We start from the raw sequence: 115,343 nt of genomic DNA, 5'->3' as shown, positions 1-115,343 counted from the left end.
CAATTGTCAAGCTGGCAAATTTTCTGAGATCCAAGTTTTGAAAAGGCAAAAGATCACCTTTATTGGATGCTACGGTGATGGATTCGGCATAAAGATTTTCTATGACTTCAGCGGTTTTAGGCGTATTGAGACGCTCTGCAATTTTATAGGTATCTATAGGTTTGTACTTATCCAGACCTGCCCAATATTTTGCTTTTAAGATTTTCATGACCCGTCGGTTTATTTCCGACTCTTTAATCAAACCACGCGCTACGGCATCTTTAATAAGAGCTTTGGCCTTGGGGACATCTTGGGAGTATAGTAACACATCATTACCGGCAAGTAGTGCTTTCAGATCTACTTCTCCGGGTTTGCTGAAATTTGCCACACCTTTCATGTTCAGCGCATCAGTGAAAATCAAACCCTGGAAATTCATCCTATTTTGAAGCAAATCGGTCACGATCGGTTTGGAAAGGCTGGAAGGAATATTGGAGCCCTGATCCAAACTAGGGACATTGAGGTGGGCAACCATCACTGACATTAAATCTTCTCTGAAAAGCTCCTGATACGGATATAGATCCACATCCCATATCCGCTTCTCGGCGTGCTTGATTACAGGTAAGGAATAGTGGCTGTCGGTATCTGTATCACCGTGCCCTGGAAAATGCTTTGCATTGGCAATAACACCGTTGTCTTGTAAGCCCTTCATATAGGCAACTGCACGACGAGTGACCGTTTCTTTATTTTCTCCAAAAGCCCGGTATCCAATTACCGGATTGTTGGGATTGGAATTGACATCTACTACCGGAGCAAAGTTGATATGCATCCCCAGTTCCTTAAACTGGCGTGCGATCTCAGCACCCATATCATAAATCAATTTTTGATTTTGAATCGCTCCCAAAGTCATCGCCTTGGGGAAGTTCGGAACTGAATCCAAACGCATTCCTATTCCCCACTCGGCATCCATTGCGATAAAAAGTGGCGTTTTTGATTGAGCCTGATAATAGTTGGTTAGCCTAGCCTGTCGATTTGGTCCTCCCTGAAAAAATATCAAACCGCCCAAATTTTCGATTTTTATCAAATTGCTGATCTCATCGACATGCTTTTGATCTTTGTTGGAATAGGCTGCTACCATAAAAAGCTGTCCTAATCTTTGATCAAAATTCATGGCTGAAAACACGCTGTCGACCCAATGCTTTTGTTCAACACGATCACTACTGATCAATGGGTCCTCATTGGCCACAAAAGGATCGACTTTACCTGATGTAGCTATTCCTAGCAACATCAAAAGTGCTATCGGACCCCAAAGCTTCCTTTTCATTAACGAGATCAATTTTTTATCCTTAACTTTCAAAATATATTTGTGTAGGCTATGAATATATTAAATTCTACGAGTCTTTTCTGCTTTTTTCAAAGCCTGTAAAAGACTTTCAATTGAATGTAACAAAGATTGGGCAACATTACTTGAGGTTTAAGGTTTAAAAACGTAAACAAGGGTCTATTCGGTATATTTAATCCTTGAGCCTCCTCGTTTTCCCCTAATAGCCGGCCCAAACGCTAACCGAGTTTATTATGAAATTTCCCTCCTTATTCCGTACCGCTTCACCGATGCGGTATGATATCAAACCACGCTACTACGATCCTGTCAAAGAGGAAATCGAACAACGAACCTCCAGAATAAAAAGGGAATTGGCAGAGCAGGGGATTTTGAATTCGGAAAATGAAGATTCCCTGGAAAATTTTAGCTCGGGAATCCGGGGTTCCTTCTCTCAATACCGAGGAATCAAGCCGAGAGAAGCCAGCGTTTTCAGTTCAACTGCTATAATCCGTACCCTTCTATTCTTGGGAATGATCCTAATGGCATTCGGGTACATTTACATCGGGCCTGATATTTTCACTTATCTGCTTTACCTGGGCTTACTGGTTGCCGGGGTTTATTTCTTTTTTAGACTAAAAAATAGGTCAAAAGATGAGTAACATCATCCAACTTCTTCCAGATGCAATTGCCAATCAAATTGCCGCCGGGGAAGTAGTACAGCGCCCTGCTTCCGCCTTAAAGGAACTTTTGGAAAATGCCGTGGATGCAGGCGCAACTCATATTCAAGTGGTGATCAAAGATGCCGGGAAACAGCTGATTCAGGTGATTGACAATGGAAAAGGAATGTCGGCCACCGATGCGCGAATGAGTTTTGAGCGGCACGCGACATCCAAAATCAGAACATCGCAAGACCTTTTTGCGATTCGGACTTTCGGGTTCAGAGGAGAGGCGCTGGCCTCCATTGCCGCTGTAGCCCAGGTGGAACTGAAAACGCGACAGACCGAAACCGAACTGGGTACTTTGATTCAAATCGAGGGCTCCGAAGTGAAAAAACAGGAGCCAGTAGCTGTACCGGTAGGAACTTCCGTGGCGATGAAAAATTTATTTTTCAATGTTCCTGCGCGTCGGAATTTCCTGAAATCGAATCCTGTGGAAATGCGTCACATCGTAGACGAATTTCAGCGGGTAGCACTTTCCTATCCGGAAGTCGCCTTTTCACTTTTTCAGCAGGATTTGGAGGTTTTTAGCCTACCTTCGGGGAAATTGAGTCAACGAATTGTTTCACTTTTTGGCAAAAGCTATCAGGGTCAATTAGTCCCCTGCAATGAGGAAACCCTACATGTCAATGTGAAAGGCTACATCGGAAAACCTGAAAATGCCAAAAAAACCCGTGGAGAGCAGTTTTTCTTTGTCAACAACCGCTACATCAAAAGTTCATACCTGCATCATGCCGTGAGCTCGGCATTTGGAGGGCTGATTCAGAATGATCAATTCCCCTTTTATGTTTTGTTTCTTGACATCGATCCGGCACATATTGACATCAATGTCCATCCTACTAAGACCGAAATCAAGTTTGATGACGAGCGAACTGTCTATGCTGTAATCCGATCAGCAGTGAAGCAAGCTTTGGGAGCCCATCATGTGATGTCGGCACTTGACTTTTCTCTGGATGTGAATTTTCAGGAAAATTGGGCCTCAAATCCCGACACCAAGGTGCAAGTCGACCGAGAGTACAGCTATAAAACATTCAACACACCGGAGTTTAAAAAATCATCAGTCTCAGGCTGGGAACGCTTATTTGAAGGGAATTTTACTCCTACCCCATCTGCGGCACAGAATTCTGAGGAAGACCCGGAATTCCTGACCTTCCCAAGTCGGGCCACCTCGGATGAATCGAGATTTTTGATTCCTCCTCAGGAATCCGAGGCAACCGGCACTACATTTCAGGTTGAGTTGAGCTACATCATCGCACAAATGTCAACAGGATTACTGATCGTAGATCAACAATCCGCACATGAACGAATCTTATATGACCGCTACTTACGGCAACTTCAATCTTCCCAAGGTGCTTCTCAGCAATGTCTTTTCCCTCCGACAGTCCAACTGAATGCCGGAGATTTCGCCTTGGTGATGGATATGCTTCCGGAGCTTTATAGTTTGGGATTTATTGTGGAGGAATTTGGCAAGGATACAGTTTTGATTCAAGGTGTGCCCGCAGATGTGCAGGTAAAAAATGAAAAAGAACTTTTTGAAGGTTTGGTGGAGCAGTTTAAAAACTTCAAAAATGAGCTATCTCTGGATAAACGGGAAAATTTGGCCCGCTCTCTTTCCCGCAGAGCCTCCATCAAAAAGGGGCAAAAGCTGAACCCTCAGGAGATGGAAACACTGGTTGGTCAGCTTTTTGCCAGCCAAAACCCGAATTATTCCCCTGCGGGGAACAAAACTTTCGTGAAATTGGATTTAAGTAGCATTCACTCCTTCTTCGGAAAATAACATGTTTAGAAATATCACCCCGGTCGTACAAAATCTTCTCCTGATCAACATTATCGTTTTTTTGGTTGCAAATTTTGTTTTTCCCGTTTTGAATGAATGGTTTGCACTTTATTTTATTCAAAGTGCTTATTTCAAGCCATTCCAATTCCTGACTTACATGTTTATGCATGCCGATTTTTGGCACCTTTTCAGCAACATGTTCGGTCTATTGATTTTTGGCCCACTGCTGGAGCAATTTTTGGGACCAAAAAAATTATTCATTCTTTGGATGGTTTGCGGTATTGGTGCAGGAGTCCTGTATTCAGGCTATTCCATGTATGAGTATAAAAAATTGGAGGACAAGGTGCTTACTTTTGAAGCTGATCCCGATCCTGAATATTTCAACAAACTTGTTTTAGAAAATCGAGGGTACTTTTCCCCGGAAGTATTTGATTTTGTGGGCGATTTCAGCAGAAATCCCGAGGATCCAATGTTTATCGAACGGGCAGAAAAAACACTTCAGGCGATCCTGAGGCTACGATCCAATCAGCCTATGGTCGGTGCATCAGGTGCCCTTTTTGGAATTTTAGTGGCCTTTGCCATGCTCTTCCCAAACACACAGCTGTTCTTACTGTTTCCACCTATGCCTGTCAAGGCAAAATATTTGGTGGGAGTCTATGCACTTTATACCATTTATAACGTATTCGTAAATAACCCGACAGATAATGTGGCTCATTTTGCCCACTTGAGTGGTTTGGTGGTTGGGGCTGTATTGGTTTACAATTGGAAAAAGGACAGAAATAGCTTCTATTGATATGTACGGTGGTTTTTGGGATAATCTAAAGAATGCCTTCCGGCATAGCGACAACAGCCTTTTTAAGCTGATTGCGATAAATATTCTCGTATTTTTTGGTCTGTTGGTCGTCCGTGTAATATTTACAATCAGCGGATTTGGGGAGCTATACAAAGCAGCTTTGAGCTACCTGATGATGCCGGCTTATCTTCCTAAAATAGCCACACAGCCTTGGTCAATTCTAAGCTACATGTTTTTGCACGAAGGATTATTTCACATCCTTTTCAATATGCTTTTTCTCTATTGGTTTGGGATGCTGATCCACCAATACCTTGGAAGTAGAAAGCTTGCGAACTTGTATATTTTAGGCGGGATTTTCGGAGCCTTGTTTTATGTTCTGATCTACAATCTTGCACCCTACTTTAGTGGATCAGTAGAAAGCTCGATGATGCTTGGAGCTAGTGCTGGGGTATTTGCGATAGTTGTTGGTGCAGCGACTTTGACCCCCAATACAACTTTCTTTTTGCTGATCCTCGGACCGGTGAAGATTGTTTACATCGCAGCTTTTTATGTGATTTTGTCTTTTGCCAACTCAATTGGAGCAAACGCCGGGGGAGAGATCGCTCACTTGGGAGGAGCACTTTTAGGCTATTTCTATATCGTACAACTTCGGCGGGGTACTGACTTGGGGGTCCCTGTTCAGAAAATCGGAATTTTCTTCGAAAACCTTTTTAGTCGCAATCGAAGCAATGTCAAAGTGAGTTATCGAAAAGCAAAGACAGGCAACAATGGAGGTTTTGGTGGCTTCTCATCCAAACCAAACGTGAGTCCAGCTCAAAAAACCCAAGAAACCACACAAGAAGACATCGATAAAATCCTAGATAAAATCGCCGAAAAGGGCTATGATGCTCTGAGCAAAGAAGAGAAAAGGAAGTTGTTTGAGTTTAGTAAGAAATAAGATTCAAAGGAATTCAGCTGAATCCCATGTAGATTCTTAAAGCGGAAAAGCCAAGCCTACCCGAAAGCTGGGTTCTTGCCTAAACTGGCTTTGAAACTTAAACTCAGTGCTCAAGCCCACCCATTCCGTCAGCACAATGTAAGCACCCACTCCGGCATTGGCACCCACATAGTCTCGTTTTGTGCCGGGTTGACCCGGTTGATTGTTTTCAAATGTCTGACTGTATCCGGCAAGAAAATATAGCTGGGAAGGTCCCTCTGTGACATAGTATCGAAGATCGAAACTGAAATTGCTGAAGTTCCCCACTTTCGGGAAAAATTTAGTAAAGCTTGGCATTACCGCAAACTTGTCTGCAAAAAAGAATTCTAGTCCTCCAGCTGCCCCAAATTCATTGAATCTTAAGCCATACGTCCCAAGGGCATGGATCCGGGAATCCCCTTTTTCCTGAGCCATTGAAAATGTGGAAATCGCAGCGCAGAGTACAAAAACAATCAAAGCCTTTTTCATTTTTCTAAGTTTTTCGAAAAAGGTAAGTGGCTTTGCTGAGTTTTGCAAGTGACTATTCAATCACTTTGACCACTCTGCCTAATCTTCCTTCGGCATCCATTCCCTCCACAATGATCAATTGTCGCTTAGCAACATCCGTATTATAGAACTCAAGCTTCGCTTTGCCTGCGGCATCGGTTTTTATTGAAGGATTCCAATAAATCGTCGCTCTGCTGTCAGTGATGGCGTTTTCGGCAGTTTTCACATCATACTTAGGGCTGTAGAATTCCCGCGGTGAAGCATAGCCTCCGTATTTGGTAACCAAGGTGCCCCCTACACTTTTGTAATTCATTCCCGCGCCGGTTTTGGTATATACTGCGATGACTCCATTGGCACCCTGTGCACCAAAAATCGCAGCACGTGCAGGATCTTTGAACACATCTATACTCGAAACATCCCTGGGATTGATCTGAAGTAGAGTTTCCGCATCCACAGGTGCATTATCCAGTAAGTAAAGTGGATCAGTACCGGCATTTGCAGATCCCACACCTCTGATCCGAACGGATACAGCCAAACCTGAAACAAACACCTGAACACCCGAGACCCGTCCTTGAATCAGTTGAAAAACATTGGTAAAGGCAATAGTACCCGGTATTTTGTCCGGATTGATGGTGACATCTCCTGTTCCATACATTTTCCGGATTTCTTCGTCTTCTCTTTCAATCGTCTTAGCCTCCACGGTGACTCCCTCCAAGTCAAGGATATTTTGATCATCCTTCATTTGTTGCAGTAGGTTTCTTTCAGCAAAAGTGGCCGCCAAACCTTCCGGCCAGACGATCTGATGAGGATACTCACCTTCGATTTTTGAAAATACGGCATCAGGCTCAATGATACTCACATACACAAATGTTTTGACCCGATTGTCCACTGCCGTAATGGTGACCGTAACCGAATCTTGATAGTCCAATTCGGCAAAAATAAATCTGCCGTTTGGCCCAAATTCCGAGGACACAATTTCTACTCCATCACCCAAAACCGCATTGACTTTACCACCGCCAAGTCCCTTCTTGGTTTCAGTTTTTTCCTTTACCTGACCTTCGATAGTGATTCCCCGCTCAATAAAATTTTTGATTTCAGGCAGTTTACCCGCCATTACATCATCCCAAGAGAACCGTCTCCATCCGTGAGTCAACATCACCAAATCAAGCAACTCTAAGGTCTCTGCTTCCTGATTCTTGAAGTAATGCCCAGGCTGATGGATTTTCCCACGCAAGTCTGATGTCAGTAATAAGGAGGAAAATATAGAACCGAAGGCATCTGACTCATCGCTCACCTGATCCGCATCTGTCACAGCCATGGAAAATGAGCCTTCCATGGGCTGATTTTGGAATAAACTGGAGAGATCTAAGCCAATTTTCCCTCTCGGATTGATAGGACTGGAGCTGGTAAGCTCAAGTTTCAAAAAGTCATCTTTTTGAACAAAAATCAGCCGCTCCAATAAGGGCTTACCATCTGAACTTAAAATCGTAATATGATTGATTCCGGTAATCAAATTTTCCCTTGGAATCCGAATCCCCCAAACGCCGTTGGCCAAAACCCCCTGAATCATGTAATTGATCACTCCCCGAGTCTGAGAAACCAGCAAAAGTGAATTAGGCTCGTATTCGCCTTGTACAAAAACTGTAACAAAAGAGGCAGATGGGTTATTGACTACCTGAACTACCAAGCCTCGGGAATCTGCTTTTGGAAGTGAAACAGACCGCGTCTCACCTGTTTTTGGATTGGTAATATTGGCAGCATTATCCGCTTTTGTTGGAGTGAATTCCAGCTTTCCCATCCCTCCGAAACGCGACGAAAATCCCTGTCCTTCAATTTCCCCCCGGATGTCAACGGGCGTTCCATCAGGGTCTATAGCCCGAAATGCCACATTTGATTTTTTTCCAATCACTAAATGTCCTCCCTCTGGAAGAAACTGAATATCCGCCAGTTTTAATGCATAAGGAAGCCGAATGGTTTGTGTGACCGGATAATCTCCGTTTTCAAAATAAGTTAGTTCAAGGCTTTGGCTTGGGTTTACCATTTCAGGGATGGAGAATGAAAAGGATGCTTGACCCTGCGTATTCAAAGAAAGTGATTGCTTGTGCAGTTGAGTTTCTCCAGCCAAAGCTCTTAACTCTAAAGTTTGATTGCTAAGCGGATTACCTGAGGTGGAAACTGCTTCAATTTCCACCTGATATTTGACTTGTCCTGCCGTGGCACTGATTTCTTTGAAGTCAACTTTGGGCAAAAAAGAGCCCGCCGCACCATCTACCACCACAAATGAACTGCTGAGAAAATAGGCCTCGCCAAAATTCCTCATCCATGCGGTGTAAGCTTTGATCTGATAGGTTCCTGTTTTTCCAAATCTTGGGATTTTAAAGTCTCCGGCACCAAGACCATTTTCGATTCTTATTTTTCGCTGCTCCAGCAAGAGTCCTTCACCATCGAATATATCGACGTAAAGTGTGCGGCTTAGCGGAGAGGGAATTTGATTGCTCCCAGCCAATAAATACGCACTAAACCAAACATCTTCGCCAAGCGTGTAGGTTCGCTTGTCTAAATGAAGGTAGGATTTCTCAGTTGGGAATTCTCTTTGGATACTTTGAAAATAAGTTTGGATCTTTTCAGGGAGACTTTCCTGACCAAAACTTGGAATTGCAATAAGAAACAAGGCCGCTGTAAGCCGCTTGGAAAAAAAGATTTTCATCGGTAGAATAGTTGGTTCTTAAAATCGAAAGTAATAAAACTACTTCTTGTTTTAAATACAAATAAAAAACTCTTAACTATTGATTAGCTGTGCCACTTCGTTTTTGTTGGCCAGCTGACCGCATGCCGCGTCGATGTCCTGACCTCGGGATTTTCGGACCTTGGCGATGATCCCGTTTTGCTCCAATATCCGCACATACATATCCACTGCCTCTTGTTTTGCCTGACGAAACTCACCTTCATCGATCGGATTGTATTGGATCAGATTCACTTTGGAAGGAATGATTTTGCAAAATTTAGCCAGTGCCCGGGCGTGCTTTTCATCGTCGTTGATCCCATCCCAAATGACGTATTCATAAGTCACTTTCCGCTTGGTCTTTTGGTACCAATACTTCAGGGCTTCTCCCAATTCCTCCACGGGATTGGAATCGTTGATTGGCATGAGTCGGGATCGAGTCTCATTGATCGCAGAGTGAAGCGAAACGGCAAGGTTGAATTTGACTTCATCGTCAGCCATTTTACGGATCATTTTGGTCACGCCGACTGTAGAGAGTGTGATTCGGCGGGGTGCCATCCCCAGGCCTTCGGGCGAAGTGATTTTATCAATCGCCTCAATCACATTGGCATAATTCAGAAGTGGCTCTCCCATCCCCATGAAAACAATGTTGGTAAGCGGGCGCTGGAAGTAAGTTTCCGCCTCTTCTTTGATCGCCACTACCTGATCATAAATTTCTCCCGGAGTGAGATTTCGCATGCGCTTTAACCGTGCGGTCGCACAAAAATTGCAATCAAGACTGCATCCTACCTGAGAGGACACACAGGCAGTGATTCGTTTGGTGGTGGGGATAAGTACCGATTCTACAATTTTATCATCAAAGAGTTTGACTGCATTTTTGATCGTGCCGTCAGAGCTATGCTGCATCAAATCCACTTGGATATGATTGATGATAAAGTTTTCCTTCAACATTTCCCTTGTAGAAAGGGAAATGTTGCTCATATCGTCGAAATTTTTGAGCGATTTATTCCAAAGCCAGTCGTAGACCTGCTTGGCTCGGAATTTTTTTTCTCCATTGGCTAAAAAATACTCCTCCAATTCGGTCAGGCTGAGTTTTCGAATGTCGATTTTCTGATTTTCCACGGGGCAAAGGTAAGTATTGAAAGATTGGAAAATTCCAAAATTGGAAAATTGTAAGAAGGTGGGATGGTGGGAAAGTTGGAAGTTGGTAAGGTTGTAAATTGTCAGGGTATTGGCATATCCAAGAAATGTATTCATTCTACAACAGGAGTATTGCTTTAGGTATAAATTTTATCAATCTGTATCCCATTTCCTTTTATCAGAAAAAAGCAGGGGATTCAGGAACTTATGACGTATTTTTGCACTTGAAATAGCTAAATCACCCTATGCGCCAATCTTGGTGGAAAATCCTTGCAATCGGTCTCCTGCTGTACACACTCACTGCCGGATTGATTATGGATGTGCCTCGGCTTCCGATCCTAAACGAAACGATCCGTGCACTTCACTTTCACGTGACTATGTGGTTCGGAATGATTCTGATGTTGGTAGTTGCTGTCATTTACAGCATCAAATACCTGCGAAGCAATAATCTCCGACACGATGACATGGCGATAGAATTTACCAATGCAGCCATCCTGTTCGGAGTCTTGGGAATTTTGACAGGTATGCTTTGGGCAAAATTCACCTGGGGAGATTATTGGAGTGGCGATCCTAAGCAAAATGCATCAGCCATAGGGATTTTGATGTATTTCGCTTATCTGATTCTCCGAGGCAGCATCACTGATCCACAACAAAGAGCGCGGATCGGCGCAGTCTACAACATATTTGCTTTCGCAGCCTTTATTCCGTTGATTTTCGTATTGCCCCGTCTGACTGACAGCCTGCATCCGGGAAATGGCGGAAATCCGGGATTCAATGCTTATGATCTGGATTCCAAGCTTCGAATGATCTTCTATCCTGCAATCCTGGGATGGACACTTTTGGGAGCATGGATAGCAACAGTAAGGGTAAGAATCCGTAGAGTGGAACGCCACCTAGAAGACAAAATGTTTAATTCCTGAAAGACGAAATCGAGTATGACTAGTTCGACACACAATTGGATGATATCGGAAATGCAAGATTCCACGTGGCCTTAAGAAAAACTTATAAACACATGAAAAAACTACTAACTATAGCTCTATTAATTTTCTCTTTGAGTGCTTTGGCACAGGAGAAAATTCCAGTTTCGGAAGCAGACTATTCAAACAATAGCGTAGAAATGGCGGACAAAATGCGAGCTGATGGAAAAATCTATGTTTTAGTTGGTATCATCACAATCATTTTCATCGGAATCACAGTTTATGTAGTCAATACCGATCGAAAGATTTCCAAACTTGAAAAAAATCTTACTTCATAAATTTCACATACAATGAAAAAAGGACACATCATCGGACTCGGAATTATAGCCATTGCAATTGTCATTATCATGACTTCCATCGGAGATGCAAGCAGCTATGAAAACTTTAATACTGCTTGGGAAATGAAGAATGACGGAGAAGACAAGTCAATTCACGTAGTTGGACAATTGAAAAAAAACCAAGCCGGCGAAGTGTCAGGCATTGAAGTGGGAGAAGATAAAGTTTCTTTCACTTTCCTTCTTATTGACAATGAGGGAACCGAGCAGAAAGTGTTTTATAACGAGCCTGTTCCTGCTGATTTTCAGAGATCTGAACAAGTGGTAGTCATTGGCTCGTATCGAGAAAAAGAAATATTTGTTGCGGATAAAATCCTGATGAAATGCCCTTCCAAATATCAGGAAACCGACGTGCAGGCGGCAGGAATGTGATGTTGAAAGCTATCTCAAGTAAAAAATCATGATCAATACCTTTGTGGGTAATCTTGGCCACCTGATGACCATCGTGGCTTTTGTGAGTGCATTGGTGACGGCATACGCCTACGTGCAGTATTTTCGTGCCAACGAAATTGAAAAAGCGAGTTGGAGAAGATTTAGCAGAATTAGCTTCTACATTCACACTGCCTCGACAGTGATGATTGCTTTTTCACTTTTTGAAATCATCTACAATCACCGCTACGAGTACTTTTATGCTTATTCACACTCGTCCAAAGCACTTCCTGTTCATTACATGATCTCCAGTTTCTGGGAAGGTCAGGAGGGGGCGTTCATCCTTTGGGCTTTCTGGAACGTGATTTTGGGCGTGATCCTAATCCAGACCAACAAATTCTGGGAAGCACCGGTCATGGTGGTTTTTGCCTTGGTTCAGGCATTTTTGATTTCTATGATTATGGGTGTGGTGATAGATGATTTGAAGATTGGCAGTTCACCCTTTATCCTTTTGCGTGACGCTACGCAGGCTCCTATCTTCCAATTGAATCCTGACTTTGTCCCGGAAGATGGGACGGGTTTGAATCCGCTTTTGCAAAATATCTGGATGGTCATTCACCCGCCGACCTTGTTCTTGGGATATGCCTCAACTTTGGTTCCTTTTGCTTTCCTTATTGGCGGCTTGGTGACGAAAAAATATTCTGAATGGATTCGCCCGGCCTTGCCTTGGGCGATTTTCTCTGCGATGATTTTGGGGATGGGGATTATCATGGGTGCGTATTGGGCCTATGTGACCTTAAACTTCGGTGGGTATTGGAACTGGGATCCCGTGGAAAATGCCGTGTATGTTCCCTGGTTGATTTTGGTGGCCTCGATCCATACGATGATCACCTTCAAGAAAAGCGCGACCGCTCTCAAGACCACAATAGTTTTAGTGATTCTGAGCTTCATCTTGGTCCTTTATGCCACTTTCTTGGTGAGATCAGGCGTGCTAGGCGATGCTTCGGTTCACTCATTTACCGACTTGGGACTATCGGGTCAATTGTTGATTTATATGTTATTTTTCTTGGTTATTGCTGTGTTTTTGGCGGCTAGGGCTTGGAAACATATTCCAACTTCCGAGAAGGAAGCTTCCGTTTACTCCAGAGAATTTTGGATATTCCTGGGTGCTGTGACTTTGGGTTTGATGGCCTTTCAGGTCATATTGCCTACTTCAATTCCTGCCTGGAATGCATTGGTGGAAAGCTTCGGCGGAATTTCCAACATGGCCCCTCCAGCAGATCAGGTAGCGTTTTATACCAGATTTCAATTGTGGTTTGCAGTGGCAATTGCTCTTCTGACCTCTGTTGGTCAGTTTTTCTGGTGGCAAAAAATCGATAAAAAAGCGTTAAAAGATGCTTTGATTACTCCATATATTATTTCAGTGTTGATATCGGCCGCAATCATCGTTTTGGCAAAAGTCTACGACTGGAAATACATCATCATCGTATTGGCAAGCACGTTTACGATCGTAGCCAATGCAGTCATTTTGCTGAAAATCCTTAAGAAATCAACTTTCAAATTGGCAGGTGGTTCTTTGGCACATATCGGATTGGGCATGATGCTCATCGGAATCATGTTCAGTTCCGGCTACTCGGATGTCATTTCCATCAATATGTCAGGTCTCACTTACAGCAACAGCTGGGAGGATGAGATGAACAAAGAACATGTCCTGCTTTGGATCAACAAGCCCACCCAAATGAAAGACTACACGGTAATCTACCGAGGTCGTGAGAAAAAAGTGGTGGGAGTCAATGAGTATGTGCCTGCCAAAATCCTTGAATCGACTGGTAAAGTCAATGAAGCTATTGCTTTGGCAGATTTTAAAGATCATTTCAAAAAAGGAGATGTAGTAAAGATTGTTCTTGAAGAAAACGACTATTTCAAAATCGATTACCTGCAGAACGAAACCTTGAAATTTTCATTAAGTCCAATGTCACAATTCAATGCAGGTATGGGCGGTCTGATCTCTTCCCCGGATTCCAAGATTTACCTAAATAAAGATTTGTACACCTACGTGGCAGCGATGAACGACTCTGAGGATCCAGAATGGAAAGAGGATGAGACATACGAGGCGGCACCGGGTGAGCAATTTTATATCGCTGACTTTGTGACCTATTTTGACGGTGCTGAGGTCCTCAAAGAGGTGGACGGATACCAACTCCAGGAAGGTGATATTGCCGTGAAGGCAAAGCTCCGAATTTTGGATTATGATGTAGAAAAAAGTATTGAGCCCACCTTTATCATCCGAAATAATCAAATCGGAAAACTCCCTGTAATCGACACAGAACTTGGCATCAAGGTGAGATTGGAAAATATCCTCCCTGAGCAAAATAAGTTTGTGTTCAAGGTCAATCAGTACCAAAAAGACTACGTGGTCATGAAGGCTATCGTGAAGCCCTACATCAATGTACTTTGGATCGGAACGATCATCATGCTGATGGGATTTACGGTCGCTATTTTCCGCCGATTTGATGAATTCCAAAAGATGCGGGATAAGGGATTAGAGTAATTCGATTTCGGATTTCGGATTGGGGATTTCGGATTGGGGATTTTTTCCCGTTCCAATCCGAAATCGCATATCCCACATCCGAAATCCGCTAACTTTGCGTAATGTTAGATTTCAAGCAGATACTGCCTGTATCATTGATCCTTTTCTCCGTAATAGATATTTTAGGTTCGATCCCGATAGTCATCAATCTTCGGAAAAAAGTAGGTCACATCAAATCAGAGCGAGCAACACTTGCCGCAGGACTTTTGATGATTGTATTTTTACTAGTCGGTGAGTCCATACTTCGACTGTTTGGTATTGGAGTGAGCGATTTTGCCATTGCAGGAGCCTTAATCATTTTTGCTTTAGGAGCGGAAATGATCCTAGGTATCGAACTTTTCAAACCGGACCCTGAAGCGCATCCATTGTACCCCGATCGCATTCCCTTTGATCGCAGGTGCAGGGACGTTAACAACTATCTTAACCTTGAAGGCGGAATTCGAGCAGGTCAATATTGGTGTCGGCATTCTGCTGAATCTGATTTTTGTTTATGCAGTTTTGAAAAGCACCACTTGGCTGGAAAGTAAACTTGGAAGATCTGGACTGGATGTTTTAAGAAGAATTTTCGGGATCATTTTGCTTTCTATTGCTGTCAAAATTTTCAAAACTAATGCCTTCCCTGTTGAGATCTTTAATTAATTTTAAAAAAGGAATTTCAGCGATTTTCCCGATTTTCACCACATGATTATCATTTTTACAGACGGAGCAGCCAAAGGCAATCCCGGTCCGGGTGGCTATGGGGCTGTCCTCAAATTCGGTCAGCACCGTAAGGAATTGTCCGAAGGATTTCGCCTTACTACCAATAACCGCATGGAGCTTTTGGCTGTGATTCGGGCCTTGCAGGAATTGAAAACCACCGAATTTCCGGTACAGATCTACTCTGACAGCAAGTACGTCGTAGATGCGATCGAAAAAGGTTGGCTGTGGGGCTGGCAGAAAAAAGGCTTCAAAGACAAAAAAAACCCGGATCTCTGGCTTCGCTACATTCCGCTTCACCTGAAATACAAGCCCAAATTCTTTTGGGTAAAGGGGCATGCCGGACATGCCGAGAATGAACGCTGCGATCAGTTAGCCGTAGCAGCGGCAGAAGGTTACGGATTAAAAGCTGATACGGGCTACGAAGAAAGTCTGAAAGGAAAGGCTGGATCTGGGCTTTTTTGAACATCCTAAAATAAGTCACTTCATTTTCCTAAAAAGTACAAATCGCATTGCCTTTCCCTCAGGGTTTGATATTTTTGTTCGAATCCTGTGCAAAGGGAATTTACTCCTGCCCTGCTAAAATTTCCTCTTTGGTTTTTTCCTTTTTATGTCATTAGAAGTCTCCCACTTAAGTAAATTTTATGGCAACCAAAAAGCACTCGATGAAGTGAGCTTTTCGGCTACTCCGGGAAGAATTCTGGGTTTTCTTGGCCCAAACGGTGCCGGAAAATCCACAACGATGAAAATCATCACGGGTTACCTCAGCGCTGATGCAGGTCAAGTGAAAATACTGGGAGAAAATGCGTTGGAAAACCCCAAATTTGTCAGCCCGAAAATTGGCTATCTGCCTGAAAACAACCCACTCTACCTTGACCTGTATGTCCGTGAATTCCTCGAATTTTCGGGAGGACTTTATGGGATGAGATCTTCGCACATCCGATCCCGCGTGGAAGAGTTGGTAAGAAAAACAGGGCTTTCAACCGAACAGCACAAGAAAATCGGTCAGCTTTCCAAAGGTTACCGGCAACGGGTTGGATTGGCCCGGGCATTAATTCACGATCCTCAAGTGGTGATTTTGGATGAGCCTACTACAGGCCTGGATCCAAATCAGTTGGTCGAAATCCGGAATTTAATCTGTGAAATCGCTAAAAATAAAACGTTGATCTTCTCCACCCATATCATGCAGGAAGTTGAGGCGATCTGTCATGATGTGGTAATCATCAACAAAGGAAGGATCCTGGCTGCAAGTCCGCTATCCGAACTCAAAGCAGGATCAGGGCAAGTAGAATTAATCCTGGAAACTGAGGAGGAATTGGAATTGATGTGGTTTGAAAAACTTGGAAAGGTCAAGTTTGGCAGCAAAGGGAATCAGCAATTGGTAATCGAAACAGCCGACCCCGTCGAAACGAGAAAAGTGCTGATGCAACTTATTGCCGAGCGGGGCCTGAACCTGAACAGCCTAAACCAATCCAAGAAAAATCTCGAAACCCTTTTTAGAGAAATTACCCAAAACCTATGAGGAGTCTTTATATAAGAGAAATCAACGCCTTTTTTGGTAGCCTTACCGGCTACTTGATTCTGACCTTGTTTCTTGTCGCATTAGGTTTGATCGTTTGGGTTTTTCCCGAAAGCTCGGTTTTGGATTATGGTTTTGCAGATCTGGAAGCCCTTTTTTCCTACACGCCCTATGTTTTTACATTTTTGATTCCTGCACTGTCTATGCGAGCTATCTCCGAAGAACGAAAAACAGGTACTTGGGAGCTTTTAAGGACTTCTCCACTTTCAATAATTCAAATCATCTCGGCAAAATACCTAGCCTTAGTTACTTTGGTTTTTTTGTCAGTCTTACCTACCCTTCTTTACGCCTACAGTATTGTGCAGCTTGGGGAACCGGTCGGAAATCTTGATTTAGCGGGCTTCTTTGGAAGCTGGATCGGTCTGTTGATGATCGGGGCTACCTTCGCAGCGGTAGGTTTATTTGCAAGTTCATTGACTTCCCAGCAGGTCGTTGCCTTCGTATTGGGTGTTTTTCTTTGCTTTGTGCTGTATTTTGGATTCACAGCCTTGTCGGGAATTCTTTCCGGTGACATCGCCTATTGGGTTGAGGAACTTAGCTTGAGTTATCATTACATCAGCCTTAGCCGCGGAGTGGTAGACAGCCGGGATTTATTTTTCCTTCTGGGAATGATTTGGGTGTTTTTGGGAGCTTCTGTTTTGGTTTTAAGAAACAAATGAAAAAATCAGGACTCCATACCGCAAAACCCTACCTGACCCTTTTAGCGGGGATTTTGATCTTGCTTTTACTGGGACAATTCCTTCGATTTCGAATTGATTTGACAGATGAAAAGCGATTTTCCGTTCATCCAGCCACCAAGGAATTATTGGAAAATCTGGATCGGCCGATTCATGTGGATATACTTTTGACAGGAAAAAATCTTCCGGGTGGCATGCGAAGATTACAAAAGTCAATGGAGGAAACCGTTCGGACATTTAACGCCTATTCTTCGGAAAATATCACAGTTTCCTATTTTGACCCACTGACGGTGACGGATTCACTTCAGGAGGAATTCATCTTCACTTTAGCCGATTATGGCATCAATCCAACCAATGTTTTTTTCAATCAAAATTCTGGACAGCAGACACAATTGATTTTTCCGGGGATTTTGGTGGCCGATGATGAATACGAAACCGGCGCACTGATTCTGAAAGGCGAGCAGGGAATGTCTCCGGATCAGATTTTGAATACATCCATCGAAAATCTGGAGTTTGAACTTAGCAATGCCATCCGAAAACTGGTCAATCCCGAGAAGGGAGCCATTGCATTGATCATCGGTCACGGAGAACTTTCCGAAGATGGCGGTTTTGGAATAGTAGAAGCACTTGATGGTCAATATGAGGTCTTCAAAGTTCCCCTTGACCAGGCTAAGTCTATTCAGGATCTGAGTACTTTTGGGGCGATTTTTATTGTCGGTCCCAAGCAAACTTACACCGATCGTGAGCTTTATCTCTTGGATCAGTATGTGATGCATGGAGGAAATCTTGTAATTGCCGCAGAGGGAGTCGAGGTGAATATAGCTGAGGCAGGAGGAAATGGCACCTTCTCTTTCCCCCTAGAAAATGAACTGGATCGCCTGCTTTTCCGCTATGGAGTAAGGATCAACAAGGACCTAATTCAGGATCTAAACTTTAGCTTCATACCCGTAATGGGTGGCAATTTTGGAAATCAAGAACAACTGGTTCCATTGCCTTGGCCATTTTATTTCAATGCAGGAAGAGTCACTACTCATCCGATCACCAAAACTCTGGATCAGGTCAATTATAGATTTGCAAGTAGTTTAGACACAGTCAAAGCAGATGGGGTAATTAAGACTCCTTTGATTTTTGGATCAGAAAATGCAAAAATCCTTCCTGCACCGTCAAGAGTAGCATTTTCGGATATGGAAAAAGCACCTAAAATGGAAGAATTCACCTTGCGCAACTTGCCTTTGGCTTATTTGCTGGAAGGTGAATTTACCTCACTTTTCAAAAACAGATTTGTACCCGAAGACTTTTCAAAAGACGATTTTAAGGAAAGCGGAAGAGGAAAAGTAGTTGTTTTTGGTGATGGATCGGTATTTCAAAGCCAGTTAAGCTTACAGGGAAAGCAGCCTTTGTTATTAGGTGAAGATCCTTTTGCCCAAACTACCTACGCCAATAAGCAATTGCTCCAAAACCTTGTTCAATTCCTCAGTGATCCGGAAGGCATCATAGCTTCCCGAACCCGATCACTACAAATCCGACCATTGAACAAAGTAAAAATCAGCCAACAGAAAACTTTTTGGCAGGGAGTCAATGTGGCACTTCCTGTTCTGATTTTAAGTCTCTTGGGTGGAATAATACTTTATCTTAGAAAGCGTAGGTATTCTACTAGCTGATTTAGGTTAATGTGAAATGCCCATGGTCCCGTATTTACGGGATCACACAGGGGGATGCCCCGAGCTATCGGGGCAGGGCATTCCATGTGACTAAAAAAATCAAATTATAAACAGATGAAATACCCATGTCGAAAGAGCGACACACAGGAGCATGATTATCTGGGGGTATTCCATGTGGCAATTAAAAACCAAATTATAAACACATGAAATACCCATTTCGAAAGAGCGACACACAGGAGCATGATTATCTGGGGGTATTCCATGTGGCAATTAAAAACCAAATTATAAACACATGAAATTAACAGGATAAATTTTCGGGGAAAGGGATTTTCGACCCATCGAATTAGCATTTTATTTATAAATTTACCCCACTGGATTTAAACTAAATACTAAGCCCTACGATATGAAATCGAGCGTTAGTCAAACATCCCCTATTGGGATGATCATTTGTAATGCGAGATTCCATGTGACCACTAATATAAAATCATAAACACATGAAATTTATTGTTTCCTCTTCTGCTTTGCTCAAGCAGCTTTCGGCCATCAACGGTGTCGTAACAACGAATCCGGTTGTTCCTATTTTGGAGAACTTCCTTTTTGAGATCAAAGATTCCGAATTGACCATAACTGCTTCTGATTTGCAGACTTCCATGATGACACAGCTTCATGTCGAGGCAAAAGAGGATGGAAATATTGCAGTACCAGCGCGTATTCTGATCGAAACTTTGAAAAATCTACCTGAGCAGCCGGTAACCTTCAGCATCGATCATGACACCTACGCAGTCGAAATAAGCTCAGACAACGGTCGATACAGACTAGCCGGCGAGAATGCGACGGATTTCCCAAAAATCCCAACCGTAAACAACGCAACAACTGTGGATATGTCCACAGAGGTGCTATCCTCTGCCATTTCAAACACCATTTTCGCAACAAGCTCTGATGAACTCAGGCCTGCAATGACTGGTGTTTACATCAATTTGAGCGATACTAATTCAACATTTGTGGCAACAGATGGTCACAGACTAGTACGGTACAGAAGAGTGGACATCGCTTCGGCAAACAGTACCAGTCTAATCATCCCAAGGAAAGCGCTCAACTTGTTGAAATCAACTCTACCCGGTGAAAATGTACCTGTCACCGTGGAATTCAACCAATCCAACGCCTACTTCAAGTTTAACAATATCAAGATGATTTGCCGTCTGATCGACGAGCGCTATCCTGATTACGAAAATGTGATTCCGGTTGACAATCCAAACCGCATGAACATTGACCGATTGGAGCTGTTGGGATCTTTGCGAAGAATTGCAATCTATGCAAATAAGACTACCCACCAGGTTAGATTGAAATTGACTGGCAGTGAATTGATGATCTCTGCAGAAGACTTGGACTTCTCCAACGAGGCAAACGAACGTCTTTCTTGCGATCACGAAGGTGAAGACATCGAAATCGGATTCAATGCCAAGTTCTTGGTGGAAATGCTCAATAATCTGAACTGCAAAGAAGTTAGCTTAAGATTCAGCGCTCCAAATAGGGCCGGTCTGATTCTCCCTGCCGAACAGGATGCTAATGAAGACATCCTCATGCTCGTCATGCCGGTAATGCTTAACAATTACGTATAACCTCATCCAATAATTTTAACCCCAAGTCCGGATCGGTGATTCGGACTTTTTTTGTGGGTTGGGATTTGAGAAAGGATCTCTAAAACAGAAAAAATCCGAGATCATCTACGTCTCATTCTACGGAAACCTATCTGCAGCAGGCAGGTTCACTGGGACTATTGTTCAATAAAATGCCTGTCTAGAACACTCCTGACGGGCTTTTATATTTATTGGGGAAGTACTTATTACTCCCGAATCTCAATCACTTTAAACTCAGTTCGACGGTTGACCTGATGCTCTTCCTCAGTCTTGGCATCCTTGATGATCAATTGGCTTTCTCCATATCCTTTGGCCACCAATCGGTCGGCTGCGATTCCTTTTGACACCATGTAATCCACTGCGGATTGCGCTCTTCTTTGAGACAAATTCAGGTTGTAGGCATCGCTGGATCTGGAGTCGGTATGGGAGCTCAGCTCAATTCTGATCGAAGGATTATCCGCCAGGATTTTGACCAATTTATCCAACTCAAACGCTGCATCAGGTCTGATTTCAGCCTTATCGAGATCATAATAAATATTATCCAGGACGATGGATTTCTCCAAAATCAACTGATCCAAAACGATTGTGGTATCAAGTGATACGTTGGTCACATCCTGAATCAACGTTGCCGGATCGGGTGTCTTGCCTTTTGTGGTATAGGGGATCGATTTGGAGAAATAACCTCCCTTTGAAGCTATAATAGTATAATCCGATTCAGGAGCCATGGTAAATCTTACACGGCCATTGGCATTGGAGAAATCTCCACCCTGTTGCTTATTATCCGAACCGTAAAGCACAACCCTGGTTTGAGGCAAGTCTGCGATGGAACCATCAGCTTTTTCTTCTTTGATGAAGACGTTTAGCAGTACATTGACGATTTTAGGCTTAGGAGTTTTGTCTTCAAAGAAGTAGATGTCGTCGTCCCCTACCCCTCCTTCGCGGTTGGAGGAGATGAATCCTGCCTTTGGGTATTCTGTGAAGAAAATCCCAAAATCATCGTCCTTGCTATTGATGTTTTTTCCCAGGTTTCGAATCAGCTGTTTACCGGATTCGTCCTTTTCGGCTACAAATAAATCCAACTTTCCAAAACCGGGATGTCCATCTGAAGCAAAAAAGAATTTACCGTCAGGGGTCATTCTTGGGAACAATTCATTCCCAGGAGTATTGATGGTGGAGCCAAGATTGACAGGGTTTCCAAAATCACTGTTGGCAAGTCGGGTAGCTTTCCAGAGATCTATGCCTCCATATCCTCCAGGTCGGTTAGAAGCGAAATACAGTTCTGATCCGTCCGGGCTGAAGGCCGGCGTAGAATTCCACCAATTTTCCTCACCATTAACTGGCATCCAGATGGGCTGGGTAAAACCGGCACCTCGGAAATAAGAAGCAAACAAGGTTGTCTCTGGGTAATCCTTTGGAGAAGTAGAATTTCCTCGGGAATATATGATTGTGTTCCCGTCAGGACTTATCGCAATGGAACCTTGATTTAAGCCTTCCTCGTTTCTGAATTCCGGCAATGGCTGTATTACGCCAACATCTACTTTTAACCCATCGGCTCTAGCGCGAAATAGCTTTAAATAGGGTGTTCCTGTAGCCGGATAGATTGCTGATGCTTGTCTTCCTGAAGTGAAGTAGAGGAATTTTTCGCTCAATACGGGAGAAAAATCAGCTCCAAGAGTATTCAGTTCGGTATAATTGACCAAAACATGATTTGGCCAGTAATCTTCAATTCCCTCAGCCAATTTAATCGCCTCTATTTCCCGCTGATTTCTCGCCAATAGGGCATCGTCGGCTGTATAACCTTTTGCTTTTTCAAAAGCCTGAATAGCCTCCTCATTTTTCTGCTGCGCTTTAAGGCTCTGCCCAAGGAAGAAGTAACTGGAAAATGATGGATCTTTTTCTGCCAATTGGCGATAGTATGGCTCTGACTTTTCTATTCGATTTGAGAGCCGGTAGCTTTCCGCAATAAACTGGTTCGCCTCAAGATTGGAGGAGTCCTGACTTAGAATCTGAGTAAAGGTATTGATCGCATATTGGTACTGCCCGGACAGGAATTGGTCATTTCCTTTTTCTTGCAAGCTCTTACAGCCAACAAAAGCCAAAAGAACCAAGGCATAAATCCATAAAAAATGCTTCTTCATCGAATGGTGATTGTAGGTCAATGCTGAATATTACTAATTAATTTGGAAAATACTTAATAAGCCAACTATTTCGGACAGGTTGCCAGAGATTTTGAAGATCGGATTTGACGCGGATCATGGGATTGATCACTTCAGTTTCAATATCTATTTCGCCTGAAGTCACTTTTGATTTCACACCTAAGGCTGAAATTACGTTCATTTCTCCGCTTGGCTTTCTCAAACTGACTTTCCCTTGATCGGTCAAATTGATATGTAGGATACTTTCCAGCTCCCGAAGCGTCCGAACTGAACTATCAATCGAACAGCCACTGGCACCAAGCTTACTTTCATCCACGGCCAAAATCAGTATCTGGCTTTCGATGAGTTCAAATGAAGTGGGCATCAAGTTTCCGTGCGTATTCCAGCCTTCACAAAAACTTTTCATCCGATCCCGGACAAGCTGCGCATCAGCCGAGGATAATTTATGGTCTGCCTGGTAAACCCAAACTCTAGCGTAATCAGGCATTTGATCAAATGGGAGATACATGCGGTTTGTTTAACTTACAAATAAAAAACCCTTTTTGCATAACGGCAAAAAGGGCTGAATTGATTCAATTCTTCAAATTAAATCCCCATGTCTTTGGCGATCATTTCTGCCAAATCATAGACCTTGACGTCAGCTTCCCGGTTTTGATTTTTCACTCCATCGGTCATCATGGTCAGGCAAAATGGGCAGCCAACCGCAATTGTACTTGCTCCGGTGGCCAATGCCTCCTCAGTACGTTCGATGTTGATGTCTTTTTTACCCGGTTCAGGTTCTTTAAACATCTGCGCTCCACCAGCCCCGCAGCAAAGTCCTTTGGTTTTGCAGCGCTTCATCTCGACCAGCTCCACATCTAAGGCTTTGATGACTTCCCGGGGGGCTTCATAGACACTATTGGCACGACCAAGGTAGCAGGAATCATGAAAGGTGATCTTTTTACCTTTGAATTCTCCTCCTCCTTTAAGTGTGACCTTCCCCTCATTGATCAGCTGCTGTAAAAACTGAGAATGGTGAATTACATCATAATTCCCACCCAATGCAGGATATTCGTTTTTGATGGTATTGAAGCAATGAGGGCATGCTGTAACAACTTTTTTTACTTCATAGCCATTCATTACCTGAATATTTGCGACTGCTTGCATTTGGAATAGGAATTCATTTCCAGCTCTTCTTGCCGGATCACCGGTGCAGGCTTCTTCCGGCCCGAGAACTGCGAAACTGACGCCGACTTTATTCAATATTTTCACAAAAGCCTGAGTCACGGCTTTGTAGCGTTCATCGAAAGATCCGGCGCAGCCCACCCAAAAAAGAACTTCAGGTGTCTGACCGTTTGTGGACATTTCGGCCATGGTTGGAACTTTATATGTTGACATTTCTTAGACTTTAGATTATAGACTTTAGACACAAGAGGCTAGAAACAAGATTCAAGACCCAAATCGAGGAAAATTTAATCGGACTCCTGTCCGCCAAGGAGGATCGACTATCAAACATCGGTCACCCGACATCGGACACCGGACAACTTTACATCATTTCCTCTTCCTTCACTTTTTCTGCCCAGTTGAAGCGATCTGAAGGGCTAAATTTCCAAGGCGAAAAGCTGGTTTCCATGTTTTGAAACATGGCATTCCACTGGGCAGGAGTACCGGATTCTTCCATGGCCACGTAGCGGCGCATTTGAAGGATAATAGCTAAAGGATCGATATTGACAGGGCATGCTTCTACGCAGGCATTGCAGCTCGTGCAGGCGTTGATTTCTTCCTTAGTGATGTAATCTCCCAAAAGTGACTTTCCGTCTTCAAAACCGGCACCACCAGCATCGATGCTTTTTCCAACTTCCTCAACGCGATCCCGCACATCCATCATGATTTTACGCGGGGAAAGTTTTTTACCGGTGAGATTTGCCGGACATTCTGCCGTGCAACGCCCACATTCCGTACAGGAATACGCATTGAGAACATTGATCCAGCTGAGGTCATTGACATCTTTAGCTCCAAAACGACCGATTTCAGCAGACACATCAGAGGAAGTTTCCACAGGAATTCCCAGCATCATATTCACCTCATTGGTCACTTCAGGCATATTGATCATTTCACCCTTTGCTTTGAGGTTGGAATACCAGGTGTTTGGAAAAGCCAAAAAGATGTGCAAATGCTTCGAGTAGGTGACATAAATAGCGAAAGCCAAAATCCCTACAATATGAAACCACCAGGCAAACCGCTCCGTGAAAACCAAAGCTCCATCAGACATTCCCTCAAAGATTGGCATCAGCATGCTACTGAAAAACAAGGTTCCCAAGGCCAAATAATGTCCATCTTCTCGGTTTGCCAAAATCTGATCCGTTGCATTCATCGTCAGGATTGCAAACATCAAAATGATCTCAATCACCAAAATCAGGTTTGCATCCATGGCAGGCCAACCCTTGAGCTCCGGCTTGGTGAAACGCTCCACTTTCATCACATTTCTTCTGATCAGGAAAGCAACACAGGAAACCAATACTGCGACAGCCAGAAACTCAAACATGTTGATGGCAGTGGTATAAAGGCCTCCCAACACCGGAGCAAAAAGCCTGTGACTACCTATAATACCGTCAAGAATAAATTCCAATACTTCAAGGTTAATGACTAAAAAGCCAACATAAATTAATAAATGAAGAAAAGCTGGGACGATGCGTTTAAACATTTTCTGCTGACCAAACGCCACCAGCATCATGGTCTTCCAGCGGGATTCGGATTGGTCGTTCCGAGTCTCTGCTTTTCCTAAAAGGATATTTCTTCTGAGAAATTTGATCCTTTTACTCAAAATATAACCCGCAATACCCAAAATCAGGACAAATGCGAGTTGCGGTAAAATGCTCATAGTGATCTGATTAGCTTGTTTTTCTTTAATTAGGGTTTATTTTTTCTGAAAAGCATTTGTATCAAATACTCAAATTTCTACCTTTGCATCACTTTAAAAGTTGGTGATATAGCTCAGTTGGTAGAGCATCGGACTGAAAATCCGTGAGTCGGTGGTTCGAGTCCACTTATCACCACCCTCCCGATCCACATGGATCGGGATTTTTTTTGCCCTTTTCTCAAAACTTCGTCGATATAAAGCTGGATTGTTCATCACTGCAAAATATAAAATAGTCTGCATGCATACTATTTCTGATTCAAATTTATACTCGATCTACACAAGTCTAGGATTACTCAAAAGGACAATTGACTGAATAGGGACTTCCTTCCGGGTGAGTTTTGGACTTAGAAAAATAATTTCAGGAAATTTCTTCGTGAATTTGTAACATTCTGGCCTTTTCCGCATCACCTTCTTAAATGAATTCATTTTTCGAGACACACATCTGGCCCTTGAGAGGCAAGCTGTTCCGGATGGTTTTTCTCTGGACCAAAGACCGGGATCTAGCAGAAGATGCCTTGCAAAATGTATTTGAAAAAACAATGGGACGTCAAAAGGAACTCCAAACACACCCAAATCTGACTGGATGGATGGTCAAAAGCCTGAAAAATGAGGTCTTGATGCATCATCGGAAAAATGAAAGAATTGAAAGTTTGGAAGGAATACGGGAAACGGCTTTTAATGAACCAAATCAACTTGAATCTGAAGAATCACTTCGTTTGATATTTGATTTGGTAGGAGATCTACCTGAGAAGCAACGGGAGATTTTTCACCTCAGAGAGGTGGAGGAGATGAGTTATGAAGCCATTGCAGGGCAAATGGAGATCAGCCTTGACCAAGTGAAAGTCAACCTCCATCGGGCAAGAAAGACCCTACGCGAAAAATTAATCAACCAAGGAATTACCGGATGAAGACAAGAATTGAAGAACTGCTGGGGAAATATTGGGAGGCGGAAACATCCCAAAATGAAGAAAAGGAGCTTCGGGAATTAATTCGAGAAGCGACAGGCTATGAACAGGAAAAGGCCTTATTCAAAGGACTAGACCTGTTCAAATCCGAAGAACCAAAAATTCTGCGTATTCCCAAGACCAAAACGCGGAGGCTAAACCCCGCTTGGCTAAGCTGGGCGGCTTCGATTACGATCTTGATTGGAAGCTTTTGGGGATGGAGAGTGTATGAGCAAAAGCAAGCCGAGCAGAGAGCATTCGAAGAAGTCATACAAGCCTTTGGTTTAATACAGTCAAACCTTTCAAAAGCAAAAGATCAGCTGGCTCCGCTGAATGATCTAAAATATTTGAACACAACCAATCAGCTGTTTCAGCTGGATCAAAATTCAAACCAATGAAATCAAGCCTACCTGCGGCAGACAGGCATGTCCCAAAGCAACCCAAAGAGGAATGATTTTAATCCATGCGAATATCCCAACTGCCTAACGGCAGACAGGTGTGACCGCTAAAAAACAATTATAAACACATGAAATCGAGCATGACGAGTACGTCACACACTGGGATGATTATAATTCATGCGAAGATTCCATCTGACCAAAAAAATCAATTTATAAACAGATGAAAAAGACCTATATCATACTATTCTTTCTACTGGGACTGACTACTGCGTCTTACGCTCAGGAGGATGCCATACAGAAGTTTTTTTCCAAATACTTGGAGGACGACCGATTCTCCCGGGTCTACATTTCTCCAAAAATGATGCAAATGGCCGGTGGATTCCTGAAAAGTAGCTCGGGGGGAGATGCTGAGGCTCAGGAGTTGGGGAAGTTGATCTCGAAAGTAAAAGGTATTCGAATACTGTCAGCCGACGGAATTGAAGGGATGCCTTTATACAAAGAGGCCATGTCTACACTCAACAAAAACCAGTATGAGGAATTGATGGATGTGCAGGAAAAAGGCACCAGTTTGAAATTTATGATCCGCGAAGAAGCTGGTTTAATTCGAGAGCTGATGATGGTAACAGGAGACACCAAAAGCTTCACCCTGCTATCCATGCTAGGCGCATTCACTTATGAGGATCTGAATATGTTGGCTGAAAAGACCAACTTGCCCGGAATGGATAAATACGGAAAAGGAAGTAAGGGACCCAAGGGGCCGAAATAATATTATTTGAAAACTAAACCACTTACAAAAATGAAAAGACTCATTGTAACCCTCTGCCTTCTTGCTATTGTCTATGCTACAAATGCCCAAAGCAAAAGTGTAGCTTCACTAAAAGAAAAGTTCAAATCAGACAAGGACTTTTTCCAACTTGAATTGGGCGGAAATTTTATGAACTTTGCGGATGGCTTCAAGATCGATGTCGATAAAAACGACATGGCAACTGTTGCCAAATCAGTTGAAAAATTGATTTTTTTAAGCCTGCCAAAGGACAATAGTAATTACACCGAATTCAAAGCCTTACAAAAAGGCCTTGAGCGAGAGCGCTACGAACTCCTGATGGAGACAGCCGGAGGAAAAAGTGGGATCCTTATCTATTCCAAAGGAGCTTCAATTATTTCCGATTTGGTGATCTTGGTAGGGGATAACAAGAAGGGAGACTTAATGGTGATTGAGCTGAAAGGAAAATTCACCCAAGAAGCATTATCCAAAGCAACTTCCCAGCTTAATTGAGTTTAAATTTGAACCTCATTTTCAGTTTTTAACACAAAAGCCCGAAATATTCGGGCTTTTGTATTTGACATAGATCAAATTGTAAAAATACTTTTTGTTTATACAATCGTTTGCGAAAAAGAGAATATAGCAATTGATGTAATTACATGATTTTGTTATTTAATCCTTTTACAATTTATTATTCCGTTTTGTGTTAAAGTTTCACCATAAAGTAAGCTCCGCAATCGATGCCGGGATTAAATTATGTTTTTTGTAATTATTTGATATTTTTGTTAATGATTTGAAAATATTTTTGACATTTTATTAAAACATTTGCAATTCCGCTTCCGTTAGGTATCTTTGTAATGTAATTCGAATTGCATCGAAGACCCTGTAGCCCAAAATCCCCACTGATGGAAACTGTCCATCCAGCGGTTACACACAAAATCTAGAACCTATTTAAACCAACTAGTAAAATGAGAAAATTATTCACTATGCTTTTTGTTGCGGGGATCGCAACTGGAGCGTTCGCTTACAACGACGAGAAATCTGTAGAGATCAGACAAACTGAACCGGCTAAAGTAATGATAGCGGTAAATGATGCGCCTCAGGGTACATTAACTGTACGGATCACTGATGCTGACAACCGTCTGGTGTTGCGTGACAGAATCACAAAAACCGAAGCTTTTGCAAAAAGATATGATTTGAATGCCTTGCCGGTAGGTAATTATTCAATCGAAGTGTCTGACGCAAAGGGTACCCTGAGTACTGCCACATTCAATACTCAGGTGATCACCAAGCCTTTGGTTTATTCCCGGGTGACAGCCTTGGGTGACAATCAATACAGACTTTTGGTGTCGAACCTCGAATCCAAAGACGTAACAGTACAGATATTCGACGGAAACAATCTGATCCATACTGAATTGATCCAGAATCCTCAGGGACTACACAAAATCTATACGATTGACAATCCAGGTTCTCCTGAAGGAATCAGCTTCAAAGTGACTACCTCAAGTGGCTTCGAAGCTTACGTTGCAACGCGATAATTAAACCAACTTTATTTTAAAAACCCCTGCCGAGGTGCCTCAGCAGGGGTTTACTTTTTTACAGCTTTTCAAAAACCAATCGCGCATGTCCCATGATCTCCCGCTCGAAGCAAACTCGATTGGGGCGAACTCTCAAAATTGCCAGTTGATGTCTAAATTCTTTGTCTGTAAATAATTTTGGCACCAAGGAAGCAAACCACAGGTATTTTTTCAAACTGAATTTGTAAAATCGCTTCGTCCATTCTCGATTGGTCTTCACATAATCAAGTCTACCGTCACTGTAATAAGTGTTTTTGAAGAATGGGCTTGCAGTGCGTACGACATGCTCATATCCATAAGGAATCCATGAATCCGGATTATGCTTCAGCAAAAGAGCCATAATGTAGCTGTCTGAGTCTTTTGGCGCATTGATGTCTATCTGATCAAAAGGCATCATATTCTTTTCAAAAGTCATGGTTTGCATGTAGAATTTTCCGCCCGGTTTGAGCAGATTGTACACATGACGGAAATAATCTTCATATACTTCATCCTGACGGCCTTCGAGGTAATCCTTTACCGAAGCCACATGCTCGAAACTTCCGAAAGCTGTGATCGCATCAAAAGTCCCAAAATCCTCGGGTTTGATGAATCGAGCATCTTTGATGTAGGCAGTTAATCCATTCTTCCTACAGGCATTCACTTGACCATCCGACAGGTTTACACCGATACCTTCTGCACCCACGACATCTTTCAGGTATTTTAGCCAACCTCCCCAGCCACAGCCCAAATCCAAAACCCGACTCCCAGGCTTTATATCCAAAGCTTTGGTTACAAACTCATGTTTCCTACGTTGAGCTTCTTCCAAAGACATGGAGTAATCTCCGAGGTACATCGCATTGCTGAAAACAGGATTTTCACCCAGGCTATACCTGATAAATTTATCAATGTTGGTATAAGTGAAGTCCATCTCCTTCTTTTTATCCCAAGCCTGTCCTTCGCGTTCGCTGACACTTGACCCACTCCATGGTTTTGCTAAAAGCTCTTTGTTGATGTCTGTTTGATCCATTTTTTGAGAAGTTGATTTTGGAATTTAAATAAAATATTGAATTTCAATAGCTTGAATAAGTTAGCATTTCCAGCAACAATAAAAAATATCCTTTACCAAAAGAAAAAATAGAGTGGTGTCTTTTCCTTTGAAAAAGGGCCGAGGCAATAAAAATAGTCTAAGAATAAATACTTTTCCCAAAGTCAATTTCCAAATCCTCCCTTCTTATGGCCGAAACTGCCACCTCAGATTCCTGCGAAGCAAATTCCAGAGCCATGAGGCGACCTTGATCAAGAATAAATGATTTTTTTTGCTTAATGCGGGATAAGGATTGTTCTTAATTCAGATTAATGATTACCTCAAACTTCTTCAAATAAGGCATCCATCGTTACCTCGCTTTGGACCAGCATATCGCTGTAGGCATTCCGATGCAAGCCATAGGTGCTCACAAATGCGAAATGAACCGCTTTTTTTGTTTTTGAAACTTCCTTGAATACGGAGATTTTTGACTTTATCTGATCTGCATATTCTTTGGAAATACTAAAGCTGTCCAGTTGAAATTTACATTCACAGATCGTTATGACATGGTCACGGCGGTCAATCAGCAGATCAATCTGAGCTCCCTTCCCCTCGATTGAGCCTCTCCAGGCTGCATGCTCGGCCTGAATTCCGCTGATTCCAAGGGATTTTTTGATTTGTGGTATATGATCCAAGCAAACTTGCTCGAATGTAAACCCTTGCCAAGTGCGGTGGGCGGGCTGGTCAATCAGTTGTAGCCAGTCGCTGCTTTGGGGTTTTTGTAAAAAACGGAAGTAGAATGCCGTGAAATAATCCGAAAGCCGATAAATGGTGTTTTTCTGCTTTCTATCCAAGGAGGGATATGAAGTGATAAAACCGCTTTCCTCCAGGTCCTCCAGCACCTTGGTGAGTGTGCCTCCAGATTGTAAGCCAGAGGCCTGAATGATTTCATTTCTGGACATGCCATAGGTCTTGGTGGAGAGAACTTCCACCACTCTTTCATAGATTTCGTGACGCTTGAAAAGTGCCCGGTAGAGATTGTGAAACTCGTTTCTGAGTAATCCGCTTTTTTCAAAAAATAGCTCCTGAATATTCTGTGCGGCACTTTTTCCAGGTTCCACCGCATCCAAATAATAGGGAATTCCACCTAAACACATGAAAAGCTGAATGACCTGATATCGATCCAATTGACAGCCTTTTGACACTAACATTTCTTCTGTTTCACCCAGATTGAAGGGTTCGATTTTTATCTGGGCCGTTACACGATTGTGAAGACCGCCTGTACTGTTGATCACTTCAGTAAGCATCCAGGATGCCGCAGAACCGCAAACAATCAGCAATATGTCGTTTCTATGTGTGGCCCAGGCATTCCAAAAATGCTCCAAGCCCATCAGAAAATCTGATCCATGTGTTTGCATCCATGGGAGTTCATCTATGAAAATGACTAGTTTTTTTTCCTTCTTTTTGGATTCCAGATGCTCCCGCAATCGCTGAAATGCAATCAGCCAGGTTTCAGAGGGTTTGTCAAAAACCAAACTGGACTGTCTGTTTAGTTCTGTGTCAAAATTAAAAAGCTGCTGTACTGTGGTGGCATTAGCCATCCCGGTAATGAAAAAATCAAACTGATAGTTAAAATATTCCTTGATGAGAAAAGTCTTTCCAATCCTTCTCCGGCCATACACAGCGAGGAATTCAGACTTTTTGCTTTTCAGCAGTTTTTGGAATCGCTCCTTAGGCTTCTTTCTTCCGACTAAATCCGAATCATTCATAGGATATAAATTTACGGCCAAAACTTAATCAAAAGTATTAAATCTGGCTATAAAAATTAATATTTAGAGCCAAAAATGATTATTAAAACAAAAATATGGCTGATAATTTAATTTTTTGCAGCCAAAATATACTATTTCTTCCTATTTCTGGCTGGAAATTTATTTTCAAATAAACATGTTTCAATAAAAAATCCCGCCAACCAAGCTGACGGGATTTTTTATTTATTCATCAATTAAATTCATCATTTCTTCCAGCTCGCTTTCCCGCCTTTGGCAGAGTCGACGGTGATGCTGTAATTGGAAGCCGATGAAACGATCCATTTCACCTTGACGGCTCCCATTCCGGGAACATTTTCTACTGCCATTTTCTCGGGTGAGGCCTTCTGCTCTTTGAATTTCTTCATGTCTTCATCTTCTACTACAAAGCCCGCTACAACCTTAGCTCCTGTGATACTGACATAATCAGGTCGTTCGATCCTGTATTTCAAATCCTGACTGGCGTGGGTTGGCATCATTCGCTCATTGAAAATGGTCGCCGTGATTGCTTTCAATCCTCCGCCGAGATCTTCTTCTTTCACATCCATTACAGAAAGTTTTGGCGTGTGATACGCATGATAGATGGTGAAGGCTGAATTACGGTGCGCATCCTGTTCCAGCAAAAATCCCGGATGTGCACGCCCAAAGTTCTTCTTGAATCCTCCGATCTCGACCGTACCAAATTGCGGATGGTTGTACTCTTTAAAATCAACAAAGGCATCGCCAAAAGTCAATAACTGATCCACCTTGAGCTGCTCATCCTGATTTCCCCTTCCAGCTTCCTTATTAAAATAAAGGTAAGGAACCATCAATTCGTTAGTGTAGGTGAATATTCCTCTGTTGCCATAGAACCAGTCCAATTCTCCTCCAAAGACAGAGTATAAGTCTTTGTAGACCGTCAGGTAACGGTAACCCGGGATCATTTCCTCTCCCTTTTTGCCGATCGCATCGTAGATTCGGATGTCTTCAAGGTTGTAGGTATTGAGGTCTTCCTCGGCACCGGGACCACGCAGAATCATCCCGCCGGAATTGTGGAAACTTTGAGCACCTGCGATGTTGGGGTGCTTCATCACAAATTCCATCACGGCACGGTTTTCAGGCAGTGTGAATGGATAGCGCATAGCTCCCCGCTGAATGTAATCCGGCTGCCAGTTCCATCCCCAATCCCGATTGGGATCGTAATAGCCGATTCCGTCTTCGTTGACTTCTCCGTCTCCGTCATTGTCCATACCTTCCTGACCGAGCATTTCATAATCACCCACCTGATCCGGACCGACCGCCATGAGCCTTCTTGGGTCCAATGGATCTTTGATAAACCGTCCTGTCGGTGATCTACGGATCATCATGGTAATATGCCCGTCTCCGTCCAGGTCGTTCATCATATCTTCTCCAGCCTGTCCGTCTCCATCATTGTCCAATACGATCATTCCCGATCTTGGGGAGTTGGCTGTATTTGGTTCTTTGAAGAAATTATTCCGCGCATCAGGGTTGATAGTCGGTGTGATGTAAAAGGTTTTATCCCGAAGCAGTTCCTGTATAAATTTCGTGTCGGCATGCATTTCCGTCAAGTACCAGGCTACATAGAGCGAAAATTCACCCCCCTGAATCTCGTTGGAGTGGATATTTCCATCAATCCACATGGCAGGCTTGTCGGTATCTTTTCCTGTGGAAAAGTCAGTGATCGTCAAGGTAAGGATATCACGTCCTTCGAAAGATTTACCGATAGATTCGATTTTTGCCAATTTTGGGTGAGCAGCGGCGATTTTTTTCATCCAATCCCAAAGACCTTCGGCACTGTAATACCGATTCCATGCGATTTCTACTTTCGGCTTATGCGGGGATCCGATTGCGCGGAAATAATTTTCCTGCTGTGCATTGGTTTCAATGGAGCTTAAGCATAAAGCACTCAAAGCCAGGGCAACGATTAGTTTTGTTGTTTTAGTGATTTTCATGGCTTAGAGTTTTATTGTTTGGGTGGCAAAACCTGCGTGAGGAGCTCCTGCTTTGATGTTGAAAGTTCCCGTTCCTCGAATGATCCAACTGAAAGTTGCTTTTTCATAAGCCCCTAGAGAATCCAGTAATTTGATTTTGTCCCCGGATACCAGTTTTTCTTTTGTCGCATCTACATCGATCCGCACTTTCCGAAGCCAGCGCGATCTAGCACCCATTTCGGAATGAGTGGGAAGTGGGGAATTGTTGAATAAATCCACCGTAATTCTGGTCAATCCATTTCCCAACGACTCTGACTTCAGGTTATGAAATTCCAGCTTTGGCTGCATTTCAGCCAATTTTAGGATAAAGGCAGTATGCTCGTCTGCAATTTTTCCTACTTTTTCAAAAGGAGGATTCGCCATCACAAATGGCTTGATGCCTCCAACTTCCGCTTTCTGATTTGGAAAATCCGGATGCTTCACCACCGTCCAAGGCACAAATGAATTCCATCCCAAGGAATCTGCCCAAGCTAAGTAGTTAGCTTCGGCATTGGTTTTCCCTTTGAATTCGGGAGTCCAATACCCCGGTGTGCCGAAACTCAGTCTTGCAAAATGAAAATAAGCCCACTGAAAAAAATCCCCATCGGTACCCTGATTGGTTTGCTGAAATGCTTTTGAAGTCACTGTTTCATTGTAGATACCGGACACCATCGCATTGATCGCCTGGTCTTTTTCCAAAATTGAGGTTACCACCCGCTTTTTTGCATCGCCTGCACTGTATTTCAGTGGAGTGCTGAGATTGTTTGCCGGAGAAAAAGTGACAAAAGCAAAGATGTTCCACTGCTCAAACAGGTAGTCCAGCATCGCGCGACTCTCTTTTTGAGAGACGGCAATGTCGCCTGCCAAGGGTTCAAATACCGGGAATTTGTAAGTCAAAGATCGATTGAAGGCAATTCCTTCCTGTAGATCTTCGGCAAACTCACCGTCTTTGTCGTCATCTTTACTTTCTTTGAACACCCGGTATTTCCCTGCCTCTCCTTTGGATCGATCAGCCTTTACCAGGACGCGTTCATCATCTTTGTACACCATCCATTCACCCATCGGGTCTTCGACTCGCATCCAGGTAATCATTCCATCTCCATTGAGATCGGAGTATCCACTTTCTCCCATCTTACCATCCCGATCGTGATCCATGGGGACGGCATTTCCTCTTCGCTCATACTTTAGCGCTGCATGATACTGCTCATAAGCATCCGGAGACATGTTTGGAAAAATGTAGAATGTGGTTTTTTCAAGCACCGCAGCATTTTCAGCCACCAGTTTTTCGGCAAACTGAAGTGCTAATTCTACACTGAGCACATGAAATCCCTCCACGCCGCCGACCACAGCGATCGCTGGTTTTTCGTCTTTTGCACCCGTACCTACTTTGAGCACATAGATGTCTTTTCCACCTTCGGTTTTGGTGAGGGATTTCAGCTCGACGGCAGAATTACTGCCTAGCTTCTGGAGCCGTTGAGTGACCTGACTGAGGGTTGGGTAGTCTGATTGGGCGAAGGAATCGCTGCATATCAAACTCCCCAGCATCAGCCCTGTGAGTAAGAATTTTCTCATAAAATGATTGTTTTCGGGTTTTTTCTGAAGAAAATGATCAAAAATTGGAATGAAGTTTAATGAAAAAAGGCAAGATTTTACACTGGGATTTTTCAGAAAATAGAAATCAGCCTCAGGTGGAAATGGGAAAGGATAAGTGGTAGGCGATCAAATTAGGGTTTGTCCTTTGGCGGAAAATCCCTTATTTAAGAAAAATTAAAAGTCACTTATGTATCAAAAAATCGCTCTTGCCATCGCTTTTTCTCCAAGAATGGAGGCTTTGATCGCTGAAGCAAAAAGATTGATAGACCTCTTCGGGTCAGAACTTATTTTGATACATGTAGGACTAAAAACCGCTGATTTGGAAGCCAAATTATCGGAAATCATCACCACCCATGGCTTAAATACCGCTTCCGTAACTACGATCTGGAAAGAAGGAAAGCCTGCCAAAATGATCCTTAAAGCCTGTGAGGAGGAAAATGTGGACCTCCTGATGCTGGGTGCCTTAAAAAAAGAAGGATTGCTCACTTATTACCTTGGATCGGTGGCGAGAAAAGTCATCCGTAAAGCCAAATGTTCTGTGCTGACGCTAATCGATCCAAAGATAGATCCGACCAAATTCTCCAAAGTAGTAATCAATGGAACTCAACTGGAGGTAACACCCAAGGTTATTTCCCAGGGACTGAAATTTTGCCAAATAGAAGGCACCACTCACGTCCATATCATTAATGAGATCAAACTCTATGGATTACAAATGGCTACAGCCGGTGAAGGTTCGGAAGATGAGGTCTCCAATACCCGAAGGAAATTAGTCCAGGAGGAAATCCGGTATGTGCAGGAAATCCTCAACGGTCTGGATCAGAGTGGACTGAAAATAAACATCAAGGTTACCGCCGGAAAATGGGCCGTCGAATTAGTAAGATACTGCGAATCAATCTCGGCGGACTTGTTAATCATGGGAGATGAAAACGGCTATACCTTTATCGATCGATTGTTTCCCCATGACTTGGAAGAGATCCTGTCAGAGCTTCCCTGCAACCTTTTAATCGTTAAGTAGCAGATGGAAAGTTTAGCACATAAAGAAGTAATCAACCTGCTTCTGCAGCTGGCAGCTATGCTACTTTCTGCACGCGTATTTGCGGAGATCGCACAAAAATTCAATCAACCGGCAGTTGTAGGTGAAATTATAGCCGGGATTGTCTTGGGGCCTACGATTCTTGGGATCATTACCCCTGATTTCTTTGACTATCTATTCCAAAGCAATCCTTCCGCTAATCTAGCGCTTGACGGTATCGTCCAAATGGCTGTGATTCTGCTGCTTTTCATCGCAGGTCTGGAAGTCGAACTCCATTTGGTTTTCTCTCAAGGCAAATCAGCCATTAATATCAGTATTCTCGGACTTGTATTTCCTTTCATTTTGGGATTTGTGATTCCTTACTTCTTCCCCACTTTCTTCGGGCTTGCTGAAGGGAATAAACTGCTATTCTCGCTTTTCATGGGAACGGCAATGTCAATTACTGCCCTGCCCGTAGTGGTACGGATTCTGATGGATATGGACCTATTCAAAACAAAAATGGGTATGGTCATCGTGGCAGGAGCCATGGTAAATGACATCATCGGTTGGTTGATCTTCTCTGTGATTTTGTCTTTCATGGGAAAAAGTGGAAACCTATCCCTAATTAGCACCATAGGGATCACACTGCTTTTTACCATATTCATGTTGACTTTGGGAAAAGGGCTACTGAATCGCGTCCTGCCTTGGATTAACAAAAAATTGGCATGGCCCGGAGGGCTATTATCACTCTCGATTTCCTTCTGCTTTTTACTGGCGGCATTTACCGAATGGCTTGGAATTCATGCCATTTTCGGGGCTTTTCTTTTCGGTGTTGCGCTGGGAGATTCTGATCATCTTTCGGAGAAAGCAAAGGAGATTATCCATCAGTTTATCAACAATATTTTCGCGCCACTTTTCTTTGTGTCAATCGGGCTGAAGATCAACTTCTTCACCAATTTTGATTTCTGGCTTGTTGCCGTCATCATCGTTATTTCCTTTTTGGGAAAAATAGTAGGCAGTGGTTACGGCGCGCTGCGATCAGGCTATCCATTGAAGGAAGCAATGGCTGTGGGTTTTGGGATGAATGCCCGAGGGGCAATGGAAATCATTTTGGGATTGATTGCATTGGAAAACGGTCTGATTGATGAGAAGCTTTTCGTAGCTCTGGTCGTCATGGCATTGGTCACTTCTATGACTAGTGGACCGCTGATGAAATGGGCTTTGCGAAAAAAGCCTGCTACCTAATCTCAAAAATCCTCTCCAAATCAACTACTAACGCCTCTCCAGTTGGAAGTTTTTGTTTGCCTCATTGTTGGACTTAGAAAAGTTCAATGGGGAGAATTTAAACAAAGGGTCTATTTTTGGGCTTTCCAAAGCAAAAGCACCAGACTAATGGCTAAAAATTCGGCAAAAATCGGCGTTCTTCTCGTCAATTTAGGAACTCCTGACAGCACCAAAACCAGTGATGTAAGGAAATACCTTCGGGAGTTTTTGATGGATTGGCGTGTGATTGACTTCCCTTTCATTCCCCGTTGGATGCTCGTCAATCTGATCATTGCACCATTTCGTGCGCCAAAATCTGCGGGCGAATACAGAAAGCTTTGGACAGATCGGGGTTCTCCCCTCCTTTTCCATACCCAAGACCTCAAGGATAAGCTCATCAAAAAACTTGATCCCGAAAAATACCTCGTGGCTATGGCGATGCGGTATCAAAATCCGAGTATTGAAAAAGGACTGGCTGAATTGATGAAAGCCAAAGTAAAAAAAATCATCGTCCTACCGCTTTTCCCGCAATATGCCTCTGCGACGAATGGGTCTGTGATTGACCGCGTAATGGAAATCGCGCGCGATTGGCAGATTATCCCGGAGATTACTTTTGTCAGCAACTATGTGGATCATCCGCTCTTTTTGGAGGCTTGGACCGAATTGGGTAGAGAAGCGATGCAAAAGCACGATTATGATAAATTTTTATTCTCCTATCATGGGCTTCCTGAGCGCCAAATCCGCAAAGGAAGTGTCGAAGGCTATTGCAAACTAGGTGCCTGCTGCAACAAATACGGGCTGAAAAATCAGTTTTGCTACCGTGCCCAGTGCTTCCAGACCACCAGATTGGTAGCAGAAAAATTAGGATTGCCGGAAGACAAGGTCATGACCTGCTTCCAATCCAGACTGGGGAAAGATCCCTGGATCAAACCCTACACCGAAGACACCATCAAGGAACTGGCCAAAGAAGGCGTAAAAAAAGTACTTGTCTTTTCTCCTGCCTTTGTGGCGGATTGTCTGGAAACCACTGTTGAAGTGGGGGAAGAATACAAAGAACAATTCGAAGAACTCGGTGGCGAGCATTGGGATCTGGTACCCAGCCTAAATTCCAATGACACCTGGGTGGAGTGTGTGAAGGATTTGGTGGAGTCAAGATCTTGATCATTCGAAATTTCAGAGGATCAATTTCCTTAAAGATGGATATTTTAATTAACGATTTCCTTTATTCGATATTCGATGTTCAGTGTTCGCTATTCGTTATTAAATAAAAAAATTCTGATTATCCGCAATCCTGCCAGAAATTAAGAAATCTGCTTTAGAAGTTGCGGCTAATCGTCCACAGACAACGGTCGACGGTCCACACCTGTGCGCCGTGGCGTAGCATGTTCTAAGGAACTTCAAACGATATTTAATAGGGTTACTGGTAGAAAAGCAGATATACAGAAAAAAATAATGAACATCGAATTAAGAAGAACATAATTCTAAAATCGTAAATGCAAAAATCTTCCGGCCAAGCCTTTCTAATCCTCGGCATCATTCTGATTTCCATCAATCTCAGGACTTCGATAGCTTCGGTTGGACCCTTGATTCCATTTATTCGCGAAGACCTTGGGATTTCCAATGGACTGGCGGGATTTCTCACGACACTCTCCCTTTTGACTTTTGCTGTATTTTCTCTTTTTGCCCCATCGATAGGGAAAAGACTAGGGCATGGCCAAGCTATTTTTTTAGGAATATTTCTTCTTACCATCGGTGTAATAGTACGAGTCCTCGGCGGAATCGAATTGCTATACCTGGGTACCGCTTTGACCGGAATTGGTATCGTGATCGCCAATGTGTTAATGATCCCTTTTTTCAAAGCGAGACTTCCGGAAAAAATCGGCTTGATGACAGCGATACTTTCTACAGGAATGTCACTCTTCGCAGCAGTTGCGTCGGGAATCAGTGTTCCGCTGGCCGTCGATTTGGGATTAGGTTGGCGGGGGTCATTGGCATCATGGGGTGTCCTCATGGTCTTGGCTTTGGTGGTGTGGATTCCTCAGATGAGCAGCCGTAAAAGTGGCTTTCAGGGGGATTTACTCAAAGCCAAGAATGTCTGGAAATCCAAATTGGCCTGGCAGATAACCCTATTTATGGGAGCCCAATCGGTGATGTATTTTACGATGGTGACTTGGCTTCCCGACATGCTGATCGCAAGGGGAATGAGTCCTGTCAAAGCAGGAGTTGCCTTGTCTTACATGCAGTTGATTTCCCTGATCGGAACATTCTTCGTTCCCAATTATCTGATTCGTCTCAAAGAACAATCCAATGTCATCCTCATTGTAGGCATCGGCTACCTGGTCGGCTACAGTGCGCTTTTTATCCAAAACGAACTCATTGCCTTTGCAGCATTGACCATCATCGGAATAGGAAGTGGTGCCAGTCTAAGCATTGCATACACTTTAATTTCTCTTCGGTCAGCCGAAGATTTAACTACCGCCAAACTCTCGGGAATGGTCCAATCTGCAGGGTACATTTTGGCAGCATTGGGTCCTTTGATCTTTGGAATTTCGCTTGATTTGTTTGACAATTGGAATATTCTGATCTGGTTTTTATTGATTATGACAGTTCAGTTCATATTATTTGGCTTGCCTGCCGGAAGAAACCGTAAGATTTAACCTTATCAAATTCAGTTTATTTCAGCTCCTAAGCCGAAGAAAAGAGGTATTTTTGCGAAAGCTTTTAACCTACCCATGCAAGACTTGCTTCATTCCTTCGGGATCTCCGAAAACCTCCTCAATTATGTCCTGATGCCACTTTTGATCTTTGTGGCCCGAATTGGCGACGTATCGATCAATACACTACGGATCATGTTTATGATGAATGGGAAGAAGAACATCGTACCCATTCTGGGCTTTTTTGAGGCGATGATCTGGTTATTGGCAATCGGGCAAATCTTTCAGAATGTCGATAACCCACTTTCTTATATTGCCTATGCGGGTGGATTTGCGACGGGGACATTTGTCGGGATGACATTGGAGGAAAAGTTGGCAATAGGTAGGGTTTTGGTACGAGTGATCACTCCCGAACCTCACCCTGAATTACTGGAATTTATGAAAGACAAGAATTACCGTTTTACCAATGTGGGCGCAGAGGGTCGTTATGGAAAGGTTAATTTGCTTTTCACAGTAATGAAGAGAGACACCCTTCCGGAATTTATCTCCAAGGTAAAAGAGGTGGATGAAAAGGCGTTTTACACGATAGAAAGCGTGAAAAGAGTTTCAGAAGATGACCTTAATACCATGGAGGACAGATCAGGTTTTCGGTCCAAATTTTTCAGCAAGGCCCGTAACTGATGGGTAATTCCTGGTTTCAGTTTCAGCAGTTTAGAGTTCATCAGGATCGCTGCGCCATGAAAATCAGTACCGATGCAGTTCTTTTGGGCTCACTTGCAAAGGCTGAAAAACCCGAAAAAATTCTGGATATCGGTACAGGCACAGGAGTTATAGCACTGATGCTTGCGCAAAGATTTCCGGATTCAAAAATCACTGCTATCGAAATTGATCCCGATGCAGCAGAGCAGGCCACTGAGAATTTTCGAGAAAGCCCGTTTTCAGAAAGGTTGGAATTATTTCACGGTCGGGTTCAGGAATTTGCTTTGAGAGAAAATTACGATCTGATTGTCAGCAATCCGCCCTTTTTCCCGCATCATCTCAAATCCCAGGATTCAAAACGAAACAAAGCCCTTCACACTGACGAGTTGTCTTTCGGTGAATTGATAGAAAAAACAGTTCTCTTGCTTACAAAATCGGGGATTTTTTGGGTGATCCTACCCCCTAGACAGATGCTGGATTTGGAGGTTTTAGCAGAGCGATCAGGCCTGTACCTCCAGCAAAAAGTCACAGTGCAGGACAGTGTCGAAAAGCCGATTCACCGTGAAATCGGAAGTTTTTCTTTTTCCCAAGCCGATAAAAAGGAAGGAAATATCATTCTAAAAGATTCCGATTCGAGTCATTCCAGATCCTATTCAGCCTTACTTTCCGGATTTTTGTTGGGTTTTTAAAAATATAAGCCTTTCATTCCTCTAATTTTTACCAAATAAATGTCACATTTTTAAAATTTGGGTGAATTAGTGCCCCTTTTTTATATTTTTGGCTGAAGCAACTAACTTAATCACTTGCATCCAATTCTTTTCCTGAGCATTATTATTAGGCTATTGGACAGATTGGTCAGTACTTAAGAAGATGACACCATCACAAAGATCTCCAATGAAGAGGGGGATTTTGTAAGATTTAAAAAGCCGAACGGTAAATTGAAGAATGAAACTTCCTTGCCGATAGTCGGGTATTTTTGGAGTTTAAGTAGGAGTAGTGCTGTTTGGGGTACTATGGGGATTAAAAACCTTATTAATGAAAAAAATTCTGGTCATTCTTATCTTTTTCATAGGACAAGCCAGCTGGGCTCAGACTACCAGTCCTAGCAAACGGGAAGTCATCGGAAGGGATATCGGTCAGCTCAAAGGAATCAAAATTTCCGGAAGAATCATGGATGAGATCACCGGAGAAGGATTGGTTGGAGCTACTGTCACAGTCCCCGAACTTGACCTAACTCGTGTCACTGACAAAAACGGCGGATTTGAACTTCTGCTTGACCGGGCTGAATACACCATCCAGTTTCGGTATGTAGGATACGAAACCATCGATTACCCAATTACTGCTGTGGGAGATGGGAGAATGACAATCCGGCTGATTCAGGAAGATTTTCAGTTGGATGATGTGGTGATTTTCGGCAGAGATCCTGAGAAAAATATTCGGTCCACAGACATGGGAGCGATTACATTAAGCATGAACACGATGCGGGAGCTTCCCCCGTTTATGGGAGAAATTGACATTGTTCGCTCCTTAGCTACTTTACCGGGTGTCAGTCAAGTAGGGGAGGCTTCTTCCGGTCTTAATGTCCGAGGCGGTGGAGTGGATCAAAACCTGATTCAATTTGCGGGAGCACCGATCTATAATCCTTCCCACATGTTTGGGCTTTTTACAGCTTTCAATGCAGATGTGGTCAATGATGTGACCTTATATAAGGCCGTCGTTCCGGCAAAATACGGTGGGAGGAGTTCCGCTATTCTGGATATTTTGCCCAAGGCCGGGAGTGTAAGCAAATGGGGAGGTGATCTGATGCTGAGTAATTATTCAGGCAAAATTTCGCTGAACGGTCCTCTGATTAAAGACAAAGTTTCTATTCTGGGTGGATTCCGGATTTCTTACATCAACTGGTTACTCCAATCGCTAAGCAACCCAACCGTAAGAAATTCGCAGGCAAATTTTTACGATGGCAATTTGGTCATCAGTGCACCCATTTCAAATAAAAATGAATTCACCTACAGCTATTATACCAGCTACGATGACTTTGCATTTGCCTCGGACACGACCATTTCCTGGAGAAATACCGCACATTCTCTTCAGTGGAAAAGCAAGTTGAGTTCCAAACTGAGCTTTGAAGCACTTGGTTATTATACCCTTTACGACTATGGGATTTTCAACTTAAGCGGAATCAGTGACTTTGAAATCAATTCTGAAATTCAGGATTTGGGAGGCAAGTTTTTTCTGGGGTATAACTTCAGCGAAACCAGTAAAATTGTCTTTGGAGGAGAATACAAACAAGTGAATATTCAACCGGGAGAACTCGTCCCAAAAGGGACTCAGGAGGATATTTTATTCAAAAAAGTACAGAATGAAGCCGGTCGGGAAGCTGGTATTCACTTTCAGCATGACTTTGAATTGGGTGAAAAGTTCGGTTTTGCATACGGGCTGCGCTACGACACCTATCAGTATTTGGGATCTAGAGTAGTCCGTCAATACGCAGAAAACGAACCCCTCTCTGACGGAAGCTCGATCGGTGAAACGAGCTACAAGGATGGTGAAGTCATCCAAACTTACGGCGGACTTGGCCCAAGAGCATCTTTCCGATATTCGCTTAGCAAAGCAAGCTCGATCAAACTGGGATACAACAAAATGTACCAATTTATTCACCTGATTTCCAATACTGCTACCATTGCGCCCTCTGATGTCTGGAAGCTCAGTGATAATTTTCTGGGGCCACAGATCGCAGATCAGTATTCCCTGGGTTTTTACAACAACTTCAAAGGAAACATCTTCGAAACCTCGATTGAAGTATATTACAAGGATCTTCAAAATGTGGTAGAGTACAAGGATGGTGCAACCTTGATCATGCAAAATCACATTGAAACCGAGCTGATTCCTGCAGAAGGTCAGGCCTACGGTGTGGAACTTTATGTGAAAAAGAATTTGGGAAGACTTACAGGATGGGCTTCTTACACTTATTCAAGATCACTCAGAAGAGTAATCACCCCTTACGAAGAAGAGAACATCAATGATGGAGAGTGGTACGCTTCCAACTTTGACAAACCACACGATCTGACTTTGATCGGGAATTATAAGGTGAGTACCAATACCTCAATTTCTGCAACTTTTGCCTACAGCACAGGCCGTCCGGTGACTTTCCCAGAAGCAAAATTCGAGTACTCCGGAATCAATTTAGCCTACTTTGACTCCAGAAATCAGCAGCGACTTCCCGATTTTCACCGGCTGGATTTCGCGGTGAATTTCAAATTCAAAGGTCAGGGACGCTTTTTTGATGGGAATTGGACCTTTTCATTGTTGAATGTTTATGGCCGGAGGAATTCCTACTCGATTTATTTTGGCGAATCTGATGGTTCCCCGCCCCAAGCCTTAAGGCTGGCGATTTTGGGTGTGCCACTTCCAAGTTTGAGCTATGCGATTAAATTCTAATCCGATGGTAAAAAAACTGATTTATATCCTGCTTTTATTGCCAATGGCCTGCATAGATCCCTATCAGGTAAATGTGCCTGGAGGACCTCAACTGTTAACGGTAGATGGGCTGATACATTCGGGGCCTGGTCCACATGCAGTTACGATTTCTCAAAGTGCCACGTATGGAAGCATATTTGAGCGTTTGATCCGGCCGGTAAGAGGCGCAATTGTAGTGATCCGCGACAATGAAGGAAATGTTATCCTTTTGGAGGAAGGATTGGAAACTCGGGGAAGCTATTTTACACCTGTTGGATTCCAAGCCAAAATCGGCAACTCATACACCTTGCAAATACAAACCGCAGAAGGGAAGGTCTACACTTCCCTACCTGAACGGGTCGAATCAGCCCCTCAAATAGAAAACATCGAACTTAAAACAGTAAAAATCCCGGTCAAAGGCGAAACCAATCCAAGATCTGGAGTTCAGTTGATCTCCGAAATCAATGATCCTGCTGACCAAAAGAACTTTTACTTTTGGAGGCTGAGTCCTGTGGTCCATGTCCTGGAAGCAAGACCGGATCTTCATTTCGACCAAAGGACTCTGACTCCTGCCCCTAAGGCATGTTGTTATACTTGTTTTAAGACTGAAGCTGTAGGAAACCAAAGTCTTTTCATCGCGCAAGATGACAGCTTCAATGGGTTGAAAACTCGTATCCCCACAGGTTTTATTGAGGATAACGGAATCCGGTTTGTGAATAAACTGAGAGTAGATGTAAATCAATACGCGGTCTCTAAGGAAGCCTATCGGTTTCTACGTCTGGTAAAGCAGCAGGCAGAAATCAACGGATCGATTTTTGACCCTCCCCCTGCGACAATCCGTGGAAACATGGTAAGCTTAGATGATCCTGAGGAGGTGGTTTTGGGCTATTTTATTGCTGCGGGGGCATCAAAAAAGAGAATCTATATCGACAAATCAGATCTGACTTTTCGCCAAAACACGGTGATTATCCCGGACGATTGCAGGGCAGTTGATGGGGCCAAACTCTTTCCGCCGGCTGATTGGAACCCCTAGTCCGATGGAACACTTGGATTTTCTTTTTTTACTTCGAGGATTCTCTCCTCGAACAGAATCCCGGATTTTTCGAGTTTCGACAAAATCGGTTCGTAAATCTCAGGTATTACAGGAAGATGAAGTCCGACGAGTCGGATTTTCTCATCTAAAAACAAGTCCACCGCGATCGCGAGCGGCAGTCCTACCGTTTTGGCCATGGCGGTATACACCGAATCCTCCCCAAAACTCACTAGACTGGAAGTGATTTCTTTGATCCCTTCTTTGGTCCGGATTTCAAACTGATGCTGCATCACGATCATATCCCGGTCTTCGGGCCGCAAGGCCCAGTCTTTTTCTAAAATCGCCTGAAGGAGCTGTGCAGGACTTCCTGTGGTCTTTGGCAAGGGTCTGTTTTCGAAGAATCCAAGCCATTGCAGTTTTTCAAAACTTGGAAAGTCCAAATCTGGAATGATTTCGGCAAGCTTTTCTTCAATTCTTAGTTGGGAATGGTAAGGAAGAAAAGCATTCAAAAACTGACGAAGTGTGGCTTTTTCTGGTAATTCCATTTGTATAGAATCGTCCGTCATGCCCAATTGAACAAACACATCCCAAGCTTTGCAATAACCAGTTCTGCGAAGCGTGCCCCGTAGCATGGTTGGGATAGCTTCAAGGCCATAAGTTTTCCGATAGCTTAAAGAATCCCGATTTGGATATCCTTCAAAATCCCCAAGGCCGGGGAATTTCAGAGATTCCAGACGCTTGAAAAGTTGATGGTAGGGAACGTATTTTAAGTCGCCTTTTTCAATGTAACAGGCAGTTCCCTGTCCTGCCAAAACCACATTTCGTGGATTCCAGGTAAACTTATATTTCCAGGGATTATCCTCGCTTTCCGGAGCTATAAGTCCACCGCAAAAGGATTTGAATGAAATAATTTCCTCCCCTTTTTGCTTCGCTTCATGAATAATTTTCATAGCCGACATGTGGTCAATTCCGGGGTCGAGTCCGCATTCATTCAGAAAAAAAAGGCCTTTTGCCTCAACCTCAGCACTCATCTCCCGCATGGCATCCGACTCGTAAGAGGCTGAAAAAAAATGCTTCCCCAGCTCTAAGCAATCTTTCGCAACCAATGGGTGCATGAATGCTGGCAACATGGAAATCACCACATCTGCTTTGGAAATCAACGCTCTTCTTTGCGCATCATTTGCTGAGTCCAACTGCTCAGCCCGAGTTTCTTTTCGATTTTTAAGTTTTGCTTTGGCTGATTCCACGTCTAGGTCTGCAAGAATCAAACTTCTGTTCTTTTCCGCACAACTATCCGCCAAAAAATCAATCAGATAGGTGGAGGACTTACCTGCTCCAAGGATTACTATTGTATTCATTTCATCGGGTTTGCTCAACGAAATTGGGAATATTTTTCGGCTAAGAAAGCGTTATACGCAGGATTTTAGGAACAATTCCTTACTTTGATCGTTAGGTTTGGCCTAAACTTATTTTTAAAGTGAAAAAAATAATTCTGAATTCCGAAATCGAGGAACTGAGCCCCGAGGAACTTGATCATATTGAGCAAGCTCTCCTTTCCAGGGCTCAAACCATTTCAAAATTGGCTTATGCACCTTATTCCAACTTTAACGTTGGTGCGGCGCTTTTACTGGAAAATGGAGAAGTACTCCAATCCTCCAATCAGGAGAATGTCAGCTATCCGGTAGGAACCTGCGCCGAGCGAATAGCTTTGGGCTATGCAGGAGCAAATTATCCAACTTCCGCACCCGTGATGCTGGCAATAGTTGCGCATCGGGCAGGAGAGGAAAAATGGGCCGGTGTATCACCCTGTGGCATGTGTCGACAGGCTATCAATGAGACAGAAAACCGGTTCAAAAAACCGATAACGATGTTGATTCTAAGTGCAGGCGGAACCGTATTACGGATCAAGGGCATTTCGGCACTATTGCCCATAAAGTTTGACGATCTCAATAGCGCTGGATTAGAATACTAAAGCCTAATTGTAGGTATTATATTCCTTTCAGGATTGGAGTAACCTAATCTTTTAGAAAAATTTTTATACTTTCTAACACCCTAAAAAAGTCTCTCAATTTCAATATCGCATTTATGGCAGGAATAGCAATTCTTTTTATTGTCCTGGGGATAATGGTGAAATATGGGAAAATGTATTCTCTTATTGCCGGATACAATACCATGTCATCCTCAGAAAAAGAGCAAATCAATATTGAAGCGATTGCTAATGTATTCCGAAATGGCATGTTTGGAATGGCATTGATTATTGCAGTTGGTATCCTACTCACTGAATTCACAGGGAATCCAAGTCTTCAAACCAATGCCCTATTTATTGCTGTATTTACAGGAGTTCCCTACTTTATTATTGTGCCTAACTTGAGAAAGTATAAAAAATGACCGAGCTTATCTGAAAATGCGGCAGTTAGATCGAAAACAAACAAAAGTTAACATCAACGGCGTACTTTTGAATTAAAGACCATCAATCTCAGAAAAGTGAAGCATTCCATCCGATTTGAATACGAATCGCACTTCTTCCTCTCTCATGAACCGACTTTCAAAGAAAAAGAAATCTGGCTGGTCGTGCATGGATATGGGCAGCTTGCTGAGTTTTTCGTTCGAAAATTCAAATCATTTTATTCTCCCGAACGACTCTTCATTGCACCGGAGGGTACAAATTACAATTATTTGGAAGGCTTTCAAGGTCGGGTTGGGGCCAATTGGATGACCAAACACGAGCGAGAAACCGCCATCGCCAATAATCACAGACTATTGGACAAACTGATCGGATCCTTTATGGAGCACTACGAGGAAAAACCAAAGGTTCATGTATTGGGATTTTCACAAGGTGCTGCTACGGCTACACGATGGGCAAGTAATTGGTCTGGAAAAATTGATACGCTCGTGCTGTGGTCTGGGGGTTTTGCGCTTGATTTGAATATTGAGGCGGCAAATGAGGCCTTCGCAGAGACAGAGATGTTTCTGGTTTTGGGAGAAAAGGATGATCTGATCACCTCCGAAAGCATACAAAAGCAAGAAGAACTGATCCGAAATCTTGGCAAGCAGGTGGAAAGGCTGACTTTTGACGGTGGCCATGAGCTGGATACAGAAGTTTTGGATAAAATCATAAATGCGAATAAATAAGGCTAATTTTTGGCCTCGAGATTGTTAACATTCAAACAAATTGTTGAAATTCAACCTTAAGTATTTTTGAAAAAATATTAAACCCCATCCATGCTTTCGCTTAATGAAAAAGAGGTAGACAATATTGCTGCCCAATTACTTAAAGGAATGATCTGCTTCTACCAAATCGACAAGAAGAAGATTCACCAAATGCCTGATGATGAAGATTACTTCAACTACGACTTGACTGAGGCAGAAGAGGATGTCTTGGACGAAATCGATGAAAATCCCGACAATTTCGCTGAGTTTACCAAAATGGAACCGGCCCAAGAGCATCAGATGATGCAGGATTTTATCGACCGAAAAGTAAAAGAACGCAACCTCGCCGAGGATCTGGTCAACGCATTAAGCAAGCCAAAAGCATCCACCGGATTTAAGTTTCTGATCGACGGATCCAAATACAAAGCTGAATGGCAGGAATACCGAAAAGGAAAGTATGCCGATTGGGTCAAAGAGCAAGTCGATTCATTCAACTATACCGAAGATTAAATATTCAAGCCGCCGAGAATCTTAGCGGCTTTTCTTTTTTGGACCCACCATCATGTCAAAAATCAGCATTAGGCATACGCTTTTACCCGGAGATTTGGGTCAAGTAGCGGCACTACACGGACGAATATACTTTGAGGAGCATGGCTTTGGGCTGGGATTTGAAGCCTATGTGATGGAAAGCTTACTGGAGTTTTTCAGACAGTATGATCCGTTAAATGATAAAGTTTGGGTAGTGGAAGATCAGGGGAAACTGGTCGGGTTTCTCTTGCTGATGCACCGAACAGAAAACAAGGCTCAGTTACGCTATTTCATTTTGGAAAAAAATTACCGCGGAATGGGACTCGGACGCAAACTGATCAGGGAATGGATGGATTTTTACCAAGAAAGAGGGTTCTCTGGTGCCTATCTTTACACCACCTCGGGATTGGATTCTGCCGTTCATCTCTACGAAAGCTTTGGCTTTCGTAAAGTCTCCGAAAAACACTCCGAAGACTTTGGCGTTCCATTGAAAGAAATTCTATTCCAACTACCCTGAACTTGGCAGGCAGGTGTGGCCTCAAAGAAAAAATTATAAACACATGAAATGCCCATGAGAAAGGCCTCTCACACAGGGGAATGATTATCCGGGGCATTCCATCTGACCATTAAAAAACAAAATATAAACAGATGAAATCGAGCATGACCCTTTCGGTGTCACACAGAGGGATGATTATTCACCATGCGAGATTCCATCTGACCATAAAAAATCAATTATAAACAGATGAAATCAAGCATGACCCAAAGCGTCACACACTGGGATGATTATAATTCATGCGAAGATTCCATCTGACCAATAAAAATCAAATTATAAACAGATGAAATGCCCATGACCCCGTAGGTACGGGAACACACAGAAAGATGCCCCGAGCTATCGGGGAATCTATGCGAAGATTCCTCCCGATAGCTATCGGGATGACCGCTTAAAAACAATTATAAACGGATGAAAAAAATAACCCTAGTCCTACTTTTCGGGCTTTTTACTCAGCTTTCTTTTTCTCAAAATTGGGACTGGGGAGGGCCTGTAGATCCGCTACAGCAAAAATTTGAAGTACGGCACTACCGGCTGGAATTGGAGCTTCTTCCTGAAACACAATCCATCCAAGGGTCCAATACGGTGACTTTTTCTGCAAGCGAAAAACTTGACACGCTACGGCTCAATCTAATAGAAGCGTATCAGGTTTCCATCGTGCTGATGGATGGAAAAGAAGTGCAATTCAATCATCAAAATGATATTTTGGACATTTTCCCAATCGACTGCACTTGTGATCAGGTTCAGGTATTTTATGGAGGGAAAACTCCGATTGCCGTCAATCCGCCTTGGGAAGGAGGGTTTACCTGGGAAAAGGACCAACTGGGAAACCACTGGATGGGTTTGTCTTCTCAAGGAGAGGGTTCACAAATTTTTATGCCAGGCCTGGACCATCCATCCAGCGAACCGAGCGAAGGAGTAGATATCATTATTACTGTGCCCAAGCCTTATTTTGTGGCATCCAATGGGCGGCAAGTAGAAACAGTGGTGAAAAATGAAAAGGTTACTTACCATTGGTCAACCTCCTACCCGATCAATGTATATAATATCAACTTCACGATGGGCATTTTTCATGAGGAAAAAATGGACTTTCTGTCTGTCTCAGGAGCACTTGTACCCATGCATGTCTGGGTACTTCAGGAAAACCGTAACAAAGCCAAATCTTTATTGGAGGTATTAAAAACCAGCACTGAAACACAAGAGAAATACTTCGGAGCCTTTCCCTTCCCCGAGGATAAAATAGCGGTGGTCGAAACGCCCTACTTGGGCATGGAACATCAAACCATCAATGCCTATGGGAACAATTTCCAGTTTGTTCAGTTGGGAAAAGTGCAGTACGATTGGCTTCTGCACCATGAGCTTGGTCACGAATGGTTTGGAAACAAGGTCTCCGTGGGAGACTGGGCCGACATGTGGATCCATGAAGGACTCACTGCCTATGGAGATTGGTTATTCTACTGGGAGCATGGCGGTCCCGAGGCCTATTTTACAAAGGTTAAATCCGAGTCCAAAAATATCCCGCACGCCAGACCTGTAGTAGGTCCAATTAATTCAACCGAGGAGCAGGCCTATCATCCGGAGATCTACACCAAAGGGGCGATGGTCATTCATTCACTTCGGGGAATTTTGGGAGACGAAAGCTTTTTCCCAATGCTCAAAGCATTCGCCTCTGATGAGCGATTCACCTATCAGAATCTGGTAAACACAAACGATTTCATCGAATTTGTGCAAGCTTATTCCGGAAAAAATCTTCAGGGATTCTTCCATTTATACCTTTATTCTACGGACTTGCCACGGTTGAAAGTAAGTAAAAAAGGCAAATCGAAATATAGCATTTCGCTTCAGGGAATAGCTTTCGAAATGCCCCTGGAAGTGCTGACATCCGAGGGCATTCAGCGAATCATTGCAGGATCCAAAGAAGTGGATGTGTTAAGCACCACACCTCCCGTAGTCGATCCATCTGGATGGATGATGATGAAGCGATAAAATCCTTTTGGGTAAAGTGATACACCTAAGTCTGAGTACGGCCAACAACCGCCTGGTGCTTCCTAAAATAATGAGGGCTTTCCGGAAAGCGGAATCTTAAAACTAAAGATCTGCTGGTCGATTCGATTTTCCTGAAAGTAAACCAGGGGGCCATTTTGATTTCCAAAGTTATAGAGATCAACAGCTTCTCTGGTAAGATTTCGTACATCTCCACTTAAAATCCCTGAAACAATCCCAACACCTAAAGTCCCGAGGGTAATCGGCCAAAACAAATTACTAAATGTGGAGGACTGGCTCTGAGGAGAAATTACCAAGAAAGTAGAGCCGGCAAATAATCCAACGTTTAAAACCGATAGGGCAGTATTGATTTTTTGTCTCCGAAGTGACTTTTGGTAGAGGGCCAATGCCTCAGGATCTTCGGACAGAATTAGCATTACATCTTGTTTTCTCAATGATTTTGAACCTTCAAAAACCTCAACCTTTTGGGTCAGAATATTCCGTTTTGTTTCTACTCTAAGAAATGGATAATCCTGTGCTAAAACATTCGTTTGAATCAACATCCCAAAAAACACCCCCAAGAATAACTTTCTCATAAAGTAAAATTAATTTTTCCTCCGAAAGCATACGGATTAATGGTAGCAAAGATTTCTGATTAATGACTAAAAAAGAAAAGGGAAAAGCAGTGTAACCGCATTTTCCCTTTCAATTTTTACTTAAGCCAGTAACCTTAATTATTAAATAAAAAGTAAAGATCCAAATACTAAAATCCGGTCCTCACTTCATTAGCCTATCTTTTTGCCGTTATTCTTCAAAATCGCAACAAGGATTAGGATAAATACCGCAGCTCCAGCTGCTACTAGCAGCCAAGTTTGTTCGTACCAAACCGGCTCCGGACTTAAATCTATTTTAATGTCAAGCCCTTTGTCCTGAGCAAATGCTCCTTGAATAAGCCCAAGTCCCATTATAAGACTCATAGCTAGGAAGTTGGTGATTTTAGATGCATTCATATGCTGATATATTACTTCTTAGTTGAATCTAAGATTACGCGTAATGGCTAGACCAACACTTTGAACATCAATGGTAGTCTCGGGTCTGAAGATGTGATTGTAGTAAGCAAAAACGTTCCAATCGTAGTTGTGATAACCTACCATCGGACGGATGTATGCTCCACCTGTGTTCACAGAAGTAACTCCGGAAAGAAACGTGTATCCAATGTCAGTTCCGACAAAAATGCCTTCTGGCTGAGGATAGAATCTCAATAAAAGACCAAGTGGAATAGCTCCAAAACCATCATTCATCCCCTGGTAAGCAGGAGCTTCTGATTTCTCAAAGTATTTGGAATAGCCCGTTGCGATTCCTACTCCAAAATTATTTGTTCTCAAAAACTGAGCGGCTAAGTCCAATCCCAATACAAAAGAAGAATAACTGCCAACTGCACTAGATGGAGCACCGATCAATGCCCCTACTTTTAACCAAGAATTAGTTTGGTCGATTTCTTCCAAGCTACGTTCTGTCTGAGCAAAAGCACTCACACTGAGTATAAGTGCCAAAGCGGTGATGTAAAATTTTTTCATGATTTTGTTATTTCAGATACCTTAACCAAAGCCAATGCCTTGATTTTTTTAGAGTCCTCAGGAAATGCTTTTACTGGCTATAAATTTGATTTTTTGGACTTTAGGTTATGATTCCAAGAAAATCTCCAGGTTTGAGAAATCGAGTGTGCCTTAAACAAATCGGGTAAAAGTTCCCCAAAAAAGGGAAATGATGAGGGGGTTAATGATTTATTAAATTAGAAAAACAGGTTTCCAACTCCTGCCTAAAGAAAGACACCAAACAGAAAAAGCTAAGGTATTGGAGATACAAAGCAGTAATCGACTATCAGCTTCTCAATACTTACCTTGAGCTTTTGCCGAACAAGAAGTAGTAAGCTATTACAAAATTCACTTTCGAAACGCTCTTGGGGAATTTCCGACAATCCCCTTAAAAGCCCTGTTGAAGTAGGACAAATTCTCAAAACCTACGGTGTAGGCTATCTCTGAAATTCCCAAGTCTGTTTCTTTCAATAGTTTTTGGGCTTCATTTATCCGAAGCTGAAGCACGTAGCGCGTAAAGGTGGTACGCGTACGAAGCTTAAAAAAGCGGCAAAAAGCTTCTTTACTCAGATGAGCTTCTGCGGCTACTTCATCCAATTTGATCTGTCGAAACCGATTTTCCAGAAGAAATTGTATCACCTGATCTATGCGCTTACCGTCTCGTTCCGAAAGCCCTCGCAAAACTAAGGGGCGATTCAATGACACCAAATCTTGTCCTGATTCTTCCAGAATTGACAATAATTGGATGGCAAGCTGAAACTGGATCAATTTTGAGCTTTTGGAAAAAGCTTTGAAAAGCTCCAAGATGGAATTTTTGCTGTCTCCAAAAACCTGAAAACATAATCCTGAAAAATTTTTAAACCTCCGAAGTGTCTGTAGTTCCTCCAATTCACCCAATGCTTTTCCCAAAGCATCAAAATCAAAAAAAATTGTGTTTCCAGCTGATTTAAACCCTTCCTCTCCTCCAAAATATTCCAAATCACTTCTAAAAACATGTGGTGCATTTTCTCCCAAAAAAAACACATCTCCAGCCTGAAATCGGCCCACATAATCTCCACTGAGAAATTGACCTTTCCCCTCCAATATTACTGTCAATTGCAACTGAGGATGTTGATGGAGTTTGTCATAAAAATGTCTTCCTCTGTCCTCTTGATACCGGACAAATTCCCGTTTGGATTTTGGAATCTGGAAAGAAATAACTTTAGTCACGATCGCTAACTAGTATTATTTTGAATAGAAATAAAATCAAATTTCTAAATTAATATCAATATAGTATCACAAAGTACTAATTCTGTGAAAGAAATGAGGTTTTGAACCTTCTAATTTTGAAATAAAGTAAAACGCTCAAAGATTCTTGATTTATGCTGCTCTTCGTGTTTTGCTAAACCTAAATCTAAGAATCACCCCTAAAAATATTTAACCCTCCCTCTTCTTGGGGGATAACTCAACATTCTATGAATTGGAAAGGTGTATTTCCCGCAGTGACGACCAAATTTCACGCAGACGGAAGTCTGGACATGGATCTATTTTTCAAAAACCTCGACTTTCAGATGGAAAGTGGGGTTCATGGGATAATCCTCGGCGGGACATTGGGCGAAAGCTCTGTTTTGTCCCAAGAAGAAAAAATCACACTAACTCGCGAAACAGTCAATTACATCAATGGTAAAGTTCCTGTCATCTTGAATATCGCAGAAGGTGCAACTCAGGATGCGCTCTTTTGGGCCAAAAAAGCTGAAGAACTCGGGGCTTCAGGCTTGATGATCCTACCTCCTATGCGCTACGGCGCCGATGCAAGAGAAGTAGTGACCTATTTTAAAACCGTCGCTAATTCCACCAAACTCCCGATGATGATCTACAACAATCCGGTGGATTATAAGACTTTGGTGACATTAGACATGTTTGCAGAATTAGCCGACTGTCCAACTATTCAAGCTGTAAAAGAATCGACCCGGGACATCTCCAATGTTACCCGCATGATCAATCGATTTGGAGACCGCTTCCAGATTCTCTGTGGAGTGGACACCTTGGCTATGGAAGAACTGCTGATGGGTGCAGTGGGTTGGGTTGCAGGCTTGGTTTGTGCTTTCCCGAAGGAAACAGTGACCATTTACGACCTGATTCAAGGGGGTGAATATGAAAAAGCCCGTGAAATCTACCGCTGGTTTTTACCCCTTTTGGAATTGGACATTCATCCCAAGCTTGTTCAATACATCAAGCTTGCCGAGCAACACTGTGGAATCGGTTCTGAGCATGTCCGTGCGCCTAGATTGACACTGATCGGTGAGGAAAGAGAAAGAATTGAGGGAATTATTACCGAAGGCTTGGCAAAAAGACCGAAATTGTAAAAAAGCGGGAAGCTTGAAGACCGAAGATCGAAGCATCTTCTGTCTTCGGTCTCCGGTTTTAATTCAATCTTTCAATTTTAAAATTTTCCAATTCGATGACCTACGACTCAATTTTCAGCGCAGCCCAAGAAGCATTCCTTTTCTATAAAAATGTCTCGGGTAAAGAAAAGGCTGCGTTTTTAGAAACTTTGGCAGAAATACTGGAAGCCCATCGGGCTGAAATTGTTCCTTTGGCGGTCAGAGAATCCAACCTTCCCGAAGGTAGAATCAATGGAGAATTGGGACGTACAACAGGACAAATTCGCCTTTTTGCCAACTTGGTAAAGGAAGGATCCTGGGTGGAAGCTACAATTGATCCTGCCGATCCAAACAGATCCCCATTGCCCAAAGCAGACATCCGCCGTATTCTGACTCCGCTTGGACCTGTGGTTGTTTTTGGTGCAAGCAATTTTCCCTTGGCATTTTCCACAGCTGGAGGGGATACCATTTCTGCCCTCGCTTCCGGATGTCCGGTTATCTACAAAGCCCATCCTGCCCATCCCGAAACTTCCCAAAAAGTCGCTGATTGCATTCACGAAGCCATAGTAAAGTCAGGTTTGCCTTCGGCCTTGTTTACACATATCGAAGGTGGGATTGCAGAAGGACAAGCCTTGGTGAAGCATCACCTTGCAAAAGCCGTAGCATTTACAGGTTCCCATGTGGGCGGCAAAGCACTTTTTGACCTCGCTAATCAGCGGGAAGAACCGATTCCTGTCTATGCAGAAATGGGCTCAGTGAATCCGATTTTCACCTTTCCCAAAAAACTCGGAAACGAAGTAGTGCCATTGGCAAAGGCTTTCATCGGGTCACTGACACTGGGAGTGGGTCAGTTTTGCACCAACCCGGGATTAATCTTTGTACCAAAGGAGCATGCCATAGCCTTTGAAAATGCAATCGCAGACGAACTGAATGATATTGCCTCGGCACCGATGCTACACCCCGGGATTGCTCAGGCTTATTACGATTCGATCCAATATTTACAATCCCGGGAAGAACTCCGTTGGGTCAAAGTGGCCGATCCGAAGCATCTGATCAATGGAAGTACAGCTTTGGCAGAAATCAAGGCAAAAGACTGGTTAAGTGATGCTGTCTTTCAAAAAGAGGTTTTTGGCGCATTTGCCATGATGGTGGTGTACAAAAGCGAAGATGAACTCTTGGAGATTGCTAAAAAGCTTCACGGGCAACTGACAATTACCGTTTGGGCTGAGGCCGAAGAACTTCAAAATCAGCTTTTTCTCCTCAATCTATTGGAGGAAAAATGCGGCAGGTTACTATTCAAAGGCGTCCCAACCGGCGTTGAAGTAGGATATGCCATGCAACACGGCGGACCCTATCCCTCCACAACCGCCCCAAACAGCACCTCCGTCGGTGCTCATGCCATCAAGCGTTTTGTCCGCCCGATTGCTTTTCAGGATATGCCGCAGGAATTATTACCTGACGCGCTACGAGATGGGAACCCGCTGGGGATCTGGAGGATGGTGAATGGCCTAATGACGAAGTAAGATTTACGAAATACGAGCAGATGGGTAGCTATTTGCCTCCACTATGATATTGAACATATTCTACTGTTACTATTCTTCTCAAGGTGACAGCAATTTTCCAATCTTTCAATTTTAGAATTTTACAATTCTAACATGCCAACAAGACACACCTTCTCCTGCATAGACGCCCACACTTGTGGCAATCCTGTCCGCGTAGTTTCCGGTGGAGTTCCTTTTCTGCAAGGAAACAACATGCTGGAAAAGCGAGCGTATTTTCTCGAGCATCTCGATTGGATTCGAACCGGGCTGATGTTTGAGCCTCGGGGCCACGACATGATGTCCGGCTCCATGCTTTTCCCTCCGCATGATCCTGAAAACGACTTTTCGGTCCTTTTTATCGAAACCTCAGGTTGCTTGCCCATGTGTGGTCATGGCACGATTGGGACGATCACGATTGCCATTGAGGAGGGATTAATTCATCCCAAAACTCCGGGCTTTCTGAGAATGGAAGCTCCTGCGGGTTTGGTGTTGGTCGAATACAAGCAGGAAGGCAAAAAAGTCAAATCGGTCAAGCTGACCAATGTGAAAAGTTTCCTGGCCGCAGAAGCGTTAGAGATCGAAACCGAAGAGCTTGGAAAGCTAATTGTCGATGTTGCATATGGAGGCAACTTCTACTGCATCGTTGATCCACAGGAAAACTTCGCAGGAATCGAACATTTCAGAGCGGAGCAATTGATCACCATAGCTCGAAATCTCCGCCAAAAAATGAATGAGAAGTACGATTTTGTCCATCCCGAACATGATCGGATTCGAGGGCTTTCTCATGTGCTTTGGACTGGGAAAACATTGGATCCAACCAGTACCGCAAGAAATGCAGTCTTCTACGGTGACAAAGCCATTGATCGCTCGCCCTGTGGCACGGGCACTTCGGCACGGATGGCCCAATGGTTTGCCAAAGGATGGCTGAAGCCGGGAGATGAATTCGTTCATGAAAGCTTTATCGGATCGAAATTTATCGGAAGGATCGAGGAAGTGACTGAAATTGCCGACAAACCTGCCATCATCCCGAGCATCGAAGGCTGGGCAAAAGTCTACGGATACAACACTATCATTCTGGACGACGACGACCCGTATGTCCATGGATTTCAAGTAATTTAAAAGACGCTAGAAATAAGATATAAGTATCAAGATTTGCGGCGACCCATTGTCTTGCCTCTTGATACTAACTACTTGATACTTCAAATGAAGCCAACCCTCATCATCGGCGGCGGGATCGTCGGATTATTTTCGGCCTATTTCCTTCAAAAAGAAGGAGTCGAAGTCACTATTATCGATAAGACCGACCTTTTGGATAATTGCTCTACCGGCAATGCAGGGATGATCGTCCCGAGTCATATCATTCCGCTTGCAGCTCCGGGAATGATCACCAAAGGAATTTCCTGGATGTTTTCTTCCAAAAGTCCTTTTTACATCCATCCCCGTCTTGATCTCAAACTCGCGAAGTGGTGCTACCTCTTTTTCAAAGCTGCCAACGAAACGCAAGTCAAAAAGGCAATTCCATTTCTGAAAAATCTAAGCCTATTGAGCAAAGTGCTATATCAGGAGTTCCGACAGGAACATCCAGAGTCAGCCATTGCCTTGGTGGAAAAAGGTTTGATGATGGCCTATCAGACAGAATCAATGGAAAAAGAAGAGGTGGAGTTTGCACTTTTGGCACGAAAATATGGACTGGAAGCAGAAATCTTAAGCCCTGAGGATATCCGGAGCGTGGAACCAAACCTGGAGCTTAAGGCTCGGGGGGCCGTGCTATTTCCGGGTGATGCGCATCTGGACCCAGGGGCCTTGTATAGCTTTTTGAAAAGCTATTTGGAGGAAAAGGGCGTGAAATTCCTGACCAAAACACAAGTCCTGGGATTTGAAAAATCAGGATCAAAAGTCGACGCGGTATTAACCGATCAGGGAAAATTTGAAGTCGCCAAAATTCTGTTCTGCGGTGGATCCTGGTCAGGGGAATTAGCCAAAATGCTGGGTTTCACTCTTCCGATGATGGGTGGAAAAGGGTATTCGTTTATTCAGAAAAACACACCTGAGATCAAACAAGCCACTATTCTCACCGAACAAAAAGTAGCGGTGAGTCCCTATGGCGAAACCATCAGATTTGGCGGTACGATGGAAATTGCCGGTACCAACCAGTCGATCAATATGAATCGGGTAAGGGGGATTTTTGAATCCATCAACCGCTACTACCCGGAGTTTCAGGCAAAGTTTCCCGAGGAAAATCAGATTTGGAAAGGCTTACGACCATGCTCTCCCGACGGTTTGCCATACATCGGTTTCGCTCCCGGATATTCCAACGTCTTGGTTGGGAGCGGGCATTCGATGATGGGGATCTCCCTCGCGCCTGCCACAGGAAAAATCCTGGCTGAGTTACACCAGCAGAAGGAGACCTCGATGGAAATTCAGGGATTTGAAGTAGGGAGGTATTCCTGAAAATTTAAGAAAATCCGTGAGTTTAGATGAAGTATCTAAGCCAACGGACTTTCTTAAAATATGAATTTTAACTTCTTACATCAGTTCAATTTTCTCAGGTATTTGAAGAATTCGGAGTCTGTGGAAAGGATAATGCTGGTGTTTTCATCCATAGATTTTTCGAAACTTTCCATTGTTCGAAGAAATTTGTATAGGTCGATAGATGTTCTGTTTTTGTTGTAAGCCGAAGCATAAATATCAGTGGCTTCAGCGTCTGCACGCCCTTTTATCTCTTCCGTTTCTCTGAATGCTTCTGATTGAATCTTAGCCAGATCTCCTTCCTTGTTTCCTTCGATTACACGCGCTTGGCCTTGGCCTTCGGATCGAAATTGATCCACAATCCCATTCTAGGTATCGCTTATCAAAAAACTGAACCTTATACAAAAAGGGTGTCTTGAAATTGATCCCCGGCGAAGTTCCCGGCTCGCCTACAGGCTTTCCAAACTGAGTGACAATGGCTTGTTCGGTTTAGTCAAGAATAAAATAACTGTTGAATATCAAAAGGGTCAAAATGACTCCAATTACTTGCATTTTCAAGTCCTATACGCAAACCATTTCACTAACATTTAACCTAAAAAAATTAACCCTCTCAAAATTTCAAATCCTGAGAGGGTTATACTCAATTTTTAAAAAAAATTAAAATCCCACAAAAGCCGGCGGTTCTACGCCATTGGCTCTGAGATACGCAATCGCTGAGCCGCGATGATGCGTGCTGTGATCGATCAATAGCGCCTCGACTTGTCTTCTACTTACGGTATTCCCAAATACCTCGATTTTTTCAGCCGCATCGGCCTCATTCAAGGCCTTCACACTTGCTGCACCATAATCATAAGCCTGAGCAACAAAAGCTGCCAAAGCCGCACGGTCTGCCGTAGCCACATCCAAGCTAGGAGTAGCTGCTCCTCCTTTTAAGAACCCCTGAGAAATGCCAACTATGGCAGCGCCAATATGGTGAATCTGCTCTTTGAAGGACATTGCTCCCGGATCAGTTTTGTAATCCATGCCTGAATCCGGCATTTTTGCCAACACATCAAGGGTAAATTTCTTGCTGTTTTCCCATTTTCCCAGAAACTCCTCTTTGGTAGTCTGAGCCTGTGCCATTGCTCCGAAAAGCATCAAAGTCGCTGAAAAAAAAGCGACGAAAGTTGATCTAACAGTCTTATTCATAGGTAAATAAATTTGGTGGAATGTTAAAGTTCCGCTATTCCCCAGTCAATTCAAATGGAAAGTCTAATTTTGATCCATGAAGAATTTATTGATTTTGTTATTGCTCCTTGCTGGAATGACTTCCTGCGAAAAAGCCTGGCTCCCCAAGCCTCCGGGCTACAACAAAATAGACTTGCCCAAACATGCCTACACGAGATTAATTGGAGCGTATCCTTATCAATTGGATTTTTCCACATCAAGCCAAGTTGAGCCTGATTCTTTTAATCTTAAAGAAAAGGCATGGATTAATCTTAATTACCAGGACTTTGGAGCCAAAGTACATCTGACTTACAAAAAAATTGATGGTACGAACACAAAATTTGAAAAGCTTTCAAATGATGCATTTAAACTCACTGCAAAGCATCAAATCAAAGCCTACGGGATCGAAGAGGGTGTGCTGATCACTCCAAACGGATACACGGCTGTCGTTGCTGAACTGTCAGGAGAGGTTCCTACTCAATTTCAGTTTTTTGTGACAGATTCTACAAACCATTTCCTCAGGGGAGCAGTGTATTTTAATACAGCGATGAAAAATGATTCGTTGGCACCTGTTATTGAATACATCAAAATCGACATGACACATTTGATGAATTCAGTGAAATTTGTTGATTAAGTCGCCACAAAGACCCAAAGACGCTAAGGGATTCTTATGTTAAATAAAAAGAGGCTGTCTCAAAAGGACTGTAGGTGTCAGCCTAACCCTTCGACTCCAGTCACCCTGAGCGGAGTCGAAGGGTCAGTGTGACAGGCGTCGAAGGCCATTTACAGCGAATGAGACAAACAGCAGTTATGAGACAGCCTCTTTTTAACAAAAAACGCTATAACTTTTTCAACAGCCTCTTTGAGAAAAGACGACAGTCTTTGTATGCTTTACTGTCTAGACTTAATGCAGCTTTTTCCATGCAGAAATGATAATCCCTCCTCCCAGAATTGCGATACCTGCTGCAATAAACCCAGGTAATAAATTTCCATAAATAAAGAAGCCTGTGGAGAAAAGGGCGGCATAGACCATCACTGTGCCCGTCAGCATCAAGCCGATTTCTTTTGGCAGTTGACCTTGCTCCTGCTTCTCAGCAGGATATCTGTCCAGAACTTTTTTCCAACCATATGCTGCCGGAGTTACTTTTCTGTAAAATGAAAGTAAGATTTCATCCTTTTCGGGTTGGGTCAAAAAGGTTACCAAAAGCCAGCCTATGGTAGTGATCGAAACTGAATACACCAATTTCAGGTAAGCTTGATTCTCCGGGATCAAGATCCAATTTACTTTTGGATTGATCACTTGGAAGAAAATTGCCACCACAAAGGATATTGCCATCGCAGAGATCTCAGTATAGGCATTGATCCTCCACCAAAACCAACGAAGGATAAAAATCAATCCCGTACCCGCCCCGATCTGAAGCAGAATTTCAAAGGCATCCAAGGCAGAAGACATCGCTAAAGCTAAAAATGCAGATAGCACCATTAGAACCACCGTTGAAATCCTACCCACAGCCACCAATTCCTTGTCTGTGGCTTCGGGCTTCATAAATCTGAGGTAAAAGTCATTCACAATATAGCTAGACCCCCAATTCAAGTGTGTAGACAAAGTAGACATCACGGCCGCTATCAAGGAAGCCAAAACGATTCCAATCAGACCCGTCGGCAAATAAGTCAGCATGGCAGAATAGGCCAAGTCATCACCAAGTTTGTCCACAGGGATGTTTGGAAAAGCCGCTTGAAGGTCTGAGATATTTGGATAGATCACCAGTGAAGCAAGGGCAATCAAAATCCAAGGCCAAGGTCTCAGCGCATAATGTGCAATATTGAAAAACAAGGTAGCACCGATAGCATTTTTTTCATCCTTTGCGGAGAGCATCCGCTGGGCAATGTATCCTCCACCACCAGGTTCAGCGCCCGGATACCAGGTCGCCCACCATTGAATGGCGATAGGCATGATGAATAGCGGAATGTACATATTCGGATCACTGAAATCCGGAAGGAAATTCAATTTGGTAGATACCACCTCATGTGAAAGCAGATTGCTCAGGGATCCTATTTCGGGCAGGTCAAGAATATAATAGGCGGCACCAAATGACCCTGCCATAGCAATAAAAAACTGGAAAAAGTCAGTCAGCAACACACCTTTTAATCCTCCAAGGGAGCTATACAGCACGGTGACGATAGACGCTATCAACAAAGTCTCGTAAGGCTTTAATCCCAGCATGACCCCGCCAATCTTAATCGCTGCAAGTGACACGGTGGCCATGATCACTACATTGAAAAATAGCCCTAGGTATAAGGCACGAAACCCTCTCAAAAAAGCAGCTCCTTTGCCCGAATAGCGCATCTCATAAAACTCCAAATCAGTGGTCGCCTCGGATCTTCTCCAGAGTTTGGCATAGACGAACACCGTCAGCATCCCTGTAAGCAGGAAAGCCCACCAAGCCCAATTGCCGGCTACGCCATTTTTGCGCACCAGATCTGTCACCAAGTTTGGTGTATCAGCCGAGAAGGTAGTAGCTACCATGGACACACCAAGTAGCCACCAAGGCATATTTCGACCGGAGAGGAAAAACTCTTTGGCCGAACTCCCGGCAGATTTTGCAGTGAATAGCCCTATTCCGAGGGAAATTATAAAGAAGGCTGCTATGATGCCCCAATCCAAGGCGGTTACATTCATAAGGTCTGGGTTTAATTTGGCGTCCAATTAACAAAAAATTTCTTTGAATGATGAAAAGCTTCTTTAATATTTTTGAAAAATAAAGGTAAAGTAGAGTCCTTGCATTACCTCCAAATTTTTCAAAAGTCAAATTCAGCAAAATTCCTTTTCTTCCACCTATTTTCGCACCATGAACGTAGACTTGATCCCTATTCTTACCCAATCCTACACCTTCCTACCTGATCAATCGCTCTTAATTTCAGAATTAGGCGAAGGACTAATTCACGAAACGCTATTGATAGAGGGTAAAACCAAAAAATGGGTTCTCCAGGGATTCAATGAAGCTGTTTTTAATTTTCCCGAACGAATAGATTACAATCTCACTTTATTAAACACCCATTCGAAAACACATTCTCTGCCTTTTTTGCTACCCTTACCTATTCTAAACAGTGCTGGAAAAGGACTGACAAAAATTGGCGGAAAAAATTATCGCCTTTTTGATTTTGTAGAAGGAAAAACTCTTCAGCTGATTGAAAATCCAAACCAGGCATTTCTCGCGGCGCAGGCCTATGGGGAATTTGCAAACTGGGCAAAAGACATCAGAGGAGAGGCAATGCAAGAAACCATCCCCAATTTTCACCGCTTGGATCTTCGCTTCCAAAAGCTGGAAGAAGTCAGCCATTCGAGAAAGAAACTCTCTTCAGAAGAAAGGGAAATACTGGATTTTTATCTAAAGCAAAAGCCTTTAATCGATTGGTATTTGGCACAAATAAACGAACTGCCAATTCGGGTAACCCATAACGATACCAAAATCAACAACCTGATATTCGCTGAGGATTTATCGAAAGTTGAGGCTTTGATCGACCTAGATACGCTGATGGGTGGATTTCTGATGTATGATTTTGGGGATTTGGTGCGAACTGTCACCTGTACTTCTCCAGAGACCTCGACCAATTGGGAAGAAATTCAGCTTATTCCTGAAATTTTCGAAGAATTACTGAAAGGATATTGGGAAGGAGTAAAAGGCATCGCTACATCAAATGAAGCGAAATCTTTGATTTTCGGAGGCGAAATCATGACCTTGATTATGGGTTTGCGCTTTTTCACAGACCACCTGCAGGGCAATGTTTACTATCGGGTGAGCTATCCTGAACAAAACTTCCATCGGGCCAAAAACCAGCTGATTTTCCTGAAGAGTCAGCAAGACTCTCGAGAACTGCTGATCCGCATTTGGGAGAAAGGCACAGGCCTAAGTTATTGATTCCTGACAATTGATTTCAAAAACTTGGCTTTTGAACTTGAGCAGACTTAATTTGCTTTTCCCAAAAAAACAGCTCCCTTGACCGGAATTTTTGACACAAGAATCGAATACCTGAAAGGCGTCGGCCCGCAAAAAGCCGAGCTACTCAATAAGGAGCTAAATATTTTTACGTATGGGGAAATGCTTCAGCATTACCCCTTTCGATATGAAGATCGCACGAAGTTTTTCAAAATCCGCGAACTCAGTGATGACTTGGAAAATGTGCAGGTAATCGCACGAATCAAAAAAGTCGAGCTCATCGGTACAGGAGGAAAAAAAAGATTGGTGGCCCATGTTTTTGATGATACGGGCGAAATGGAAATGACGTGGTTTAAGGGAATCCAGTGGGTTCAACGGAAACTTCCGCCCGGTGCGGCTTTCATATTCCTTGGCAAACCGGCCCAATTTGGAAGAAAGTGGAGTATGGCCCATCCCGAGATGGAACCTGTGACATCTGCAAATGAACAGCGGAATAATTTTCAACCGGTCTATTCCACCACAGAAAAACTTCGGGCGAGATTTTTGGATTCCCGGGGAATTTCAAAAATTCAGGAAGTCCTGGTTCCGGCAGTTTATCCCCATATCCCGGAAACGCTCTCCCTGGAAATTCTTAATCAGTATCAACTCCTCGGCAAGCAGGAATCTATACGTCAAATTCATTTTCCAACAGCCCCGGATCTCCTTCATCGGGCGAGGAAGCGGCTGAAGTTTGAAGAATTTTTTTACTTACAACTCAGGCTTCTGAAAATGAAAGTGACCCGGACAGAAAAATCCCGCGGTCAGATTCTTTCCAGCACAGAATTGCTGACTGATTTCTACAAAAACCACATTCCCTTTGAACTTACCAATGCCCAAAAACGGGTAATCCGGGAATCCTACACCGATTTGAAGTCGGGGAAACAGATGAATCGTCTGATACAGGGTGATGTGGGAAGTGGGAAAACCATGGTGGCTTTTATCTGCACATTGATTGCGATTAGTTCCGGAGCGCAGGCCTGCCTGATGGCTCCGACGGAGATTTTGGCAAATCAACATTACGAAGGGCTGAAAGAATATTCCGAAAAGATGGGGATAAAAATCGCCCTGCTGACCGGTTCCACTAAGAAATCTGCCCGAAAAGTAATTCATGAAGAGTTGCTCAATGGAGAATTGAAAATTCTCATCGGCACCCATGCCCTTTTGGAAGATATTGTTCAATTCCAAAATCTTGCACTTGCAATCGTGGATGAACAGCATCGCTTCGGAGTAGCGCAGCGGGCAAAACTTTGGGCGAAAAATGAAGAATTCATCCCACATGTCTTGGTAATGACTGCAACTCCGATTCCAAGAACCTTAGCGATGACTTTGTATGGAGACTTGGATGTGTCTGTGATCGATGAACTGCCCGCAGGAAGGAAACCTATCCAAACTGTCCATCGCTACGATAAAGACCGCTTAAAAGTCTTTGGCTTTATCAATGAGGAAGTAAAAAAAGGCAGGCAAGTCTACATCGTTTATCCTTTGATCGAGGAATCTGAAACCATGGACCTCAAAAACCTGATGGATGGATACGAAAGCATTTCAAGGGCTTTTCCACAATACCCACTGAGCATCGTTCATGGTGGCATGAAATCCGATGCGAAAGACTACGAAATGCAGCGCTTTATCAAAGGCGAAACCAAGATCATGGTGGCTACTACGGTCATTGAAGTAGGTGTCAACGTACCAAATGCCTCGGTGATGATCATCGAAAATGCGGAACGGTTTGGACTTTCCCAGCTTCATCAGCTCAGAGGAAGAGTGGGGAGAGGCGCGGAGCAAAGTTATTGTGTGCTGATGAGTAAATATGAGCTTTCGAAAGATTCGAAGGTACGCTTGGAAACAATGGTGCGAACCAATGATGGATTTGAGATTGCCGATGTAGATCTGAGGTTGCGAGGTCCCGGGGATATGATGGGAACGCAGCAGAGTGGGATCACAGATTTGTTGATCGCCGATTTGAGTAAAGATGCACCAATTTTGACTTTGGCGAGAGATGCAGCACAGCAACTTTTGGCAAATGACCCGGAGCTGAGTCAACAGGAAAATTCAGCGATTCTGAGGCAGGTGAAGCAGCAGAAGGCAACTGCGGTGAATTGGAGTCGAATTAGCTGAAAGAGGTTGAAAAGTGGTAAAGTTTTAAGGTTGCAAAGTTGTACCGATCTTTTAGCCCCAGTGATTTTTTAAAAAAGTGATTTATTTTTTTGATTTAAACATAGTTCCAATTCTTCTGAAAATCTGCTTTTCCTTTTCCCAGAAGAAGTTGAACTGCCCGAGAATAAAGCCATAAATCAGGAGGAAAATCTGATAAAGCGGTAAGATAAGAATCAAGTAAAGTACCGTATTGACAAATCCCTGTCCTCCACCACGCTCCACCCCAAAGAAATTCAGGATTGGGTTTTTGATGAAAAGTATTGTGAAACCCGTACAGGCAAAAACCACCAATACCAAAACTACCTGAAGCAAACTATCCAGTTTCCACTTGGTCTGAAGGCGTTGAAGAAATCCGGGTTTTTGGTTTGCCATATTGTGAGTTAGGTGGGCTATTCAAAGGTTTAGTCTTCACCTGCTAGTTGTAGGACCCTTTTTTCGAGATGTTCGGAGAACCTGAAATCTGTTAATTTGATTCGCTCCAAAGCAGGTTTTATTGAGGAAATCAAGTTTTGTTTTTTTGCAATTATCAAAACGCCTAGCGTTCCTGAGATTTTTAAGCCAAGTTTTTCGGCAAACTTTCTACCCTTGAGATCATCAATTATTAAAAGTGGATCCGTTTTTTCCAAGCATAAAGCAATAGCACTTGATTCTCCTTTATCTAAAGATGCTTCTAAAATTCGTTGATAGGTTTTGTTTATTGGGGAGTCTATAATTATCCACTTTGGCAATGGAAGTTCATATTCAGTTGCGATTTCTGGTGTAATAAAAACAGTGTGAAATAATCTTTGAAGCAAGTCCAATTCACCAATTTTCTGCAAAAGAATCAAACAACTTGTATCAGAAATGATACTTTTTTGCATTTTCTACATCACTTTCTAAATCAGATTCTGAATAATTAAATAGTGAAACTCCAAAATCCCCCAAACTTTCCATAAATGCAGCTTTCGTCAACCCGACAAGTTCCGCACCTTGCCCAAGAGAAAGCTTTCCTTTCTGAACCAAGCGTGCAGCGATTGCCATAAGGGCTTCCTTATCATCAAATTCAACTGTGTTTGGAAGTTTGATCTTAAGCGTTTTCATATCTTGAATATACTTATAATTAAGCTTTATTCATTCATGCCGGGTGTTTTGATTCGTTTAGAAATACTAGAAACCACGGATGCACCGTTTTTCATGTGCATCTGTGGCTTAGAAATCACCAGCTAAAAACCCCTTCATTCAAACTTTTCAAAGCCGGATTTTTATACTGAGCATCGACCAAAATCGAGACATTGTGACGGCTGCCCCCATAAGAAACCATCCGCACAGGAATATCTACCAGAGAATCCATCACTGATTTGATCGCTCCCTTGGTTTCGGAAACCATATTGCCAACAACACAAATGATCGCCTGATTCCGATCTACCTCAACTGTTCCAAAAGCTTGAAGTTCTGAGATGATTTGCTCCAGATGACTCAAATCATCGATCGTCACCGAAACAGCCACCTCGGAAGTGGTAATCATGTCAATCGGGGTCTTATACTTTTCAAAGACTTCAAATATCCTCCTCAAAAAGCCATAGGCCAAGAGCATTCGACTGGATTTGATTTTTATGGCTGTAATTCCATCTTTCGCAGCGATGGCTTTCACTCCTTTGGTTTCGACAGATTCCTTGATCAAGGTACCATGCGCAGACGGCTCCATCGTGTTTAGCAATCTTACCGGAACATTGTACAATTGGGCTGGCCAAATGGAAGCCGGATGAAGGATCTTTGCGCCGAAATAGGCCAACTCAGCGGCCTCATCAAATGAAAGTTCTGCGATCGGACGGGTCTTGTCCACGATTCTCGGGTCATTGTTGTGCATACCGTCAATGTCAGTCCAAATCTCGCAAACTGAAGCCTTGATAGCTGCGGCGATCAGTGAAGCAGTATAATCGCTTCCTCCCCGCTTGAGGTTATCAACTTCATTTTTATGATTTTTACAGATATATCCCTGGGTGATGAAAAGTCTTCCATCCGGATATTGGGAAAGTATCGCTGTGAGTTTTTCGGAGATTTTCCCCAATTCCGGTTCAGAATTTTCATCAATGCTCATGAAATCCAAGGCCGGCAGGAATACTGCCGGGATTTCCAGTTCTTCCAAAAGTGTGTAAAACAACTTGGTGGAAAGCAATTCTCCCTGAGCCAGAATATCTCGGTTTATAGCTTCATTGAAGGAGATTTTCAACAGAATATTCAAAAACTCAAAATGCTCTTTGATAATCGCCTCAGCCTTCGCCCGAGTCGGAGCTTTTCCCAATAAAGCTGGATAAAACCCCAAATAATGCGAATAAAGCGTGTCAATACGCTCTTTGGCCAGCGCTTTATCTCCTGAAGCCAAAGCATCGCCGATTCCCACCAGGGCATTGGTGGTACCAGAGAGTGCAGAGAGTACCACAATCGTAGGCTCATCGCCTCGGGTAATCAGGTCTTTCACCTGATGCATTCGCTCGGGACGACCCACAGAGGTACCCCCAAATTTCATGATTTTCATGGTCGTAATTATAGGTTTGAATAAGAACAGTTTTGGTCGCGAAAATCAATTGACAAAGCAATCTTGTTTCTTGCTTCTTGTCTCTTAGACTTGATACTAACTACCTGATACTTGATACTTTCAGAATCCAAGCATCTTGATGGCGGTGATTGCTGCTTCGTCGCCTTTGTTACCGTGCTTACCGCCTGCGCGATCCATGGCCTGTTTTTGAGTGTCTGGTGTCAAAACCCCAAAAATTACCGGCTTGTTATACTTCAGTCCGACATTGGTGATTCCATGTGCCACGGCATCACAGATAAAATCAAAGTGTCGCGTTTCGCCCTGAATCACGCAGCCAAGACAAAGTACCGCATCGATGCTATCGTCCTGAGCACACCATTGTGCTCCCAAGGTTAGTTCGAAAGATCCGGGAACATTCTTACGGATGATATTTTCTTTACTGGCTCCATGCTGAAGCAGTGTCTGATAAGCGCCGGAGTAAAGTGCCTCTGTTACCTCTTCATTCCATTCAGAAACGATAATGGCAAATTTCTTGGAACTGATATCCTGAATATTTTTTGAGCTGTGCTCACTTAGGCTTTTGAGTGATGTGGCCATGAAGTTTTGAATTTGAAGGATTGTTAAAAACAAAAAAGAGTAAGACCTAAGGCCCTACTCTTCTAATAATGCGGTAAACACCAGCATTACTTAGCGGCAAGGCCTTCCAAGCGAGCTTTGTGTTTTCGTGCTGCAGCGTATTCAAATGACTCGTAGTACTTTTCTTCGATCTCAGAATAAGTTGCAATTGCGTCTTCCAACTTGCCAGCTTCTTCCAGGGCTACAGCCAATTTGGTCAAATACTTTGGTGAAGTAAATTTATTCTCGTTGGTGCGAGCTGCTTTTGTATAGTTAGAGATAGCAGCGTCAAAATTCCCAAGTTCCAAATTAGCATCGCCAATTAGAGAATATGCTTTTGACTGTACCAGATAATCGTCAGCAGAAAAATCTTCCAAATGTGACAAAGCCTCCTCAAAGTTCTTTTGGGAAAGATAGATTGAACCCAAATAGAAATGTGCAAGGTTGGCTGCGTCAGTTCGAGGATAATTTTCCACAATGCTCAAAAAGCCTTTGTTGATTCCGTCACCGTTGATTGCAAAGTCCACGCTGTCCTGCTCGAAGAAGTACACCGCCTGAAACATTTCAGCCTGTGCTTTTTCATTTTTATTTTGGTTGTTGATCTGGAAGAAAAGAATTCCGCCGATCAGGGCGATAGCAGCTGCTATCACACCACCTAATACTTTACTGTTTTTCTTTAAAAAAGCTTCACCTCTGCCGATTCGCTCTGCGAGTACTTCCGGATTTTCCAAGACCTCGTTTTGGGTTGCTTTTTTAGATTGTTTTGTCGCCATGTTACTCAAATTTCGGTCGCAAATATACGGTTTTTATCAAATACGCAAGCCCAAACAAAAAAGCCATGAACTCTGGAAAGACTTCATGGCTTTCTGTGTCTTTTGACTTGGTTTATTCCATTACAAAAGGATAATCTTCCTGAACGTAGACATCTTTGAAAGCATCCTGTCCATCAGGTAGCGGTGACTCCTCGGCAAATTTCACCGCATCGTCCACCTGCTTTTTCACTTTCTTGATGATCGCTACGATCTCTTCCTCGCTGAGGATCTTATTATCTCTGATCGTGCCAAGCACTTGCTCGATCGGATCGCGCAGCTTGTATTCTTCGACTTCTTCTTTGGTTCGGTATTTTTGTGGATCTGACATAGAGTGACCTTTGTAGCGATAGGTTCTCATTTCCAACAAAGTCGGCCCATCGCCTCTTCTCGCACGTTCTGCTGCTTCAGCTACTGCCTCATGAACGGCTTCCACATTCATTCCATCCACAGCGAAAGAAGGCATGTCATAAGCTTCTCCGATTTGATAGAGTTCGGTGACATTAGAAGTACGTGCTACGGAGGTTCCCATCGCATAGCCGTTATTTTCGATTACAAAAATGACGGGAGTTTTATAAAGCATTGCCAAATTGAAGGATTCATGCACCGCACCCTGACGGACCGCACCGTCACCCATGTAGCAAATTGCCAGATTTTTTGTGCCTTTGTATTTTTCTGCCCAGCCCAAGCCCAGGCCCATAGGAACCTGTGCGCCTACGATCCCATGACCACCTGCAAAGTTTCGTTCTTTGTCAAATATGTGCATGGAGCCGCCTTTACCTTTGGTTGTCCCAGTCGATTTTCCAAACAATTCCGCCATCACAGCTCCCGGATCGGTACCCAATCCGAGTGGATGTGCGTGACATCTGTATGCGGTGATCCACTTGTCATCCTTAGTCAAAGCACTGATGGAACCGGAAGCACAGGCCTCCTGTCCGATATACAAGTGGCAGAATCCACGGATTTTTTGCTGACCATAAAGTTGCCCCGCTTTCTCCTCAAACCTCCTCATTAAGAGCATACTCTCATACCAGAAAGTATAAGTCTCCTTTGAATATTTTACTTTGGACTTGGTCGCTGCAGTTTTCTTTGCCATATCGTACTGATCAAAATATGCTATTTTAGACCTCAAATATAGCAATCCCGACCTAAAAATCAGGCAGCCACTCAAATAATTCCCTCCCGCATGCATTTGGAGTCCATCGATTTAATCCAGTTTAAAAATCACCTCAAAACAAGCCTGAAGTTCAGCCCTCAGCTCAACTGCTTCATGGGGCTGAACGGCAGCGGCAAAACCAACATTCTCGATTCCATCCATTACCTGTCACTCACCAAGAGTGCAGTGCAAAGCAGCGACACGCTGAACATCTCGCACAGTCAGGACTTTTTTGCCATCAAGGGAAAGTTTCAGATTGAGGAAAAACCACTGGAAGTCCGCTGTACCTTCGAGGCAGGCAAGAAAAAGCTGATCTATCAAAACGGAAAGGCGCTGGAAAAAACCAGCGAACACGTTGGGATTATTCCTATCGTATTGATCGCTCCTGACGATACCGAGCTTATCAAAGGAGGAAGTGAAGGCCGCCGCAAGTTTTTTGACGGCATGATCTCTCAACTCGATCATCAGTACCTGGATCAACTGATCCGCTATCACCATTTTCTAAAGCAGCGAAATGCACTACTCAAACAATTTGCCGAAACGGGCCGAAGGGATCTCACCCTGCTGGGAAGCTACGATCAGGAGCTCATCCGGTTGAGCATAATTCTGGCCAATCGACGAGCGGAACTCTTAGAGCAAATGGCTTCCCTTTTCCAGGATCATTATTCGGAAATCTCCAACGGCACAGAGGAAGTCTCGGCCAGCTACCAAACCGAAGCATTGAGGCCGGATTTCGCAGAATATTTCGTAAGCCTTCGGCAAAAAGACCTGGCCACCAAAAACAGCAATGCGGGAATCCACAAGGATGACTATGACTTCCTGATCGGCGAGCACCCGATCCGAAAGATCGGCAGTCAGGGACAGCAGAAGTCCTTTATCATTGCTTTGAAGCTTGCCCAGTTTCAGATTTTTGAGGAGTACAAAGGCGAAAAACCACTGTTGCTCCTGGATGACATCTTTGACAAACTCGACGATGAGCGCATCGCGAAGCTGATGGAATTGGTGTCCAAAGGAACTTTTGGACAGATTTTTCTGACTGATGCCAGACCGGAGCGATCCAAGGGGATTTTGGGAAATCTGGATGCTGAGGTGAAGTTTTTTGAGGTGGAAAAGGGGGAAGTGAAGAGATAGACTTTTAAGACTTAGAATCTTTATCCGAAATTTTATAGATTAGGTATGTTTAAAGGAAATGATGCGGTCGGCAAAAATTATTTTGGTGCATTGACCGTTTAATTGATTGACTAAAAGAATAAGAAAATGACAATTATTATTGGGAAAAATAATTCGAAAGACGTTTCCAAAATTTTGGATAAAAAGCTTGAGAGATCTGAGAAGACGGGGAATCTTGCCAAGCATTTCGGAAAGTTGAAAAGGGAAATTGATGGTTTAACCTATCAATCAGAAGTCAGAGAAAATGAAATTTGATTTCATCGCAGATACCAACTTTTAAATTTACGTCCATGAAGGACACAAAATGGTTGAGCCTTTTTTGAAATTCAATTTTGGAATTTCATTCATCTCCGAGGTAGAACTTTTGGGCTTTAAAGGAATCTCTAAATCAGATGAAATGCCCATGAGAAAGACTCTCACACAGGGGGATGCCCCGAGCTATCGGGGCAGGGCATTCCATGTGACCAATGAAAAACAAATTATAAACACATGAAATAATACTGAAAAAACTTATAGATGATTGTTTTTTGATCGACTGGAGTACGAAAATCAAAGATCAAACTATCGAATTCAGAAAGATTCGCTAAAACTACCTGATGCTATCATTGCGGCCACCTCATTTGTTTTCAGTGTTCCTTTAGTAACGGCAGACAAAGCACTTTCAAAAATCGAAGAACTCGACTTAGTCTTAATTGAATTATAAATTAAAGAATAAGTTTTTTTCAGAAAAAGACCTGATCTCAATAGGTACCTTTGGGGAGATCTTCCTGACCGATGCACGACCCGAGCGTTCCAAGACCATTATGGGGAAGCTGGATGCTGAGGTGAAGTTTTTTGAGGTGGAAAAGGGGGAGGTGAAAAAGTGAAAAGAGGACGAAGCCCATTATAATTCAAAAGAAAAACGGCTGAACAATCGTCCAGCCGCTTATTATAGATTAAAACGAATACCGATATCCTAAAAGCGTTGAGAAGTAGTTCCCACTGAAGAAGTATTTGTTTTGGTACGTTTGATTCTCAAATTCTATTCGGTTTAAATCGATCACAATGGATGGTTCTCGAAGGTCTAGACCCCATTTGGCAGAAAGAGTCAGCCTAGATTTAGCGGTTAGATCATAAAATAATCCTATCTCCGGTTTAATATGTATCGCTAGCTCTTCAATACTTCTTTGACCATAAATCTCAACCGGTATTCTTGGTTGACCATTGGGTAATCGAATAGCCTGTAATTCACCTCCCGAATACTCGTAATCGCTTTGAGCATTATTAGTAAGGTGCAGTGCAGTTGAGAAACTCAATCCTGCTTTTGGAAAAACAAATAGATCTTTCTGCACCTTTGGTCCAAATGCAAAATAATCGAATCGAGGTCCACCCAAATTGCTTAGTGGGTCTATTGGAGTATAAGTTAGATACAAGTCAAACCTGTAATACTCAAATTCAAAACCATAGGAAAACCCTTTTTCTAAAGACTTAACAAGTCCAAGACTAAAGAAAAAACGATCAGTTGTAGAGGCAACGAGATCATTAAAATTACCCAAGTAGTCAAGTTTTGTATTCCCTGTCCCAAACTTTGTCTCAATTGCCAATTTACTTTGAGCGAAGGAAGCATCAAACAAACACAAAAGGAACAAAGCAATTAATGTGATTCGAATTGGTTTCATGTTAATATTCTTTATCAATCTGTTTCAGATTAAATTGCCAAAAATGTTCCGTTTGGAGAATATCCATGATTTCCACCCGGAACACCATAAAATTGACTTTGTAAATAAAATTTCTCTAAACCTCTTCCTGAGGAATAATATGTAGCTTCTAACTCATTATTTACTGTATTACTTTGAGAAATACTTTTTTGCAATGTACTTCCACTTTTTTTACTTAAATACTCGTAATTCCAAAAAATATAAATAGAGGTAGGGGTAGCTGTCCAAACTAAAGATCCATCCTCTGGTTTTCTCATATGCTTCGCTTTAGAATAAAGTCGAAAAGAAATTGCGGCAGCATCGTATACATGCTTTGCGTCTAACCTATATCGAAAGGTTCCTCCACAATTTCCGACACCAATAACATCTCCATAATCTTGAGAATTATCACATTTACTCCAAGTGCAACCAGCTGTAACTGTATATGCCAATGGGTTGAAAACAGTAGCAATTCGAGCATTATAATGAGTTTTAGGCAAAGTAGATTGGCTGTTTTGCTCCAAAAGTCCAATTACATCATCATCGAAGGAGAACAATCTTATTTCTTCGCTAGAAATATCACCTTTCAAAATAACATCCTTCAATTCTAAATTTTTGGTAACAACGGCTGACCTATTATTGAAATTGAGAAAAATAAGGTAATCCTCAAGAATCACAAAACCATCTTTATCCAAAATTTCCAAAAGCGGACTTCCTTCCCATGATGTGATTCCCTCATATCCTACCTGATTGATCCGAAGATTCTTTCCAGAATTTAACAACTCCCGAAAGTTATCCTGAAAGTTAATGAATGATAACTTTTCAAGTTTCTCCTTTCCTGTGATTAAATTTTCATAATGCTCAAATGAATCAATCTTTAGGGTACCATTTACAATTTCAACTCCAGGATTAAGGCTACCGATTGGAACTTCCTCTTCCAGATTAGTTGTACAACTAAGCCCCCCCCAGGTCATGCTAATGAATAGGGCTACTTTCAAAATGTTTGCTTTGTTTTTCATATTTTAAAGAGTTATAGATTTTCAAGAAAGTTAATGCTTCAAAAACCAGTAAAAAATACCCTGTACAGGGTATTTTTTACTGGTTTTTGAAAAAAAAAGAGGCCGAAGCCTCAATTTTATTTTCTTAGTCTATACCCAAGATTAATTTCAAAATTTATCGGGAATATTCCGTCCGTACCTGTGAGATCAAAGTAATAGATCGGCCCAACGCTTCCCAATAAAGTCCATTTTTCATAGGCTCGTTTAAAACCCCATGTGGGTCCTACCGCCATGCTGTAATTTTCATTGGTCCGTACATTGCCAGCAATTCGTGGGCCGTAGAAAAGGTATCGCATGGCTACAAATTTCCTGCTATTACGTTTCCCTTCTTCAACTTTTTGAAGATTATAGTAATTCCTTCCTTGAATGTCAACAAATGGGGCAAGTTGCCCTTGAAACCCTGACTCTCCGAAGAATGTATTTAGATTGGGATAGGAATAGTTATAACCGATACCAAAATTGTATTCAATCGTCGTCTGTTTCCCGATTGGATTTTCCAAAGCAATCCCTGGATTCAAGACATTTAGGCGAATTTCTTTGGATTCTTGTGAAAAACAATTGTTTACTAGACCAAGGAATACAAAAAGGTTAATCAAATAATTTAAATTAGTCATTTAATTCCTTAAAATATTTTTTTTAGTATTCCCAAAGGAAACTCGAATTTTTCATTGAAAAAATACCCTATATAGGGTGTTTTTTGAGGGTTTTTGAAAATAATTGGAGTAAAAAAAGACTTTTTCAATACTCCTTGATCAGCACCTCAGCAGGAATTTTTAATTTTTCGTAAAGCTTACGAATCATCCCAAGGCTTAATTTTCTTTTACCCGAAAGAATCTCAGATTTTCTGGATCTTGCACCTAAAATGGTAGAAAGATCTGATTCGGATAGATTCAATTGTTCCATCCTAAACCGTATTGCCTCCAAAGGGTGAGGCGAAGGAATTGGGAAGTGTTCCAGTTCATATTCTTTTATTAAAATGGATAGTACTTCCAATTCGTCAGAATCAATAGAGCCTTCGGGTAATTCGAGTTGCATTAACTCGTAAGCCCTTTCCAATGCATCTTCGTATTGTCGGTTATTTTTTATTGGCCTTGTCATAACTAACTGTTTTAGAGTCTATTTTATCGTATTCTCGATGTCTACCAAACCAAACGATAAAGATTATTTTTAGTCTATACTCGATATCTACGATTAGTCGAAAGCTATTTCCATGAATATTAAAAACCACTCTTTTTTCTGTAAGAACTGAAGCATTCCCGTATTGAGCCTTAAGTTCATTTGGATTGTTCCACAATGCTTTACTCGCTTCATCATACCAAGCCAGTAAAGCCTGCTCGGCTTGAGGGAATTCCAGACACCAAGATCTTAAAGTTTGTACTGCAATTACTCTCATCTTCAAAAATAATCAAGTGTTACCATATTGGTACCATTTTCTAAAAAAAAGGCCGAAGCCTCTTTCTTTATTTCCACAAATCGGCAGGATAATCTCCCGCATCGTGCAGCTTTTTCAAGGATTCGATCACCACCGGCCGATCTTCGGTGTAAGTGACCCCAAACCAAGTTTTTCCTCCTTCAAGTATCTCAAAAGCAGCTTCTCCAGCCTTGATCAGATTATTGGCTACGGTTGGGATATAGAATTCCGATTTCAGATTTTCCTGATTTGCTGGAAGAAATTCATTCCACATCTTCTCAATATCCGCAAATACATCTTGGTGAAATCCCCAGAAATTCATGCTGACAGGCGTGTTTTCAGCGATTTCTAGCACTTCATTTTCACCTTTGCTCAGAATCTTGTCGCCTTCGCGGGCGATGGATGTGCGCTCCACCATTCCGATCAGTTGCCCTTTTTCATTGGTTTCGCAGACTCCCCGGCTGACGGTGCCATTTTCGGAAAGTACATTCTGAATCGCATAGCCTACCATGGCATGCAAGTCAGGGCGAACTTCCGTCGAGAGGAATTTGCCCAAGACCTCAAACGCCTCTTTGCCGTAGAAGTCATCCGCATTGATCACGGCGAAAGGTTCCCGAACAGCATCCTTGGCGCAAAGAACGGCATGGGCCGTACCAAAAGGTTTTACCCGATCTGCTTGCTTCAATTCTGCCGGCACAAAGCTATCCAAAGACTGGATGACCCAGTCCACTTCGATTTTCCCTTCCAACTTGGGAAGAAATTTCTCCTTCGCCACTTCCAAAATCTCCTGTCGCACGATAAATACCACTTTGCCAAAACCTGCCCGGATGGCATCAAAAATTGAATATTCCAAAATGGTTTCGCCACTTGGGCCAAATCCGTCAATCTGTTTATTCCCTCCGTATCTGCTGCCCATTCCGGCTGCCAATACTAAAAGTGTTGGTTTGTTAGTCATAGTCTTATTTAAAATCGCTGGCAAAATTAGGTTTTTATCTTCGACAGCCAAATCAGATCATTTAAGGAATGTCGGTTACTATTTTGACAGGATTTTAATTTTTTAACACGAATTAAAATCAAACCAGTATCCATAGAGCCTTATTTTTCAAATATTGAATCGTTTTTTTATTTTTTTGGATGTTTTTTCATCCTATTTATGAGTATTGTTTAATTTTTCACTTACTTTCATGCCATAATCTCTAAAAACCATTTAATCTATTGTGAAAAATGAAAAAAATAGAAGCGATTATCAGAACCTCTCGCTTTGACCAAATCCACGCTTGCGTTTCGAAGCTTGGGGTCAAATTTCTCTCGTTTTACGAGATCAAAGGGATGGGTTTTGAGCATGCACGTCAGGAAATGTACCGGGGCGTCTCTTACGAACCTGCCTACATCCCCCGCACCAAGCTGGAAATCGTTGTGCCTGATGAATTGGCCCCAGGAGTAATTCAATGCATCCTTTCCGAAGGAAAAACAGGGGAAGTTGGCGATGGAAAAATCTTCGTCTACGACGTGCAGGAAGCTTACCGAATCCGAAACAGCGATACCGGAGAGTCAGCGCTTTAAAAACTTACACCACACATCACACCTATTCAGACCTATGCAAGAACCTGTTCAAGACCTTTTCACGGTCAATAATCTTTGGATGATGATTGCCACCATATTGGTTTTCATCATGCATCTGGGCTTCGCCACACTGGAAGCCGGCCTCACGCGATCTAAAAACACTGTAAACATCCTCTTTAAAAACACTATTATTCCTGCAATCGGGATCCTAACCTATGCCTTGATCGGTTTTAATCTGATGTATCCGGGTGCCGACTTCGCAGGAAGTTTCTTCGGCTTCGGCGGATTGGGACTCAGCCTGCCAGAAGGTTGGGACAGCAGCAATTACAATGCGGGCTATACCTACTTCACCGACTTCATCTTCCAGGCCATGTTTGCTGCCACAGCTGCTACCATCGTATCCGGTGCTGTAGCTGAACGCGTAAAATTGGGGCCTTTTATCACCTTCTCTATCTTATATGTAGCCTTCATTTATCCCATCGTTGGCATGTGGAAGTGGGGCGGAGGATTCCTGAGTACGCTTGAAACTCCCTTTTATGACTTTGCAGGCTCCACGATCGTCCACTCCGTAGGTGGCTGGGGAGCATTGGTTGGAGCCTATTTGTTGGGCCCAAGAATCGGCAAATACACCGCTCAAGGCATGAAAGCAATCCCGGGACACAATATTCCCATGGCTACCATCGGAGTATTTTTACTTTGGTTTGGCTGGTTTGGATTCAATGGCGGATCCGTGTTGAGCGCATCTCCAGGATTAGTTTCCAGGGTTTTTGTAACCACTTCACTGGCGGCGGCGGCAGGGGCATTTGGAGCTCTTATTGTCTCCTACATCAAGTTCAAGACCTATGACATCACCATGGTACTTAACGGAATTCTTGCCGGACTGGTAGGGATCACCGCAGGTGCTGACCAAATGGGCATATTGGATTCCGTGATAATTGGCTTTGTAGGTGGGGGATTGGTAGTATTCGGTGTGGTATTATTTGACAAAATAAAAATCGATGATCCTGTTGGAGCTATTTCAGTTCACTTGGTCGGAGGAATTTGGGGAACCTTGGCTGTAGGTCTTTTTGGGGACTTAGCCGGAATGAGCCAAGTGATTTCCCAATTGATCGGAATCGGATCCACTGCGGTATTTTGCTTTGGAACCGCATGGCTGATTTTCTTTACACTAAAGAAGACCATCGGTATCCGTGTCGATGAAAAAGAAGAAGTAGAGGGCCTTGACATCAATGAACATAGCATGCGGGCCTATCCAGACTTCATGACCAAAGATTAACACCAATCAATCAGATTAATGAAAAGCCCCGGAGTGTTGATCTTCGGGGCTTTTTCTCTTTGTGTGAAGTATTAATAAGCTGGTCTGAAATAGCGGTTGAGTATAGGCTGATGACTGCCTCCAAAAGTAGCATAGCACCAATCCTTAAATTCATCGAGTTCCGTTGGCATCAAATATCTTATGCCCTTTTTCAATTCCCGCTCAAACAAATACGCATTGAAACTGACTTTTTGCAAAATGGTCTTCACATATTCTAGCATGGCTGTCTTCATTAGGGTTTATTAACTGATTTTAAGGTAGGATACGTGGCCTTACCCGAGGATGTTACGTTAATTTTGAAACTCCTAATTATAGAATTATTCCTATTTTCGCATCCATGTTCAAAACGTTACTTTGCCTTTCTTTCGTATGCCTTTCTTTTCTGATTGTGGACTTTTCACAAGCCCAAGAAGTCCAGATAGAATTGGGGGCAGACGAAATCGGGCTAAATGAAACATTTACTATCAAAGTCACACTGGCTAACGATAAGATCAAATCCTATGATCAGTTTCCAGAAATCCCGGGATTCCAAAAGCAAGGAATTTCTCAGTCCTCGTCCATGAATATCATCAATGGACAAATGAGCAGCTCAAACAGCATCATTCAATATTATAAGCCAAGCCGAAAGGGCCAATTTACTTTAGGTAATTTCTCCGTTTTGATCAACGGTGCATTATTTGATTCACCCGGAAAAAGGATAACCGTGACTGACCCTGTCAGTTCCCGGGGATTTGGAGGGAATGTTACAGACCCTTTTGCTGATTACTTCGGAAGGGTAGCTGAGGAACCTGAATTCATCGAACTGGAAGACGATGCGTTTTTCTCAGTTTCGGTAGATAAAAAGGAAATTTTCGCAGGAGAAGGATTAAATCTCAACGTGGCATTTTACATGTCAGAGCAAAATCAGGCCCCATTCCAGTTTTATGAAGCGGGAAGACAGCTGGATGCGATTTTGAAAAAACTCAAACCCAACAGCGTCTGGGAAGAAAATTTCAACATCACCAATATTGAACCTGAGATGGTCAATATTAACGGTAAAAAATGGATTCGGTACAAGGTTTACGAGGCTTCATTTTTCCCTTTTTCCGAAGGAAAAATAGAAATTCCCCGCCTCCCTTGGGAGATGATCAAATACCGGGTTGCAAAAAACCCCAGTTTTTTCGGGGCCAGCCGGCAGGAAGACTTTAAGACATTCTACTCCAGCCCACAAACCATTACCGTCAAGCCACTCCCTCCCCATCCACTCAAAAATGAAGTGAGTGTGGGCGTATTTCAACTTAGGGAAAATATCAGCATGCTTGAGGTGGAAACCGGGCAGGGATTCGAATACAATTTTGGGGTAAATGGAGTTGGAAACATCAATTCGGTCTCTCCACCCAAGCGAATGACAGGCACAAATCTCAGTACCTTTGACCCCAATGTCAGGCAACAAATCAACCGTGGTTACGGACGGGTCTCGGGGATCAAAGAGTTTAATTACTATATCACCATCAATGAAGCCGGGAATTATGAATTGGATGATCACTTCCAGTGGATTTATTTTGATCCGGTGAGGGCCGTCTATGATACCCTTATGCCAAGTGCAAAAATTATCGTATCCGGCGAAAGCAAAGTAAATCAGGCACTTTCAGGCCAGCGATTGGGGGGAATCTACGATCGGATCGGAACAGAAAGCAATCAGTTTTTAAACGAGCAATATAAATACTACTTTACGACCGTAATTAATCTGCTACTTCTGGGAGCAATTGCCCTTCTCGCGGTTCTGATAATCAAGAAAAAATAATGGGAAATTCATTCGGAAAGCTTTTCAAGCTAACCACTTTTGGTGAATCACACGGAAAAGCTTTAGGTGCAATCGTAGAAGGTTGTCCGGCTGGTTTGGAATTGGATGAGTCCAAAATCCGTCTAGAAATGCAACGCAGAAAACCCGGTCAATCCAAAATCACCACGCAGCGAAAAGAAGAAGATGAAATCGAAATCCTTTCAGGAGTATTCGAAGGAAAAACGACCGGTACTCCGATCGGTATCGTCATCCAGAATGCGGATCAGAAAAGTAAGGATTACTCTCATATCGCTGATAAATTCCGCCCTTCACATGCGGATTATACCTATTTTGAGAAATATGGCATCCGGGATTATCGCGGAGGTGGCCGGTCCAGTGCCCGCGAAACTGCTGCAAGAGTAGCAGGTGGCGCTATTGCAAAGCAATTTTTGGAAGCCAAAGGAATCAGTATGCAGGCTTTTGTATCACAAGTTGGAGATTTGTCGCTTGAAAAAAACTACACCGAGCTCAATCTGAGCCTTGCAGAAGAGAATATTGTCCGCTGCCCTGATCCAGAAATGGCAGAAAAGATGATTTCGCTAATCGATCAAGTGCGTCTCGAGCGAGATACGATCGGTGGCGTGGTGACCTGTGTGATCAAAAACACCCCTCCCGGACTTGGAGAGCCTGTTTTCGACAGACTTCATGCGGAACTTGGCAAAGCCATGCTCAGCATCAATGCGGTCAAAGGCTTTGAATATGGGAGCGGCTTTGATGGGGTTAAAATGCGTGGATCACAACACAACGACACTTTTTTCAAAGAAGGCGAAAAAGTACACACTTTAACCAACCATTCAGGTGGAATACAAGGTGGAATCAGCAACGGCGAAGACATTTACTTCCGCGTTGCCTTCAAGCCTGTGGCCACGATCATGCAAGATCAGGAATCTTTGAACGAGGCTGGAGAAACTGTCACCGTCAGCGGAAAAGGGCGGCATGACCCCTGTGTGGTTCCCCGCGCGGTACCGATTGTGGAGGCAATGGCGGCATTAGTCATTGCAGATTATCTTTTGTTGGCAAAAAGCAATAAACTGCAGGAAATTTAATCCTAAGAAGATGTTGAAAAAATTACCCCTTCATACCCAGATAATCATTGGACTTGTCTTAGGACTTATTTTTGGATTGGTTTCCATACAGTTTGGCATTCCAAAATGGATCACATTGGACTTCATTAAGCCCGTAGGGACGATATTTATCAATGGACTGAAAATGATTGCCATGCCGTTGGTTTTAGCGTCCTTGATTATCGGAGTCTCCAATTTGGGAGATATTTCCAAGTTGAGCAGGATAGGTGGCAAAACACTTTTTGCTTTCCTGATCACAACCATCATCGCGATTTGTACAGGTTTGGGCTTGGTTAATCTCTTTAAACCCGGCGAAGGTCTTCCGGATTCTACACGGGAAAGCTTGATGGCCATGTATGAAGGCGATGCCGGACAGCGTGCCGAAGCTGCCGCAGAACTTCAGGATCAAAGTCCGCTTCAGCCTATAGTAGACATGGTACCTCAAAATTTATTTCAGGCTACCACCGACAACGCCGCAATGCTACAGGTTGTATTCTTTGCGATTTTAGCCGGAATCGCTCTGCTCCAAATTCCAAAAACAAAAGCAGAACCGGTGATCGCTTTCTTTGACGGGTTCAATGATTTGATCATCCAAATAGTCAATTACATCATGGTCATCGCACCCTATGGGGTCTTTGCTTTGATGGCTTCCCTGATTGTAGAGATTGCCGGTGACAATCCTCAGTCTGCCGTAACCTTGCTTCTAGCCCTATTAAAATACAGTTTGATTGTATTGGGAGGCCTTTTCTTTATGATGCTTGTCATTTATCCCATTCTTTTAAAATCTTTCACCAAGGTAAAATATGCAGACTTTTTCAAAGCAATTCGTCCGGCCCAGTTGTTGGCATTTTCTACCAGTTCCAGTTCAGCTACACTGCCTGTAACCATGAAGTTGACAGAGGAGGAATTAGGGATTTCTGAAAATATCACCAGCTTTGTCCTTCCACTCGGAGCGACCATCAACATGAACGGGACTAGCCTTTACCAGAGTGTGGCGGCCGTTTTTATCGCGCAAGCCTTGGGAATGGATCTTACTTTTTCCCAGCAAATCATGATCGTGCTAACATCTACTTTGGCTGCAATTGGATCTGCGGGGGTTCCCGGTGCCGGATTGATTATGCTGATCGTGGTCTTGGAGTCCATCGGAGTTCCTGCGGCAGGCATTGCGCTGATCATGGCTCCTGATCGAATCCTTGATATGTTCCGTACGGTGGTAAACGTTACCGGAGATGTAGTAGTCACAACAGTGGTCGCCAGTACGGAAGGCGAACTTCCTGAGGGAATGCTTCGCAAAGGGAATCCATTCACAGCCAACGAAAGCGTCCAGGAAGAAACCCCATAACAGCAAAGCCCGGAATTGACTCCGGGCTTTTTTTTCAAATCTTGCCACATCCTTAGCTTCCCGCAGGGCTGATTCCCAAATTTTAAAACTTATACAGTATTAAAATTAAATTTTCAGTCACTTTCTTTTTCTTTGAGAAAAATTAAACCGGAGGTCTGCGGGGTCAATTGAACTGAATCTTCAATTTACTTTTTGCCGAAAAGAGCCTTGATGCCCAAAAAAATCTGTTTGAATCCTTCCTTCATAAATCCTTTAGATTCCTGAATCCGGGGTTCTAATTCTTCTTTTTTCTCCTGGAATTCGCGTTCCAGCATTTCCTTGCCTTTGCGTAATTCCTCTTCCAATGAGGTTTTGTTGTCTTTTAGGTCTTTGATCTTTTGCTCAATTTCTTCCTTGACATCGGCCCCTACTTCAGCACCTTTTTGAATGAGGTCCTCAATTTTGTTTCCTATTTCCTGGAGAACATCTTCAATATCCTGGGTTGTGGATTTCTTATTTTTCATGGCCAAAAGTGTCTATTTAGGTGATCAAGTTAGCGGAAAATATTGAAAACCAGAGACGTTCTAAAAATCAGCCTTCAATCGGCTCACCGGATTGAGTTTGCTTTTCATACAGGTCTGTATAAACTCCCTTTTGACTCATCAGTGAATCATGATCTCCCCGCTCTATGATTTTACCATCATGCAGCACAATGATGTGATCTGCAAGTTTTGCCGAAGAAACCCGATGGGAAATGATCACTGAAGTTCTGTCTTTCATGATCTTCCTTAGCGCAGTCAATATGGAGTTTTCGGTTTTAGTGTCTACTGCAGAAAGACAGTCGTCCAAAATCAGAATTTTTGGTTCTTTTGCAATAGCCCGAGCAATAGCAACCCGCTGCTTTTGTCCCCCTGAAAGCGTTATCCCCCGTTCCCCAAGCATAGTTTTAAATCCCTTCGGGAAGTCGACAATATTTTGATAAACATCGGCGTCTTTCGCTGCTTTTTCAATTACTAACTCATCTGCATGGTCCAATCCAAAAGCTATATTATTTGAAATAGTATCCGAAAATAAAAATACATCCTGGGGAACAAATCCGATTTGCTTTCGCAATCCAGATATGTTGTAATTGCGGATGTCCAGACCGTCAATCTTGATGCTGCCTGATATCGGGTCGTACATTCTCATCAGCAAATTGGCTATCGTGGACTTACCCGAGCCTGTTGTACCGATGATTCCCAAAGTTTGGCCTGCCTTGATTTCAAAGGAAACCTTATCCAAAGCCCTGATTCCTGATTCGGGATAGTGAAAAGACACATTTTCAACCACGATTCCACCGTGAATATTAGCCTCCAGATTCCGAGAGCTCACGATGTCATTTTTGATATCCAGAAACTCATTGATCCTGGTCTGAGAAGCCGCAGCACGTTGCACAATACTGGTCACCCACCCGAGAGAGGTCACCGGCCAGGTCAAAATACTGACGTAAAGAATAAATTCTGCAATAACTCCATACCCTATTTCCCCCTGTATCACCTGGATACCTCCTACATAAACGGTGATGATCGTAGAAATCCCCACCAAAGCCATAATCAGGGGAAAAAACAGGGCATTCACCCGGGTCAACTCTATGGATTTGTGTTTGTATTCCTCACTTGCGATTGCAAATTCTCTCGCAGAATCCTCTTCGCGTACAAAGGCCTTCAAAACCCGAATTCCGGAGAACGCTTCCTGAACAAAAGTACTCAATTCAGATAAACTGCGTTGGATTTTCTCAGACCGCTCGTTTATCAGGTTGTTAACAAAATAGATACTGATGGACAAAATTGGTAATGGGAGCAAAGAGTAAAGTGTCAGTTCGGCATTCACCGATATCATATAAAAAATGACCAAAGGGAAAAGAATCAACAGATTGAGCCCATACATGATAGCGGGACCCAGATACATCCTCACGCGACTCACATCTTCGGTGATCCTGGCCATCAGGTCTCCGGTACTGTTTTTTCTGTAGAAGCTTAAAGGAAGGTTTTGGTAGTGATTGAAGATTTCATTCTTCATGTCATATTCCACTTTTCTTGACATGATTATGATGGTCTGCCGGATCAAAAAGAGGAAAAAACCCCGAAGCAAAGCCATTATTAGGATCAGAATTCCAAAAATAAAAACGAAATCCAAAAAATTTTCCCGTGCCGGTTCACCCATTCCTCCCTGCATTAATGGACGATATATTGAGAAACTTTCCACCACATAATCTATGGCAATTCTAACAAGTTGCGCGGGAATGATTACGAAAATGTTGGATATGACGGTAAATAGTATCCCCAACAACAGCAAACCCTTGTATTTATATAAATACTTATTAATTCTCCAAAGTGACTTCACCAAATAAAAATTTTAAAACCGAGGATAAACTTATAGAAACTGCGGATGTAAATCCTTTGCGGGCTGATAAAAGTATTTAATTTTGTACCAGCCTATCACAGTTAGGCAACAACCCAAATATAACATATTCTAAAAAGCTAAGTTCAGATGTTGGAGATTAAAGCAACCGAAAGCGTGCGAGAAGGGTCTATTTTTGGACAAATCAGCACGATGGATCATGAGCAGCTGGTCGTTTGCCACGACCAAGCCACAGGCCTTAAAGCCCTCATTGGAATTCACAATACCGTACTTGGTCCAGCCTTGGGAGGCACCCGGATGTGGCCCTATGCTTCAGAAGCGGAAGCCATCACTGATGTGCTTCGACTTTCCAGAGGAATGACTTTTAAAAACGCCCTCGCCGGACTTAATCTTGGAGGAGGCAAAGCTGTACTCATCGGTAATCCAAGTTTGAAAAATGAAGCTTTCCTGAGAAGATTCGGCCGATTTGTGGAGAGCCTGGGCGGACGCTATGTCACTGCCGAAGACGTGAACATGAAGACTTCAGACATGGAATATATCGCCATGGAGACCCGTCATGTCACCGGATTGCCACAAATCAAAGGCGGTGCCGGGGATCCTTCACCGGTGACTGCATTCGGAGTGTATATGGGGATGAAGGCCGGTGCGAAAAAAGCGTTCGGAACTGATTCATTAAGCGGCAAGAAAATCGGCGTACAGGGTGTGGGTCAAGTAGGCAAATACCTAATCGAATACCTCGTCAAAGAAGGTGCAGAGATTATCATCACAGACATTTTCGAAGATAAATTAAAGGAAATAGCCAATGCCTCCGGTGCCACCATCGTGGATCCAAATGTAATCTATGACCTCCCGATGGACATTTACGCTCCGTGTGCGCTAGGTGCTACCATCAACGATCAGACCATTGAAAGGCTGAAATGTGCTGTGATAGCAGGTGGGGCCAACAATCAGTTAAAGGATGAAGACAAGCATGGAAAAATACTGATGGAGAAGGGAATCATCTATGCTCCTGACTTCCTGATCAATGCCGGTGGCGTAATCAACGTTGGCGCCGAGTACTATGGGGATTATCACAAAGAGTCAGTCTTCGCTCAAACAGAAAAGATTTATGATACCTGCCTTGGCATACTGGATAAAGCTGAAAAAGAAAAGATCCCAGCACAACAAGCTGCAATCGAAGCTGCAAAAGCCAGAATTGAAGCCATTGGGAGGGTGAAACTTCCATTCTAAGCTTAAATTCGAAATTCTAAAAAGCCACTGAATTTTATAATTCGGTGGTTTTTTTTGTCCACTACCAGAAGGCTATACCCCATGCAAATTCCCTATATTTGCATCACATTACCAATCTCTATGCTAAACAGAAGAATCCTCAGGGTCAAGGCATTTCAAAACCTCTATGCCTTTGAACAATGCAAAGGATCTAATATCACTATTGCCAGAGACTTCATACGGGAGTCATTTTTACCCGATCTCAACAGTATGGAAATTCAGGACAAACCTGCTTTAATCAAAGATTCGGACGAAGCTGTCAAGCTATTTGACCAAAACCTTGAAAATGGAAGTATCCTAAAGTCCTCCACGGCAAAGCCCAAGATCAAGCAAGTGGTGCTTGAGGCGATCAGGCAATTTCAGGCAGCGACTGAAAAAGACCGTCAGTTTATGCTAAAGAACATGATCGTATCAGCAGAAAGAATACCTCATCTCTATTTACTGGCTATAGAACTCTTGCAGGCATTTGCAAAGCATGTGGAAAAAGAGATCGAAAAGAAGAAAAAACTGGCTGGCGACAATCCCATTGCTTTTGCAAATGAGATGAACTTGGCCAACAATCAGGTTTTGAAAAACATCCGAGAATCCGCTACCTATAGGGCAGCGCTTGCACGTAACCACGTCAACTTGGATGATATCGAACTTGAACTTAAAGAATGGTTCCGAGATTACATCAAAACTTCAGAAACCTATCAGGAATATCTGCTCCTGGTCAATCCTTCCATCGATCAGGATTATGAAGCGGCTGATGACCTTCTGAAAAAGGTTATATTTAAAAATGAGGTGTTTTTAAACTTTTTCTCGGAAAAGGATCTGAATTGGACAGAAAACAAATCAGTAGTACGCAGTTTGGCTTCAAAAGTCCTTAAAAATGCGTCCCAGCCTGAGCAGGTAGAATTGGATTCACTGCCTGAAATAGCAATCAACTGGGATGAGGATAAGGAGTTTTTTCAAAATATATTTAACTTTACCATCGAAAATATTGATTCGAGTAAAGCAATGATTGCTCAAAAAACCAAAAACTGGGACATTGAAAGGCTTGCCTTTACTGACAAAATCATCATTTCGATGGCCATTGCCGAGATGAAGAATTTCCCAAGCATCCCGGTGAAAGTGAGCATCAATGAGTACATTGATATTTCCAAAACATACAGCACGCCAAAAAGTAAGCAATTTGTAAACGGATTGTTGGATGTTTTGGCAAAAGAATTAACCGATAGTGGCCAAATCCGTAAGAGTGGTCGAGGACTTTTAGACAATAAATAAGGAAACCATGAGTAAAAGTACAAATTCACTGATTGCATTTGCATTGGGCGCAGGAGTAGGTGCGGCATTAGGCATTTTGTTTGCACCTGATACCGGTGTCAACACCCGTGACAAACTTTCTTTCAAACTTTCCAAATACAAGAAAGAATTGGAAGAGCTGATCGGAGACCTGGTCGAAGGAAAAGAACTCCATCTCAATGAGGCTAAAACAGAAGGGAAGAGAGTCATCTCTGAAGCGAAAAATAAAGCAGAAAACCTGCTCAATGATGTCAATAAATTAATCGATCAAATAAACCAAGGAAACAACTAATATGAAAATCAAATTGCTAAGCGTTTTCGCTTTGGTGTTGGTTTTGGCCAGCTCTTGCGAACAAAAAAATGATCAGGCGGCAAAAATTCAAGCATTGGAGGATAAAATAGCCCAACTTGAAAACAACAATACTGCCATAACCCCTGTAAATGCACAGACAACTACTTCTGCAGATCCCAGTACCTTGGGCGCATTCGGTTTTACCGAAGAAGAATTTGACTTCGGAACTATCAATGAAGGACAGGTGATTGAACACATTTTCAATTTTACCAATAACGGTCAATCTCCATTGGTAATTTCCAACATTACTGCTTCATGTGGCTGCACAAGTCCGGAGTGGACAAAAACACCGGTAAACCCGGGTGAAAAAGGTTTTGTGAAAGTGGTGTTCAACTCCACCGCAAAATCAGGCGCACAGGCACCTACGGTGACGATCCAAGCAAACACAAACCCTACGGTAACCCGATTGAGAATGAAGGGTTCTGTTACCCCTAAATTAGTAGGCGCATCAGCTCCAGCTGGTCCATTGAAGCGATAATTATGAACGAATCAATTCTTGGCCAAGTATTTCTTTTTGGATCGATCATTCTGATCATGTATTTCTTCATGATCAGACCGCAGCAAAAGAAACAAAAGGACACTAAAAAATTTATTGACGAAATCAAAAAAGGAGATGATGTCGTAACGATCGGCGGACTCCACGGCAAAGTGTACAGTGTGGACGGGGATACCGTTCAGATTGAACTGGATCGTGGACTTAAAGTGAAAATTGAAAAATCCGCTATCTCACTAGACTTCTCCAAAAAGTCAACCACAACAAAATAAACTGAGCTTTGCCGGAAACAAAAAAATCCTCCGGAAGGATTTCTTCCAGAAAACTCTCTAATCTAAAAGTGGTAGTCCTCTGTATCGCAGCGGCTGCCACTTTTTGGATTTTAAATGCCCTCAATAAGGACAATTATACCACCATTGTAGACTACCCTATCGCTTGGAGTTTTGATGAGGAAAAGTATATGGCCGTTCAGCCCCTGCCCGAAAGTTTCCCCATTCAAATCTCCGGAGATGGCTGGGATCTTCTACGCAAATATTTTAAGCTGAATGAACCTCCCTTTGTCATTAATTTGGCTGATCCTGCATCCAGAAGCTACATCCTTACTGCCGACCTGAAGCGGCCATTGGGAGATTTCATCACCCCCACCACCCTGTTGGGAGCTTTGGAAGATTCGATTCATTTTAAAATAGATAAAATTGAAACACGAAGTTTAGACTTGGCAGTAGATTCAACCAGTTTTAGTTTGGCCAAAAACGTGGAAATCGATGGTGAGATTGTTTTTTCTCCCAAGAAAATAACACTAACAGGTCCATCCTCCTTATTGGATTCTTTTGAAGGAAAATTTCCTGTGTCTTTAGCTGAAAACCGAATCAGTGAAAACTTCAAAAAAACAGTCCCAGTAGGAATTGACAAAAATCTAGCTGATTTCGTCAGACTAAAAGAGCAAACTGTCGAAGTAAGCTTTTCAATAATTCAATATTTGGAAGGAAATAAACGGCTCAAAATCACTAAAATCAGTTTCCCGAAATCAGTGAGGTTGGAAAAGGAAGACATCACTCCAATGATGACTTATTTGGTCGACGAAAATAAAGTCGCCGATTTAAAAGAAGTGGAATTTGAAGCATTTTTGGATTATGGAAAGCGAAACCGCGTGGACAGTACAATTTCCATTGAGGTTAGACCAATTCCAAAATACATTAAAAATATCACGGTGGAACCGGCTATTTTCAAGCTGAAATATGATTAATTCACGGCCATTGTGGGTGGGAATTACAGGCGGAATAGGCTCTGGCAAGTCCACTGTATGTCAACTTTTCAAACTTTTGGGAATTCCGGTTTATTCGGCTGACGACAGGGCAAAAGTGCTCATGACAGTCGACCCAACTCTAAAATCACAAATTCTTGAAGAATTTGGAGAGGACTCATATCTTCGCAATGGAGGTGTTAACCGGGCCTATTTGGCACAAAAAGTATTTTCTGATCCGGAGAAAGTGGAAAAAATAAATTCCTTTGTCCATCCGGCTGTGGCAAAAGATTTCAAGCAATGGGCAGAAATTCAATCCGCTCCATACCTGATCAAAGAAGCCGCATTACTTTTTGAAACCGGTGCTGCAGAAGAACTGGATCGGGTGATCAATGTCAGCTCCCCGTTAAAAATCAGAATGGCTCGAGTATTGGCCCGGGATCCACACCGAAAGGAAGACCAGGTAAATCAAATCATCAACCGGCAGCTTCCCGATGAACAGAAAAACGAACGGGCTGATTTTGTCATCAAAAATACCGACACTAAACTGCTGATACCCCAGGTACTCGAGATTCACAAGAAGTTATCAACTTCCGAATAGAAAGGGGGACGGTATTATTCTGATTGGGAAAACGGAAGAACCTGCTTGGAGCAGTGCCTATGACCGAGTTTTGAAAAAAGCGCTGAAAACATTCAGGTCATTTTTCTAAAATTTAAATCTGAAACAGGAATTACCTTAATTCCTCATACCAGGTCTTGTGAACAATTTTCCACTTCCCTTCCACCTTAATCAAAGTCAAAAAGTCATAATAATAAATCCCCGGCCAGTGAAGTTCTGTCTCGACTGAAGCAGTATAGCCCGCTATACGCAAAGACTTTATGGAGTTTAGATATTGGGCAGGATTACGCGGATCACCTTCTACGGTTCCGTTTGCCCAGCCTTCAAATGCTGTCACTGTGAAGTTTTCCCCCCGATACCCAATCAATCTTGCCTCAGGGTGAAACGCTTCTTCTAACATAGTCCGGTCTCGTTGGATCATTCCTTCAAAATAGAGGTTGACAGTTTTGGTGATTGCTTCGATTTCATTTTGCTGTGCAAAGCAAAAAATTGGAAAAAAACTGAAAACCGCTAAAAACAGACTTTTCATCTATTTATAATTTGATTTTTTTGGTCAGATGGAATCTCGCAAGTTTGATAATCATCCCAGTGTGTGACTTTTTAGTCATGCCTACATGCCTTTCGGCTATCAGGCTCGAATTCATTACGTATGAGGAAATTAAAAAAGCCGTTGGCAAAATCCAAAGGGCTTGAAATTTATGAATCTTAGATCGATTCAAACCCAAGATAAGCGTGCAGAACTTTTGGCATTATTATACCTTGCGGCGTCTGATTATTTTCCAGGATTGCAGCTACGATTCTCGGCAATGCCAAAGCACTTCCGTTGAGGGAGTGGGCAAGTTGAGTTTTTTTATCCTCTCCTTTGAATCGGAGTTTGAGTCTGTTGGCCTGATACGTTTCAAAATTGGAAACGGAACTTACCTCCAACCAACGCTCCTGTGCCGCAGAATACACCTCCATGTCATAAGTCAATGCTGAAGTGAAACCCATGTCCCCCCCGCAAAGTCTCAAAACACGATAGGGTAATTCAAGTTTTTGTAAAAGTCCTTGCACATAGCTGCTCATACTTTCCAAAGTCTCGTAAGATTTATCCGGATGCGTGATTTGAACCACCTCCACTTTGTCAAACTGATGAAGTCTGTTCAACCCCCTCACATGCGCACCCCAACTGCCTGCTTCTCGGCGGAAGCAAGGGGTGTAGCCCACGTTTTTGATCGGAAGAACTTCTTCGGACAAAATCACATCCCGGTACAAGTTGGTGATCGGCACCTCCGCTGTTGGAATTAGATAAAGTTGATCTGCTGTCGCAAAATACATCTGCCCTTCCTTATCCGGAAGCTGACCAGTGCCATATCCGGAGTCTTCATTGACCAAAATCGGAGGCTGGATTTCCATATAGCCTGCGGCCAATGCCTCATCCAGAAAGAAGTTAATCAGTGCACGCTGAAGTCGGGCACCTTTCCCTTTATATACCGGAAAACCCGCCCCGGTGATTTTCACTCCCAGATCAAAATCTATGATGTCGTACTTTTTGATCAATTCCCAGTGCGGCAGCTTTCCATCGAATAGTGCTGGAATTGTACCATATTCTAAAACCACTTCATTATCCTCAGCAGATTTTCCGGCAGGAACAGAACTATGCGGCACATTGGGAATAATGTAAAGCAGGGCCTTTAGATCCTCCTCAGTTTTGGAATACTGCTCTTCCAAATCCTTGATATGTTCTTTAATTTGGGTAGTCCGCTCACGAATCGCAACGGCCTCCTCAGCCCTGCCTTCTTTCATGAGGATTCCGATTTGTTTGGATATCGTATTGGCTTCGGCTTGGATCTGATCACGTTGCACTTGCGTCAATTTCCTCAAATCATCTAAAGCGATGACTTGATCAAGAATTGACGGGGCATTGTGAACATTTCTTTTTTGTAATCCGGCAAGAACACCGGCATAATTTTCCCGGATTTGATTAACTAAAAGCATGAATAAATCATTGATTTGGTGTCCAAAGATAAGGACTTATCGGACATAGACCGTCTTGGTCACAGAGGAGAAGGGCCCTTCCAGTTCTTTTCCATCTGCTCGGGATAGTTTTACACTTACACGATAGTCACCTTTGGGTAAGTTGGTAACCCGAACAGGTGCCATGTGATCTATTTCGTAGGCGTATTCATTTATTTTAATTTGGACTTTGAGCCTGTCGAGTTTCATATCCCCGCCCAAAACCAAAAAATCAATGATCAATTCTTCACCCGAAACCAGAATTTGTCCATTTCGAGGAAAATTCAATGCTAGATATGGCTCAGCAGAATAGGGGAAGGGCCTTGAGTCCCCCACAATAAAATCACGATCAACATAATTGCCAAAGCTTTTCAAGACATGACCTTCAGCATCGACCAAGTATCCTACTACTCGATACGTTCCCTCTGTGAGTTCGCGCTGAAATATTGGAGAAAAAAAACCTATCGGATCGCCTCCATTGAATATCAGAAAAAGCTGCGGATTTGAAGGAAGTCGTCTTAAGTCTGGAAAATTCTTGATATTGAATTCAAATGGGACTTTGCCCGGCCTAAATACTTGATTGCCTAAGGGCGTATATAACTCAAGCATAGCATCAGGAAATGCAGTAGAGTCTTCATATTGGAAAAATGTAACTCTAGGAGTAGTTGAATCTATAGCCACTGAATCTCCTGTATGATCCACTACCGACTCATTTATTTTCCGCTTGCTTTCGGAACAAGACAATGAAAATAAAGCGACAAAAAGACTTAGAAATAGGATTTTCTTCATAACTCAATCCAAATTGAGTTTAAAGATATTTAATTTTGAAGAATTACATTGACAATTCAACTAAACAATAAAATAAATGGACATCCTATTTGATGAAATCCCAAGTCTGGATCTGGCAGATTTTACCGCTGGAACCCCAGAACAAAAAACAGCTTTCGTGAAAAAATTGGGTGCGGCCTATCAGAACATCGGTTTTGTAGCTATAAAAAACCACGGACTCTCCAAGGATTTGCAAGACAGACTTTATAATTCAATCAAGGCTTTTTTTACACTCCCTGATGAAATAAAAAAGAAGTACGAAAAACCCGAGATCGGGTATCAAAGAGGCTATACCGGCAAGGGAAAAGAACATGCAAAAGGAAGAAATACGGGAGATTTGAAGGAGTTTTATCATGTGGGACAAGAGACAAGTCTTATCCCTGACACGGATTCTGTCAAAAACGAATATCCTGAAAATCTTTGGCCTTCCGAAATTGAGGGATTCCAGAATGATGCAATAGAAGCCTATCAAACCTTGGAAAATGCGGGTAAAGCAATGCTTCGGGCTATCGCCTTGAATCTGGAATTACCAGAAGATTACTTTGAAGATAAAGTAGCCTACGGCAATTCCATCTTGAGACAAATCCATTACTTCCCAATCGAAAATCCGGATGAGGTACCTGCGGATGCGGTCCGTGCGGCAGAACATGGAGATATCAACTTGATCACGCTTTTGATGGGTGCAAGTGCTGATGGATTGCAAGTGTTGAGAAAAGACGGCAAATGGATCCCAATCACTGCTCTTCCCGACCAACTAGTCGTAAACGTAGGAGATATGCTGGAGCGTCTGACAAACAAAAAACTGAAATCTACCATCCACCGTGTGGTAAATCCACCGCGGGAAATGATGCACACGAGTCGGTATTCCATTCCGTTCTTCATGCACCCAAGATCTGAAATGGATCTCACCTGTCTGGAAAGCTGTATTGACGAAACCCATCCAAAGCAATTTACCGATGTCACCGCAGGTGAGTTTTTGGATGAAAGACTTCGTGAATTGGGTTTGAAAAAATAACATGTCGGTCCGCCAAGTCCGATACAATGTGTTCCTAAAGGACATTTTCACGCTCTCCATCACGGCATTTGGAGGGCCACAAGCCTTCTTGGCCATGCTGTTGGAGCGAATGGTGAAAAATCGGGGATACATCACTGAAGAAGAACTTTGGGAATTGAATGCCCTGTGCAATATTCTCCCGGGTCCTTCTTCTACTCAGTTGGTCTCTGCAATTGGATTTCGGGTTGGCGGACCCAATTTAGCCTATTTGGCACTATTGGTTTGGATTCTTCCTGCCACTCTCCTCATGATAGCCACGGCTATAGTAATCAATTTTTTACAGGAAAACACTCTCGGTGCATTGGACTTCGCACGGTTTATTCAGCCGATGGCTATCGGATTTATCATTTTTGCTGCGCAAAAAACCATCAGCAAAATGGTAAAAAGTTCCGAAGCGATGATTTTGATGTTGATTTCGGCCTTTGTCTCTTTCTTTTACAGCTCTCCTTACATTTTTCCCATAATGCTGATTCTTGGAGGACTGAGTACTTCCGTCAAATACAAAAACCAACCTAAAGTGGAGGAGGACAAGCCGCTGAAGATCAAATGGGCAAATTTCTACCTCTGGGCCGGAGTTTTGATTTTGGCAGCTGTAGCAGGTGCGATCACAAAGTATCAACCCATCTTACTTTTCGAAAACTTCTACCGCAACGGCAGTTTGATTTTCGGAGGAGGTCAAGTGCTAGTTCCTTATCTTTATACTGAATTTGTGGACTTCAAGCATTTTTTAAGTTCAGAGGAATTCCTGACCGGATATGCCATTTCACAGGGAATTCCTGGCCCTACTTTTTCTATTTCATCGTATGTTGGTGCGCTGTCTATGAGAGAGTTTGGTCTGTCGGGATTCCTGATGGGAGGATTGATTGCCGCTGCGGGAATTTTTCTGCCCGGAATATTTCTAATATTTTTTGTTATTCGATTTTGGGATCAACTCAAACTTTACAGGCCTGTCCGAGCTGCATTGGAAGGCATCAATGCTGTCTCATGCGGAATGTTGATTGCTGCTGCATATCTACTATTTGAGCCTCTTGAGGCAAATGGCCTCCATATCATGTTTATTTTGGGTACTTACTCAGTACTCCAATTCACCAAAATATCCTCCCCGGTAATCATTCTGACAGGTATTGGACTGGGTATTTTAGCCAACTATTTTGTGTTCTGATTGCTTACAAAAATGCGCAAACAAACAAGAATACCTAAGAAAGCGTTTTGTGTTGTGATATCATTGCCTAACTTTCTTACATGCAAGCCTACGAATTCATTAATAGTCTCATTCCGCCCCTCAAACTTTCTGATCGGGGAGGAAAGGCTTTGGCATGGATGGAAGAAATTCGGATCGATGCGCTTCCGGTCACGGATCAAGGGAGATTTCTGGGATTCATCAGAGATGAGATGATTTTCGAATTGAATCAGCCCGAACAATTGATTGGTGCCATTGGTCTAAAGGGTGGAGCTTGTTGGGTTTATTCTGATAAGCATATTTACGACGTACTTCGGGTTGCATCTGAAAACCAGTCAAATCTCGTAGCAGTGATTGACAGGGAAAACGCCTACTTAGGAGTAATAACAATGGAAGATGCAATTTCTGCCTTCGCAGACAGTCTATCCATCAAGTCTCAAGGGAGTGTATTGATTCTTTCCTTAAATATGACCGATTACCATTTGTCTGAAATATCAAGATTGGTGGAGTCCGAAAACACCAAAATTCTCAGCTCATTCATAACGAATGACCCACTGGACGACAGCAAAATCAAATTAACCCTTAAACTCGATAAACCTGAACTCCGGCACGTAAAAGCAACATTGGAGCGTTTTGGCTATCGGATAATCGACCATTACCAAGAGGAGACGGGAGTTGGAAGTGAGGAAGATCGAATCGGTAACTTGCTGAGATTTTTAGATATTTGAGGTATGAAACGCCTATGTGAAAGGCTTCTCACAAAGGGAAATGTTTATAAGGGCATTCTCCCGATGAAAGATCGGGACAGGCTATGTGACCGCTAAAAAACAATTTTAACCACATGAAAATCGCCTTGCACGGCCTTGCATTGAAAGCCGAATACATAGCTGACATCGAAATACTCTTTCGGGAACTTAAAAAACATCAGATCGAAATTCTGGTTACGGAACCTTTGGACAGGGCATTGAAAATGTCGGGTAATAGAACCTTGAGCTATTGGCTTATTGAAAATCAGGAAGAACTCAAAGCTGTGGACTTTTTGATTTCGATCGGTGGGGATGGTACATTGTTGGATGCTGTCTGCTTGGTAGGAAGTCTTGAAATCCCCATTTTAGGACTAAACACCGGCAGAATGGGCTTTCTCGCCACCGTTGCCACAGATCGGATCAGTGAAGCCATCGAGCACCTTGCCAACGGCAATTTTCAAATTGAATCGCGTTCCCTGATTTCATTACACTCGAGTCGTAAACTTTTCAATGGATTAAATTTCGCCCTGAATGAATTTACCATTCACAAGCGTGACACCTCTTCGATGATTACAGTCCATACCTATATTGACGGGAAGTACCTCAATTCCTATTGGGCAGATGGCTTGATTGTCTCTACACCTACCGGGTCTACAGGCTATTCCTTGAGTTGCGGAGGACCATTGATCACTCCAGGAGCAAAGAGCTTTGTAATCACCCCTGTGAGTCCACACAATTTGAATGTCCGCCCAATTATTGTGTCAGATGAATCCGAAATCAGTTTTGAGATCGAAGGCCGTACCGAAAAGTTCCTGATTTCATTGGATTCAAGATCCACTTCTATTTCTTCCGAAATAAAACTAAGCGTAAAAAAAGAGCTGTTTTCAGCAAAATTGGTCAAATTGCCGCATTATCATTTCTTTGACACCCTGAGACAAAAACTGAATTGGGGTTTTGACATGAGAAACTGAATTTTAGCCGAATAGAGCTTAACATTAATTAACCCGTCAAATACCATAGGGCGTTTTTTAAACGTTAGGTACTTCATAACTTGCATCGTCTTGAAAAAGATCAACTCAAACATTATCAAAAACTTACTTATTTTAATACTTGTTTTGACAGGCTATATTATTCCCGTCAATGCTCAAAAATATGAGATAGGTGGAGGACTTGGCGTAGGAACTTACACCGGAGATATGATAAGGAGAATTGATCCCCGTCAAATTGGACTTCAAGGCACGTTGTTTGGCAAGAGAAATTTTGACAATGTGTGGAGCTTAAGAGTCGCACTTAGTTCTTCGATACTTCAGGCAGAAGACAGCCTAAGGCCAATAGACCCTGCCGCTCGAATAAGGGACGGTCGATTCAGAGGAGGGGTCATCGAAGGCAGTGCCGTGATGGAATTTAATTTCTTGGATTTTCTAAGAAATGATTCCGAATTTAGGTGGTCTCCCTATGCATTCTTTGGATTGGGTTTTTCCCATTTCATAATGAAAGGAAATGTTTACGATTTTGTAGTATCAGAACGGTATAACTTGAGCTCAGTTGTTATACCATTCGGAGGAGGTGTCAAGTACAGATTGAATGATCGTTGGACTTTAGCTGCAGAACTAGGATTTAGGCCTACCATGACAGACTTTCTGGACAAAATTGACAGCACACTTCCGGCTATACCACGCTATCAACAACCTACCGATCCAACAACTGGCCAAACACCACCATATGGGGTAAACTTCGGAAACCCCAACACAAAAGATTGGTACTACTTTCTTGGATTCACACTGAGCTATACTATTGCCAATGTTAAGTGCTATGCCTATTAATTAATTGAGGGCTAGCCCTGATTATTGGAAAAGAAATAGCATTTTTGTTCCTCCAAAAATGTAGGTACCTGACCCATTGGAATGAAGGAAAAATTAGACCCAACAAGAATCCCAAGACATCTTGCAATAATCATGGACGGCAATGGCCGTTGGGCCAAAAAGAAAGGTGCCATGAGAATCTTCGGGCATCGCCACGCAATTCAGGCTGTAAAAGATGCGATCGAAGGAGCTGACTACTTAGGGATAAAATACCTCACCCTGTTTTCATTTTCAACCGAGAATTGGTCCCGCCCTCAAGATGAGGTAAAGGCACTGATGGAATTGCTGGTGAAAACGATTATTGATGAGGTATCACTCATGATGAAAAACAACATCAGATTAAGATCCATTGGAGATGTGGAAAGTCTGCCCAAATCCGCTTACGAGAAACTGGCCGAAGCCCAAAGGCAAACAGAAACTAACACCGGCCTCACGGTTATTTTGGCACTTAGTTATAGTGGACAGTGGGAGCTCACTCAAGCTACCAAACGCATTGCTCAAAAAGTCTCTGAAGGCAAATTGAAACCTGAGGAAATTACGCAACAAACTATCGCTGATCACTTGGAAACGGCCGGAATTCCGGATCCTGAGCTGATGATCAGAACCAGCGGTGAGTATCGACTCAGTAATTTTCTACTTTGGCAACTGGCCTATACCGAACTGTACTTTACACCGGTATTATGGCCTGATTTCAGAGCAGAACACCTCTATGCCGCTGTGGAAGATTATCAGAAGCGTGAAAGAAGATTCGGTAAGACCGGGGAGCAAGTTAAACCTTGAGTAATTGGTGAAATCAAGTCTGGCTGCCTCAGCCAGGCTCGTGTGGCCTTTAAGGTCAAATTATAATTATATGAAAAGAAGTTTATTAATCCTGTTGTGTTTGATATGGTCTGCATCGGCTTATTCCCAGATTCGCCTAGGGCAAAGTCGCTACGCCTCCTCTAAACCTGTTGATATTCTGGAGCTGAACTATGCCAAACCTCAGAAATACAGAATAGCAGAAATCAAAGCGATGGGCCTGACCACGCTGGATGAAAATGCAATCATTTCACTGTCAGGACTAAAAGTTGATGACCGAATAGATGTCCCTGGAGATGCCATCTCAAATGCTTTGAAAAAGCTCTGGAGGCAGGGAATCATCGGGGATGTGAAAATCCTGGTGACAAAAATCGAAGGCGAGGATATTTACTTGTTGCTGGACCTCGCCGAGCGTCCGAGATTTTCACGGGTGGAGTTTAATGGCATCAATAAAACTCAAGAGGGGGAACTCCGCGATAAAGTAAATATTAGAGGTCGCGTCGTCCGCGATGACGTACTCAATACCGCCAAGAGAAACATCGAAAAATATTACCTCGACAAAGGCTACCTGAATACCGATGTCAAAATCTACCAGGACCGGGATACCACACTTCCCAACAGTGTCAAACTTCGATTCGATATCGATATCAATTCCAAAGTCAAAATCAATGAAATCCAATTTTACGGAAATGAGGAAATAGCTGATGGTACGTTGAAGAAAAAATTGAAAAAAACCAAGGAACAGGCACGGGTTGCGATTTTCAAGGATATCCATACCAGAATTGTAGAGGCTGATGCTGAAAGCATCAAAAAAACAATTTTTCATACAGACACCGTCTCAAAAGAACAGACGATAAGCTATATCAACAAAAACTTCAAGCTTAACTTTTTCAGTGGATCAAAATATATCCCCAAAGAATACAGAAACGACAAAGACAATATAATCAGCTTCTATAATAGCCGCGGTTTCCGTGATGCTAAAATCCTGGATGATTCAGTCTACAGTTTCTCAGAAGACAAAATCAACATTGACATCGCGGTTGAAGAAGGCCGAAAATACTATTACCGAAACATTTCATTCACAGGCAATTACATTCATCCGAGGTCAGTTCTTCTTGCGAAACTGGGGATTGAAAAGGGAGAAGTTTACAATAAAGAAAAACTGGATAAGCGTCTGAATTATGATCCCCAAAAGGGAGATGATGTGAGTTCACTGTATCAGGATAATGGATACTTGTTTTTCTCCATTGATCCGGTAGAGATTAATGTAGTCGGGGATTCCATTGACCTGGAAATGCGAATCTTTGAAGGCCCCCAAGTCACCGTAAACAGCGTAAACATCAAAGGCAACGACCGAACTTCTGATCACGTGGTCATGCGGGAAATCCGAATTCTACCTGGTCAAAAGTTTAGTAGAAAGGATTTGGTGAGAACCATCCGTGAACTTTCAACGCTGGGATATTTTGACCCTGAAAAAATCAATCCCGATCTCAAACCAAACTTTGAGGCGGCAACTGTTGATATCACTTTCGAATTGGAAGAAAGACCAAATGATCAAATTGAGCTATCCGGAGGTTGGGGTGGATTCTTTGGGTTTGTCGGTACGGTTGGCTTAGTATTCAACAACTTTTCCATAAAAAATATTGGAAATTTCAGTAAGTGGGATCCGCTTCCGGTAGGGGATGGTCAGAAACTTTCACTCCGAGTACAGGCAAATGGTCAAACTTTCCAAAACTACTCCCTGTCCTTGACTGAGCCTTGGTTTGGCGGCAAAAAACCTAATGCTTTGAGTTTTTCCTTCAACCATTCCATTCAAAGGCAAGTCGATTTCCTCAACCGCAACAATTTTGGTAATTCTTTGGGATTCTTCAAGATTACCGGCGTGACACTTGGACTTGCGAAGCGAGTGACTTGGCCTGATGACTACTTCAGCATTAGCAATTCAGTGCGATTCCAAAACTATGTGTTTGACCAGTTCGGAACATCCTTTGGACTAAGCTATCCTTCGGGAAACTCGAAAAGTGTCACCTTAAACACCACAATAGCAAGAAATAACGTGGACAACACGATCTATCCAAGATTGGGATCCAACATTATTCTTTCTACAGCCTTAACCCCGCCTTATTCTTCGCTCAACAAGAATATCAATGGAGAGTCCACAGATCAGCAAAAATACAACTGGCTGGAATACCATAAATGGATGCTTGATGCTTCGTTCTACACCCCGCTCCTGGGATCTACCAAGTGGGTTGCAAGTGCCAGAGTACACATGGGCTTCCTGGGCTCTTATGGTAACAAAATCGGAATCATTCCTTTGGAGCGATTCGTAATGGGTGGTGACGGGATGACCTTCAATAACTTTGCCTTAGGCCAGGAAATCATTGGACTTAGAGGTTATGAGAACCAATCTATCACACCCGGTAGAGCTACCCGAGGGACGGCCAATCCAGATCCTTATGGCGGGGTAGTCTACAATAAATTCGTCACTGAAATCAGGTTCCTGGTGTCTCCCAATCCCTCTGCCACAATCTTTCTACTTGCTTTCGCTGAAGCCGGAAACAACTGGGGATCCTACAAAGATTACAACCCCTATGATTTGAAAAAATCCGCAGGAATGGGTGCAAGGATATTTATGCCTGCCTTTGGACTGCTGGGTGTAGACTGGGGTTATGGATTTGATCGGATTCCGGGATCTTTGAACCGAAGCGGTCCACAGTTTCACTTTACTATTGGTCAGCAATTCAGATAATCTTGATTTCAGTAGCACGTTTAGTTAATTTATGCAAAAAATAAAGCTTGGTATTAACTCAATAATGACTCACTGAAAACAAGCCAAAGACATGGATAAATCACTGAAAATTGTACTTTTGCTCCTCATTCTGATACAAGGAGGCCCTTTAGCTGCTCAAAAGAGCGGATACATTGACACCGAATACATCCTGAATAAGCATCCGGACTACAAAGTCATACAGGATGTGCTTTTGAAGCTCAGCACAGAATGGAAGAAAGAGGCACAAAGTTTGGATCAGGAGATAAAAGAAATGACCACTCAGCTGAAGGCAGAGGAGGTATTATTGACAGAAGAAATGTACAGGCAAAGGCTTGAAGAAATCAAAGCGAAGCAAAAGGCCTCGCAAGAGTTTAACAATAGAATCTTTGGAATAAACGGGGTGTATTACCAGAAGCAGGCAGAACTGCTGCAGCCCCTGCAGTCTAAGATTTACGAAGCGATCGAACGCGTTTCGAGGCGGAATAACCTGGGCCTTTTGTTTGACAAGGCAGCAGGCCCTTCGGCCATAATCTATACTGATCCAAGACACGACTACTCTGAGTTTGTCCTGGACGAATTGGGAATTGAAGACAACAATTAAATACAAACACCAAATGATGAAAGTTAAAGTTATCCTATCAGCAGTAGCATTGCTATTCGTAGGATTTGCAGCTCAGGCTCAAGATGTAAAAATCGGCTATACGAGTGTGGAATTTATCATGGACATAATGCCTGAAATGGAACAAATCGGTGCAGATATCCAGGATTACCAGACTCAACTGCAAACCAATATCCAAACCAAGGCCGCTGACTTCCAAAGACAGGTCCAGGCCTATCAGCAGGCGGCTCCATCCATGACCGAGCAGGCAAGGACTGCAAAAGAAGCCGAATTGACAAAACTTCAGAATGATCTTCAGAAGTATGAGCAGGATGCCCAGGTATCTTACCAGCGAAAGTTGGGCGAATTGTTGGAGCCCGTACAAACCAAGGTCATCAATGCGATCAATGCTGTGGCCGTTGAAAACAACTACACGCATGTCTTCGCAGAGACAGCAGGTCAGTCTCCGATTTTGCTTTACACCAAAGAAGAAGACAAATTCACTGAGCTGGTGGTGGCAAAACTTGGCCTTAAAATGCCAACGCCTCCGGCAGGAGCTCCCGCCAGAAACTAATTACAAGGATTACCACCGGACTCAATAGAAAATAGTCCAAAGACCAGGGTTGTAGACCAAGCTGTTGGAAGTTATCGAATTGTAGCAAATCAACTAAAATTCCCAAAGGCTGTCTTTTTCGAAAGGCAGCCTTTATTTTGTGTTGCTTAATAGTTTTTGGATCGCCCGTCCCTCGTCTTATTCCAATATCTTGGATCCTAATTCTTGGATCTAGCATCTTGTGTCTAAAATCTCATCTATGTCCAAAAAGAACCCAAAAGACATCATCTCCAAAAGCTAGGACGCTGTGCTAGTGGATTTCTACGCAGATTGGTGTGGCCCTTGCCAAACGATGACTCCAATCCTTGAGGAGGTTTTGGATGAACTTGGCGGTAAAATCAAACTACTTAAACTGAATGTGGATAAACATCCCCAACTTACCCAACAGTTTGCAATCCGGTCGATCCCGCATTACATCCTCTTCAAGCGAGGGAAAATTCTCTGGAGAAAAGGAGGAATCATTACCAAACGGGACCTATTGCATGAGTTGAAGGCTTTTTAGAGTTTAGGATTCCCCGTTTTTTTTCAATAGACACTTTTTGGTTTGAAAATGCCTTTAAATCCTTCATCTTGAATTTTCACCTATCAAAAAAGGCCCAAAAGTTGAGCTAACTGAACGGGCATATAGATTTATGACGGTAATTTCACTGAAAAAACTATTGGTTAACTAACTCAAATCAAGTAATTTAAACCGACCTTAAAATTGATTTAAATAATCCAAGGATCAATTTACCATTGCCTCTCTTTGCCGACAAAATTCCCTACTGGAATTCTTAGAACATTTTATCTGAATAAACCCATTCATGAGTATTGCCATTACAAAAAGGAATAATGTAAAAATTTTCGGAAAAGGTACCCAAGCAATTGTTTTTGCCCATGGTTATGGTTGTGATCAGAAAATGTGGCGAATTATCACTCCAGCTTTTGAAAAAGATTACCGGATTATTTTGTTTGATCATGTTGGCTCCGGCAACTCAGATCAAAGCGCGTACGATTTTGAAAAATACAGTTCGCTCAAAGGATACGCTGAGGACCTTAATGAAATTTTATATTCTCTTGATCTCCAAAAAGTGATTTTTGTGGGACATTCTGTGAGCAGTATGATTGGAGTACTTGCTGCCGCTGATCGGCCCGAACTTTATGAAAAACTGATTTTGATTGGGCCTTCCCCCTGCTACATCAACGATAATGAATATTTCGGTGGCTTCAGCTACAAGGATATAGATGAATTGATAGCAACCTTAGAAAGCAATTATCTGGGCTGGTCAAGCTTTATCGCGCCGGTGATCATCGGAAATCCGGAATTGCCGGAATATTCTGAAGAATTGAAGAATAGCTTTTGTGCTATGAACCCGGACATTGCCAAGCACTTCGCCAAGGTGACCTTTCTTGGAGACAACAGGGAGGATTTATCAAGGGTTTGTACCTCGACTTTGATTATCCAATGTCATCCAGACGTGATCGCTCCTGTCCGGGTTGGAGAATTTGTTCATAAAAAAATACCTGATAGTAAATACGTACTCTTGAATAGCGCCGGTCACTGTCCGCACCTTACCGCTCCCGATCAGGTTATATCGAGCATACGTTCTTACCTAACCACCTAGACCTTGAATACTCAGCCATTCTTGGAAAACGCAGAAGATCTTTACCAAAATGCACCTTTTGGCTATATGACCGTACGCGCCGACGGACTTATTGTAAATGTAAATGCCACATTGCTCAAGTGGTTAGGTTATGAATGGGAGGAAATCCTCCTCCAAAAATCATTTCAGGATTTACTGGATATGGGAGGGAAAATTTATTTTGAAACTCACATGATGCCCATGCTGCTAATGCAGGGTGAAATCTCAGAAATAAATATCGAACTCAAAGGCAAAGCATCTATCAAGCTCCCCACTTTAGTCAATGCAAGTCGCATTCATGATCAATCAGCACTTGAAACCTATTTCAGGTTCTCCATTCTGGATATTACCCAGCGAAAAAGCTATGAATTGGAATTGATCAAAGCAAGGCAAGAAGCCGAACAAACAATTCAACGCCTCAAACAAATCAATGCGGAACTGGAACAATTTGCTTCTATCGCCTCTCATGATCTTCAGGCACCACTTCGTACCATTTCCGGCTTGATCGGATTGTCGGAAAAAAAAGGACATTTTCCTGTAGACAGTGAGGTGACCAAATATTTTTCACTCATAAAAAGAAATGCGCAACGGATGAAATTGATGATCGGCGACCTTCTTGAATATGCCAGAATCGACAGTGAAGAGTTGCCGTTTGAAGAATTCTCCTTGAATGAAGCCTGTGAAATCGGACTGGAGATGATTGACGATCAAGTAAAAGAAAGCAATGCGGTCATCACCATCCCCGAATTGCCGATGGTGATCGGAAATAAGCTTCAATTGGCCCGTCTTTTTCAGAACCTTTTTGGAAATTCCATCAAATACCGATCGGAAAGCGACCCAGTAATACGAGTGGCCTTTGAGGAAAAAAATGATGAAATCAGGGTCTTTGTAAAGGACAATGGGATGGGATTCGAAGAAGATCTAGCCGATCAAGTATTTGGTTTTATGAAACGCCTGCATTCTCATGACAGCATACCCGGAACAGGCATAGGCCTATCTGCCTGCAAGCGGATTCTTGCAATCCATGGCGGGACAATCGGCGCAACATCAGAACCGGGAAAAGGAAGCACCTTCTATTTTACACTTCCCAGATAATCTCCCCTCCATTTTTTTTTAAAAAAAAAGGGGGGTGGGCATACCGACAACCGCCTTGTCTTGTAAATTCAATTTCTCGATTTTTCAACTATTTTTCTTTTACAAAATTATTTTCAAGAACTCACGAAATTGTACTTAATCAAGAAAAAAAAAACTTTATAACTTTATATCCCGAAAAATATTTTTTAAACAAATTCAATATCATCTATTAATCACCTTTAAATCGAATACCTTGTTCAATTGATAAGTACAAAGAAGGTTGAAAATCAAAAAAGTACACCCAAACTATTTACTATGGAAGCTAAAATGACAGATTATAGCAGCCTTTTTTATTTGAGCCCTCTTCCACAATTGGTATATGATGTAAGCACTTTCGAAATTCTGGATGTTAATGAAGCAGCAATCCAGCAATATAGCTTTTCCCGCAATGAATTTTTAAAACTGACGATAAAAGGCCTCTACCCTAAAGAGGAGATTCCAAAATTGGTAGCACCGCATATCGATATTGATTCACAGCATGGGAATATTTACTTCGGGATATCTACCCATCAGAAAAAAAACCATGAAAAAATCAGAATGAAAATCAACGGACATAAAGTTGATTTTCATGGCCAAAAATGCATTTTGGCGATTTGCCTGGACGTTACAGAGGAAGAAAAAAAAACTCAACTCATCAAAGAATCAGAAGAAAGACTAAAAGCAGCTTCGGCCATTGCCAAATTAGGCTATTGGAGATTCGAACTAGAATCTCAGTCTATAACCTGGACAGATGAAGTTTATAAAATTTGGGGAAGACAAAAAGACAGTTTTGAAATCAATTTTGAAAATCTACTCAAAACCATCCATCCTGAGGATCATGAGGCATTTGACCTAGAGAATGATCGTACGATACACTCAGGAGAAAAAAATGTGGATATTATCCACCGGATAATTCTCCCTGACCACAGTATCCGTTGGATCCACGCAATTGGCAGAATGGTAAAGGACAAGCATGGTATTCCTATCGCTTTTGAGGGAACTGTCCAAGACCTCACTGCTCAAAAACTTGAAGAGCAAGAACTTCGACTGCTCGAAAGGGTCATTACCAATACCAAAGATGCACTACTAATTACAGAAGCAGAGCACTTCGACGAACCGGGAAACAGGATCATCTATGTGAATGAGGCCTTTACCAAAATGACTGGCTATACAGCTGAAGAAGTAATTGGAAAAACCCCCCGGATTTTGCAGGGGCCCAATACCAACAAAGAAGAATTGGCAAGGATTGGCAAGGCACTTAGAAACTGGGAGAGTTGTGAGTGCACGGTCATCAATTACAAAAAGAACGGAGAGGAGTTCTGGATCAACTTTTCTAGTTCTCCTGTTGCAAACGAGATGGAATGGTACACCCATTGGATAGCCATAGAACGGGATGTGACCGAGCAAAAGAACAAAGAGCTGGAAAAAGAACTTTTAAATAAAATCAGTTTAAATTTTAGTATTGAAAATGACCTAATAACTTCGGTTAATGAACTTTGCAAAACTGTTAGTTCATATGGCAATTTCGATTTTGTAGAGTTGTGGCTGCCCAATCTTGAAAGAAACCAACTTCAATTAATTGCACATATACCCACCACATCCAATGCCGGAATTTTCGATGAATGGAGTAAAGAAGTCACCTCTTTCAATTTAGCGGAGGAGGCACCGGGAATCGTTTGGCTTAAAAAATCCAGCATATTATGGGAGAATCTTAGTGAAAATGATGCTTTTACCAGAAAAGATGCCGCTAAAAAGGCCGGTATTGAAACGGCATTGACGATCCCTCTAATCTTCAATGAAAAAGTTATTGGCGTTTTAGTGGTTGGTTCACAACAAGAAATAAATTACCTAAAAAAGTATGTAAAAGTATTTGAACAGCTCGAACGATTTATAGGTTCAGAAATAAGCCGTAAGAAACTCGAAAATGACTTACATCACATATACGAATCTATCCCTGAAATCCTGTGCCAGTTAGATTTCCAGGGAAGATTTCTCAGAATGAACAAAGCAGGCTGTAAGGCCCTTGGCTACAGTGAGGAAGAGCTTTTGTGCCATTCCTTCGATGAGTTTGTACATCCCGAGGACAAAGACATCTCCGCCATTGAAGTGATGAAACTGAGTGAGGGAGAAGCCACCTTCAAATTCGAAAACCGGTGCATAACCAAATCAGGTAACATTATTTGGTTAAGCTGGACTTGTAGCCCATCGGTGGAGGATGGATTAATTTACGCTGCGTCAAAAAACATCACTGAGGAAAAGAAACTCAGGGAATTGAATCGTCAGGTCAATTCTATAGCAAAAATTGGCAGCTGGGAGGTAGATTTGTTGCAGGGTAAAGTGTATTGGTCTGAAATGGTTCATGAACTTCACGAAACAGACCCTGAGTCATATATTCCCAATTTGGAGAATGCAATATTGTTTTACAGGGAAGATTTCCGTGAAATGGTTCAGGGCGCTATTGATAAATGCATCCAGTCAGAGGTAACGTTTGATTTTGAAGCCATCTTGGTTACAGCCAAGGGGAAAGAGCGTTGGGTACGTGCCATTGGCAATGCGGAATTTGCAGTTGGAAAATGCCACCGGATCTATGGTAGTTTTCAGGATATTCATAAACGAAAAGCAAATGAAATAACATTACACAATACCCTAAAAACCCTTGAGGCATTTAAAAGTGCATTAGATCAATCTGCGATTATCGCAATTACTGACAAAAATGGTGTAATCACCGAGGTAAATGATAATTTCTGCAAATTATCACAATATTCGGAAATGGAGTTAATTGGTAACACACATCAGTTAATCAATTCCAAACATCATCCAAAGGCATTTTTTAAGGACTTATGGAAAACCATATCATCAGGCAAGGTGTGGAAAGGGGAAATAAAAAACATGGCGAAAGATGGCTCCTATTATTGGGTATATACTTCAATTTTCCCGTTTTTAGATGAAAAAAATATATCCTATCAATATCTGTCCATTAGGTTTGATATAACAAAAATAAAGATTGCTGAAGAACAAGTATTAAGAACGCTGGAAGAAAAAAACAAAATACTGGAAAGTATCGGAGATGCTTTTTTTACGGTTGACAAAAATTGGGTGGTAGGATATTGGAACAAACAATGCGAGAGTTTACTGGGTATCAATAGAGAAGAAATATTAGGTAAAAACATTTGGGAGGAATTCCCGGAGGCTGTATCACTCCCTTCTCACACAAATATTCATCATGTGATGGCTACTGGTGAGTCCATTAATTTTGAAGAATATGACCCTGCATTTGATAAATGGTTTGAAGTAACCGTTTATCCTTCAAAGGAAGGTCTTACTTTTTATTTCAGAGATATAACCCTTCGAAAGCAAGCGGATATCAGCTTAGTTCAAGCCAACGAACGTTTCGAAAAAGTTGCCGAAGCAACCAATGATGCCATTTGGGATTGGAATTTATTAGATAACTCACTTTTCTTGGGAAACGGATTTAAAAGATTATTTGGACATATGGTGGATGTAAATTTAACACCCATCGAAGATTGGACTCAAAACATTCATCCGGATGACCAAGAACAGGTGCTTCAGAGTATTATGGATGCGATAGAAAAACCAAATCAAACCAATTGGATGGCTGAGTACCGTTTTCGGAAAAATGATGGCACATTTGCAAATGTCATTGACAGAGGTGTTGTCATTAGAGATGATGGAGGAAAAGCCATTCGAATGGTTGGGGCTGTGATAGATATTACTGAGCGGAAGAATTATGAAAAGCAGCTTCTCGGGCTGAATAAATCCTTACAGCAACACGCCCACGAACTCGAACTCACCAACGAACAGCTCGAACAGTTTGCCTTTATCGCCTCCCATGACCTGCAGGAGCCGCTGCGGATGATCTCCAGTTTTCTGGATCAACTTAAGCGAAAATATGGCGGACAGCTAGATGACAAAGCACATCAATACATCCATTTCGCCACAGATGGGGCCAAACGGATGAGGCAAATTATCCTTGATTTGCTCGAATATTCCCGGGCTGGAAAACTTGAAGAAAATAGGGTGAAAATCAACTTTGACCAACTGGTAGCTGACTATAAATCCCTGCGGAAGAAAATTATTCACGAAAAATCAGTCGTAATCGACCACTCCCCACTCCCTGTCATTGATGGTTATCGGGCACCATGCACCCAAGTGATTCACTGCCTTTTGGACAACGCAATCAAATATTCCAGAGAAGGAATTGCCCCCCGAATTGAGCTTGGGGTAGAAGTGACCGAAAGCGAATGGGTGTTTTCGGTTCGAGACAACGGAATTGGAATAGCACCGGAATTCTTTGGTAAAATCTTTGTCATTTTCCAGCGCTTGCACAATCGGGATCAGTACGGTGGAAACGGTATCGGCCTGTCGATCGTGAAAAAGCAGGTCGAATCCTGGGGAGGTAAAGTTTGGCTGAGTTCTAAACTTGGAGAAGGTTCTGTATTCTATTTTTCAGTGCCTAAAGTTTAATTTTAGGATAAACTCAAATTGATGGCATAATGGAAATTACTTCTACCTTAATGTACTAATGGGTAAAATAATAACTAGAACCATCCGGAAGAAATTTTCGATATTTTCAAAAAAATTGACCAAAATACAGACCGAAAGGGATTTGGGCTTTAGGTATGTCAAAAATCAGGAAATTACATGAAAATCGAATTTGGGTTGAATCAGACGGAGATTCCGGCTCTACCTTTCTCTTTGTAATCAAATATAAAAATACATGAAATACCCATGAGAAAGGCTTCTCACACAGGGGAATGATTATCCAGGGCATTCCATCTGACCATTAAAAAACAAAATATAAACAGATGAAACCAGCACACATTCTTTTGGTCGAGGATAATGAAGGAGATATTATTTTGACACTTGATGCATTCGAAGAAAGTAAGATCAAGACTAAAATCAGTGTGGTCAAAAATGGCCAGGAGGCTCTGGATTTTTTGTTTCGCCGGGGGGAATATACTAAAGCTGAAAAACCGGATTTGATTTTGTTGGACATCAATATCCCGATATTCAACGGACATGAGGTGCTGAAGCAAATCAAATACCATGATGCCCTTAAAAAAATCCCGGTGATCATGCTGACCACCTCCTCCAGCCAAAAAGATGTAAACCAAGCCTATGAAAACCACAGCAACAGCTATGTGAAAAAACCGCTGGACATGGATGAATTTCTGGAAGCCATCCTCAAAATTGAGGAATTCTGGTTGCAACTTTCCACGTTGCCAGATTGAGCACTACGTAAAAAAAAAGGAAAGATCGCTCCTTCCTTTTTTTGGCTAAATGAATGTGATCACCAGATCAGCACCTCGTCTTTTGCGAATTTGCTCTTTATGTTGTCCTTGAACAGGTTCAAAGCTACAGTGAATTCATGCGTGCTGCCCGGAAGCAGGTAGCTCCTGCCCATCGGAAATTCGTAAAGGTAGCCGATTTTCATCCGCTGAGTCAGAAATCCCACCTGCAAGTTGCTCGCATAGTCGATCCGATGGCCTGCCCCAACCCATACTTTGTCCATCAACAGCGCTTTGATATTCAGCTCCACCACATTGGGCAGATCTTTCCTGCTTCTGAAAAAAGCATTGGTGATGATGGACAGATTGGGGGTGATCGCCTCCCGGAAGCCCGCCTGAATAAACTGCTCGGCCGGGTAGCCTTCCATGAAATTATCTCCACGACTTGCTCCTCCTCCATTGATCCGGTGTACTGCGTACGAAAAGTAGTATTGCCGGTGCGTCAGCGCTATTCCAATATTGGCGTCCAGAAACTGCATGTCCGAGAAGGCACCGTAATACTGTCCCAAAGTCGGATCGTTTTGTTCTTCTGTTGTCATGGCGTTCCCGTCCAAACGTACCGTCTGATAGTTGACTCCCACTCCCAGTCTCAGGTTGTGGTTTTCGGTCAGTCTAACTCGACTGGCGTAACTGATCATCAGTTCATTGTCCCGAAAGGCTCCGTAGGTGTCTTGAAGCAGGTTGACCGAGATCGCATTCTTACCCATCAGGGCAGGATCCATTTCTCCCGAGATTTCCCCAAAGTCAATTTCGGTACTGAAGAAGAAGGTCTTTGGTGCCCCTTCAAATCCTGACCATTGGTTCCGCACAAAGCCCCGCACAGTCGAACCCTCATAGCCGGTCAAACCCGGATTGAAGTAGCTCTGAAAGTGGGAAAACTGGGAGATGTTCTTTCGGGTCTGGCCATAAGAAGTAAGTCCGGAGAAAAGACAAAAAGCAAGGAGCAGAAAATATTTGAAGTTTTGCATGGTTAGTCTGTTTTTGGAAATTTTTGGAGTTTAAAGTGGAACCGGGCATTTTCTGCCTGATCCCCTTTTGATTTAATTTTTCAGAATAGTTAATATCCCTCTTCTCACATTTCCGGTTTCGATCACCTCAATGATCCAGAAATAAGTGCCGACTGGCATTTCTTTGCCCTTGTAAGTCCCATCCCAACGGGTATCCGCATCTTCAGTGTAGAAGAGTCGCTCTCCGTTGCGGTCAAAGACCTGTACCCTCACTCCACGGAAGTAGCGCAGATCCGGCACTCCCCAGGTGTCGTTGATGCCATCTCCGTTTGGAGTGAAACTGTTGAACACTTCCAACTCCAGAATGTCGGTTCGTCCTCTGTTGATTGTAAAGGATTTTTCGATCACATTCCCGTCTCGGTCCGTTACCCGGATCACTACCGAAAACTGGGTTCTTCCCGCAACCTCATCGGCACTGCTCCAGAACAGGATTCCGTTCTTCACCTCAAAGAATTGGTTATCCCCTGCCCCCGGGATTAAGGTAATGACATGTTCCCTGTCTATCGGATCGATCACCGTGAAGCTTCCTATCACCTGGAAGTAATTCTTCGGATCAGGATCAAAGTCATTGTTGCTCAAAATCACATCCTGTGGAGCTGGCTTGGCCAAAACTCTTACCTCTAGCATTGCCCTCAGACCTTCAGGATTCAGAATTCCATCCGGCAGGGTAACCACTCCGGTCAGGAAGTAAGTGCCCCGCTTGAACAGATTCAATGGAGCAAGATTCCAGCTAACCGAAAGCTGTACCACCTGTCCGTCTGCGGTAACCGCAGTCACCTTTGCAGGCAGGGTCGGACTCACAGACCATGGGGTGGTAATCGGGTCAGGATTGGAAATGGCAATCAATTCGGCCGGGATAATTTCAAACTGTGCGGAAACAAACTCCAGCTGATAGTTCTCAGTGGATTTCAATGTACCCAAGCCGATCGCATACTTTCCTACCTGTTCGCCTGCTGCTCTGACAAGATTTCCCGTCAGTACACTCAGGTTATCCGTGCCCTTGAAGCCTGTGGCTACAAATATCAGGGCAGGATCTGCAGAACCGAATATTTTGGTCTGTGGATTGGCCTCGATTTTAAGCGTCGCTTTGTTTATCGTCAACGTCCCGTTTACAAGCGTGATCTCGTAGTTTTCGTCTGATCCGCCAGCTAGTGTGATTGGATAAGTTCCCACATTAGAGCTTGCAAGAGCAGTCGTACTGATGCTTGGCTCGGTTGTCACCTTCGTGTCTCCGTTGACTAAACCTGAATAGCTAAAGGTCAAGACAGGATTCGCGTCGCCGTAAGTTTTCTGCTTGTCATCAGCCCTGATGGTCAAGTCCTTCTTGCCGATGGTCAGCATGCCGCTTACCAGCGTGATGGTGTAGTTCTGATCTTCACCGCCGGTTAAAGTGATTGGATACGTTCCCACATTCGAGCTTTGCGTAGCAGTCGTGCTGATGCTTGGCTCGGTCGTCACCTTCGTGTCTCCGTTGACCAGACCTGTGTAGCTGAAGGTCAGGGCCGGATTCGCTTCGCCGTATGT

General features: G+C 42.8%; 107 protein-coding genes, 1 tRNA gene and 2 pseudogenes (1 of these 110 running past the window's edge). 69 read left to right on the top strand and 41 right to left on the bottom strand.

The window, feature by feature from the left end; genetic code table 11:
• On the bottom strand, positions 1–1,300 hold the 5' portion of the coding sequence (locus tag BLQ81_RS06190) for a glycoside hydrolase family 3 N-terminal domain-containing protein (protein ID WP_092729082.1). It extends 1,643 nt beyond the left edge of the window; the window shows 1,300 of its 2,943 coding nt (coding positions 1–1,300); its start codon is at positions 1,298–1,300; the stop codon falls past the left edge of the window.
• A gap of 251 nt (positions 1,301–1,551) precedes the next feature.
• Between BLQ81_RS06190 and BLQ81_RS06185 the strand changes: the two genes are divergently transcribed.
• From BLQ81_RS06185 to BLQ81_RS06170, 4 genes are read left to right on the top strand one after another with little or no spacing between them, the layout of a single operon-like run.
• Positions 1,552–1,956 (top strand): hypothetical protein, encoded by a 405-nt coding sequence (locus BLQ81_RS06185; protein WP_092729081.1) that lies wholly within the window; start codon positions 1,552–1,554, stop codon positions 1,954–1,956.
• Positions 1,949–3,790, top strand: coding sequence for a DNA mismatch repair endonuclease MutL (mutL, locus tag BLQ81_RS06180; RefSeq protein WP_092729080.1), 1,842 nt, complete (start codon positions 1,949–1,951; stop codon positions 3,788–3,790). Before BLQ81_RS06185 ends, mutL begins: the two co-directional genes overlap by 8 nt.
• Position 3,791: 1 nt before the next feature.
• Positions 3,792–4,583 (top strand): rhomboid family intramembrane serine protease, encoded by a 792-nt coding sequence (locus tag BLQ81_RS06175; protein WP_092729079.1) that lies wholly within the window; start codon positions 3,792–3,794, stop codon positions 4,581–4,583.
• A 1-nt stretch (position 4,584) separates the two neighbouring features.
• Positions 4,585–5,520: a rhomboid family protein gene (locus tag BLQ81_RS06170; protein ID WP_092729078.1), complete on the top strand. Its 936-nt coding sequence runs from the start codon at positions 4,585–4,587 to the stop codon at positions 5,518–5,520.
• Positions 5,521–5,556: 36 nt separating this feature from the next.
• Here the strand turns inward: BLQ81_RS06170 and BLQ81_RS06165 are convergent, their stop codons facing one another.
• The 3 genes from BLQ81_RS06165 to rlmN all read right to left on the bottom strand — a co-directional run bounded on the left by BLQ81_RS06165 (position 5,557) and on the right by rlmN (position 10,024).
• Entirely contained in the window at positions 5,557–6,027 is a 471-nt protein-coding gene (locus tag BLQ81_RS06165) for a hypothetical protein (protein WP_245693190.1), read from the bottom strand.
• Between the two features lie 52 nt (positions 6,028–6,079).
• Positions 6,080–8,752, bottom strand: coding sequence for a TonB-dependent receptor plug domain-containing protein (locus tag BLQ81_RS06160; protein WP_092729077.1), 2,673 nt, complete (start codon positions 8,750–8,752; stop codon positions 6,080–6,082).
• Between the two features lie 72 nt (positions 8,753–8,824).
• Entirely contained in the window at positions 8,825–10,024 is a 1,200-nt protein-coding gene (gene rlmN, locus BLQ81_RS06155; protein WP_245693189.1) for a 23S rRNA (adenine(2503)-C(2))-methyltransferase RlmN, read from the bottom strand.
• A 128-nt stretch (positions 10,025–10,152) separates the two neighbouring features.
• Between rlmN and ccsA (BLQ81_RS06150) the strand changes: the two genes are divergently transcribed.
• The 10 genes and pseudogenes from ccsA (BLQ81_RS06150) to dnaN all read left to right on the top strand — a co-directional run bounded on the left by ccsA (BLQ81_RS06150) (position 10,153) and on the right by dnaN (position 20,410).
• The gene (gene ccsA / locus BLQ81_RS06150; protein ID WP_092729076.1) at positions 10,153–10,827 is read left to right on the top strand and encodes a cytochrome c biogenesis protein CcsA; all 675 of its coding nucleotides are present in this window, start codon (positions 10,153–10,155) and stop codon (positions 10,825–10,827) included.
• 92 nt (positions 10,828–10,919) lie between these two features.
• Positions 10,920–11,162: a CcmD family protein gene (locus tag BLQ81_RS06145; RefSeq protein WP_092729075.1), complete on the top strand. Its 243-nt coding sequence runs from the start codon at positions 10,920–10,922 to the stop codon at positions 11,160–11,162.
• 12 nt (positions 11,163–11,174) lie between these two features.
• Positions 11,175–11,591, top strand: coding sequence for a cytochrome c maturation protein CcmE domain-containing protein (locus BLQ81_RS06140; RefSeq protein WP_092729074.1), 417 nt, complete (start codon positions 11,175–11,177; stop codon positions 11,589–11,591).
• A gap of 28 nt (positions 11,592–11,619) precedes the next feature.
• On the top strand, positions 11,620–14,139 hold the full coding sequence (gene ccsA, locus BLQ81_RS06135; RefSeq protein ID WP_092729073.1) for a cytochrome c biogenesis protein CcsA: 2,520 nt from the start codon (positions 11,620–11,622) through the stop codon (positions 14,137–14,139).
• A 101-nt stretch (positions 14,140–14,240) separates the two neighbouring features.
• A pseudogene (locus tag BLQ81_RS06130) lies at positions 14,241–14,817 on the top strand (MarC family protein).
• A gap of 42 nt (positions 14,818–14,859) precedes the next feature.
• Positions 14,860–15,339 carry a ribonuclease HI gene (rnhA, locus tag BLQ81_RS06125; RefSeq protein WP_092729072.1) on the top strand — a complete coding sequence of 160 codons (480 nt, stop codon included), beginning with the start codon at positions 14,860–14,862 and terminating at the stop codon, positions 15,337–15,339.
• Positions 15,340–15,484: 145 nt separating this feature from the next.
• Positions 15,485–16,396: a gliding motility-associated ABC transporter ATP-binding subunit GldA gene (gene gldA / locus BLQ81_RS06120; RefSeq protein ID WP_092729071.1), complete on the top strand. Its 912-nt coding sequence runs from the start codon at positions 15,485–15,487 to the stop codon at positions 16,394–16,396.
• Positions 16,393–17,112: a gliding motility-associated ABC transporter permease subunit GldF gene (gene gldF, locus BLQ81_RS06115; protein WP_092729070.1), complete on the top strand. Its 720-nt coding sequence runs from the start codon at positions 16,393–16,395 to the stop codon at positions 17,110–17,112. The genes gldA and gldF overlap by 4 nt, the downstream gene beginning before the upstream one ends.
• Entirely contained in the window at positions 17,109–18,791 is a 1,683-nt protein-coding gene (gldG, locus tag BLQ81_RS06110; RefSeq protein WP_092729069.1) for a gliding motility-associated ABC transporter substrate-binding protein GldG, read from the top strand. The genes gldF and gldG overlap by 4 nt, the downstream gene beginning before the upstream one ends.
• 494 nt (positions 18,792–19,285) lie before the next feature.
• The gene (gene dnaN / locus BLQ81_RS06105; protein WP_092729068.1) at positions 19,286–20,410 is read left to right on the top strand and encodes a DNA polymerase III subunit beta; all 1,125 of its coding nucleotides are present in this window, start codon (positions 19,286–19,288) and stop codon (positions 20,408–20,410) included.
• 224 nt (positions 20,411–20,634) lie between these two features.
• On the opposite strand, the gene BLQ81_RS23015 is transcribed toward dnaN, so the two are convergent.
• The 4 genes from BLQ81_RS23015 to BLQ81_RS06085 all read right to left on the bottom strand — a co-directional run bounded on the left by BLQ81_RS23015 (position 20,635) and on the right by BLQ81_RS06085 (position 25,444).
• The gene (locus BLQ81_RS23015; RefSeq protein ID WP_092729067.1) at positions 20,635–22,566 is read right to left on the bottom strand and encodes an OmpA family protein; all 1,932 of its coding nucleotides are present in this window, start codon (positions 22,564–22,566) and stop codon (positions 20,635–20,637) included.
• A gap of 37 nt (positions 22,567–22,603) precedes the next feature.
• Complete coding sequence (locus BLQ81_RS06095; protein ID WP_092729066.1) at positions 22,604–23,092, bottom strand: hypothetical protein; 489 nt, start codon at positions 23,090–23,092, stop codon at positions 22,604–22,606.
• A 77-nt stretch (positions 23,093–23,169) separates the two neighbouring features.
• On the bottom strand, positions 23,170–23,961 hold the full coding sequence (locus BLQ81_RS06090) for a (Fe-S)-binding protein (protein WP_092729065.1): 792 nt from the start codon (positions 23,959–23,961) through the stop codon (positions 23,170–23,172).
• A 148-nt stretch (positions 23,962–24,109) separates the two neighbouring features.
• Positions 24,110–25,444, bottom strand: a complete 1,335-nt coding sequence (locus BLQ81_RS06085) for a 4Fe-4S dicluster domain-containing protein (protein ID WP_092729064.1) — start codon at positions 25,442–25,444, stop codon at positions 24,110–24,112.
• 102 nt (positions 25,445–25,546) lie between these two features.
• Between BLQ81_RS06085 and BLQ81_RS06080 the strand changes: the two genes are divergently transcribed.
• From BLQ81_RS06080 to BLQ81_RS06055, 6 genes are all read left to right on the top strand, one after another.
• Positions 25,547–25,619 (top strand) — tRNA-Phe (locus BLQ81_RS06080).
• Positions 25,620–25,899: 280 nt separating this feature from the next.
• Complete coding sequence (locus BLQ81_RS06075) at positions 25,900–26,391, top strand: RNA polymerase sigma factor (protein ID WP_092729063.1); 492 nt, start codon at positions 25,900–25,902, stop codon at positions 26,389–26,391.
• Complete coding sequence (locus BLQ81_RS06070) at positions 26,388–26,825, top strand: hypothetical protein (RefSeq protein WP_092729062.1); 438 nt, start codon at positions 26,388–26,390, stop codon at positions 26,823–26,825. The genes BLQ81_RS06075 and BLQ81_RS06070 overlap by 4 nt, the downstream gene beginning before the upstream one ends.
• 220 nt (positions 26,826–27,045) lie before the next feature.
• Positions 27,046–27,591, top strand: coding sequence for a DUF4252 domain-containing protein (locus tag BLQ81_RS06065; RefSeq protein ID WP_092729061.1), 546 nt, complete (start codon positions 27,046–27,048; stop codon positions 27,589–27,591).
• A gap of 30 nt (positions 27,592–27,621) precedes the next feature.
• A complete protein-coding gene (locus BLQ81_RS06060; protein WP_092729060.1) occupies positions 27,622–28,101 on the top strand; it encodes a DUF4252 domain-containing protein in 480 nt (159 codons plus the stop codon).
• A 455-nt stretch (positions 28,102–28,556) separates the two neighbouring features.
• Entirely contained in the window at positions 28,557–29,126 is a 570-nt protein-coding gene (locus BLQ81_RS06055) for a hypothetical protein (protein ID WP_139183570.1), read from the top strand.
• A gap of 58 nt (positions 29,127–29,184) precedes the next feature.
• Here BLQ81_RS06055 and BLQ81_RS06050 read toward each other — a convergent pair whose 3' ends face one another.
• The 4 genes from BLQ81_RS06050 to BLQ81_RS06035 form a co-directional block, all read right to left on the bottom strand.
• Positions 29,185–30,171, bottom strand: a complete 987-nt coding sequence (locus tag BLQ81_RS06050) for an SAM-dependent methyltransferase (RefSeq protein WP_092729058.1) — start codon at positions 30,169–30,171, stop codon at positions 29,185–29,187.
• 338 nt (positions 30,172–30,509) lie between these two features.
• A complete protein-coding gene (locus tag BLQ81_RS06045) occupies positions 30,510–31,937 on the bottom strand; it encodes an AAA family ATPase (protein WP_092729057.1) in 1,428 nt (475 codons plus the stop codon).
• A gap of 242 nt (positions 31,938–32,179) precedes the next feature.
• Positions 32,180–33,925: a M14 family metallopeptidase gene (locus BLQ81_RS06040; protein ID WP_092729056.1), complete on the bottom strand. Its 1,746-nt coding sequence runs from the start codon at positions 33,923–33,925 to the stop codon at positions 32,180–32,182.
• 3 nt (positions 33,926–33,928) lie between these two features.
• Entirely contained in the window at positions 33,929–35,515 is a 1,587-nt protein-coding gene (locus BLQ81_RS06035) for a M14 family metallopeptidase (protein ID WP_092729055.1), read from the bottom strand.
• A gap of 208 nt (positions 35,516–35,723) precedes the next feature.
• Here BLQ81_RS06035 and BLQ81_RS06030 point away from each other — a divergent pair, with 208 nt between their 5' ends.
• The 8 genes from BLQ81_RS06030 to BLQ81_RS05995 all read left to right on the top strand — a co-directional run bounded on the left by BLQ81_RS06030 (position 35,724) and on the right by BLQ81_RS05995 (position 45,653).
• Positions 35,724–36,551 carry a universal stress protein gene (locus BLQ81_RS06030; protein WP_092729054.1) on the top strand — a complete coding sequence of 276 codons (828 nt, stop codon included), beginning with the start codon at positions 35,724–35,726 and terminating at the stop codon, positions 36,549–36,551.
• Between the two features lie 3 nt (positions 36,552–36,554).
• Positions 36,555–37,793, top strand: a complete 1,239-nt coding sequence (locus BLQ81_RS06025; protein ID WP_092729053.1) for a cation:proton antiporter — start codon at positions 36,555–36,557, stop codon at positions 37,791–37,793.
• 147 nt (positions 37,794–37,940) lie between these two features.
• The gene (gene hemH / locus BLQ81_RS06020) at positions 37,941–38,972 is read left to right on the top strand and encodes a ferrochelatase (RefSeq protein ID WP_092729052.1); all 1,032 of its coding nucleotides are present in this window, start codon (positions 37,941–37,943) and stop codon (positions 38,970–38,972) included.
• Between the two features lie 332 nt (positions 38,973–39,304).
• Positions 39,305–40,468: a CynX/NimT family MFS transporter gene (locus tag BLQ81_RS06015; protein ID WP_092729051.1), complete on the top strand. Its 1,164-nt coding sequence runs from the start codon at positions 39,305–39,307 to the stop codon at positions 40,466–40,468.
• A gap of 75 nt (positions 40,469–40,543) precedes the next feature.
• Positions 40,544–41,146 (top strand): DUF2179 domain-containing protein, encoded by a 603-nt coding sequence (locus tag BLQ81_RS06010; protein ID WP_092729050.1) that lies wholly within the window; start codon positions 40,544–40,546, stop codon positions 41,144–41,146.
• On the top strand, positions 41,146–41,853 hold the full coding sequence (locus BLQ81_RS06005) for a tRNA1(Val) (adenine(37)-N6)-methyltransferase (protein ID WP_092729049.1): 708 nt from the start codon (positions 41,146–41,148) through the stop codon (positions 41,851–41,853). Before BLQ81_RS06010 ends, BLQ81_RS06005 begins: the two co-directional genes overlap by 1 nt.
• A gap of 346 nt (positions 41,854–42,199) precedes the next feature.
• On the top strand, positions 42,200–44,602 hold the full coding sequence (locus BLQ81_RS06000; protein ID WP_092729048.1) for a TonB-dependent receptor: 2,403 nt from the start codon (positions 42,200–42,202) through the stop codon (positions 44,600–44,602).
• A 4-nt stretch (positions 44,603–44,606) separates the two neighbouring features.
• Positions 44,607–45,653 carry a DUF4249 domain-containing protein gene (locus BLQ81_RS05995; protein WP_092729163.1) on the top strand — a complete coding sequence of 349 codons (1,047 nt, stop codon included), beginning with the start codon at positions 44,607–44,609 and terminating at the stop codon, positions 45,651–45,653.
• Here BLQ81_RS05995 and BLQ81_RS05990 read toward each other — a convergent pair.
• Entirely contained in the window at positions 45,650–47,011 is a 1,362-nt protein-coding gene (locus BLQ81_RS05990) for a saccharopine dehydrogenase C-terminal domain-containing protein (RefSeq protein WP_092729047.1), read from the bottom strand. The two genes, BLQ81_RS05995 and BLQ81_RS05990, sit on opposite strands and share 4 nt — an antisense overlap.
• 119 nt (positions 47,012–47,130) lie before the next feature.
• Between BLQ81_RS05990 and BLQ81_RS05985 the strand changes: the two genes are divergently transcribed.
• The 6 genes from BLQ81_RS05985 (at position 47,131) to BLQ81_RS05960 (ending at position 51,867) form a co-directional block, all read left to right on the top strand.
• Positions 47,131–47,625 carry a cytidine deaminase gene (locus BLQ81_RS05985; protein ID WP_092729046.1) on the top strand — a complete coding sequence of 165 codons (495 nt, stop codon included), beginning with the start codon at positions 47,131–47,133 and terminating at the stop codon, positions 47,623–47,625.
• A 113-nt stretch (positions 47,626–47,738) separates the two neighbouring features.
• Positions 47,739–48,041, top strand: coding sequence for a DUF3784 domain-containing protein (locus BLQ81_RS05980; protein ID WP_092729045.1), 303 nt, complete (start codon positions 47,739–47,741; stop codon positions 48,039–48,041).
• A gap of 96 nt (positions 48,042–48,137) precedes the next feature.
• Positions 48,138–48,785, top strand: a complete 648-nt coding sequence (locus BLQ81_RS05975) for an alpha/beta hydrolase (RefSeq protein ID WP_092729044.1) — start codon at positions 48,138–48,140, stop codon at positions 48,783–48,785.
• 90 nt (positions 48,786–48,875) lie between these two features.
• Complete coding sequence (locus BLQ81_RS05970; protein ID WP_092729043.1) at positions 48,876–49,313, top strand: UPF0158 family protein; 438 nt, start codon at positions 48,876–48,878, stop codon at positions 49,311–49,313.
• A 52-nt stretch (positions 49,314–49,365) separates the two neighbouring features.
• A complete protein-coding gene (locus tag BLQ81_RS05965; RefSeq protein WP_092729042.1) occupies positions 49,366–49,848 on the top strand; it encodes a GNAT family N-acetyltransferase in 483 nt (160 codons plus the stop codon).
• Between the two features lie 444 nt (positions 49,849–50,292).
• On the top strand, positions 50,293–51,867 hold the full coding sequence (locus tag BLQ81_RS05960) for a M1 family metallopeptidase (protein ID WP_092729041.1): 1,575 nt from the start codon (positions 50,293–50,295) through the stop codon (positions 51,865–51,867).
• Positions 51,868–51,929: 62 nt separating this feature from the next.
• Here the strand turns inward: BLQ81_RS05960 and BLQ81_RS05955 are convergent, their stop codons facing one another.
• The 4 genes from BLQ81_RS05955 to BLQ81_RS05940 all read right to left on the bottom strand — a co-directional run bounded on the left by BLQ81_RS05955 (position 51,930) and on the right by BLQ81_RS05940 (position 54,668).
• Positions 51,930–52,460 carry a hypothetical protein gene (locus BLQ81_RS05955; protein WP_092729040.1) on the bottom strand — a complete coding sequence of 177 codons (531 nt, stop codon included), beginning with the start codon at positions 52,458–52,460 and terminating at the stop codon, positions 51,930–51,932.
• A gap of 189 nt (positions 52,461–52,649) precedes the next feature.
• Entirely contained in the window at positions 52,650–52,841 is a 192-nt protein-coding gene (locus BLQ81_RS05950; RefSeq protein ID WP_139183569.1) for a hypothetical protein, read from the bottom strand.
• 51 nt (positions 52,842–52,892) lie between these two features.
• The gene (locus BLQ81_RS05945; protein ID WP_092729038.1) at positions 52,893–53,441 is read right to left on the bottom strand and encodes a hypothetical protein; all 549 of its coding nucleotides are present in this window, start codon (positions 53,439–53,441) and stop codon (positions 52,893–52,895) included.
• A gap of 366 nt (positions 53,442–53,807) precedes the next feature.
• Positions 53,808–54,668: an AraC family transcriptional regulator gene (locus BLQ81_RS05940; protein ID WP_092729037.1), complete on the bottom strand. Its 861-nt coding sequence runs from the start codon at positions 54,666–54,668 to the stop codon at positions 53,808–53,810.
• Between the two features lie 245 nt (positions 54,669–54,913).
• Between BLQ81_RS05940 and BLQ81_RS05935 the strand changes: the two genes are divergently transcribed.
• The 4 genes from BLQ81_RS05935 (at position 54,914) to BLQ81_RS05920 (ending at position 59,814) form a co-directional block, all read left to right on the top strand.
• Positions 54,914–55,804, top strand: coding sequence for a dihydrodipicolinate synthase family protein (locus BLQ81_RS05935; RefSeq protein ID WP_092729036.1), 891 nt, complete (start codon positions 54,914–54,916; stop codon positions 55,802–55,804).
• 95 nt (positions 55,805–55,899) lie between these two features.
• A complete protein-coding gene (locus BLQ81_RS05930) occupies positions 55,900–57,345 on the top strand; it encodes an aldehyde dehydrogenase (NADP(+)) (protein ID WP_092729035.1) in 1,446 nt (481 codons plus the stop codon).
• Positions 57,346–57,477: 132 nt separating this feature from the next.
• Positions 57,478–58,482 carry a 4-hydroxyproline epimerase gene (locus BLQ81_RS05925; RefSeq protein WP_092729034.1) on the top strand — a complete coding sequence of 335 codons (1,005 nt, stop codon included), beginning with the start codon at positions 57,478–57,480 and terminating at the stop codon, positions 58,480–58,482.
• 84 nt (positions 58,483–58,566) lie between these two features.
• Complete coding sequence (locus BLQ81_RS05920) at positions 58,567–59,814, top strand: NAD(P)/FAD-dependent oxidoreductase (RefSeq protein WP_092729033.1); 1,248 nt, start codon at positions 58,567–58,569, stop codon at positions 59,812–59,814.
• An 80-nt stretch (positions 59,815–59,894) separates the two neighbouring features.
• On the opposite strand, the pseudogene BLQ81_RS05915 reads toward BLQ81_RS05920, so the two are convergent.
• Positions 59,895–60,309, bottom strand: a pseudogene (locus tag BLQ81_RS05915) (hypothetical protein).
• 180 nt (positions 60,310–60,489) lie between these two features.
• The gene (locus BLQ81_RS05910; protein ID WP_092729032.1) at positions 60,490–61,020 is read right to left on the bottom strand and encodes a DinB family protein; all 531 of its coding nucleotides are present in this window, start codon (positions 61,018–61,020) and stop codon (positions 60,490–60,492) included.
• A 76-nt stretch (positions 61,021–61,096) separates the two neighbouring features.
• On the opposite strand from BLQ81_RS05910, the gene gldD reads away from it, so the two are divergent.
• Positions 61,097–61,672, top strand: a complete 576-nt coding sequence (gene gldD, locus BLQ81_RS05905) for a gliding motility lipoprotein GldD (RefSeq protein ID WP_092729031.1) — start codon at positions 61,097–61,099, stop codon at positions 61,670–61,672.
• Positions 61,673–61,942: 270 nt separating this feature from the next.
• Here gldD and BLQ81_RS05900 read toward each other — a convergent pair whose 3' ends face one another.
• Positions 61,943–63,718, bottom strand: a complete 1,776-nt coding sequence (locus BLQ81_RS05900; RefSeq protein WP_092729030.1) for a sodium:solute symporter family protein — start codon at positions 63,716–63,718, stop codon at positions 61,943–61,945.
• Between the two features lie 169 nt (positions 63,719–63,887).
• Here BLQ81_RS05900 and BLQ81_RS05895 point away from each other — a divergent pair, with 169 nt between their 5' ends.
• Both BLQ81_RS05895 and recG read left to right on the top strand, forming a co-directional pair.
• Entirely contained in the window at positions 63,888–64,958 is a 1,071-nt protein-coding gene (locus BLQ81_RS05895; RefSeq protein WP_092729029.1) for a phosphotransferase enzyme family protein, read from the top strand.
• Positions 64,959–65,036: 78 nt separating this feature from the next.
• Complete coding sequence (gene recG, locus BLQ81_RS05890) at positions 65,037–67,130, top strand: ATP-dependent DNA helicase RecG (protein ID WP_092729028.1); 2,094 nt, start codon at positions 65,037–65,039, stop codon at positions 67,128–67,130.
• Between the two features lie 81 nt (positions 67,131–67,211).
• On the opposite strand, the gene BLQ81_RS05885 is transcribed toward recG, so the two are convergent.
• The 7 genes from BLQ81_RS05885 to pdhA all read right to left on the bottom strand — a co-directional run bounded on the left by BLQ81_RS05885 (position 67,212) and on the right by pdhA (position 72,204).
• Positions 67,212–67,541, bottom strand: a complete 330-nt coding sequence (locus BLQ81_RS05885) for a DUF6787 family protein (protein WP_092729027.1) — start codon at positions 67,539–67,541, stop codon at positions 67,212–67,214.
• A 29-nt stretch (positions 67,542–67,570) separates the two neighbouring features.
• Positions 67,571–68,029, bottom strand: a complete 459-nt coding sequence (locus BLQ81_RS05880; protein ID WP_092729026.1) for a DUF3368 domain-containing protein — start codon at positions 68,027–68,029, stop codon at positions 67,571–67,573.
• Complete coding sequence (locus BLQ81_RS05875; RefSeq protein ID WP_092729025.1) at positions 68,007–68,249, bottom strand: UPF0175 family protein; 243 nt, start codon at positions 68,247–68,249, stop codon at positions 68,007–68,009. The genes BLQ81_RS05880 and BLQ81_RS05875 overlap by 23 nt, the downstream gene beginning before the upstream one ends.
• A 115-nt stretch (positions 68,250–68,364) precedes the next feature.
• Entirely contained in the window at positions 68,365–69,684 is a 1,320-nt protein-coding gene (locus BLQ81_RS05870; protein ID WP_092729024.1) for an aspartate kinase, read from the bottom strand.
• 120 nt (positions 69,685–69,804) lie between these two features.
• Entirely contained in the window at positions 69,805–70,281 is a 477-nt protein-coding gene (gene ribH / locus BLQ81_RS05865; protein WP_092729023.1) for a 6,7-dimethyl-8-ribityllumazine synthase, read from the bottom strand.
• Positions 70,282–70,367: 86 nt separating this feature from the next.
• Positions 70,368–71,072, bottom strand: coding sequence for a tetratricopeptide repeat protein (locus tag BLQ81_RS05860; RefSeq protein ID WP_092729022.1), 705 nt, complete (start codon positions 71,070–71,072; stop codon positions 70,368–70,370).
• A 112-nt stretch (positions 71,073–71,184) separates the two neighbouring features.
• Positions 71,185–72,204: a pyruvate dehydrogenase (acetyl-transferring) E1 component subunit alpha gene (gene pdhA, locus BLQ81_RS05855; RefSeq protein ID WP_092729162.1), complete on the bottom strand. Its 1,020-nt coding sequence runs from the start codon at positions 72,202–72,204 to the stop codon at positions 71,185–71,187.
• Between the two features lie 90 nt (positions 72,205–72,294).
• On the opposite strand from pdhA, the gene recF reads away from it, so the two are divergent.
• On the top strand, positions 72,295–73,395 hold the full coding sequence (gene recF / locus BLQ81_RS05850) for a DNA replication/repair protein RecF (RefSeq protein WP_092729021.1): 1,101 nt from the start codon (positions 72,295–72,297) through the stop codon (positions 73,393–73,395).
• A gap of 731 nt (positions 73,396–74,126) precedes the next feature.
• Positions 74,127–74,300: a hypothetical protein gene (locus tag BLQ81_RS22200; protein ID WP_175454172.1), complete on the top strand. Its 174-nt coding sequence runs from the start codon at positions 74,127–74,129 to the stop codon at positions 74,298–74,300.
• A 69-nt stretch (positions 74,301–74,369) separates the two neighbouring features.
• Here the strand turns inward: BLQ81_RS22200 and BLQ81_RS05835 are convergent, their stop codons facing one another.
• The 6 genes from BLQ81_RS05835 to BLQ81_RS05810 form a co-directional block, all read right to left on the bottom strand.
• Positions 74,370–75,092: a hypothetical protein gene (locus tag BLQ81_RS05835; protein ID WP_092729018.1), complete on the bottom strand. Its 723-nt coding sequence runs from the start codon at positions 75,090–75,092 to the stop codon at positions 74,370–74,372.
• 29 nt (positions 75,093–75,121) lie between these two features.
• Complete coding sequence (locus BLQ81_RS05830; protein WP_092729017.1) at positions 75,122–76,129, bottom strand: hypothetical protein; 1,008 nt, start codon at positions 76,127–76,129, stop codon at positions 75,122–75,124.
• Between the two features lie 116 nt (positions 76,130–76,245).
• Positions 76,246–76,782 carry a hypothetical protein gene (locus BLQ81_RS05825; protein WP_092729016.1) on the bottom strand — a complete coding sequence of 179 codons (537 nt, stop codon included), beginning with the start codon at positions 76,780–76,782 and terminating at the stop codon, positions 76,246–76,248.
• 124 nt (positions 76,783–76,906) lie between these two features.
• The gene (locus tag BLQ81_RS05820) at positions 76,907–77,266 is read right to left on the bottom strand and encodes a helix-turn-helix domain-containing protein (RefSeq protein WP_092729015.1); all 360 of its coding nucleotides are present in this window, start codon (positions 77,264–77,266) and stop codon (positions 76,907–76,909) included.
• Positions 77,244–77,561, bottom strand: a complete 318-nt coding sequence (locus BLQ81_RS05815; RefSeq protein ID WP_092729014.1) for a type II toxin-antitoxin system HigB family toxin — start codon at positions 77,559–77,561, stop codon at positions 77,244–77,246. The genes BLQ81_RS05820 and BLQ81_RS05815 overlap by 23 nt, the downstream gene beginning before the upstream one ends.
• A gap of 67 nt (positions 77,562–77,628) precedes the next feature.
• The gene (locus BLQ81_RS05810; protein ID WP_092729013.1) at positions 77,629–78,534 is read right to left on the bottom strand and encodes a nucleotidyltransferase family protein; all 906 of its coding nucleotides are present in this window, start codon (positions 78,532–78,534) and stop codon (positions 77,629–77,631) included.
• Positions 78,535–78,803: 269 nt separating this feature from the next.
• Here BLQ81_RS05810 and BLQ81_RS05805 point away from each other — a divergent pair, with 269 nt between their 5' ends.
• Both BLQ81_RS05805 and BLQ81_RS05800 read left to right on the top strand, forming a co-directional pair.
• Entirely contained in the window at positions 78,804–79,142 is a 339-nt protein-coding gene (locus tag BLQ81_RS05805) for a P-II family nitrogen regulator (RefSeq protein ID WP_092729012.1), read from the top strand.
• A 34-nt stretch (positions 79,143–79,176) separates the two neighbouring features.
• Positions 79,177–80,418: an ammonium transporter gene (locus BLQ81_RS05800; RefSeq protein WP_092729011.1), complete on the top strand. Its 1,242-nt coding sequence runs from the start codon at positions 79,177–79,179 to the stop codon at positions 80,416–80,418.
• Positions 80,419–80,489: 71 nt separating this feature from the next.
• Here BLQ81_RS05800 and BLQ81_RS05795 read toward each other — a convergent pair whose 3' ends face one another.
• Positions 80,490–80,678 carry a hypothetical protein gene (locus tag BLQ81_RS05795; protein WP_092729161.1) on the bottom strand — a complete coding sequence of 63 codons (189 nt, stop codon included), beginning with the start codon at positions 80,676–80,678 and terminating at the stop codon, positions 80,490–80,492.
• 116 nt (positions 80,679–80,794) lie between these two features.
• Here BLQ81_RS05795 and BLQ81_RS05790 point away from each other — a divergent pair, with 116 nt between their 5' ends.
• From BLQ81_RS05790 to BLQ81_RS05780, 3 genes are read left to right on the top strand one after another with little or no spacing between them, the layout of a single operon-like run.
• Complete coding sequence (locus tag BLQ81_RS05790) at positions 80,795–82,240, top strand: BatD family protein (protein ID WP_092729010.1); 1,446 nt, start codon at positions 80,795–80,797, stop codon at positions 82,238–82,240.
• Entirely contained in the window at positions 82,240–83,325 is a 1,086-nt protein-coding gene (gene aroC / locus BLQ81_RS05785; RefSeq protein WP_092729009.1) for a chorismate synthase, read from the top strand. The genes BLQ81_RS05790 and aroC overlap by 1 nt, the downstream gene beginning before the upstream one ends.
• 10 nt (positions 83,326–83,335) lie before the next feature.
• A complete protein-coding gene (locus tag BLQ81_RS05780) occupies positions 83,336–84,685 on the top strand; it encodes a dicarboxylate/amino acid:cation symporter (protein WP_092729008.1) in 1,350 nt (449 codons plus the stop codon).
• Positions 84,686–84,870: 185 nt separating this feature from the next.
• On the opposite strand, the gene BLQ81_RS05775 is transcribed toward BLQ81_RS05780, so the two are convergent.
• Together BLQ81_RS05775 and BLQ81_RS05770 are read right to left on the bottom strand one after the other, a co-directional pair.
• The gene (locus BLQ81_RS05775) at positions 84,871–85,188 is read right to left on the bottom strand and encodes a hypothetical protein (protein ID WP_092729007.1); all 318 of its coding nucleotides are present in this window, start codon (positions 85,186–85,188) and stop codon (positions 84,871–84,873) included.
• A 67-nt stretch (positions 85,189–85,255) separates the two neighbouring features.
• Positions 85,256–87,046, bottom strand: a complete 1,791-nt coding sequence (locus tag BLQ81_RS05770; protein ID WP_092729006.1) for an ABC transporter ATP-binding protein — start codon at positions 87,044–87,046, stop codon at positions 85,256–85,258.
• Positions 87,047–87,193: 147 nt separating this feature from the next.
• Between BLQ81_RS05770 and BLQ81_RS05765 the strand changes: the two genes are divergently transcribed.
• From BLQ81_RS05765 to coaE, 7 genes are all read left to right on the top strand, one after another.
• Entirely contained in the window at positions 87,194–88,294 is a 1,101-nt protein-coding gene (locus BLQ81_RS05765; protein ID WP_092729005.1) for a Glu/Leu/Phe/Val dehydrogenase dimerization domain-containing protein, read from the top strand.
• 120 nt (positions 88,295–88,414) lie between these two features.
• Positions 88,415–89,599: a transcription antitermination factor NusB gene (gene nusB / locus BLQ81_RS05760; RefSeq protein WP_092729160.1), complete on the top strand. Its 1,185-nt coding sequence runs from the start codon at positions 88,415–88,417 to the stop codon at positions 89,597–89,599.
• Between the two features lie 7 nt (positions 89,600–89,606).
• Positions 89,607–89,909: a YtxH domain-containing protein gene (locus BLQ81_RS05755; protein ID WP_092729004.1), complete on the top strand. Its 303-nt coding sequence runs from the start codon at positions 89,607–89,609 to the stop codon at positions 89,907–89,909.
• 1 nt (position 89,910) lies between these two features.
• A complete protein-coding gene (locus tag BLQ81_RS05750) occupies positions 89,911–90,447 on the top strand; it encodes a DUF1573 domain-containing protein (protein ID WP_092729003.1) in 537 nt (178 codons plus the stop codon).
• A gap of 2 nt (positions 90,448–90,449) precedes the next feature.
• A complete protein-coding gene (gene yajC / locus BLQ81_RS05745) occupies positions 90,450–90,734 on the top strand; it encodes a preprotein translocase subunit YajC (protein WP_092729002.1) in 285 nt (94 codons plus the stop codon).
• Positions 90,735–90,742: 8 nt separating this feature from the next.
• The gene (locus tag BLQ81_RS05740) at positions 90,743–91,708 is read left to right on the top strand and encodes a YbbR-like domain-containing protein (protein WP_092729001.1); all 966 of its coding nucleotides are present in this window, start codon (positions 90,743–90,745) and stop codon (positions 91,706–91,708) included.
• Positions 91,701–92,306, top strand: coding sequence for a dephospho-CoA kinase (gene coaE, locus BLQ81_RS05735; protein WP_092729000.1), 606 nt, complete (start codon positions 91,701–91,703; stop codon positions 92,304–92,306). Before BLQ81_RS05740 ends, coaE begins: the two co-directional genes overlap by 8 nt.
• 130 nt (positions 92,307–92,436) lie before the next feature.
• Here the strand turns inward: coaE and BLQ81_RS05730 are convergent, their stop codons facing one another.
• From BLQ81_RS05730 to BLQ81_RS05720, 3 genes are all read right to left on the bottom strand, one after another.
• On the bottom strand, positions 92,437–92,853 hold the full coding sequence (locus tag BLQ81_RS05730) for a nuclear transport factor 2 family protein (RefSeq protein WP_092728999.1): 417 nt from the start codon (positions 92,851–92,853) through the stop codon (positions 92,437–92,439).
• Between the two features lie 176 nt (positions 92,854–93,029).
• Positions 93,030–94,301, bottom strand: a complete 1,272-nt coding sequence (serS, locus tag BLQ81_RS05725) for a serine--tRNA ligase (RefSeq protein ID WP_092728998.1) — start codon at positions 94,299–94,301, stop codon at positions 93,030–93,032.
• A gap of 36 nt (positions 94,302–94,337) precedes the next feature.
• On the bottom strand, positions 94,338–95,108 hold the full coding sequence (locus tag BLQ81_RS05720) for a hypothetical protein (protein ID WP_092728997.1): 771 nt from the start codon (positions 95,106–95,108) through the stop codon (positions 94,338–94,340).
• Between the two features lie 76 nt (positions 95,109–95,184).
• On the opposite strand from BLQ81_RS05720, the gene BLQ81_RS05715 reads away from it, so the two are divergent.
• The 14 genes from BLQ81_RS05715 (at position 95,185) to BLQ81_RS05640 (ending at position 112,755) form a co-directional block, all read left to right on the top strand.
• Positions 95,185–96,162, top strand: a complete 978-nt coding sequence (locus BLQ81_RS05715) for an isopenicillin N synthase family dioxygenase (protein WP_092728996.1) — start codon at positions 95,185–95,187, stop codon at positions 96,160–96,162.
• A 1-nt stretch (position 96,163) separates the two neighbouring features.
• On the top strand, positions 96,164–97,363 hold the full coding sequence (chrA, locus tag BLQ81_RS05710; RefSeq protein WP_092728995.1) for a chromate efflux transporter: 1,200 nt from the start codon (positions 96,164–96,166) through the stop codon (positions 97,361–97,363).
• Positions 97,364–97,443: 80 nt separating this feature from the next.
• Complete coding sequence (locus BLQ81_RS05705) at positions 97,444–98,109, top strand: CBS domain-containing protein (RefSeq protein ID WP_092728994.1); 666 nt, start codon at positions 97,444–97,446, stop codon at positions 98,107–98,109.
• 113 nt (positions 98,110–98,222) lie between these two features.
• Positions 98,223–99,098 (top strand): NAD kinase, encoded by an 876-nt coding sequence (locus tag BLQ81_RS05700; protein ID WP_092728993.1) that lies wholly within the window; start codon positions 98,223–98,225, stop codon positions 99,096–99,098.
• A gap of 90 nt (positions 99,099–99,188) precedes the next feature.
• Positions 99,189–99,950: a type IX secretion system protein PorG gene (gene porG / locus BLQ81_RS05695; RefSeq protein ID WP_092728992.1), complete on the top strand. Its 762-nt coding sequence runs from the start codon at positions 99,189–99,191 to the stop codon at positions 99,948–99,950.
• Positions 99,951–100,031: 81 nt separating this feature from the next.
• Positions 100,032–100,769 carry an isoprenyl transferase gene (locus BLQ81_RS05690; protein WP_092728991.1) on the top strand — a complete coding sequence of 246 codons (738 nt, stop codon included), beginning with the start codon at positions 100,032–100,034 and terminating at the stop codon, positions 100,767–100,769.
• Between the two features lie 70 nt (positions 100,770–100,839).
• Positions 100,840–103,536 carry a BamA/OMP85 family outer membrane protein gene (locus BLQ81_RS05685; RefSeq protein WP_092728990.1) on the top strand — a complete coding sequence of 899 codons (2,697 nt, stop codon included), beginning with the start codon at positions 100,840–100,842 and terminating at the stop codon, positions 103,534–103,536.
• Between the two features lie 91 nt (positions 103,537–103,627).
• The gene (locus BLQ81_RS05680) at positions 103,628–104,158 is read left to right on the top strand and encodes an OmpH family outer membrane protein (protein WP_092728989.1); all 531 of its coding nucleotides are present in this window, start codon (positions 103,628–103,630) and stop codon (positions 104,156–104,158) included.
• A 13-nt stretch (positions 104,159–104,171) separates the two neighbouring features.
• The gene (locus tag BLQ81_RS05675; protein ID WP_092728988.1) at positions 104,172–104,729 is read left to right on the top strand and encodes an OmpH family outer membrane protein; all 558 of its coding nucleotides are present in this window, start codon (positions 104,172–104,174) and stop codon (positions 104,727–104,729) included.
• Between the two features lie 286 nt (positions 104,730–105,015).
• Positions 105,016–105,270, top strand: coding sequence for a thioredoxin family protein (locus BLQ81_RS05665; protein WP_245693188.1), 255 nt, complete (start codon positions 105,016–105,018; stop codon positions 105,268–105,270).
• Positions 105,271–105,571: 301 nt separating this feature from the next.
• Positions 105,572–106,372: an alpha/beta fold hydrolase gene (locus BLQ81_RS05660; protein ID WP_217636648.1), complete on the top strand. Its 801-nt coding sequence runs from the start codon at positions 105,572–105,574 to the stop codon at positions 106,370–106,372.
• Between the two features lie 3 nt (positions 106,373–106,375).
• On the top strand, positions 106,376–107,485 hold the full coding sequence (locus tag BLQ81_RS05655) for a sensor histidine kinase (protein WP_245693187.1): 1,110 nt from the start codon (positions 106,376–106,378) through the stop codon (positions 107,483–107,485).
• Between the two features lie 294 nt (positions 107,486–107,779).
• Positions 107,780–111,988: a PAS domain S-box protein gene (locus BLQ81_RS05650; protein WP_092728986.1), complete on the top strand. Its 4,209-nt coding sequence runs from the start codon at positions 107,780–107,782 to the stop codon at positions 111,986–111,988.
• Between the two features lie 341 nt (positions 111,989–112,329).
• Positions 112,330–112,755: a response regulator gene (locus BLQ81_RS05640; RefSeq protein WP_092728984.1), complete on the top strand. Its 426-nt coding sequence runs from the start codon at positions 112,330–112,332 to the stop codon at positions 112,753–112,755.
• Between the two features lie 59 nt (positions 112,756–112,814).
• Here BLQ81_RS05640 and BLQ81_RS05635 read toward each other — a convergent pair whose 3' ends face one another.
• Positions 112,815–113,780, bottom strand: coding sequence for a PorP/SprF family type IX secretion system membrane protein (locus BLQ81_RS05635; RefSeq protein WP_092728983.1), 966 nt, complete (start codon positions 113,778–113,780; stop codon positions 112,815–112,817).
• Positions 113,781–113,852: 72 nt separating this feature from the next.
• On the bottom strand, positions 113,853–115,343 hold a 1,491-nt coding region (locus BLQ81_RS05630; protein WP_139183568.1), incomplete at its 5' end, for an MBG domain-containing protein.

It is taken from the genome of Algoriphagus alkaliphilus, assembly GCF_900103735.1.
GTDB classification, from domain to species: domain Bacteria; phylum Bacteroidota; class Bacteroidia; order Cytophagales; family Cyclobacteriaceae; genus Algoriphagus; species Algoriphagus alkaliphilus.
The sequence above is the reverse complement of the archived record's forward strand: the minus strand, read 5'-3'. Positions and strand labels throughout refer to the sequence as shown.

Coding starts and splice junctions, on each gene's coding strand:
- BLQ81_RS06185 (WP_092729081.1), top strand. CDS start 1,552: ATGAAATTTCCCTCCTTATTCCGTACCGCTTCACCGATGCGGTATGAT.
- mutL (WP_092729080.1), top strand. CDS start 1,949: ATGAGTAACATCATCCAACTTCTTCCAGATGCAATTGCCAATCAAATT.
- BLQ81_RS06175 (WP_092729079.1), top strand. CDS start 3,792: ATGTTTAGAAATATCACCCCGGTCGTACAAAATCTTCTCCTGATCAAC.
- BLQ81_RS06170 (WP_092729078.1), top strand. CDS start 4,585: ATGTACGGTGGTTTTTGGGATAATCTAAAGAATGCCTTCCGGCATAGC.
- BLQ81_RS06165 (WP_245693190.1), bottom strand. CDS start 6,027: ATGAAAAAGGCTTTGATTGTTTTTGTACTCTGCGCTGCGATTTCCACA.
- BLQ81_RS06160 (WP_092729077.1), bottom strand. CDS start 8,752: ATGAAAATCTTTTTTTCCAAGCGGCTTACAGCGGCCTTGTTTCTTATT.
- rlmN (WP_245693189.1), bottom strand. CDS start 10,024: ATGAATACATTTCTTGGATATGCCAATACCCTGACAATTTACAACCTT.
- ccsA (WP_092729076.1), top strand. CDS start 10,153: ATGCGCCAATCTTGGTGGAAAATCCTTGCAATCGGTCTCCTGCTGTAC.
- BLQ81_RS06145 (WP_092729075.1), top strand. CDS start 10,920: ATGAAAAAACTACTAACTATAGCTCTATTAATTTTCTCTTTGAGTGCT.
- BLQ81_RS06140 (WP_092729074.1), top strand. CDS start 11,175: ATGAAAAAAGGACACATCATCGGACTCGGAATTATAGCCATTGCAATT.
- ccsA (WP_092729073.1), top strand. CDS start 11,620: ATGATCAATACCTTTGTGGGTAATCTTGGCCACCTGATGACCATCGTG.
- rnhA (WP_092729072.1), top strand. CDS start 14,860: ATGATTATCATTTTTACAGACGGAGCAGCCAAAGGCAATCCCGGTCCG.
- gldA (WP_092729071.1), top strand. CDS start 15,485: ATGTCATTAGAAGTCTCCCACTTAAGTAAATTTTATGGCAACCAAAAA.
- gldF (WP_092729070.1), top strand. CDS start 16,393: ATGAGGAGTCTTTATATAAGAGAAATCAACGCCTTTTTTGGTAGCCTT.
- gldG (WP_092729069.1), top strand. CDS start 17,109: ATGAAAAAATCAGGACTCCATACCGCAAAACCCTACCTGACCCTTTTA.
- dnaN (WP_092729068.1), top strand. CDS start 19,286: ATGAAATTTATTGTTTCCTCTTCTGCTTTGCTCAAGCAGCTTTCGGCC.
- BLQ81_RS23015 (WP_092729067.1), bottom strand. CDS start 22,566: ATGAAGAAGCATTTTTTATGGATTTATGCCTTGGTTCTTTTGGCTTTT.
- BLQ81_RS06095 (WP_092729066.1), bottom strand. CDS start 23,092: ATGTATCTCCCATTTGATCAAATGCCTGATTACGCTAGAGTTTGGGTT.
- BLQ81_RS06090 (WP_092729065.1), bottom strand. CDS start 23,961: ATGTCAACATATAAAGTTCCAACCATGGCCGAAATGTCCACAAACGGT.
- BLQ81_RS06085 (WP_092729064.1), bottom strand. CDS start 25,444: ATGAGCATTTTACCGCAACTCGCATTTGTCCTGATTTTGGGTATTGCG.
- BLQ81_RS06075 (WP_092729063.1), top strand. CDS start 25,900: ATGAATTCATTTTTCGAGACACACATCTGGCCCTTGAGAGGCAAGCTG.
- BLQ81_RS06070 (WP_092729062.1), top strand. CDS start 26,388: ATGAAGACAAGAATTGAAGAACTGCTGGGGAAATATTGGGAGGCGGAA.
- BLQ81_RS06065 (WP_092729061.1), top strand. CDS start 27,046: ATGAAAAAGACCTATATCATACTATTCTTTCTACTGGGACTGACTACT.
- BLQ81_RS06060 (WP_092729060.1), top strand. CDS start 27,622: ATGAAAAGACTCATTGTAACCCTCTGCCTTCTTGCTATTGTCTATGCT.
- BLQ81_RS06055 (WP_139183570.1), top strand. CDS start 28,557: ATGAGAAAATTATTCACTATGCTTTTTGTTGCGGGGATCGCAACTGGA.
- BLQ81_RS06050 (WP_092729058.1), bottom strand. CDS start 30,171: ATGGATCAAACAGACATCAACAAAGAGCTTTTAGCAAAACCATGGAGT.
- BLQ81_RS06045 (WP_092729057.1), bottom strand. CDS start 31,937: ATGAATGATTCGGATTTAGTCGGAAGAAAGAAGCCTAAGGAGCGATTC.
- BLQ81_RS06040 (WP_092729056.1), bottom strand. CDS start 33,925: ATGAAAATCACTAAAACAACAAAACTAATCGTTGCCCTGGCTTTGAGT.
- BLQ81_RS06035 (WP_092729055.1), bottom strand. CDS start 35,515: ATGAGAAAATTCTTACTCACAGGGCTGATGCTGGGGAGTTTGATATGC.
- BLQ81_RS06030 (WP_092729054.1), top strand. CDS start 35,724: ATGTATCAAAAAATCGCTCTTGCCATCGCTTTTTCTCCAAGAATGGAG.
- BLQ81_RS06025 (WP_092729053.1), top strand. CDS start 36,555: ATGGAAAGTTTAGCACATAAAGAAGTAATCAACCTGCTTCTGCAGCTG.
- hemH (WP_092729052.1), top strand. CDS start 37,941: ATGGCTAAAAATTCGGCAAAAATCGGCGTTCTTCTCGTCAATTTAGGA.
- BLQ81_RS06015 (WP_092729051.1), top strand. CDS start 39,305: ATGCAAAAATCTTCCGGCCAAGCCTTTCTAATCCTCGGCATCATTCTG.
- BLQ81_RS06010 (WP_092729050.1), top strand. CDS start 40,544: ATGCAAGACTTGCTTCATTCCTTCGGGATCTCCGAAAACCTCCTCAAT.
- BLQ81_RS06005 (WP_092729049.1), top strand. CDS start 41,146: ATGGGTAATTCCTGGTTTCAGTTTCAGCAGTTTAGAGTTCATCAGGAT.
- BLQ81_RS06000 (WP_092729048.1), top strand. CDS start 42,200: ATGAAAAAAATTCTGGTCATTCTTATCTTTTTCATAGGACAAGCCAGC.
- BLQ81_RS05995 (WP_092729163.1), top strand. CDS start 44,607: ATGGTAAAAAAACTGATTTATATCCTGCTTTTATTGCCAATGGCCTGC.
- BLQ81_RS05990 (WP_092729047.1), bottom strand. CDS start 47,011: ATGAATACAATAGTAATCCTTGGAGCAGGTAAGTCCTCCACCTATCTG.
- BLQ81_RS05980 (WP_092729045.1), top strand. CDS start 47,739: ATGGCAGGAATAGCAATTCTTTTTATTGTCCTGGGGATAATGGTGAAA.
- BLQ81_RS05970 (WP_092729043.1), top strand. CDS start 48,876: ATGCTTTCGCTTAATGAAAAAGAGGTAGACAATATTGCTGCCCAATTA.
- BLQ81_RS05965 (WP_092729042.1), top strand. CDS start 49,366: ATGTCAAAAATCAGCATTAGGCATACGCTTTTACCCGGAGATTTGGGT.
- BLQ81_RS05960 (WP_092729041.1), top strand. CDS start 50,293: ATGAAAAAAATAACCCTAGTCCTACTTTTCGGGCTTTTTACTCAGCTT.
- BLQ81_RS05955 (WP_092729040.1), bottom strand. CDS start 52,460: ATGAGAAAGTTATTCTTGGGGGTGTTTTTTGGGATGTTGATTCAAACG.
- BLQ81_RS05950 (WP_139183569.1), bottom strand. CDS start 52,841: ATGAGTCTTATAATGGGACTTGGGCTTATTCAAGGAGCATTTGCTCAG.
- BLQ81_RS05945 (WP_092729038.1), bottom strand. CDS start 53,441: ATGAAAAAATTTTACATCACCGCTTTGGCACTTATACTCAGTGTGAGT.
- BLQ81_RS05935 (WP_092729036.1), top strand. CDS start 54,914: ATGAATTGGAAAGGTGTATTTCCCGCAGTGACGACCAAATTTCACGCA.
- BLQ81_RS05930 (WP_092729035.1), top strand. CDS start 55,900: ATGACCTACGACTCAATTTTCAGCGCAGCCCAAGAAGCATTCCTTTTC.
- BLQ81_RS05925 (WP_092729034.1), top strand. CDS start 57,478: ATGCCAACAAGACACACCTTCTCCTGCATAGACGCCCACACTTGTGGC.
- BLQ81_RS05920 (WP_092729033.1), top strand. CDS start 58,567: ATGAAGCCAACCCTCATCATCGGCGGCGGGATCGTCGGATTATTTTCG.
- BLQ81_RS05910 (WP_092729032.1), bottom strand. CDS start 61,020: ATGAATAAGACTGTTAGATCAACTTTCGTCGCTTTTTTTTCAGCGACT.
- gldD (WP_092729031.1), top strand. CDS start 61,097: ATGAAGAATTTATTGATTTTGTTATTGCTCCTTGCTGGAATGACTTCC.
- BLQ81_RS05900 (WP_092729030.1), bottom strand. CDS start 63,718: ATGAATGTAACCGCCTTGGATTGGGGCATCATAGCAGCCTTCTTTATA.
- BLQ81_RS05895 (WP_092729029.1), top strand. CDS start 63,888: ATGAACGTAGACTTGATCCCTATTCTTACCCAATCCTACACCTTCCTA.
- BLQ81_RS05885 (WP_092729027.1), bottom strand. CDS start 67,541: ATGGCAAACCAAAAACCCGGATTTCTTCAACGCCTTCAGACCAAGTGG.
- BLQ81_RS05880 (WP_092729026.1), bottom strand. CDS start 68,029: ATGCAAAAAAGTATCATTTCTGATACAAGTTGTTTGATTCTTTTGCAG.
- BLQ81_RS05875 (WP_092729025.1), bottom strand. CDS start 68,249: ATGAAAACGCTTAAGATCAAACTTCCAAACACAGTTGAATTTGATGAT.
- BLQ81_RS05870 (WP_092729024.1), bottom strand. CDS start 69,684: ATGAAAATCATGAAATTTGGGGGTACCTCTGTGGGTCGTCCCGAGCGA.
- ribH (WP_092729023.1), bottom strand. CDS start 70,281: ATGGCCACATCACTCAAAAGCCTAAGTGAGCACAGCTCAAAAAATATT.
- BLQ81_RS05860 (WP_092729022.1), bottom strand. CDS start 71,072: ATGGCGACAAAACAATCTAAAAAAGCAACCCAAAACGAGGTCTTGGAA.
- pdhA (WP_092729162.1), bottom strand. CDS start 72,204: ATGGCAAAGAAAACTGCAGCGACCAAGTCCAAAGTAAAATATTCAAAG.
- recF (WP_092729021.1), top strand. CDS start 72,295: ATGCATTTGGAGTCCATCGATTTAATCCAGTTTAAAAATCACCTCAAA.
- BLQ81_RS05835 (WP_092729018.1), bottom strand. CDS start 75,092: ATGAAACCAATTCGAATCACATTAATTGCTTTGTTCCTTTTGTGTTTG.
- BLQ81_RS05830 (WP_092729017.1), bottom strand. CDS start 76,129: ATGAAAAACAAAGCAAACATTTTGAAAGTAGCCCTATTCATTAGCATG.
- BLQ81_RS05825 (WP_092729016.1), bottom strand. CDS start 76,782: ATGACTAATTTAAATTATTTGATTAACCTTTTTGTATTCCTTGGTCTA.
- BLQ81_RS05820 (WP_092729015.1), bottom strand. CDS start 77,266: ATGACAAGGCCAATAAAAAATAACCGACAATACGAAGATGCATTGGAA.
- BLQ81_RS05815 (WP_092729014.1), bottom strand. CDS start 77,561: ATGAGAGTAATTGCAGTACAAACTTTAAGATCTTGGTGTCTGGAATTC.
- BLQ81_RS05810 (WP_092729013.1), bottom strand. CDS start 78,534: ATGACTAACAAACCAACACTTTTAGTATTGGCAGCCGGAATGGGCAGC.
- BLQ81_RS05805 (WP_092729012.1), top strand. CDS start 78,804: ATGAAAAAAATAGAAGCGATTATCAGAACCTCTCGCTTTGACCAAATC.
- BLQ81_RS05800 (WP_092729011.1), top strand. CDS start 79,177: ATGCAAGAACCTGTTCAAGACCTTTTCACGGTCAATAATCTTTGGATG.
- BLQ81_RS05795 (WP_092729161.1), bottom strand. CDS start 80,678: ATGCTAGAATATGTGAAGACCATTTTGCAAAAAGTCAGTTTCAATGCG.
- BLQ81_RS05790 (WP_092729010.1), top strand. CDS start 80,795: ATGTTCAAAACGTTACTTTGCCTTTCTTTCGTATGCCTTTCTTTTCTG.
- aroC (WP_092729009.1), top strand. CDS start 82,240: ATGGGAAATTCATTCGGAAAGCTTTTCAAGCTAACCACTTTTGGTGAA.
- BLQ81_RS05780 (WP_092729008.1), top strand. CDS start 83,336: ATGTTGAAAAAATTACCCCTTCATACCCAGATAATCATTGGACTTGTC.
- BLQ81_RS05775 (WP_092729007.1), bottom strand. CDS start 85,188: ATGAAAAATAAGAAATCCACAACCCAGGATATTGAAGATGTTCTCCAG.
- BLQ81_RS05765 (WP_092729005.1), top strand. CDS start 87,194: ATGTTGGAGATTAAAGCAACCGAAAGCGTGCGAGAAGGGTCTATTTTT.
- nusB (WP_092729160.1), top strand. CDS start 88,415: ATGCTAAACAGAAGAATCCTCAGGGTCAAGGCATTTCAAAACCTCTAT.
- BLQ81_RS05755 (WP_092729004.1), top strand. CDS start 89,607: ATGAGTAAAAGTACAAATTCACTGATTGCATTTGCATTGGGCGCAGGA.
- BLQ81_RS05750 (WP_092729003.1), top strand. CDS start 89,911: ATGAAAATCAAATTGCTAAGCGTTTTCGCTTTGGTGTTGGTTTTGGCC.
- yajC (WP_092729002.1), top strand. CDS start 90,450: ATGAACGAATCAATTCTTGGCCAAGTATTTCTTTTTGGATCGATCATT.
- coaE (WP_092729000.1), top strand. CDS start 91,701: ATGATTAATTCACGGCCATTGTGGGTGGGAATTACAGGCGGAATAGGC.
- BLQ81_RS05730 (WP_092728999.1), bottom strand. CDS start 92,853: ATGAAAAGTCTGTTTTTAGCGGTTTTCAGTTTTTTTCCAATTTTTTGC.
- serS (WP_092728998.1), bottom strand. CDS start 94,301: ATGCTTTTAGTTAATCAAATCCGGGAAAATTATGCCGGTGTTCTTGCC.
- BLQ81_RS05720 (WP_092728997.1), bottom strand. CDS start 95,108: ATGAAGAAAATCCTATTTCTAAGTCTTTTTGTCGCTTTATTTTCATTG.
- BLQ81_RS05715 (WP_092728996.1), top strand. CDS start 95,185: ATGGACATCCTATTTGATGAAATCCCAAGTCTGGATCTGGCAGATTTT.
- chrA (WP_092728995.1), top strand. CDS start 96,164: ATGTCGGTCCGCCAAGTCCGATACAATGTGTTCCTAAAGGACATTTTC.
- BLQ81_RS05705 (WP_092728994.1), top strand. CDS start 97,444: ATGCAAGCCTACGAATTCATTAATAGTCTCATTCCGCCCCTCAAACTT.
- BLQ81_RS05700 (WP_092728993.1), top strand. CDS start 98,223: ATGAAAATCGCCTTGCACGGCCTTGCATTGAAAGCCGAATACATAGCT.
- BLQ81_RS05690 (WP_092728991.1), top strand. CDS start 100,032: ATGAAGGAAAAATTAGACCCAACAAGAATCCCAAGACATCTTGCAATA.
- BLQ81_RS05685 (WP_092728990.1), top strand. CDS start 100,840: ATGAAAAGAAGTTTATTAATCCTGTTGTGTTTGATATGGTCTGCATCG.
- BLQ81_RS05680 (WP_092728989.1), top strand. CDS start 103,628: ATGGATAAATCACTGAAAATTGTACTTTTGCTCCTCATTCTGATACAA.
- BLQ81_RS05675 (WP_092728988.1), top strand. CDS start 104,172: ATGATGAAAGTTAAAGTTATCCTATCAGCAGTAGCATTGCTATTCGTA.
- BLQ81_RS05660 (WP_217636648.1), top strand. CDS start 105,572: ATGAGTATTGCCATTACAAAAAGGAATAATGTAAAAATTTTCGGAAAA.
- BLQ81_RS05650 (WP_092728986.1), top strand. CDS start 107,780: ATGGAAGCTAAAATGACAGATTATAGCAGCCTTTTTTATTTGAGCCCT.
- BLQ81_RS05640 (WP_092728984.1), top strand. CDS start 112,330: ATGAAACCAGCACACATTCTTTTGGTCGAGGATAATGAAGGAGATATT.
- BLQ81_RS05635 (WP_092728983.1), bottom strand. CDS start 113,780: ATGCAAAACTTCAAATATTTTCTGCTCCTTGCTTTTTGTCTTTTCTCC.